Raw genomic sequence first — 115,343 nt, 5'->3', positions numbered from 1 at the left:
TCACCTAAACCTGCCATTCCCATAAAGGTTTCAGGTTGCGCACCAAGTGCAGCACCCAAACGACACATTTCAGCTAAACCGCGAGTAATTAACGCGGTACGAGCATTGGCACCAAAACCAATACCATCTGACATTCCAGCACCAATCGCGATCACATTTTTAACCGCACCGCCAAGCTGCATGCCAATAAAATCACTATTGCTATAAACCCGGAATGTTTTATCACAATGAATTTTTTGTTGCAGATCAGCCACAAAATCAGCATCAGGTGAAGAAACAGCAATCGCAGTAGGCATACCCTCTGCCAACTCTTTCGCAAAAGTTGGTCCAGATAAAACGGCTAATGGTATTTGTTCACCCAACACCTCAACGGCAACATCTTTAAGTAGACGTCCTGTATTAGGTTCTAACCCCTTCGTTGCCCAACAGATACGAGAATCTGGACGCAAGAAAGGTTTCATTTGTGCTAATACGCCACCAAAGACATGGCTTGGTACAACCACTAATACATCGCGACTACCTTGAATGGCAGCTTGCAAGTCTGAGGTTAAAATTAACGAATCAGGAAAGCTTACTCCAGGAAGAAACGCTTCATTGGCACGATCGATTTCCAATTGCGCCATATGGTGCGGTTCATGACCCCACAAAATGACATTGGCACCATTTCTGGCTAATGCAATTGCTAATGCTGTCCCGTAAGATCCAGCCCCTAACACTGCCATCGAAATCGTATTATTAACGTTCATCATATTGGTCACTTTTAAAAATTAAGCTTCTGAATTAGCAGTATTTGCTTCAGCTTGGTTTTCTAAGTAGTTCATGAATAATGCATCAAAGTTTACTGGTGCAAGGTTCAATTGTGGGAACGTACCTTTAACCACTAGGCTAGAAATTGTTTCACGTGCATACGGGAACAAAATGTTCGGGCAGAATGCGCCAAGACAATGTGCTAGTTGTGGTGCTTCCATACCAGCAATAGTGAAGATACCACCTTGCTGCACTTCACATAAGAATGCATTCTCTTCTTCGTTCTTAACCGTGACAGTTAGACGAAGTACTACTTCATATACACCTTCAGCCAATTCACGGCTTTGAGTATCAAGATCCAATTTCACATCTGGATTCCATTCTTTTTGGAATACGTCAGGTGAATTTGGCGCTTCAAAAGACACGTCTTTTAGGAATACGCGTTGAATTTGGAAGTTTTGTTGCGCTTCGGTATTTGCTGCTTCAGCCATTTTTGGGAGTCCTTTAAAAATACTCGCTACCACGAGTTATTAATTATACTTGCAACTGTGAATACCACAGACTACATCAATTTGAATCGTCACTTCACACTCAACGAGCTGCAAAATAACGTTGAAAGCTTTATTTTTTCTTACTTGCAACAAGCGGTAAATTTGCTTCATTCCAAGCAATAAGACCGTCTTTTAAAACACTAACATTCGTAAAGCCATCTTTACTCAGTTGGTTTGCAGTCTCTTGTGCCGTTTGGCCCGTCTTACATACAACAATAATTGGGGCTGCTTTGTGTTTTTCAAGCTCTGGGGTGTTTTGACGTTGGATTTGACTTGGTAAAATGTGAACTGAGCCTACAATATGACCTTTACGGAACTCATCACGATTACGAATATCAAGGAAAACACCCTCTTCATTATTCACTAATGCTGTCGCTTCATTAATGCCAATTGTTTTATATTTAGCATTTTTCTCTTTTACCATCATGCTGATCAGTGCGATAACAATACCAATCCAAGCTAATGATAAAACAGGATTACTCGTTAAAAATTCAATATATTGATGCATTTACTTTACTCTGTTGTCATGATTCACTACAGCAAGCCATGAAATTACGGTTCAAAAAAATGAGTGTGAGTATACCTAGGTTGCTGATCTTGTAACAGCGACCTTGAGTATAAAAGCTTATTGACTGATGACCTATCAATGAAATAGAAAAAAACTGTGATCCAGAGCTTACACTTTGATGAATAAATGCTTATATTCGATGAAGGGTACAAACATACCAGCGATGATTTAGTTACATCTAACCCTACTGCTTTAATATGCTTTTGTAGTAAAATCATGCTAATTATTATCTCAATTAGCTTAGAAGGTCTTAATCCACTGAGCCGATTAAGCTAATTGATGTATTTTTATTAATTCGAAGAGGGACAGAATATGTCTGCGAAGAAACCACTTGCTCTTGTGATTTTAGATGGTTGGGGCTACCGCGAAGATAACTCAGATAACGCGATTGCAAACGCTAACACACCCGTAATGGATGCGTTAATGGCAAACAATCCTAATACACTTATCGCAGCATCTGGCCTAGAAGTAGGTCTACCTGAAGGCCAAATGGGTAACTCTGAAGTTGGCCATACTAATATCGGCGCTGGCCGTGTGGTATATCAAGATCTGACTCGTATCACTAAAGCCATTGGCGATGGTGAGTTTTTTGAAAATGAAGCGCTGGTTAATGCGATTGATAAAGCAGTAAATGCTGGTAAAGCGGTTCATATTCTAGGTCTTGTTTCTCCAGGTGGCGTACACAGCCACGAAGATCACATTGCAGCAGCAATTGAAATGGCCGCTAAACGTGGCGCTGAGAAAATTTACCTACATGCATTCCTTGATGGTCGTGATACGCCACCACGTAGCGCACAGCACTCACTTGAGCGTTTCGATGCCCTATTTGCAAAACTAGGTAAAGGTCGTACAGCATCTCTTGTCGGTCGTTACTACGCAATGGATCGTGATAACAACTGGGATCGCGTTGAAGTTGCTTACAACTTAATTACAGCAGCTAAAGCTGAATTTACCTTTGCTAATGCAACCGAAGGTCTAGCTGCCGCTTACGAGCGCAGTGAAAACGATGAGTTCGTTAAAGCAACTGAACTTCGTGCTGAAGGTCAAGAAGCTGCAATCATGGCTGATGGCGATAGCGTTATCTTCATGAACTACCGTGCTGACCGTGCGCGTGAAATCACCCGTACATTTGAGCCGAACTTCACTAGCTTTGCACGTGCACAGTTCCCTCAACTAGCTGATTTCGTAATGCTAACCCAATATGCAGCAGACATTGAGCTAACCACTGCTTTTGCACCAGCAAGCCTAGAAAACACATTGGGTGAGTGGCTATCGAAGAAAGGTAAGAAGCAGCTACGTATTTCTGAAACTGAAAAATACGCACACGTTACTTTCTTCTTTAACGGCGGTAAAGAAGACGAGTTTGAAGGCGAGTCTCGCTCACTTGTTGCATCACCAAAAGTTGCAACTTACGATCTTCAACCTGAGATGAGTTCACCAGAGCTAACTGAAAAATTAGTTGCTGCAATTAAGAGCGGTGAATTTGACGTTATTATCTGTAACTACCCTAACGGTGATATGGTTGGCCACACGGGTGTTTACGATGCAGCTGTTAAAGCGTGTGAAGCACTTGATAGCTGTATTGGTCAAGTTGTTGCTGCAATCAAAGAAATGGATGGTCAATTATTAATTACTGCCGACCATGGTAACGCAGAAATGATGGTTAACCCTGAAACCGGTGGTATCCATACTGCACACACTAATTTACCCGTACCATTAATTTACGTAGGTAATAAAAACCTCGATCTTAAGCCAAACGGTAAGCTATCTGATTTAGCACCAACAATGCTATCGCTAACAGATATCGAAATCCCTGCAGAGATGTCTGGTCAGGTGCTATACAATCTGAAATAATTATCCCATGCGGGATATTATTAATAGACACCTCAACCTAAAAATCCGCGCCAGTGCTTTATGCACTGGCGCTTTTCTATGCGTGGTATTTGCAGCCCCATGTGCAGCATCCAGTCAACAACAGCTTGATGGCGTAAAACAGGAAATATCACGCCAAAAAAATCAGCTCGATAGTAAACAGCAAAACTATGCTGTATTACAAAAACAACTAAAACAACACGAACTGGATATCGCTCAAACTGCCAATAAAATCCACCAAACCAGTGACTTGTTAGCAGGTATAACACGGTCAATTACCAAGCTTGAACAACAACAGCAGCATCTAAAGCAACAACAACAACAGCAACTTGGCGTTCTAAAAACCTTGATTAATGCGCAGTATCGTCAAGGAAATAACAGTGATATCGCCAATCTTCTCAGTGGGGAAAATACGGCAAAATTAGATCGTATGACGACCTATGCTGAATATATCAGTAAAGCACGTGCGACAGCCATTGATGCACTAGATGCAACCCAAACAGAATTACAGCTTAAAATTCATACCCTTGCTGAACAGAAAAATGAACACCAACAAACGCTCACTGAGCTTAATCAACAAAAGCAGCAGCTTGATGATCAACAACAATCGCGTCAACTAACACTCAATAAAATAAAATCTCAAATTCACACCAGTACCGAGGCATTAGCTGACCTACGCGCAGATGAACAAAATATGTTGGCAGCGATTGCAAAAGCAAAAGCACAAGCCATCGCACGCGCCAAAGCTGAAGCAGAAGCACGCGCCAAAGCTGAGGCTGAAGCTCAAGCTCGCATAGCCGCAGCTAAAGAAGCCAAAGCTAAAGCCATTGCAGAAGCGCAAGCTAAACAGCTCAATGCTCGTTATGCAAAAATGCAAGTTCCAATGGATGGTTTGGCAAGCCACAAAGGTAAACTGGTATGGCCCCTTCGTGGACCCATTATTCACAATTATGGTGCGCCATTACAACGAGAACTGCATTGGAAAGGCATGGTGATCAGCCAACCGATTGGTAGTCAAGTGAAAGCTATTTATTCAGGTAAAGTGGTCTTTGCCGATTGGCTACGCGGTTATGGTCTGATGATCGCGATTGATCATGGTAAAGGCGACATGAGTTTCTATGGTTATAACCAAACGCTACTGAAGAAAATTGGTGATTCCGTACAAGCTGGCGAGCCCATCGCCTTAGTCGGTGATAGTGGTGGTCAAGAACAGCCAGGATTGTATTTCCAGATCCGCCGTAAAGGCACACCGGTTGATCCAAGACCATGGCTAAAGCGCTAACATAGCAAATACAAAATGATACTGTGAATCTAAAAAGGTTGGTCATAAGGCCAACCTTTCTATTACAACGTACTATTTTGTTCTTGTGCTACATACTGTTGTTCTTGTTCTAAATAATACTGCTGTAAAGTCATTACTCGTTGCTGACCAAGCTCAGTTGCTAATGGTCGTACAATATTCAACATCTGCTGGACACCATGATAAATCACCGTTTGAGTAATTTTAGCACCCGGCACTTGAGTAGTTTGATAGCTGATCCACGATGAAGCGACTAATTTTAGCGTATCAGCCAGCGCTTTAAGATCGGCATCAGCTAAGGCAAGCAAACCCGTATTACGAAAATTAATCATGATTTGACTAATATTTACCTGAAGCTGAGTCTGGACCGCTAAGTACTTATTCTGTAAATCAGTATCTCGACGTAAAATATCGGGTAAATTGGCATAGAAGAATCGATAGCGCCACATTAATAAAAATACAGCATCCAAATAACGTAACAGACTCTCTTCAATTGTCTCAACTACGTCAACTGGCTCAAAACTTATCTTTAAATCAATGGCATATTGATCAAAAATACAATGAATAATTTGCTCTTTATTTCGAAAATGATAATACAAATTACCAGGACTGATCCCTAAATCGGCAGCAATATGATTGGTGGTTACATTGGGTTCACCATCTTCATTAAATAATGCCAATGCTGCATGAATAATTCGATCGCGGGTTTTCATTTTATTATCATCCTTCGCCCTTGCAGTGGATATAATGTTATCATAATTTAGTGTTTATCAGCTTAGTGAAGCAATAAAAACCATGCCTTTTATCTAACCTGATAATTAATCGTTTTCAAATTAATCATGACTTAATATTGATAACTAAAATAAATACACTTTGGCACCACACGCCAACACTATAACTTCGTGAGATAGACGTAATTTATATGACTAAAAACCATTACGATAAGCAAGCCTATAACCCTCAGTTTGAATGGTCTTTTGTGCATCCACGTTATTGGGGAACATGGCTCGCAGTGATGATTGCTTCACTATTGAGTTTACTGCCTCATGGCGCTCGACGTTCATTAGCAACAGTTTTTGCAAAGCAAGCAATTAAACTTAAAAGCGGTGCTAATCATCGCGCACGCGTCAATCTTAAAATGTGTTTTCCTGAAAAATCAGACGCCGAGCGAGAACATATTTTACTACAAAACCTGATCACTGCTGGCAGCTTTCTGTCTGGTTTTGCATCGCTATCAGTACGCAATAAAGCATGGCTTGAGCAGCATACCGTTATTCGCGGCATGGATAATCTCACCAGCCTTACTGAACAACAACAAAGTGTGATTTTATTAGTGCCGCATACATGGGCGATTGATATTCCTGCCGTATTGCTAGCATCACGCGGATTACCTGTTTCTGCGATGGCAAAAAAGCAAAAAAACCCTGTTTCAGATTGGCTGATGCATCGCCAACGGGTGCAATACGGTGGTCGTGTTTATGAACGTAGTGGTGGTATTAAACCGTTTATTAAGTCTATTCGTGAAGGCTATTTAGGTTACTACCTACCCGATGAAGATTTAGGCCCTGAACACAGCGTCTTCGTTGATTTCTTTGGCACCACTAAAGCAACAATGGCAGGCTTAGGTCGACTATCAAAATTAAGTCGCGCTAAAATTGTACCGCTATTTGCAATGTACAACAGCGAAACAGGCATGTATGAATTGGATTTTTATCCAGCTCTACCCTTCCCTGCCGAAACTGAAGAGCAAGATGCGCGAATGATGAATCAATGTATTGAACAATACGTTAATCAGCGCCCAGAACAATACATGTGGATTTTACGTTTATTGAAAACACGTCCGAATAATAATGAAACCCCTTATAATTGAGAACAACATGTTAAAAAAACATTTAATTAATGGATTAATATTATTGCCTTTTATTTGGCTATCTACGGGAATTTATTTATCAAAAGATAGCGATAAAACAATGGTTATTATGATTTTAGTATCAATCGTCACTTCATTAATGACCTTTGGAATAAAAGAGATAAAGAAAAATATCATAAATAACCGATTCATATGGCTATTATTAATAATATTCTCATATTTGCTGTTTTCGTATTTTTATCATGGAGTAAGCTCAAGAGAAATAAGAGCATTAATTGCAAGCTTATTACTATTGATAACATTTCCACACCAATTATTAAATAAAAAAACATTATTAACACTTACAGTTATTGGCTCAATCACAGGTTTAATTTTTGTTATTTATTTTTCTATCATTCTTAAATTAGGTCGAGGTGATTGGCCTTTAAATGCAATTCCTTTTAGTACAATAACAACTGTGTATTTGATTTTTTCCATTGTATTTCTTTTACATTGCAATAACTTAAAAACACAAATAATAATATCACTAATCGTATTAATTAATATCTCTTCATTAATATTATCAGAAACAAGAGGTACACTTCTTGCTGGATTTATTGCGATTATTTTTATTCTATTAAAAATATCTATCTTTAAGAAGATAAACTTAAAAATTATCATAACCTCTATTATTATTCTTAGCGGAATATTTTTAGTATTAAAGCACCCTATTGAACAACGAATAGAACAAACAGCTGTTGAATATCATAAAATTGAAGCTGGAAACCTTACATCATCTATTGGTTTAAGATTACAACTATGGGATTCTGCGCCAATGTTAATAAAAAATAACATTCTATTAGGTGTGGGTAATAATATTAAAAATGAAATAGATAATTTATATAAAAAAAGTAAAATATCTCAGTCATTATATAATTTACAACCAGCACATTTACACAATCAATATCTTGATAAAATGGTAAAAAATGGAGTTTTAGGTCTTGTTCTATTTATATCATTATTATTATTTCCTATTGTGACATCAAAAGAAACAAACACTTTATATAAACAATTGTCGTTGGGAGTTGTTATAATATTTAGTATATCATCACTAACTGATGTGCCATTTAATCATGGCCAAACATTATTTACATATCTATTATTTATAGGTGTTTTTAATATGTTTATTTTAAAAAATAAAGGCTAAATAATATGCTACCTATTTATGTAATTAATATGGCATCATCAACCATAAGAAGAGAAAATATAACTAAACAATTAAATTGTTTAAATTTAAACTTTTCTATTTTTAATGCTGTTAATGGAAAAGAATCTAAGTATCCATTATTTTCTATGTATGATGACCAATTAAGCCAAGCATACCGCGGTAAGTCTCTCAGTAAGGGGCAACTTGGTTGTTATGCTAGTCATTATTTATTATGGCAAAAATGTGTTGAATTAAATCATCCAATAATAATCTTAGAAGATGATGCGCTAATTTATCCAAAACCATTTATGGATATCGTTAATAACATTGAATTGCTAGCAAAAAAATATGAATGTATTCGTCTATTTGATAATAAAAGGCCTCACTTTTTTAAATTAAAACAGATGATCCTACCGCATACGAGTATTTATAAATTCAGTAAAGGCCACATGAGTACAACCGGATATTTACTCACTCCAAGTGGCGCTAAAAAATTATTAGAACATTCAAATAAATGGTATATGGCTGTTGATATTTACATGGATCGATTTTGGGTTAATCAATTAGAATGCTATGGCACGGTGCCAGCTTGCTTAACCAATGATCCTGTTTTTGACTCTGATATCGGTTATGGAAAACGAGCACCTCGCAGCCTCGCTTGCAAAATCAAACGTGAACTATTTAATTTAAAAGAATTAATACGTCGCGAGTCTTACAACCTTAAATTCATTCTAAAAATGACATTCAAGAGATAACAATGAAAATTCTAGTTGCTAGCTCATACAACCACGCATGGAACAGCGTTCGCCCTGAAGCGGAAATGTTTATTGAAATGGTGAAGCAAGGACATCAAGTAACAGTAGCCACTCAAGGTGATGCTGACTACGTGGCTCGTTTTCGAGATCACGGAGTTAAAGTCATTGATTGTTATCCAACCCAAAAAATATGTCCTAAAACCATACGCACGTTGCATAATGAACTTAAAACGGGTGAGTACGATATTTGCTATGGTTTTAATTCAAAAACTATTCCTAATGCAGCTTTTGCTTGTATCGGTACTCAAGCAAAAATGATCACTTACCGTGGTACAACAGGAGGATTGTATCGTCACGATCCGACTGCTTACCTCACTCATCTTCACCCTAAAGTTCAAGGTGTTATTTGTGTTTCAAATGCTGTCCGTGATGATGTTCGTCAACATATACTATGTAACGCCGATAATGTAGTAACTATTTATAAAGGCCATCAATTAGCATGGTATAACGTAGATCCTACTACTCGTGATAGCTTTAATCTTACCGATAACGACATTATAGCGGTATGTGCTGCACACGTTAGACCCAGCAAAGGCATATCGGTACTAATTGAAGCAACTCACCATATAAAGAATCCTCATTTTCATCTATTACTTATCGGTAGTGGTTTTGAACCGCATTTTGATGAAATAAAACAAAGCCCAATGGCTGAGCGCATTCATATCATCGGCCACCGTCAAGATGTTCCTTCTATTATGGCAATGGCGGATTTTCAAGTACAACCATCAATCAGTGGTGAAGGTCTACCGCGTACAATTATAGAAGCAATGGCAAATGGTACTACGTCTGTTGTTACAACAACGGGCGGTTCACCTGAATTAGTTGATGATGGTAAAACGGGGTATGTTGTTCCCGTTGGCGATGCGGCCGCATTTGCAGCAGCAATGAATAAACTGATTAATGATAAAAATAAAATCCATCAGTTTAGTATTGCGGCAAGAGAAAAATTAGATCATGAATTTAATGCCACAGAAACGGTACGTAACCATATCGCGTATTTTAACCGCATTCTTCAACAAAAATAATAAAGGCCACAATTATAATGAAAAAACTGATTGTTGATCTCGATGGTACTATTACATTAGCCAATACCAATGATTATGAAAATGTTGCTCCTAATCTAGAAGTTATTGCGCAATTACAACATTATCATAATCAAGGTTTTACTATTACTATCAGTACTGCTCGTAATATGCGAACTTACAATGGCAATGTCGGCCAAATTAATATTCACACCTTACCCATTATTACTACTTGGTTGAAGAAACATCAGGTTCCTTATGATGAAATTTTAGTGGGTAAACCTTGGTGCGGACATGAAGGATTTTATATTGACGATAAAGCTATTCGTCCGTCTGAATTTACTTCATTATCACTTGATGAAATAAATGCGTTGCTCGATAAGGAAAAAACATGTTCTTAATCATGTCAGCGGCTTACATTAGTCAAGAACTGGAATCTGAATTTGGCGCTCTTCCACCGTCGTTTTTACCGCTTGGTAATCGACGGCTTTTTCAGCATCAGGTAAAAAGTGCGCCAATAAATAAACATATTTATTTAAGTGTGCCAGAAAGCTTTTCCCCAGAGCCGTATGATTTGCAATGGTTAGCCGATCATCATGTGACATTATTGTATATTCCTGATGGTTTATCTCTTGGCGCATCATTAGTATCAGCTCTCACACTGGCTGATTACACATCCAATCAATCACTAAGTATTTTATTTGGTGACACATTACTGCCAGATTTACCAACAGATAAAAATATTATCACTATTGCCCCAGTCGAAAACAGTTATGACTGGGCAGTAATTTCTAATGATAATTCTCAATGGCTCAATACTGTTACTAACCGCGAACAACTCAATCAAACTCATGCGGTCTGTGGTTACTTTCACTTTAGTCATCCACAACAATTACTTAAGTCATTGACGATGGCACATTGGGATTTTATTGAAAGCTTAAATTTCTATCATCAAAAATGTGGCCTAACCGCTATTCCTGTTACTGATTGGCTTGATTTTGGCCATTTAAATACCTACTACCGCTCAAAAGCTAAATTCACAACTCAGCGTGCATTTAACCAACTAGAAATAAATGAAAAATGGATCACAAAATCTAGTACAAAAAAACAAAAAATACTGGCTGAAGCACTGTGGTTTAATCATATTCCAGCGCCATTACGTATTTTTTTACCTCAATTTTTAGGCTTTCAGCAACAAGCAGATCACATATCTTATCAACTCGAATACTTACACTATACTGCGCTCAATGAGTTATTTGTTTTTTCTAAATTACCGCAATTAGTATGGCAGCAAATCCTCGATAGTTGTTTTGATTTTATCAATAGTTGCCAACAACACTCTGCACTTGAGAATACGAATCAAGGTTCAAGTTTAACTGCACTCTTTGAAGAGAAAACTACTCAACGTTTAACTGAATATTGTTTAAGCCATAACCTTAATTTTCAACAACAGTGGCACTATAACGATCAATTTTCAGCATCATTTGAGCAATTACTTACCTTGAGTCAACAGTACTTGCCAACAGAAACAACTCAACCAACTGTTTTGCATGGTGACTTTTGCTTTAGCAATATTTTATATGACTTTAGAATGGGAAGGATTAAGACAATCGATCCTCGTGGTATAGATCTGAATAATGAACTCACTATCTATGGTGATACTCGCTATGATTTAGCAAAACTAAGCCATTCAATTCTAGGGTTATATGATTGGATTATTGCGGGTTACTATAAGGTTTCTATAGAACAACAACACATTTCATTTACCATTGATACACCACCGCATATTTTACCGATCCAACAATTATTTATTGGATTGATAAAAGAGCATTACCAGCTAGATGAAAATGCGTTATATGCCATGCAAATTCAATTATTTCTTTCAATGTTACCGTTACATGCGGATGATCCTACGCGTCAACAAGCATTAATGGCGAATGCATTTCGCTTATATCAATTAATTCTGGATTCAAAATCATGATTGTTATTCCAATGGCGGGGCTGAGTTCACGCTTTTTTAATGCAGGGTTTACGCAACCAAAATACATGCTAAATGCACATGGCGAAACGCTTTTTGCACATGCTATCAATAGCTTTTCGCATTATTTTGCGACGGAATCATTTTTGTTTATTGTACGAAATGTCCATAACACCGTTGCATTTGTCGAGCAAGAAATTGCTCGCTTACAGATTAAAGACGCACATATTTTTGTACTTGATAAACCGACGCGTGGTCAAGCTGAAACCGTTTATCTTGGCTTGCAATCTTTGCCCGATTATCAAGGTTCAATCACTATATTTAATATTGATACTTTTCGCCCACAATTTCGTTACCCACAAAATATTGCCGCGTGGGATGGTTATTTAGAAGTATTTAAAGGTCATGGAGATAATTGGTCTTTTGCTCTGGCTGAAAATGACACATCTTCTCGAGTTATAAAAACAACTGAAAAAGATCCTATTTCTGATTTATGCAGTACCGGCCTGTATTATTTTGCAAATTGCCAGTTATTTAATCAAGCCTATCAACAATACTTAGCCAAACCACAAACGGAATGGGCAAAAGGCGAACTGTATATTGCACCACTTTATAATGATTTGATTATTGCTAACCATGCGATTCATTATCACCTAATTGATAATAATGAAGTAATATTTTGTGGTGTCCCTGATGAGTATCAAGCGTTCTTGGAGATGTCCCATGAATAATATTTCCCAACAAATTAGTGTGGTGGTGCAAGGTCCTGTTCAAAATTACCAAGGTCGAACCCATCATGAAGAAGGAATAACTCAACGCTGTCTTGCTAGTATTCGTACTCATTTACCAGGCGCTAAAATTATTTTATCAACATGGCCCGATCAAGATTTGAGTGGCCTTGATTACGATCAGTTAATTATCAGTCCAGATCCTGGTCAAAACCAAGATGGTTTCTGTCATGTAAACTATCAACGTCAAGTATTGTCAACTCAAGCAGGGCTTAATGCGATTACGACACCTTATGCTGTTAAATTACGTAGTGATAATTTTCTGACGGGAAATCAATTTGTTGCAATCCAACAACAGTTCGCTAAAACAGAATCAGATCAGCAAATTTTCAGCGAAAAAGTTGTCATCAATTCAAATCTTTTCCGTCGCAGCTCCCATGGTCATCGTGTCATTATGAGCCCGAGTGATTTCTTTTATTATGGACGTACGGCAGATCTGAAATTAATATGGCAACAACCCGAATTTAATCAGCATGCTTTTTCACAGCAGCTCATTGAGCAGGCCCAAAAAGTAGCGGGTACACCATTTGCACTTGAAGCAGAGCAAACTTATTGTCAAATATGGTTAAAGAATATTGCGCCCGATACTACCCCATTGCTTAAACATCGATTTGATATAAATAACCATGACATTATTGTTTGGGAACGTTTTTTAGCCAGTAATATTATTATTGCAGACCCACAAACAATGGGATTAGGGCTAAGAAAAATTTCACAGCGCAAAGTAAAACGAGCGAATGAGTACAGTCATACCGATTGGCTCAAACTATATCAAAGATATTGTGATAATACGGTGACAATCAACATCGATAAAAATCAACGCCAGCTTGAGTTGAGACGTTTATTTAAATTACCCTTAAGTAAATTAGTTTTTAAGCTGAAACATCATATGTTAGGTTAAATATATTATGGAACGAATTCTTTTTGTCACACATAACTTCAAAGGTGGTGGTATTCAAAAAATCACCCTTGATACCGCTCGCTATCAAGCTCAACAAGGTAATGATGTAACATTATTAGCACTTGAAGAAGGTATGGATTTTCAATTGGATTTTTCATGTGCATATCACGTACTCCCAGTAAAAGAATTTCTTTTTAAACATCCTTTTCTTGGGCTATATTTTTTATTTTATAAGATGTTTTTGCGTAAAATATTCCCTCAAAGTGAACACTTATGGGCAGGAACTATATATAAAAAAATATTTATGGAGTATCAAAAAACACAGCAACCTTTTGATGCTATATTTATAAATGGCGCTCGTTCAATGAATAGGCTTTACAGCTTAAATTTATCTCAAGTTGTGTATAGCTTACATTTACCGCATGTATTAGCTAAAAAAAATAATATCTATTATAACTTTTTATTCAAAAAATTATTTTTAAATAAAAAGGTTTTTACTGTCTCTGATTTTATTAAAGATCCTATATTGAAGAAGTCAATGCAGTTATCTATTCCATTAAAATGTTTAGAAACAATATACAATCCATGCGATAAGAAAGACTTATTAGAAAAATCAAAAGATGAAATAAATTTTAATAGTAAATTTATTCTTGCTGTTGGTCGTTTGAGCCGTCAAAAACGATTTGATGTATTAATCGATGCTTACCACCTTGCGGATATTGATCTGCCTTTAATTATTTTAGGGGAAGGTAATCAACGTAAAGTACTTGAGAAAAAAATAGAACAGTTAAATTTAAATCAAAAAGTACTATTAAAAGGTTTTGATAACAACCCATTTAAATGGATGAACCGTTGTGAGTTTTTTGTTTTAAGCTCTGATTTGGAAGGTTTTGTTTTAGTTATAAATGAAGCTCTTGCTTGCGGTGCTCCTGTTATTGCAACTGACTGTGGGCCCGTTACCGAGATATTAACAGGAGAACTACAAAAAGGTATTGTTCCCAAACAAGACCCTATTGCCTTAGCCAATAAAATAAAGCAATTTGTCCAGACTCCAATATATCCATCTGAGGATGTTATAGATAAACTCTCTTTTAGTCATATAACCAAATTACAACTAAAATTAGCTCTACAATAACTTTATAGAGGAGAGTTTATACTCTCCTTTTTTTATTGCTTTATGCATTAACTACGATCATGTTCAAGTAACCATAAACCGACATATTTATTAAAGCTCACCTGCGCATAAGTCATCGCAACAATAAAGCCAACACTACCATCTAAAAAACCACGACGAATAATATAAATTAAAATAAAGGTCCATATTGCACGTATTAATGCTAAGCCCAGTCCGTGAGATTTTTTACCTTTACGATGGTATTTCTTTGAGCCTAACCATGCATATTGGGCGGCTTTATCTAAGCCATGCCCATAATCACGGTGAGTATAATGTAATAACAACCCACTCATAACTTCCGTAGTACCTGCACTTGGTATCACGGTTTCATGTACTTCATCTAATGTATAGTGAGCACCATCTCGCTTAAATAAGCGTAAAACTGAACGAGCACTACGTCCATATTTCAATGTCTTACCATACAGCGTCACTCCCCAAGGTAAGCGATATGCAGTGGCCGTGATCGAATCTTGAGCGAGCAATGAAACTAAGGCTTGTTGCATTTGCTCATCCAAAGCTTCATCTGCATCAATTGACAGTACCCAATCACAGCTGGCTTTATCCAATGCGCGTTGTTTTTGTTTACCAAACCCAGGCCAATCAGTCACGGTAACGTTATCGGTATAGCGTTGACAAATTGCCACGGTTTCATCAGTTGAGCCACTGTCTAATACAATAATTTCATCGGCTATATCAACGATAGATTGCAAACATAGTTCAACCCGATCCGCTTCATTCTTTGTGATTAATATAACAGATAAAGAATGCTTATTTGCCATCAACTAACTCCTTATTTTCTGTGTTTAAATTCAACATATATTGATAACGCTGTTGGTATAATGCCTGTGTTGTATATTTTTCTCGGTAAGTTTGCTTAGCAACGACACTTTCACGAAAAACACCAAAATCATCATCGAGTTCGGCATATTGATTATTTTGTAACATAATTTGTTGCCAAATCGCTTGGTGTTGCGGTTGTTTTACGGTTTCATTAAACAAATAAAACATCCAAAAATAAGGCGTACAATATTTAGTCTCAAGTAATGCGAGCAGTAAATTACCACTACCAGTAACACTTATTAAATCGGTATTTTTAGCTAATAATCTGGTTGAGGTTAGCCCTCTTATATCAAGTACTACCTGACGAGGCTTAGTTAAATAACTCAAGCTTGCCTGTAATAAATCTTGAATGATTGCATTGCCTTTATGAGCAGCCAAAAACCAAGACACTAACTGTCGATCATCAGATTGCTTCTCTCTAAAACAGAAAAATCCCGTGGTCGATATATCTAACCATGTCGTTAATGACTGTTTGCAAAAAGTAGTGGCATCAGCCCATATGCCACCAAACCGATTTAATAAATACAACCGCAATAAATCACTCTTACCTGCAGCACCAAGATCAACCGTCATCGCTTTAAATACCGCAAAAAAATCAAACCCAAGTTGAGATTGAATCGTCTTATTATCAAGTAAAATAACCTGATAATCCGGATTTTGGATAACCCAAGAGGCGTGACTCAACTTGACAACATCAGGTGCTGACTCTAAGCCTGAATCCCAAAACATCCATATAACTTTATTCTCTCCACCTACCGTTTCTGATACTGATAACGATTTCAAAGCAGATACAGCAGCATTGTTTTCTGTAGGTGTTAATACTTTTCGACGCTTAAAACGACATTTTATAATACGTAAATTTTCTTTTAATTCGCGATGCCATGACGCCATTTTATAATCCCCAATAACCAAGCTTCTTTCGCATTTTAAACTCACGTACGATATTAAGCGGTTTAGATTTAAGTTCGAGTAAGCCATTATCAAGCAATGCATTCGTTGCAGCTAAAACCCGCTCGCTTGAATACCCATCTTGATAAGGGTGAATTTGCTGACAATAGTGTTGAATATTAGCCATTAAATCCGTAGGACAAGTCAATGCCTCACTGAGCGCTGGTTCCACTTCATTAGTGGTAGTAACATTCAACAAATGGGGTAGCGGATGTTGATTATTAAAGGTAACAACGGGCTTCCCTTGTAGTAAAAACATTAACAAAATCGATGAGGTATCACATAACATAACATCAGCCGCCTGCAACACAGGGATCACGTTATCTGTTTCTACAAATGTTAAATTTGGCCCTTGCAACGCTTTATATTTTGCTACCGTTTCAGATGCCATCTTGGGGTGAAACTGCACTAACCAGCGCCATTTACCAGTAGCAACCAATGCCTTGATTGTGTCATATAAATGAGGTGCACATGTCAAATTGCGTGAAAATGTCGAACACATCAACACCGTTGGTCGAGGATCATCTATCGTACAATATGGGTTCGATTCAGGTTTGGTAAATAATGGATCAAGCATAGGCCAACCTGTTTGCTTTACTTTAAAGAAACCATATTGCTGAGCCAATTGCGCAAACCTTGCCGTGGTATCTGGCCCCTGAGTACAATATAAATCAAAGCAGCCACGAATTTCAAAATGGTCCTCTCGGCCACGACGATTTAATTTTCCAGCATTAAAACCGTGAAAAACACCAACTTTCAAACCAGGAATACAACGTGGAACAACATTTCCCGGTACAAAAACAGCATTAGGCTGCCAAGCTTTAACTTCAGCAACAGAGGTTAATCGTTGCTCATTCTCATGTAAAAAACGACCATCGACATCATCCCCCTCAAAAAACCAACACACTTGCCCACCTTGTTTTAAGATCGCTTGTTGTAAAGGTCGTAAAATAGCAAATGAATAATTTTGAGCGATATACATTAAGTACCGCCGAGGTGAATGAGTCATCGTTGTGCTCTTTGTCCATAAAAGATAAAAACATTCTACCTTAATTAGTCGCAGAATCATCAAGCTGTAAGATTTTTGATTGCTGGTTATAATAGAGTTTTACTGTTACAGGTAGAGCCTTCATGCTAGTTCGCGTTATTTATACCCTACTATTAGCTTTAGCGGCTCCCATCTTATTATGGGGACTGTACCGAACCAAACCTGGCAAACCCAATTTTGGTACTCGTTGGAAAGAACATTTCGGCCTGACCCCTCGACTCACGCCTACTACAGCTCCTATTTGGATCCATGCAGCATCAGTCGGTGAAGCTATTGCGATCGTACCTGTTATCAAAGCACTTAAACAAAGCTATCCTGAACAAGCTATTGTAGTGACAACTACCACCAGCACTGGCGCTGAGCAAGTGGCTAAATTAGGTGACTTAGTTGAACATCGTTATATGCCAATTGATTTTTCGTGGTGTGTGCGTGGATTTTTAAAAACAATCAAGCCAAGATTATTGCTTATCGTTGAAAAAGAATTATGGCTCAATACATTAAGCTGTGTTCACCACCAAAAAATTCCGACGATCATTGTTAATGCACGCTTATCCGAACGTTCGGCAAAACGCTACCAATCGTTTAGTTTTTTTACTCGCCAATTAATCAATAAAATAGATAAAATTCTATGTTTACATGATGATGATGCCCAACGATTTATTGCCATTGGTGCTCAAAAAAATCAGGTGACGGTAACGGGCTCTATCAAATATGACATCAGTATTGCTGACACTGTTTTTGAGCAAGCACATCAACTGCGCCAACAACTCGGTAATCAACGCCCGATTTTTGTCGCAGCGAGCACTCATCAAGGTGAAGATGAACAAGTACTAGATGCCTATCAAACAGTGCTTCAACAATATCCTAATGCGATGGTAATTATTGTGCCTCGCCACCCTGAACGGTTTGATAGTGTGGCTAAACTCGGGCAAGATCGCGGTTTACAAGTCCATCGCCGTACTGACACCACACCAATAAAAGCGAACACTCAATTATACCTCGCAGATACGATGGGAGAAATGTTAGTCATGCTGGCTACTGCTGATGTAACTTTTATGGGGGGAAGTTTAGTTGGTGAAAAAGTGGGTGGACATAATCTATTAGAGCCAGCAGCGGTGGCGAAACCAGCCATTACCGGCCCAAGTTTTTATAATTTTGAAGATATTACTCAACAACTATTGGCTGCAGGTGCAATTGAAATTTGTCAAAATAGTCACCAACTCGCACAACAAATCATAATCTTATTTAATGATCCCGAGCGCCAACAAAAAATGGGCGCACAGGGTCAAAAGATCGTACTTGAAAACCAAGGTGCAGTGAAGAAAACTATTACCAATATTAGCCATTACTTAGCCGATGATTAACGCTTAGCTGATGGTAATACGAAGTTGATTTTTATGTGCATAGCCATCACACAAAGCAATCCAATCATCTTCGCACCACTTAATCGCACGTTTATCGACTTCTTTGAGAAAAGAGCGCTTTAAACGTGCTAAATTCTCGACTTTCCAATCATCGCCGTCGCGACAATCACATTTATCAAAATCAATCAGCCATGGGCGCTGACTATCGTCTAATAAAATATTATGAGCATTTAAATCGGTATGGCAGACTTGCAAATCATGCATTTTACCAATTATTTCACCAATATCATGCCACACTGTTGCCGCGACGGTGTGGCTTTGTAGCAATGCCACTAAATCACGACTATTAGCAACCTTCTCCACCAAAATATCCGCTTTATATGTCAGACCTTTTTTAACTGCACGCGCAGCTACGGGACGTGGCACATTAACCCCACCATCACGTAATAATTTTAATAATGCGAGCTCTGCCCCACTGCGAGTGGTATGCCAATTAGAGAACCAATAGCTGTCATTATTCACTTTAGCAAACAGCCCACCACGATGATAATGACGTAATGCCATCTCCAGTTTTTCATCGGCAACAAACCATGTTGTACCACGCCCCTCGGCGGAACCAATAACTGCATCACGCTGACGCCAATACTCAATATCAAAGCAACCATGCGGATCTGCACTTAGATAATCGCTATCAAACCAAATAGCCTGGTTGTTACTGATAATTTCCTGCACTACAGCCTCTCTCGCATTTATTGTTGAATATTTTACAATTTCAATGGCTAGCGGCATAATTCACCGACCACTTTTAATAAGGTAATCTCATGGCTCTATTCTCAACGCCACCACGTTCAATTTGTATTTTACGTTTATCAGCTATTGGTGACGTATGCCATGCGATTGCGGTTGTTCAAGCTATCCAACACCAGTGGCCAACGACTGAAATCACTTGGGTTGCTGGTAAAGTTGAGGCTCAGCTAATCAATGCCTTACCCAATATTAAGGTGATCAGTTTTGATAAAAAAGCTGGCTGGCATGGCATTAAACAGGTTTGGCAACAACTGAAATCATACCGTTTCGATGCGCTGTTAGATATGCAAGTTGCCCTACGTGCAAGTGTACTATCTTTAGGTATTAAAGCTAAGTATCGTATTGGGTTTAGTAAAAATCGCACCAAAGAAGGCCAATGGTTGTTTACTAATAAGCACTTACCCAATACTGACAGTGTTCATGTACTCGATAATATGGCTGATTTTGCGCGTTACATTGGTGTTCCCTTTTCTGCGCCAGAATGGAATATTCCACTTACTGCTGAAGATAACAGTATTGCTGAACAATATATTCAACAACCAACATTAGTGATCTCACCTGCGGCCAGTAAAGATGAACGTAATTGGCTTCCAGAACGCTATGCCGCTATTGCAGATTATGCGGTAACTAAAGGTTTGGCCGTTATATTGTGCGGTTCACCCACGGAGCGTGAGCAACAATTAGGTCAACACATTATTAGCCTTAGTAAGGCACCAATTATAAATTTAATAGGTAAAACCACCCTATTACAGCTTACAGCATTATTACGTGCCGCAACTGTTGTGCTCGCGCCAGATTCAGGTCCTGCACATTTAGCAACCACCCAAAATACATCTGTAATTGGACTTTATGGCCATAGCAATCCAGCGCGCACTGGACCATATTTATCACAGCCATATACTGTTAGTGTTTATCAACAAGTCGCAGAACAACATTACGGAAAACCATTAGGTGAGTTACCATGGGGAGCTCGCGTCAAAGGGAGCGATATCATGCCGCAAATTAGTGTTGCGATGGTCAGAGAAAAATTAGATAGTGTGCTTAAATCATCACCTGTAATATTAAATTCACAACCAAAATAAGTAACCCATTATGACAACTCGCGTTATCTACCCTGGCACTTTTGATCCAATCACTAACGGTCATCTTGATCTTATCGAGCGCGCAGCTGCAATGTTTGATCATGTCATTGTTGGTGTCGCTTTCAACCCTAGCAAAAAGCCGTTATTCAGTTTAGAAGAGCGAGTAGAGCTGGCTCAGCAAATTACAGCCCATTTAACCAATGTTGAAATTGTTGGTTTTTCAGGTCTACTTGTAAATTTTGCCAAAGAGCACAATGCTAATATTTTAGTACGTGGGTTACGAGCGGTGTCCGATTTTGAATATGAATTTCAACTCGCTAATATGAATCGTCGTTTGATGCCTGAGCTTGAAACGGTCTTTTTAACGCCAGCTGAAGAAAATTCATTTATTTCTTCAACCATTGTTAAAGAAGTCGCATTACATAAGGGGGATGTGAGTCAGTTTGTTGATCCAATGATAACACAAGCTTTGTTGGCTAAATTTACTCAATTATAATCAAAAAAAGGGAGCGTATTAACTCCCTCTCTGACTCAAATTATCATTAACTTATTTATTGTAATACTCACGGTACCAATCAACAAAAGCCTGCACGCCTTGTTTAACTTCAACCGCAGGCTTATAACCAGTTGCTGCAAATAAGTCGTCAGTATCAGCATACGTCATGTAAACATCGCCGGGTTGCATTGGCATAAAGTTTTTCTTTGCTTCAATACCTAACGATTCTTCCAAAGCTTCAACATAATCCATTAATTTAACCGGGCTACCATGGCCAATATTATAAATACGGTATGGTGCAGAGCTGGTTGCTGATGAATTAGCTTCAACTGTCCACTCAGCATTAGGCTGTGGGATCACATCCTGAATACGCATAACACCTTCAACAATATCGTCGATATAAGTGAAATCGCGGCTCATATTGCCATTGTTATAAATATCAATTTCTTTGCCTTCCATTATCGCATTGGTAAATTTAAACAACGCCATATCTGGACGGCCCCACGGACCGTAAACAGTAAAGAAACGCAATCCTGTCGTTGGAATACCGTAAAGATGAGAATAACTGTGTGCCATCAATTCATTGGCTTTTTTAGTTGCCGCATATAAAGATACTGGATGATCAACACTGTCAGCAGTATCAAAAGGCATTTTTTGATTTAAACCATACACAGAACTAGATGATGCATAAATAAAATGCTCTACTTTATGATGACGACAACCTTCAAGGATAGTCAAATAGCCAATTAAGTTACTATCACCATAAGCCATTGGATTATCTATTGAATAACGAACACCAGCTTGACCTGCAAAATGGATCACTCGATTAAATTTTTGTTCAGAAAACAAGTTTGCGATTGCATCGCGATCTGCAAGATCCATTTCAACAAACGTAAAATTAGAATGAGCAATCCGGTTTAAACGTGCATGCTTCAAAGCGACATCATAATAATCATTAAGATTATCAATACCAATCACTTGATGACCTTGGGCACATAAACGCTCAGTAACCGCGCTACCAATAAAACCAGCAACGCCGGTCACTAAATACTTCATTTTTAGTCCTTAATATATTGAAAAACCATTAACTATTTTCATAAATCATATGATAATAATAACAATGTTTATGCTTATTTTTGATCAAAAAAAGTGAACCTATCGTTAACTAAAAACGAATAACTATTTATTTTAACCCTGACACTTACCACAAAAAACAGTGGCTCTCTGGCCGAGTTTTATATCGATTAAAGGCTCTCTACAACGCGGACAAGGTTGCCCCCCTTTGCCATAAACTTGTAATTCTTGAGCAAAATAGCCCGGCTTACCATCGGCATTTTTAAAATCTTTTAACGTTGTGCCGCCTTGAGCGATTGCTTTTTTAAGTACCGTCTTAATTTCACTGACCAATAACTGTAATTTTAGAAATGAGACTTTTCCTGCGGGAGACTGTGGATCAATACCTGCCGCAAAGAGTGATTCATTGGCATAAATATTACCGACCCCAACCACAATGTGATTATCCATGATCAGTAATTTAATCGCTTTACGCTTTCCTTTGGCCTTCGCAACTAAATAATCCACATTAAAATCGTCACAGAGCGGCTCTGGGCCCATTTTCTCTAACACAGAATGGTTTTCCCCTATAGGTTGCCACAACCATGCGCCAAAGCGACGAGGATCGTTATAACGTAGAATTTCACCACTGCCTAAAACCACATCGACATGATCATGTTTTTCTACAGCAGAGCCCGCAGGTAAAATACGTAAACTACCCGACATACCAAGATGGACAATCGCATAGCCAATATCTGTTTCTAATAATAAATATTTTGCCCGTCGTGTGACTTTTCGAATCACTTGACCTTCGATGCTTTTAATTGCATCAGGGATCGGCCATCGTAAACGACCATTACGAATAATGATTTCAGTTACCGTTTGCCCAACAACATGTGGAGTGATCCCCATTCGCGTGACTTCAACTTCAGGTAATTCAGGCATCTTTCATCTTGCTCCAATAATTATTATTGTTTTGACGATAATGGCGGAAATAGAAAATCAGAATCAACCGTTACAGCGAGCCATTGCCCTGCACCATTATTGAATAGCCAAAAATGTGATAATTGATATGCGGTGATCCGTTGCGGTTGTGGCTGGCCGATAAACCACGCTTCTACAGTATGTGGCACGAGCAATTGTTTTTTTAATACTAATAGCTGCTCAGCACTCACTTTAGTTCCTTGCAATGTTTGCCAGCGACTGACAAAGGCTGCGATATCAGATCCAAGTGAAGGCTGGCTCTTCCAACCCGCCGCAGAATGCTGCAACGCTATTGTTGGTAACAATAGCTGTCGAATAATACGATCAGAGGCAAATAATGGAATTACTGCTGATGCTGGTATCGAGGACGTTGTTATAGCCAACCGTTCACGAATAAGCTCTGGAAGCCGTATAACAGCGATAAAAGCCAAAACACCAATAATGATAACGTTATTCCATCCCCGTCGCGTTAACCGCATTCTCAGGCGCTCCTATGCGCATTTACTTATGCTAGTTAAGATAACATTGCCATCAGCAATAACAACCAGCCATTACGTTATTGTTTCATCATGATAAATTAATTAAAGAATATTCAAGAATATTGAAAGTAGGAAAGTAGGAAAGTAGGAAAGTAGGAAAGTAGGAAAAGAATACCGAATTTTAAATATAAAAAAACCCAGCTAGGCTGGGTTTTTATCAAAGATTTAAAAATCAATTACTTGATTTTAGCTTCTTTGTAAAGCACGTGCTGGCGAACTACTGGATCAAATTTCTTGATCTCAAATTTGCCTGGCATGTTGCGCTTGTTCTTGTCGGTAGTGTAGAAGTGGCCTGTACCAGCTGATGATACTAGACGGATCTTCTCACGAATGCCTTTAGCCATTGTTCAAATTCCTCTAAACGTTCTCGCCGCGGACACGCATCTCTGCAAGAACGGCATCAATACCTTTCTTATCAATGATACGCATACCTTTAGCAGTAAGACGTAGTTTAACGAAGCGTTTTTCGCTTTCTACCCAGAAACGATGAATTTGCAGGTTCGGCAGAAAACGACGCTTGGTGGCATTACGTGCGTGTGAACGGTTGTTACCCGTTACAGGACGCTTACCAGTTACTTGGCATACTCGGGACATTACTGTCTTCTCCAAATCGTTTCGCTCGATATCTACCATGGAAATTTAATGTAAAATTCAATTTTACATATAACCACAGCTATCAAAGGTCGCGCATTATACTAAGTCAAAACCAGTTGCTCAAGTCCCGAGCAGATCCTTTCTCACTTTTTTTTTCGAAAATTGTCTATTTTATAGCCAACCGCGCTCAGCAAAGGAAATAACATCCCCTTCACCGACAACAAAATGATCCAGAACACGAATATCGACTAAAGCCAGCGAATCGCTGATCTTGCGGGTTATTCGATGGTCAGCCTGACTAGGTTCAGCAACGCCTGATGGATGATTATGCGCTAAAATTAACGCGGCTGCATTAAGTTCTAACGATCTTTTTACAACTTCACGTGGATAAACGCTCGCACAATCGAGTGTTCCTTCAAATAATACCTCACCTGAAATCACGCGGTGCTGATTGTCTAGGAATAGGATATAAAAGGCTTCGCGCTGTTTATGGCGTAATTTTTTAACTAAATATTGGCGAGTATTTTGTGGGTTTGTGAGCGCATTATCTTTTTTTAAAATTTCTTCTAAATATCGGTCACCCATCGCCAAAACTGCCTGTAAAAGTGCAAATTTTGCTGGTCCCAAACCTTTAACCTGACAAAAAGTCTCTTTATCTGCCGCCAGCAAAGCTCGCAATGAACCAAATTCTTGTAATAAATACGTCGCCAGTTCCAACGCATTCATCCCTTTAATGCCCGTACGCAAAAAAATGGCTAATAATTCGGCATCTGTTAGCGCATGACTACCATGAGATAATAATTTTTCTCGTGGCCGTGATGCTAATGGCAATTGCTTAAGCGACATATTCCCTCCGATATTGAACAATCACTAGCAAAACAGGCTATCGCTTTTATACAACCTAACAACCAAAGTTCCTTGAAAGCACCTCCAAAATTTATGATTAATGGCTCAGGTTACAACGCCAGAACCTTGCCATGATCACCTCTAAAGATAAAACGATGAGTTGCAGACAATGACCATTTATACGTTTGATGCTATCGTGTCTGCCAAATTTACTGGCTTCTAGACACAGGCAAAACCATGCAAACACTGGCAGGAAAAAAAATCCTTCTCGGCATTAGCGGCGGTATCGCTGCCTATAAATGCGCAGAGCTTACTCGTCGTTTAATCGAACGCGGTGCACAAGTCCAAGTCGTAATGACCAAAGCTGCACAAGAGTTCATTACTCCGTTAACGATGCAAGCGGTGTCAGGTAATCCCGTTGCAAGTAGCTTATTAGACCCTTCTGCTGAAGCCTCTATGAGCCATATTGAATTAGCTAAATGGGCTGACCTGGTTTTATTAGCTCCTGCAACTGCAGATTTAATTGCCCGTATCAGTGCGGGCATGGGGAATGATTTACTCTCAACGCTGTGTCTAGCCACTGACGCTCCAATTGCAGTCGCTCCGGCAATGAACCAACAGATGTACCGTAATATTGCGACTCAAGAGAATCTGGCGACGTTACAGCGTCGAGGAATGACCTTATGGGGACCGGCTAGCGGTGAACAAGCGTGTGGTGATGTTGGTCCAGGGCGAATGTTAGAACCGATGCAACTCGTCCACCATTGTGAAGCGTTCTTCCATCAAGAAGATCTTAGTGGTCTAACTATTATGATCACCGCAGGACCTACCCGTGAAGCGATAGATCCAGTGCGTTACTTAAGTAATTACAGTTCAGGTAAGATGGGATTTGCTATTGCAGAAGCCGCCGCTAAACGTGGTGCTAACGTGACCTTAATTAGCGGTCCAGTTAATCTTGCAACACCTGCTGGTGTCACCCGTATTGATATTAATAGCGCTATTGAAATGCAACAAGCCGCGTTAACTTATGCAGTAAAGAGTCAGATCTTTATTGCCTGCGCTGCAGTAGCCGATTTCCGTCCAGCACAAGTTGCAACGCAAAAAATGAAAAAGCAGGCTGGTAATGAAGAAATGGTGATTCAACTGGTGAAGAATCCAGATATTGTGGCTTCTATTGCAGCACTAACAGAACAGCGTCCCTTCACTGTCGGCTTTGCTGCTGAAACTCAAAATGTAGAGCATTATGCTCGTGGTAAACTAACCACTAAAAATCTCGACCTTATTTGTGCCAATGATGTCTCAGTTCAAGGCCAAGGCTTTAATAGCGACACTAATGCCTTACATTTATACTGGCCTAACGGTGATAAAGCATTACCATTAGCCACTAAAGCCGATCTTGGCCAGCAATTAATTACCGAAATTGTCGCCCTTTATCAACACGCCACGCACTAGAGCATTATTATGAATACTATCGATCTTAAAATTCTTGACCCTCGCGTTGGAACAGAATTTCCATTACCTGCATATGCAACAACAGGTTCAGCAGGGCTTGATTTACGTGCATGTCTTGATCAAGCATTAACCGTCGCGTCGGGAGAAACTCATTTAGTCGCCACCGGTTTAGCCATTCATATTGGCAACCCAAATCTAGCGGCAACGATTTTACCGCGATCAGGTCTTGGCCATAAACATGGTATCGTCTTAGGTAATCTTATTGGTCTAATCGATTCAGACTATCAAGGTCAATTAATGGTGTCAGTATGGAATCGTGGTGATACAACTTTCACTATTGAACCCGGTGATCGTATTGCACAGTTAGTTTTCCTACCCGTAGTACAAGCGCAGTTTAATATTGTGACTGATTTTGACGATGCAAGTCAGCGTGGTGAAGGTGGCTTTGGTCACTCAGGTCGTCAATAATACTATCGCAATCAATCAATTCCACTATACGGTTGATGTATAGGATAGTTTTGATGATAAAATAACCGATAACGATCAAGCACAAAGCGCAACTATTGAAGGTTGCGCTTTTTTTGCTGATAAACTGCATACATTTACCATCGATCGCTTTTCACAACGCAATGTCATCGCTAAGATAAGCGAGTTTCATGCTGTCCATGGGCAGTCTCATTTTGCAAAGGAACGATAATTCATGGCTGGCACCAAAAAAAGCAATCGCCGCGAAGAGATACTTCAGTGTCTTGCTCATATGTTGGAATCAAATCAAGGAAGCCAACGTATTACCACCAAAATGCTGGCGGCTAATGTTGGGGTCTCGGAAGCTGCACTCTATCGCCACTTCCCAAGTAAAGCACGGATGTTTGAAGGCCTGATTGAATTTATCGAAGATTCAATTACTACCCGTATAAACCGTATTCTTGATGACGAAAAAGACACCCTTACTCGTCTGCGTATGGTACTGCAACTGATATTAATGTTTGGTGAACGTAATCCTGGGCTGAGTCGCATCATGACAGGTCACGCACTGATGTTTGAACAAGATCGCTTACAATCACGCATTAATCAGTTATTTGAGCGCGTTGAATCACAATTACGTCAAATCCTTAAAGAGCGCAAATTGCGTGAAGGCAAAGGCTTTCCTATTGAGGAATCCATTTTAGCCGCCCAGTTACTTGGTCAAGTAGAAGGCAGCCTAAGTCGTTATGTTCGTTCAAACTTCAAATATAAGCCAACCGAAAACTTTGACGATTACTGGCAATTGCTTAGTGGTCAGTTAGGTTAACCAAACCGATAAACCACACGATAAAAAGCACCAAAAAAAGCGAGTGTCTATTGACCCTCGCTTTTTTATAATAGCTATCTAATTAAACGGTTATTCAACACCGTATTGAACACGGTATGCCGTTACAGCGGCTAGATGCTGCTCCATACCTGCTTGTTCACTTAAATAAGTCACCACATCACCTAGCGATACAATTGAAATTACCGCACAACCAAAATCACGCTCAACCTCTTGAATCGCAGATAATTCGCCCTGACCTTTTTCTTGACGATCAATCGCAACCAATACGCCCGCTAAATCAGCACCATTAGCTTTAATAATTTCCATTGATTCACGAATTGCCGTACCTGCGGTGATCACATCGTCAACCAACATAATGCGGCCTTCTAGTTCACTGCCGACTAAGTTACCTCCCTCACCGTGGTTTTTCGCTTCTTTGCGATTAAAACAATAAGGTGTATCAATATCGTGGTGATCTGCTAGTGCGACTGCCGTCGTCGTTGCAATTGGGATCCCTTTATACGCAGGGCCAAACAACACATCAAATTCAAGCTTGGCGTCAACCAATGCGGCAGCATAAAAACGGCCTAGACGCGCAAGATCACGACCAGTATTAAATAATCCCGCATTAAAGAAATACGGACTCTTACGGCCGGATTTCAGAGTGAACTCACCAAACTTCAATACGCCTTTTTCTAGGGCAAATTCGATGAACTGACGCTGATATGCTTTCATTGTGGCTCCTTAAACGACTTTCGTGTTTTACAATGTTGAAATAAAAACAACCTTTACACTACTGAGAGTGTAAAACTGTTGTTGCTAAAAATTATGACTATGCTTATAGCCCATAAAATTTAGATAAAAAAAAGCGGCTCCAATAGGAGCCGCTCAATAATTAATTTTCTAATACTTGTTTCTGCATCGAAATAATATCGGTTATGCCGTCTTTGGCTAACGCGAGCATTGCCAGCAATTCCTCATGACTGAATGCCTCACCTTCGGCGGTCCCTTGAATTTCAATCATCTTACCCTCTTCTGTCATGACAACATTCATGTCAGTTTCGGCAGCAGAATCTTCAAGATATTCAAGGTCACAAATTGGCTCACCTTTATAAATACCAACCGACACAGCAGCGACCATCCCTTTAAGCGGGCTTTTCTTAATCATACCTTTTTCAAGCATGTAATTAATCGCATCAACCAATGCCACCATTGCGCCAGTGATAGAAGCAGTGCGTGTACCACCATCAGCTTGAATCACATCACAATCAACGGTGATCATTTGCTCACCAAGCACTTTCAAATCAACCGCAGCACGTAAGCTACGCGCAATCAGACGTTGAATTTCCATGGTGCGCCCGCCTTGCTTACCGCTTGCGGCTTCACGACGGTTACGGGTATGCGTTGCGCGCGGCAACATACCATATTCTGCAGTCACCCAACCTTGGCCTTTACCTTTAAGCCAACGCGGCACATTTTCTTCAACACTGGCAGTACAAATTACTTTAGTGTTGCCAAATTCAACCAATACTGAACCCTCAGCATGGGCTGTATAGTTACGAGTAATTGTAATTGGACGAACCTGAGTGGCACTTCTTCCGCTTGGACGCATCGGGGATTCCCTTTGGCTGGATGATATTAATCGGCGATTATAGCGACATCTCAATCCCAGTGCACGAGAAAACCACCGTCATAATGATAGCTTCAACCTTGTTTTGCATTTACAACAGTAGCCCGCAATGGGCGATTTCGCATATAATGGTAGAACTCGGTTACGACGCACCGCTATCGTTATTAACAGACCAGACTTACCATTGAATATGCTCAGTCTCGCCGTCGAAACCATTATAACTAAAAGGTCACAAGCCAATGATCCATAGTATGACTGCTTATGCCCGTCGCGAAATAAAAGGCGACTGGGGTACTGCTGTGTGGGAAATCCGCTCAGTAAACCAACGTTATCTTGAAACTTACATTCGTATGCCCGAGCAATTCCGTAGCCTTGAGCCAGTATTGCGGGAGCGTTTTCGTAAGCGTTTAGCTCGCGGAAAAGTTGAATGTAACCTTCGTTATGAGGCTAACACGGCTGCCAATACTGAACTCACCATCAATGAAGCTTTAGCTAAACAAGTGATTCATGCGGCGCGTTGGGTAACAGAAACCGCTGGTGAAGGTAATATTGGTCCATTCCAGGTTCTTAACTGGCCCGGCGTGATGGAAGCACCCGAACAAGATTTAGATGTAATAAATAAAGATCTATTAGCAGGCTTTGAGCTTGCTATGGACGACTTTATTGCTGCTCGTGCAAGCGAAGGCGACAACATGAAACAGTTGATCGACCATCGTTTAGCGGCAATTTCAGCAGAAGCAATCAAAGTGCGCACATTAATGCCACAAATTATGGTGTGGCAACGCGAACGTATTATGTCGCGTCTTGACGAAGCTAAAGTTGATCTAGATAGTAACCGTCTAGAGCAAGAATTGATCATGCTGGCACAAAAAAGTGATGTTGCCGAAGAGCTTGATCGCCTTGATTCACACGTAAAAGAAACCAATAAAATTCTCGCTAAAGGTGGTGCATGTGGCCGTCGTCTTGATTTTATGATGCAAGAATTTAACCGTGAATCAAACACATTGGCATCAAAATCGATCAATACTGACGTCACTGCATCTGCGGTTGAACTGAAAGTATTAATCGAACAAATGCGTGAACAGATTCAAAATATCGAGTAATTATTTCTTACTCAAGCCTTCCAAGCTGATGCTATATCAGCTTGGAAAGTAGTTTGAAAATTTAGCTTTATTGTGAAAGATCATCAAAGCCAGCTAGGCTTAAGTTGGGTTGACATAATAAAAAGATGAATTTTCAAGCAATCAGCTAATTTCAATTATGCGCAGATCGTGATAATCTTCGCGCCCTTCTATCACTGAGTGAAAATAGGCAATGAGCAAAGGTACTCTATACATCGTGTCGGCCCCAAGTGGTGCTGGTAAATCAAGTTTGATTAATGCCCTTCTTGAAACTAACCCGACCTATGACATGAAAGTATCCGTGTCCCATACGACTCGTGGCATGCGCCCGGGCGAGGAAAACGGCGTTCATTACAATTTCGTTAGCGTAGAAGAATTTACTGACTTAGTAGCACAAGGGGCATTCCTTGAGCATGCCGAAGTGTTTAGTAATTACTATGGTACTTCACGTCCTTGGATTGAACAGCAATTAGATAAAGGCATTGATGTCTTTTTAGATATCGATTGGCAAGGTGCGCGTCAAATTCGCAAACTTATGCCTGCCGCTAAAAGCTTATTCATTCTACCTCCGTCAAAAGAGGAACTGGAGCGTCGACTTAATACTCGTGGTCAAGACAGCGAAGCTGTTATTGCCCGCCGTATGGAAGAAGCTCGTTCAGAGATCTCACACTATAACGAATACGATTATGTGATCGTTAATGACGATTTCGATGTCGCATTAATTGACTTTAAAGCAATTATTCGTGCAGAACGATTGAAGCAAGACAAGCAAACTGCTAAATATAGAAGCATGTTGACTGCGCTACTAGCAGATCAGTAAGTTATTTTGTACAATTTTCTATTCCTAATTTAATAACCACTGGAGTCCTCCATGGCACGCGTAACCGTTCAAGACGCTGTTGATAAAATTGGCAACCGTTTCGATCTGATCCAAATTGCTGCTCGCCGCGCACGTCAAATGCAAACCGGCGGTAAGGATCCATTGGTTCCTGAAGAAAACGACAAATACACAGTAATTGCACTTCGTGAAATCGAAGAAGGCCTAATTACTAAAGATATCCTTGATGCTCGCGAGCGTCAGGAACTGCAAGAGCAAGAAGCAGCTGAATTAGCTGCGGTAAGTGCTATTGCTGGCGACAATCACCGTTAATCAGGAAACCAGGCATTGTATCTTTTTGATAGCCTGAAAGAAGTCGCAACCAAGTACCTGTCGAAGCCTCAACTTGAGGTGCTTCGACAGGCTTATCTTGTTGCTCGCGACGCCCATGAAGGCCAAACTCGTTCAACAGGCGAGCCTTATATTATCCATCCCGTTGCGGTTGCCCGTATTCTGGCGGAAATGCGTCTTGATATTGAAGCACTGATGGCAGCGCTGCTGCATGATGTGATTGAAGATACCGAGGTCACTAAAGAGGATTTAGCCTGCCGCTTTGGCGATACAGTTGCCGAATTGGTTGATGGCGTCTCTAAACTTGATAAATTAAAATTCCGCGATCGCAAAGAAGCACAAGCTGAGAATTTTCGTAAAATGATCATGGCAATGGCACATGATATTCGCGTAATTCTAATCAAACTTGCCGATCGTACTCACAACATGCGCACGTTAGGGGCTTTACGTCCTGATAAACGCCGCCGCATTGCTCGTGAAACTCTTGAAATATACTCTCCGCTTGCCCACCGCCTTGGTATCCATAACATTAAATCCGAACTTGAAGAGCTTGGCTTTGAAGCGTTATATCCCAACCGCTACCGCGTCCTAAAACAGGTCGTTGCAGCTGCCCGTGGCAATCGTAAAGAAATGATCAATAAAATTCACGCTGAAATTGAGGGTCGCCTTAATGATGCGGGAATAGCAGCAGAAGTATCTGGCCGCGAAAAGAATTTATACTCTATCTACAACAAGATGAAGAATAAAGAACAGCGCTTTCATTCGATCATGGACATCTATGCTTTTCGCGTATTAGTCAACGATCTTGATACTTGCTACCGCGTTTTGGGTCAGGTACATAACCTGTATAAGCCTCGCCCAAGCCGTATGAAAGATTATATCGCCATTCCTAAAGCCAATGGCTATCAGTCGCTGCATACTTCTCTGGTTGGCCCGCATGGCGTCCCTGTTGAAGTTCAGATTCGTACTGAAGACATGGATCAAATGGCAGATAAAGGCGTTGCCGCGCATTGGACTTATAAAGACGGTGAAGCTCCAGGTACCACCGCCCAAATTAAAGCTCAACGTTGGATGCAAAGCCTACTTGAACTGCAGCAAAGTGCGGGAAGCTCATTTGAGTTTATCGAAAACGTAAAATCTGATCTTTTCCCTGATGAAATTTATGTTTTCACCCCCAAAGGCCGTATTGTTGAATTACCTGTCGGTGCAACCGCGGTTGATTTTGCCTATGCCGTTCATACAGATATTGGTAATACCTGCGTTGGCTCTCGCGTTGATCGTCAGCCTTACCCATTAAGTAAGCCACTGAAAAATGGTCAAACCATCGACATTATCAGCGCCCCCGGTGCTCGACCTAATGCAGCATGGCTTAACTATGTGGTGACCTCACGCGCGCGAACTAAAATTCGCCAAGTGTTAAAAACCATGCGTCGTGATGAATCCATTACCCTTGGTCGTCGATTACTTAATCATGCGCTAGGTGGCGTGAGTATGCAGATTATTGCTGCTGAAAATATCACTAAAGTCTTAAGCGATCTTAAACTTGAAACCATTGATGATTTACTGACGGAGATTGGTTTAGGTGAGCTAATGAGCGTGGTTATTGCGCGCCGATTATTAGGTAACGCTGACGAACTAACGGCTAAAAATAGCGATCGTCGACTACCTATTCAAGGTGCTGATGGTATTTTACTGACCTTTGCAAATTGTTGTCATCCGATCCATGGTGATCCGATTGTGGCTCATGTTAGCCCAGGCAAAGGCTTGGTTATTCACCGTGAAGAATGTGCCAATATTCGTGGTTATCGAAAAGAACCCGATAAGTACATGGCGGTTGAGTGGAGCGAAGATTTTGAGCAAGAATTTGTTACCAATCTCAAAGTCGACATGCAAAACCATCAAGGTGCATTGGCTGATTTAACCAATACTATCGCAGCTACTGGCTCAAATATTCAAGGTCTATCGACCGAAGAAAAAGATGGTCGGTTATATACAATTACTGTTCGCTTAACAACCAAGAGTCGTGTGCACTTGGCCAATATTATGCGTCGTATTCGTATCATGCCAGATGTAGTACGAGTCGCTCGCCAAAAAAATTAACATCATTGATCTAATGAGCTGTTGATAATATTAATAAAACGCCCACTTATGGGCGTTTTGTGTATTTGACTGCCAATCCATATTATTATAGTTCTATTCTTATTCTCGCAAATAGCCTAACTGTATGACCCCTGATCGCTTTCAACGTATTCATCAAGTCTTAGCCACACGTCAACCTGATCTCACCGTGTGTATGGAAGAAGTTCACAAACCCAATAATGTTTCTGCCATTATTCGTACTGCCGATGCGGTTGGCGTCCATAAAGTGCATGCTGTGTGGCCTAAAGAGGCCATGAAAGTATTGAGCCACACCTCTGCAGGTGCACGTAACTGGGTTGAACTTGAGACTCACGATACCATGGTCAATGCCGTTAATGCCCTTAAAGCTCAAGGAATGCAGGTACTTGCCACTAATTTATCAGCCACTGCGGTTGATTTTCGTGAGGTTGATTACACCAAACCAACCGCAATTATTCTTGGTGGTGAAAAAAATGGCATCACCGCTGAAGCATTAGCACTGGCAGATCAAGATATTATTATTCCGATGGTCGGCATGGTGCAATCTCTCAATGTCTCTGTTGCCAGTGCATTAATTCTCTATGAAGCACAACGCCAACGTCAAAATGCGGGCATGTACGATCGCACCACTACCTTACTTGATGATACTGTGGTTAATCGTATTTTATTTGAACGGGGTCATCCGGTATTAGCTAATGTTGCCAAACAGAAAAACTTACCGTATCCACAATTAGATGAGCAAGGACAAATTGTTGCTGACGAACAATGGTGGGCAGCGATGCAAGCGAAGAAAATCAAACGCCCTGTTACAACCAGCGTAATTAACAAGGACTAACCATGAGCGGACAACTCCTCAATACTATCGCCCTCACCGAACTGGCTGGTGTCGGCGCCAAAATGGCTGAAAAACTGCATAAAATTGGGCTGTATAACGTCCAAGATGTATTGTTTCACTTGCCACTTCGTTATGAGGATCGCACCCGTATTTGGCCGATTAATCGCGTTTCACCGGGACAATATCTAGCGGTTCAAGGTGAAGTGAGTCATTGCAGCATTCAGTTTGGCAAACGTAAAATACTAACCGTCAAAATTGGTGATGGTACCGGCTCGGTGACGTTAAAGTTCTTTAATTTTAATGCTGCAATGAAAAACAGTTTTAGCGATGGTAAACAAGTGAAAGCTTATGGCGAGATCAAAGGTAGCCAGTTTGGACTTGAAATTATTCATCCCGATTACCATCTTTTTTCTGAACCAACGGCACTTAGCGTTGAAGAAACGTTAACGCCGGTTTATTCCACCACCGACGGTTTACGCCAAGCGACATTACGTAATTTAACTGATCAAGCACTCGCTTTACTTGCAAAGTCGGCGGTGACAGAGTTACTCCCAGCGGGTCTTTATGATCAGCAAATGACCCTTGCCCAAGCCTTACAGATCATGCATCGTCCTACGGCTGATATTGCATTAGAACAATTTGATGCAGGCAAACATCCTGCTCAAAAACGACTTATTTTAGAAGAATTGTTAGCCCAAAATTTATCAATGCTGGCACTGCGCAGTAAAGGTCAGCAACATCATAGCTGGTCATTCGCGCCACAAGACACCCTCAAGCAACAACTGCTGGCAAGCTTACCTTTCACCCCAACAGGTGCACAACAACGCGTCGTAGCTGATATTGAAGCAGATCTTAGTAAGTCCCAACCAATGATGCGTCTGGTTCAAGGGGATGTAGGCTCAGGTAAAACCTTAGTAGCTGCGCTTGCTGCTTTGCGGGCAATTGAGCACGGTTATCAAGTGGCATTAATGGCACCGACTGAATTATTAGCCGAGCAACATACGTTGAATTTTTCCCAATGGCTCAACCCGATGGGAATTGAAGTCGGTTGGATGGCGGGCAAGCTCAAAGGTAAAGCACGCGAAAAAGAACTGGTTCGCATTGCCAATGGTGACGCAAAAATGGTGGTTGGTACTCATGCCTTATTTCAAGACCAAGTAGTATTTCAGAACCTTGCCTTGATTATTATCGATGAACAGCACCGCTTTGGTGTCCATCAGCGATTAGATCTGCGTGAAAAAGGATCCGCTAATGGTTATTACCCGCATCAATTAGTAATGACCGCAACCCCAATTCCTCGCACCTTAGCCATGACTGCTTATGCCGATATGGACACTTCAGTGATCGATGAATTACCGCCAGGGCGAACACCCATTCAAACCGTTGCGCTACCTGATAGCCGCCGCCCACAAATTATTGAACGCATTCGCGCTGCATGTCAGCAAGAAGGTCGCCAAACCTATTGGGTCTGTACTTTAATCGACGAGTCGGAAGTATTAGAGGCGCAGGCGGCTTCTGATACCGCAGATGAGTTAACACGGTTACTGCCCGATCTGACGGTTGGTTTAGTCCACGGTCGAATGAAGCCCAAAGAGAAACAAGCGATTATGGCAAGTTTCAAAGCTGGTGAAATCGATTTACTGGTCGCTACCACTGTCATTGAAGTGGGTGTTGATGTGCCTAATGCCAGTTTAATGGTAATTGAAAACCCAGAACGACTTGGATTAGCGCAATTACACCAGTTACGAGGGCGGGTTGGTCGCGGTAAGATCGCCAGTCATTGTGTATTGCTTTATCACGCGCCGCTAACCAAAACCGCTCAAAAACGCTTAGCTGTATTACGTGAAAGCAGCGATGGATTTGTGATCGCTCAGCGCGATCTTGAAATTCGTGGCCCCGGTGAATTATTGGGAACTAAACAAACCGGCATTGCTGATTTTAAAGTTGCCGATTTAGTCCGTGACCAATATTTAATTCCTCAAGTTCAAAAATTAGCCCGTTATATTCATGAACAATACCCTGATAATGCCAGCGCTATTATCGATCGTTGGATAGGTCAACGGGAAAATTACTCAAACGCTTAACGCTTCTTTGATCACGGTTATAACCACCAAAAGTAATTAACCGTGATTCACTTCCTCTTCATATTTAGACCTAACGATCCCAATAATCAAAAACAAAGCAAACGATTGCTATTTTCCAAAAGATAATTACAATAGCGGCAAAATTTCACCACTTAAATCTCTGCCAGTGTTGATTTGGTTCTGACTAACAGCAATCACAGATCGTCGCCAACAACACAAGCAATCGCCCATTCAGCGCGAATAATGGATATCAGAGAATCAGTTAGGATCATCTATGACCCAGCATCACACTAGCGCAACGCCAAAAAATTCTGATCTTATTTACCGTTTAGATGATAGACCGCCATTACCACAAACGCTCTTTGCTGCAACACAGCATTTACTCGCAATGTTTGTCGCCGTTATTACTCCATCACTGATCATTTGCCAATCACTTGGCTTACCCGCCAGTGACACTAACACTATAGTCAGTATGTCATTGCTAGCCTCTGGCATCGCTTCTTTTATTCAAATTAAAACCTTTGGCCCCATCGGTTCTGGTTTACTATCGATTCAAGGCACCAGTTTTAATTTCTTAGGTCCAATTATTGGCGCAGGCTTGGCACTCAAGGCGGGTGGAGCAGATATTCAAACCATGATGGCCGCAATCTTTGGCACCATCATTTTTGCCGCTTTTACCGAAGTATTTATTTCACGCATTTTGCAACACGCTCAACGTATCATTACCCCACTGGTATCAGGCATTGTAGTGACGTTAATCGGTTTAACGCTTATTCAAATTGGCTTGACCTCTATAGGCGGCGGCTACAGTGCCATTGCCGACGGTAGCTTTGGTAGCCTTGATAATTTGATGCTAGCAGGCACCGTATTAGGCTTTATTGTGTTACTTAATCGCGTTAAAAATCCTTACTTACGGGTATCATCGATTGTTATTGCGATGGCTGCCGGAACATTATTGGCATGGCTGTTAGGAATGATAAAAACCGATATTACCAGCGCGAATCCATTAATTGCGATTCCAATGCCAATGCAATATGGTCTCAGTTTTGATTGGGGATTATTGGTACCATTGATGATTGTATTTGCGGTTACCTCACTAGAAGCTATCGGTGATATTACAGCAACCTCAGAGACCTCAGAACAGCCAGTTAAAGGACCGTTGTACATGAAACGCATCAAAGGTGGTGTGCTTGCAGATGGTTTAAATTCAGCAATGGCAGCGGTATTTAACAGTTTTCCTAATTCAACCTTTAGTCAAAACAACGGCATCATTCAATTAACAGGGGTAGCTAGCCGCTATATCGGTTATTTTGTGGCTGGAATGTTAGTGCTATTAGGTTTATTTCCTGATGTCGCTAATTTGGTGCAATTGATTCCAGAGCCCGTATTAGGCGGCGCAACCATTGTTATGTTTGGTACCATTGCCGCTTCTGGTATTCGCATTATCTCTCGCTGTCATCTCGATCGTCGTGCTATTTTAATTATGGCATTGTCTTTTTCGATGGGATTAGGCATTGCTCAAAAACCTGAAATTTTGCAATTCTTACCTGAAATTGTGAAAAGTATTTTATCGTCAGGCATGGCCGCTGGCGGTATTACCGCAATTTTATTAAATATGATTTTGCCTGATGATAATGCCGAGTCCGTTGATCTGATTGATGAAGCAAAAGTAATCGAATCCTAATTAACAGCATAAATGCACAAAGCCCGCTTCAAATTGAGAGCGGGCTTTTTATTTAACAAGGGGATGCAACCAATACTGGCTTAAATCCTCATTATTTTAGTTTATGTAATGGCAAACTAATCTCTACTCTTAGACCACCTTCGCTACGATTACGCACCGAAATAGCCCCTTCGTTTTGATCAATGATCCGTTTCACTATCGCCAATCCAAGCCCTGTCCCTTCCGTTTCATTACCTCGTGCAGAATCACCACGAGTAAGCGGTTGAAACATTTTAGTGACCTGATCTGGCGCAATACCAGGACCATCATCTTCAACACAGAACCAAGCTGACTTACGATCAACAGACGCGCCACTAGATAGCTTGACCCAGCCATTGCCATAGCGTTGTGCATTAATCACCAAATTTGCCACTGCACGTTTCAATGCAACCGCATTTGCTAACACAATGCCCGGAATCGGCGTTAATTGCTGTTCAATAACATTGCCATAGCCACCTTCAGTATGCGCGACATCTTCTAACAACAGATTAAGATCAACATCTTCTTCATCTTGTTTTTTAGTCGATTTAAGATAATCCATAAATTGACTAATAATAGCGTTACATTCTTCGGTATCAGTGATCATCGAATCAGCTAAATAACTGTCCTCTGGTGACATCATTTCGGTTGCTAATCGAATTCGTGTTAATGGAGTGCGCAAGTCATGACTTACCCCTGCCATTAATAACGCACGATCATCTTCAAGTTGTTTGATCCCTTGTGACATTTGGTTAAATGCTTTCGTCACAGATCGAATTTCAGAGGCCCCTTGCTCAGGTAACTGTGGAGGCGTTTCACCACGTCCAACTTGCAACGCGGCTTGTTCTAGCTCAACTAACGGCCTATTTTGAATACGAATAAATAACCATCCGCCAGCAATCACTAAAAAAGCAATAATTAAGCTATAACGAAACAAAGGAGAAAAGTCATCTTCTTGCAGTTCCGATAATGGAATCCGCATTAAAGAGTTTGGCATCGCATCGGTTTTCATCCACAGCACATAACTATGAGCGCCGAGTAATAACCGCACATCAGTTGGTGAGTGCAATTCACGTGACATTTCTTCACTCAAATAACTGATATGAGTGGCATCATTAAATTCTGCTGCACCGGGTGAGTTTGGCGCATGTAAGGTTACACCTAACTCTTCAAGTAACTTGCGTCGAACGGGGCGATCAAGATAGATAGTTTGACCATTAGCCATCTTAATATTTTCTTTCAGCATTAATTTTACTTCGTACGCTAAAATACGATTAAACTGCTGAATACTAGGAAGAAGCGCGTAATTAACAATGGTCAGATATGAAAAAATCTGGCTTGAAATTAACAAGCCAGCTAATAATATCAGTGTTCGCGCAAAAGTACTTTTGGGCGATAACCGCATGGCTTACGCCTCACGACCATCAGGCACAAACACGTACCCTAAACCCCACACCGTTTGAATATAACGTGGGCGACTAGGATCCTCTTCTACCATACGACGCAAACGTGAAATCTGTACATCAATCGAACGTTCCATGGCTGAATATTCACGACCACGCGCCATATTCATTAACTTATCACGTGACATTGGCTCACGTGCATTAGTGACTAAAGCTTTTAATACTGCAAATTCACCCGATGTCAGTGGCATCGGTGCATCACCACGGAACATTTCACGCGTACCAAGATTTAGACGGAAATCACCAAACTCAATCACTTTACTCGAAACACTTGGTGCTCCTGGTGCTTCAATGGTTTGACGACGTAAAACTGCACGAATACGGGCTAATAACTCACGCGGATTAAACGGTTTTGGTAAATAATCATCGGCACCCACTTCAAGCCCGACAATACGATCCACTTCGTCGCCTTTTGCGGTTAGCATCAAGATCGGTAGCATGTTGTTAGCACTACGTAAGCGACGACAAATGGATAAGCCATCTTCACCAGGCAACATTAGATCGAGTACCATCAGGTGAAAAGTCTCACGTGCAAGTAAACGATCCATTTGCTCGCCATTTGCGACACTGCGTACCTGAAATCCTTGCTCAGAAAGATAACGTTCAAGTAATGCACGTAAACGCATGTCGTCATCGACCACTAATATTTTATAATTTTCCTGCATTTTTCACCTTCATCGATCACGATAACGTAGTGTTGCTAAGTGTACGCAAGTCGTAATAACTAACGTTTAATTTGACCATGATTTTTACCTTCAATATAACGTTTGAATAAAAATATCTAACGCACGATATCGAAGTGAACATTGTCATCACAGCCAATATTGATTATAGAGTAATAATAATGACCAATAGATAATAACCACAGCTAATCAGTAATTATAACATGCTAATTATTATCATGATTGTGTTATTAGTATGGTTATAGTATTCAACAATTACTCTTTTTATATGCCTTTATAGCATGGTGATTCAACTCTGAACACTACTTTACCAGAGAGATTAATTGATGATGCTAACAAGATCACTTTCTACTGTTCTGATGCTGTTTTACAATTAATTCCTTCAGCGAATGAACCACAATTTAGCAGTCACAGTTTATCATTCTATTGCTTTCTATTTTACGCTAGCGATGATAGAACAATGCCAAACTATTGTTTGAGAATAATGATGAGAACCAATTTAATTACCCGTGAAGGGTTTGATAAATTAGAACAAGAATTGAATTTCTTATGGCGAGAAGAACGTCCAGAAGTCACCAAAAAAGTGACTTGGGCAGCAAGCTTAGGCGATCGCAGCGAAAATGCAGATTATCAATATAATAAGAAACGCCTGCGTGAAATTGATCGGCGAGTGCGCTTTTTACGAAAACGTTTAGAGGCGGTTAAAGTCATTGATTACTCCCCTCAACAAGACGGTAAAGTGTTCTTTGGTGCATGGGTTGAAATTGAAAATGAAGCTGGCGAACAAAAAACATTTCGCATTGTAGGTCCAGATGAGATCTATGGCCGCAATGATTATATCTCTATCGACTCCCCCATGGCGCGAGCATTACTCAGTAAACAAGTTGACGATGATGCCGTTGTGACAACCCCTCTTGGTAAAAAAACATGGTTTATTAATCGCATTCGTTATCTCGACTAACTCAAGAACAAACCATAATCTCAACATACTGAAATAAATGGCTGATATACAGCCTGACACACTCTTCACCGCGGTTGACTTGCCAGATCAAGATTCAGCCGTAGAATGGAAGCTTAACGATCAACAAGAGAAATCAACGGATGAGCAACGCTATCAACCAACAGATCGCCACCGAACTGAATGTGCGCACGGAACAAGTCAATGCGGCAGTCACCCTACTTGATGATGGTAATACGGTGCCTTTTATTGCCCGTTACCGTAAAGAGGTCACTGGCGAATTAGATGACACCCAATTACGTAATTTAGAATCACGTTTAGGCTATTTACGTGAACTCGATAGCCGTCGTCAGGTCATTTTAAAATCCATTACCGAACAAGGTAAACTTACGCCTGCACTTAAAGCTGAAATTAACAGTGCAGACAGTAAAACTCGTCTTGAAGATCTCTACCTGCCTTACAAACAAAAACGCCGCACCAAAGGTCAGATTGCGATCGAAGCTGGTATTGCACCACTCGCGGAGTTGTTATGGAGCCAACCTCAACACTCGCCAGAAACAACAGCAGAGCAATACCTAAATCCAGAACAAGGCTTTGCCGATAGTAAAGCGGTACTTGATGGTGCACGTGCAATTCTGATGGAACAGTTTGCGGAAGATGCGGCACTACTTGAAAAAATTCGTCGTCAATTAAATAGCCATGCTGAACTTACTTCGCGCATCATTGAAGGTAAAGAGCATGATGGGGCTAAATTTAAAGATTATTTTGACTATAACGAGCCCATCAAAAACATTCCATCCCACCGTGCATTAGCATTATTCCGTGGCCGTAATGAAGGTTTCCTACAGTTATCCCTCAATGCGGATCCCAATAAAGACGAGGCGGTTCGCAGCTCATATTGTGAAGTCATTATTGCAGAACATTACAACGTTAGCTTAGGCACACAAGCGGCTGATGCATGGCGCAAACAAGTGATCAGCTGGACATGGCGCATTAAGATATTAATGCACATGGAAACTGAACTAATGAGCATTTTACGTGAAAAAGCCGAAGATGGTGCGATTCAAGTTTTTGCGGATAATCTGCATGACTTATTGATGGCAGCACCTGCGGGTCCACGAGTGACTCTCGCACTGGATCCCGGTTTACGTACAGGGAGTAAAATTGCGGTTGTTGATGAAACAGGTAAAGTTTTAGATACTGCAACTATCTACCCTCACCAGCCACATAACAAAATCGCTGAATCTACCAAAACGGTAGTTGCACTGATTAACAAGCATAATGTTAACTTAATTGCGATTGGTAACGGCACTGCTTCACGTGAAACAGATGCTTTTGTCGCACAGCTGATTAAAGATAATCAACTTAAAGTACAAAGTGTGATGGTCAGTGAAGCTGGCGCATCCGTTTACTCCGCATCAGAACTGGCAGCGAAAGAGTTTCCTAATATGGACGTATCGATTCGTGGTGCAGTTTCTATTGGTCGTCGTCTACAAGACCCTCTGGCAGAACTGGTTAAAATCGATCCAAAATCAATCGGTGTCGGCCAATACCAACATGATGTAAGCCAAAGCATGCTCGCGAAACGCTTGGATGTGGTGGTTGAAGACTGTGTAAACGCCGTAGGTGTTGATGTAAATACCGCATCAGCTGCTTTACTGACTCGCGTTGCGGGTTTAAATGCCACTATTGCGCAAAACATCGTTACTTATCGCGATGAAAATGGTCGCTTTGATGCACGTACTGCCCTTAAAAAAGTGGCACGTTTAGGACCTAAAGCGTTTGAGCAATGTGCGGGCTTCTTACGGATAATGAACGGTAAAAACCCACTTGATGGCTCAGCCGTTCACCCTGAATCTTATGCGGTCGTTAAAGCAATTTCAGCCGCTAACAATAAGCCGGTTGATGCCATCATTGGTAACAGTGATTTTTTACGTAGCCTTAAAGCCATTGATTATACCGATGCTAATTTTGGTTTGCCGACAGTTAATGACATCATTAGTGAGCTCGATAAACCAGGTCGAGATCCTCGGCCTGAGTTTAAAACAGCCACTTTTGCTGATGGCGTTAATGAAGTAAAAGATTTAATTCCCGGAATGGTATTAGAAGGCGTGATCACCAACGTGACCAATTTTGGTGCTTTTGTCGATGTTGGCGTTCACCAAGATGGTTTGATCCATATCTCTGCCCTGTCTGATAAATTTATTTCAGATCCACGAGAAATAGTTAAAGCAGGTGATGTGGTTAAAGTCAAAGTGATGGAAGTTGATATTCAGCGTAAACGTATTGCGATGAGTATGCGCTTAACTGATGAACCAGGGCAAGAAAAGCCCACTCGACAATCAACACCAGCAGCTCCTCGCCAACAGGCACCACGTCAACAGCCGCATCAGACGAAGACATCTACCCCACCCAAAAACACACCACCGATGGGCGGCGCTTTTGCAGCAGCCTTTGCCAATGCTAAGAAAAAATAATCCGCATTAATTGAAATAAACATCAACAGTCAGACTTATTGTCTGGCTGTTGGTTTAAATAATCGTCAGAGAGTTCGTCGAGGGATTCGGTAAGATTGCTTGAGCATAATGATGACTAACAACCCCTTTAGTGCGCTCACTATCACGGATCAACGCTAGCTGCGCTAACAACTCTCGAGGCAATTCAATATGCATTGAATAACCCAGTTCCACGGTGGGTGCAAAATAATTATCCAGCGATAATACTCGCATAATTTGGGCAAATTGTTGCTGATAACCCGCAAAGAGTTTTGCCTGCGATTGTGAATAATCAGGATGTTCGCTTGGATCCCAACCGGGTTTATTACGCTGCTTTTCTTCTGCAGAAAGGGGGGATTCTGCTGTCGCTGCACGCCCCTCAACCACTGGTATAATTTTTTCACGGACACGATTATCCCGCGCAACTTGACCGGTTAATGGATTCATAGTTGTCGCAAATACTGGTGGTGTTGATTGTAATGGCGCAATCACCATGGTTGAAAATCCATTATCACGATGCCTCAAATACCGTTATATCACCTTATACATAATATCGACCGATCTTGTTTATTATTAACCTAAATCCACGACGATAAACCCCATAATCTGACCTAAAGCACAAAAGTCGATCACTCTATGAATGTCTTTATTACCGTAATAAATTCATTCAAATGAGAAATAAACGGTGCATGGGATGCATCCGCAAAAACGTAACTCTGCGACTGCGGATATAACACGTTTAATAGCGGTTCCGTTTTAATCGGAACCAGAGCATCCAATCGACCATACACACGTAACCATGGTTGTGATAATGCTGTCAGAGATTGACGTAAATCAACGGTCTCTAATAATTCCAACCCTAGTGTTAAAGCCGCTAAATGTGGTTGCGACCGAGATAGTACTGCGGCTTTTAACTGACGAATGTCCTCTTTAGCGGTTTGACACCCCAAGGCTTGTAATACTAAAAATCGTTCAATTGTAAGTGCGAAATCAGTCATCAACTGGGTTTGAAAATTAGCCAGTACGCGTGGTTGAATACCGTTCCAATCGGTTTGAGACATAAAGCATGGCGAACTCGCAACCGTAATTAATTGCGTTACCCGTTGTGGAGCAACCAATGCCGCTTGGCTGGCAATAATACCGCCTAGCGACCAGCCTAACCAAACAGCCTGAGCTGGTGCCTGCGCAAGTAACATATCCACGATGTCATTTAATGATGTTGCCGCGAGCATGGCATTGTCACCATAACCTGGAAGATCACACCAATGAACACAGTAATGCTGATTTAACTGTGGGATCACATCTTGCCATACACCGATATTCATTCCCCATCCATGAATGAGAACCAGATCGGGTCCTTGGCCTTCACAATGCCAATTAAACCGTGATGTCATTTATAGTTCCTTTCATTAATTGCAAGCGAGGCGATAATGATGCCAAATAAAATGTCATCATGGCGAGATAAATTACATTATCACTTATTATTTCGGCACTGTTCCTTATGCCAACTCCCTTTAACTACAACTGACTATTTTTGGTGTGATTATTGTCTATCCCAATTTCCAATCCATCCTTATTGCCAACATTGCGGCAGCACAACCGTAACGTCGGTCATTGCGTGTGGTCATTGCCTAACTAAGCCTCCACTTTGGCACCGTCTTTACCGATTAGGCGAATATCGTCCTCCATTGCAACAATTGGTACATCAACTAAAGTTTTGTGGCAAATTTTGGTTAGCACGTCCACTGGCACAACAATTAGCCCAGCACATTACTCAGCCAGCCCCCTTGTTATTACCGGTACCTTTACATTGGCGACGTTACTGCCAACGCGGGTTTAATCAGAGCCATCAACTTGCATTAGCTCTTGGTGATATTTTTAATAGTCGTGTTGATACGCAGGCTTTTAAACGTCTACGTCATACCCCTTCGCAACAACAACTCTCTAAATTCCAGCGACACCACAACTTACACCACGCTTTTCAATTACGAACCATAACCTTACCTTCTCATGTTGCTATTGTTGATGATGTTGTAACAACAGGCGCAACCGTTCATCAATTAACCGAATTACTTATTCTACAAGGCGTAAAAAAAGTAGATATCTATACGTTATGCCATACTGAACAATCAGTTAATTAATCTTGCACAAAAAAGACGCGCATTAATTAATAAAACGTGGTCAAATAAAAAATGTCGCTTTAGAGATGCGACAATGACTCACAAAGAGTAGAATAAATAAAACTTACTAAATCAGTCAGGTATTACATCGTGTCCATGATCACTATTACTGAAAACGCTCAGCAGCACTTTAGCAAGCTTCTTGCTCAGCAGCCTGAGGGTACTAATATCCGTGTTTTTGTTGTAAATCCAGGCACTCAAAGTGCTGAATGTGGCGTATCCTACTGCCCACTAGATGCGGTTGAAGCAAGTGATACGGAAATGAAACTTGAGCTATTCTCTGCTTTTATTGACGAATTAAGCCTTCCCTTCCTTGATGATGCTGAAATCGATTTTGTCACAGATAAAATGGGCTCACAGCTAACATTAAAAGCACCTAACGCCAAAGTGCGTAAAGTTGCTGATGATGCATCATTGATTGAACGTGTTGACTACGTGCTACAAACTCAAATCAACCCACAGCTTGCAGGCCATGGTGGCAATGTATCATTAGCTGAAATCACTGAAGATGGCGTTGCCATTCTACAATTTGGTGGCGGTTGTAATGGTTGTTCAATGGTTGATGTCACGCTAAAAGAAGGCATTGAGAAAGAGCTATTAGCACAATTTGAAGGCGAATTAACGGGTGCACGTGATATTACCGATCACGCCCGTGGCGATCATTCTTACTATTAATCGTTTTGAGCCACTTATTGTAAATAGCAAAAAGCCGCATCGAAATGCGGCTTTTTTATTGGGATTGATTTATGAATGGAGGACGGTAATCGTTACTCGTCGTTTTCCCCAATTCTTAGCGGCTCTAACATCTTTACCCATATAGATATCTATCTTGCGATTCCAGCGATGATGCATTTTATCTAACACCACGTATTCACCGGGTAAACCTGAAATTTTCACTTTAGAACCACGCTTTAAACCCATTTTGAGTAAATCACGGGAAACAGCGATGGCTTTCATGCCGGGTTTTAAACGATCACCCCAAGCTGCAATGCTAGGGCTGGAATCTGTTTGCGCTGATACTGAATTGTATGCTGTTGCTGTAACATTCAATTTTTTAAAGCTACTGGCATAACTATGAACACTGAAGGTTAAACTCAGAACCAGTAATAAATAACCTATAATCTTAGTTGTCATTCGCACCACCTGGATAAGAAGTGAACGCATTTAAACAAATCATAATCACGATTGGAAGTCTTTTTTGTACAAAAAACCACCAGCACAGCCAGCTATCATGATAAGTAATTGTTTATTAAGTGTGCGGTAAAAATATATTTTTTCTCCACAAATAAATGAAGATCACTGCCAATATCAGCCCTCGTAATGCCATAAAACCAATCATTGCAGCCCATAATGCATGATTACCATGGCTGCTCATTACCCACCAAATAGCAAAAAAACCGCACGTTGCTAAGAACATACTGTTACGCATATCTTTGCCTCGCGTCGCTCCAATAAAGACACCATCTAACAAAAAACACCACATAGCGACAAGAGGTACTGCCGTTAGCCATGGTAAATATTGATCAGCTTGCTGTTGTACTGCTGGAATATCAGAAATGATGCTAATAATTTGCGTACCAAAGAGGATAAAAATGGCGGTTAAAACTAATGAAATTAATAAACTCCAAAATGTTGTTCCAACTAAATAACGCTCTAGCTGACCTTTACTTCCAGCCCCTACAGCTTTGCCGACAAGAGCTTCCATTGCATAGGCAAACCCATCCATCGCATAGGACACTAGCATTAAAAAACTCATTAATACCGCATTAGCTGCTACCACGTTATCGCCTAGGTATGCCCCTTGAAAAGTCATAAAAGTAAACGTGGCTTGTAAACATAAACTCCGTAAAAAGATGTCACGGTTAAGTTTAAGTAGTCGCCCTATACCATGGCGAACACTGGCTAGCTTTTGTTTTAACGGAGGCAATTCCAAACGTAACCATTGTTGAGCCACAAACCACAATCCCAATATCATGCCACTGTAATCGGCAATAACTGACGCTGCCGCGGCACCTTGTACTTTCCAACCCAACCCAAGAACAAACACTAAATCAAGCGCTATATTAACAACATTCGTTACAATCAATAGCCACATTGGTAACTTGGCATTTTGCATACCAAGCAACCAACCCATAATTACAAAATTAGCCAGTGCCGCTGGCGCGCCCCAAATGCGGGTCGAGAAATATTGAGCGGCATACAGTTTTACTTCACTGCCCGCGCTACTAAAGTGGAAAATAAGCTGGCTCACCGGTTGATGTACAATCACCAATATCACACCAAATAACCAAGCGAGTGCCATACCTTGAACAAAAATCACCGCTTGCGCATCTTTGTTAGCACTACCTTGCGCTTGCGCAGTAATACCTGTAGTTGCCATTCGTAAGAATCCGAGCAACCAGAAAGTGACATTAATCATAGTGCCACCAACAGCGACACCACCTAAATACCACGATTGATCAAGATGACCGATTACCGCAGCATCAACCAAACCTAATAACGGTACAGTAATATTAGACAGCACCATTGGTAGCGCTAATGCGAAAACTTGATAATGCAGTGATTTATCTTTTAATGCAGCCAGCACACTCGCTCCTTACTTAAGCAATAAAATAAGAGAGCAGTGTACCGATTTGAAGAGAGAGACAACAGCCTGATTTTGATACTAAAAATATCTGTTACGGCTATTACTTATATCCTAACGACCACGTAATCCACCAGTGATCAACTAACAACACCACAAACAAGGCCAATAAATGCCAGATTGAATATTTAAATGTGGCCCATGCATGACCTGTGGTATCAAAAAATTTTAACTTAATGGCATAACCAATAAATCCGAGGTTCAAGACACTACTACCGACAAGGTACACATAACCGCTCATGGCGGTTAACCACGGTAATAATCCAACGGCAAACAATAACAAGGTATAAAACAACACCATCATTTTAGTGTATTCAATGCCATGCGTTACGGGCAACATCGGTATACCTGCTTTAGCATAATCATCACGACGATGGATAGCTAACGCCCAAAAGTGTGGCGGCGTCCATGCAAATACTAACATTACTAATAACAATGCATGAGGATCTAAATTACCTGTCACCGCAGTCCAACCTAACAGCGGAGGTGCCGCCCCCGCTAAACCACCAATCACAATATTTTGTGGTGTGGCATGCTTTAACCACACGGTGTAAACCACCGCATAGCCAACTAAGCTTGCCATCGTCAGCCACGCAGTTAATGGATTAAGCTGCCACAATAAAATAAATCCCGACACCATCAGCACACATGCAAATAACACCGCTTTTGAGGTTGCAATACGCCCTTTCGCTAGCGGACGATGATAAGTACGTGCCATTTGAGCATCAAAGCGGCGATCTAAGACATGATTGAAAACAGCAGCAGCAGCTGATTGCAAGCCGATCCCTGTTAACCCAAATACCACAACACGAATAGTCGGTATGATGGGCACAGCAAGACACATACCAACAAGCGCAGTTAACAATAGCATTGCTACCACTTTCGGTTTTGTCATAGTGAGATAATCTCGCCATACTGCAGTTGTGCTAATTGGTGTACTTAAACGCTCAAACCCTTGAGATTTAGCCATGCAATTTATCCTTCCTCAATAGCGTCGATCTCGGCTGTAATTGTTGAGATCCAATACCAACACGATAACTAACAGTAACCATCATCACTAATAATCCTAGCCCTGTGACGTTATGTGCAACTGCTACTGCAAGAGGTAAACTTGCAACAATATTTGTTACTCCTAATACAATTTGAACGATGAGTAATAACACTAACCCTAAGCTATAACGTCGTAATATCGGCTGTAGCCAACATAACCATGCCATTACTAATATCACTAGTGTGGTTATCATCGCACCAATACGATGCACGACATGGATTGATACTCGTTGCCCATAATCCAATACGCCATATTGATAACTATCATGCTGAGGTTGCACTAAAAAAAAGGCGCTCTTATCAAACAATTGTTGCCAACTAGCCTCACAAATAGGTAATTTTGTGCACACTAAGGCGGCATAATTAGCCGCAGTCCAACCGCCCAATGCAATTTGAACAATAACCACAATGACACTGATAATTGCCGCAATTCTCAGTCGAGATAATGGTTTTATGCCGATCTGAGTTATATTTACTGGCACAACTTGAATCTTTAACCGTAGTAACCACAATAAACTTACAATCGTAAATCCCCCTAATAAGTGCGCCATAACAACCACTGGCATCAATACTAAAGTCACGGTCCACATACCTAATGCCGCTTGAAAAACAACCATCAATAGCAGTAACAATGGTAATAATTTAGGGCGCGATGGTTGTCGCCACGCCATTAAATTAATAATGAAAACGAATAAACCTAAGCTACCCGCAATATAGCGATGTAGCATTTCATTCCATGCTTTTTGAGGCTCTAATGGTGTTTGAGGAAAAAATTCTGCGGCAGTTTGTTGTTCTATTGCGGTTTGAGGAACAGTTAAAAAGCCATAACATCCAGGCCAATCAGGACAACCAAGACCCGCTTCTGTTAGACGAGTAAAAGCACCTACCGCCACAACAGCTAGCGATAACCCAAAACTAAAACTGACTAAATAAAAGAAGTATCGATCATTGTTATTGGTAATAATCATTCGTTATCCTCCGTAATAACAGCAATGAATCAGCCTATTTTTGAGACTTTTAATAACCGTTTTAGATCACGTAACACGTCCTTTCCTTGCATTAAAATGGCTTTTTCTCCTGCCACAAGAGGATAAGCCATCACCATATTACCGTGAGGATCGGCAATATAAATTGTCGCTAAACCATACTTTAATTGTGCAATTTTTTGTTGCAATGACATATCCACTTGGCGCTGAGCTAATCCTTGCAACAAGGTCGCGGACATTGTATTTAAATGATCGACAAGCACGACACTTTGTAACCGTACACTATCCGCCCCAGCAGCTTGTGGCACTTGACGTAAATTAAACAATGCACCTTGGCAAGCCGTATCACAGGTTGATGGTAGCCAATAAATCAGTTGCCATGTTTGTGGTATTGCCAACTCAGCCACCGTCACTGTTGGCTGCAATAACTGACCACGATTTGTCACTCCACCTTGATACCATTGTTGGTGTAACATCAATTTGGCAATGATTATCGGTAATGCAAACACTAAGGCTATCACTAATAATAATTGATATTTTTTCATACAATGCGCTCCCTGCGTAACCACAATAAAGAGATCACAGCGACTGCGATAGCTAATAAAAGCCACTGCATCGCATAACCATAATGTTTCTTTGGCCCCATCACGACAGGCTGCCATGTTTGAGTTAACGCCATCGGACTTGACGCTGATATTTGAATAACCCACGGCAATAGTGGTTGTTGTAACCGCCGAGAAAGCCTATCTAATTCAATATTTTGCACTCGAAAAGGCCACGATTCATCACGACTATCAGGTTTAAACTGCAATAATTGCTGAGCCGGAGCAATCACACCACTAATAACTTTTCGTCCATTCAATTGTGGCAATACGGGTAATATTTCTCGATATGGAGAAGCAGCAATCCAACCAACATTGACTAACACTTGTTGCTGCTGACTAATAAACGGTAAATAGAGGTGATAACCCGGCCGCCCACGATAGAGTTGATTATCCAACAAAATGGGATGTTGATTATCAAACTCACCTTCAAGGGTAATGCTATGCCATAAGGGATCAATCGGAAGCCGTGCTAAATCAACCACAGGTATTTGTTGTCGTTCTTGAATTTGTGATTGCAGCTGTTTTTTTTCATTAGCACGACTCAGTTGCCACCAGCTAAGTTTGAGTAACAAACTCACCGCAGCAATAGAAAACACAATAAAAGCGATAGTTCGCATCATTACATCTCCTTTTTATCGCCATCCATTAAAACCCGCTATGCTTAAAACAATCACAAAGGACAATTGCCATGCTAATAAAAATATTATTTATCGTATTGTTACTATTAATGATTATCCATTTATTTCGTGCATTACCATCAATGCTAAAAGGTCAATCATTATTACCATTATCACATTACTTAGGTCGTCGATTACTCATTGCTGTCATTCTCGTGGGGCTTATGGTTATCGCTTTATTCACTGGTGTTATTCAGCCAAACCTAACGCCTTATATGCGCTAATTTTTCAATTTAACGATCGTTATAAAATGTAAACAAACACAAATAAGCATAACCACACCACATCAACAAAATGCCAATACCAAGCCCCCGCCTGAAAAGCAAAATGATGTTGAGGCGTAAAATGACCTTTTAAAACACGGCACCACACGACAAATAATAAAATAGCGCCTAAGGTAACATGCATGCCATGAAACCCTGTGAGCATAAAGAAGGTGTTGCCATAAACGCCGCTTTCTAATCGAAGGTTAAGCTCATGATAAGCATGGATATACTCTACTGCCTGTAAATAAACAAACACACCACCAAGTAAGACGGTAACCAATAAAAACAGGCTTAATCGGCGACGTTGATTATTTTCTAACGCAAGGTGAGCAACGTGAAGAGTAATCGATGAGGTTAATAGAATAATCGTATTATATAGCGGCAATCCAATCGGTCCCATGGCTTGGGTTTCAGTACCATCAGGCGTTAATACTAATGGCCAATCAGCAACAAAATCAGGCCATAATATAATATTGGTCATCGCATTATTACTAGCACCGCCCAGCCACGGTACCGCAATCATTCGAATATAAAATAATGCACCAAAAAACGCCCCAAAGAACATCACTTCAGAGAAAATAAACCAACTCATGCCTTGTCGAAATGACCGATCCATCTGAGTGCTGTATAACCCTCCCATTGATTCGTTAATAACATCTCGAAGCCACCCCGTTAGCATTAATAAAATTAATCCAACCCCAGTTAATAAAATCCATGGTCCTTGACCTGCTAATAAATCACCGACGGTCGCTCCTGCGCCCAAGGCAATTAAAAATAATGCCACTGCACCTAAAATGGGCCAACCACTGGCAGCTGGCACATAATATTCATCAGTGCTTGCAAGTGTGGATTGCTGGGGATCATCATAAGAGTTCGACATTTTTCACCTCATTATCTTGCTTGTTAGCTTGAGTAAGGGGTTGTACATTCGAAGTTACGTCATAAAGCGTATAGGCTAATGTCAGCACCTTAATATCCCGCGGTAGATCAGGATCGACATAAAATACTAATGGTAATTCAGCTTGCTCACCCGCCGCTAATGGCTGATGGTTAAAACAGAAACACTCAATCTTATTAAAATATTGAGCCGCAATTCCAGGAGTTACTGATGGTACTGCTTGGCCGACAGATGCTTGCGTATTAAGATTTTTCGCGTCATATTTAATGATTTTCGTCTCCCCAGGGTGAACATCAACTTGCGTGACCTGTGGCGTGAACTGCCACTTCACATCGGGGTTTATGTAAGCAACAAATTCGACACTTACGGTACGACTATGATCAATATTGTCGCTAACCTTGGTGGGGGTGGTTGCGGTTTTACCGTTGATTCCCGTAAGGTCACAAAACACGTCATATAACGGCACTAATGCAAAGGCAAATCCAAACATAGCGATGGCTGCAAAGACTAATGCAATTACGGAGCGTTTTGATTGTGAGTCCATATCAACCTCTACTCATCAATTTTAGGTGGGGTTGAAAAGGTGTGATACGGCACGGGAGAAGGGATTGTCCATTCTAGACCTTCGGCTCCTTCCCATGGTTTTGAGGCTGCTTTTTCGCCTCCACGAATACACTTCACCACCACCGCAACAAAGAATAATTGTGAGATACCAAATAAAAAACCGCCAATACTCACTACCGCATTAATATCAGCAAACTGCAGTGCATAATCCGGAATACGACGTGGCATACCCGCTAAACCTAAAAAATGCATTGGAAAAAATAAAATATTGACCGAAATTAATGAACACCAAAAATGCCATTGTGCTAAACGTTCATTAAACATATGCCCAGTCCATTTGGGTAGCCAATAATATGCTGCCGCCATAATGGAAAAAATAGCCCCAGACACCAACACATAATGAAAATGCGCCACCACAAAATAAGTATCGTGATATTGAAAATCAGCGGGGGTAATAGCTAACATTAATCCCGAAAAACCACCGATGGTAAATAACACAATAAAGGCGATCGCAAATAACATTGGCACTTCAAATGTCAGTGAACCACGCCACATGGTTGCCACCCAGTTAAATACCTTTACTCCAGTTGGTACCGAAATCAACATGGTGCAATACATAAAAAATAACTCGGCAGCAACGGGCATACCCGTGGTAAACATATGGTGCGCCCATACCAAAAAACTCAATCCTGCAATCGAAGCGGTGGCATACACCATAGAGCTATAACCAAAGAGTTTCTTACGCGAAAATGCAGGGATAATTGCTGAAATAATACCGAAACTCGGTAAAATCATAATATAAACTTCAGGATGACCAAAAAACCAAAAGATGTGTTGGAACATCACCGGATCGCCACCACCGGCGGCATCAAAGAAACTGGTGCCAAAATATTTATCGGTTAATACCATGGTGACAGCACCCGCCAACACCGGCATAACGGCTATTAGTAAAAAAGCGGTGATTAACCATGTCCACACAAACAATGGCATTTTCATGTAGGTCATACCAGGGGCGCGCATATTAACAATAGTGACCACCACATTAATCGCCCCCATGATCGAACTGATCCCCATAATATGAATCGCAAACACAAACAATCCAGTACTTGCTGGGCTATAAGTGGTCGACAGTGGCGCGTAAAATGTCCAACCAAAATTAGGACCGCCACCTTCCATAAATAACGAGGCTAACAACAAGCTAAAGGCAAACGGTAGAATCCAAAAACTCCAGTTATTCATTCGTGGTAAAGCCATATCTGGCGCACCAATCATTAATGGAATCATCCAATTAGCTAATCCGGTAAAAGCGGGCATGACGGCACCAAATACCATGATCAAGCCATGAACAGTGGTCATTTGATTAAAGAAATTAGGTTCAACTAATTGTAATCCAGGCTGAAACAACTCTGCACGAATCACCATCGCCATCGCGCCACCAACAAAAAACATCGATAAGCTAAATAATAAATAAAGCGTACCAATATCTTTATGATTAGTGGTAAATAGCCATCGTTTAATCCCCTTAGGTGGATGATGATCATGGTGCTCAATGATGGGTTGTTGGCGCAAAATATCCGTCATGCTGATAATTCCTTATAACTACTGTCCATTTTTAATCGCCTGAATATCAGCGGCTTGTACGGTTTCTCCGGTATTATTACCCCAAGCATTACGCTCATAAGTAATTACAGCCGCTAACTCTTTAAGGCTTAATTGCGGACCAAAAGCTTGCATGGCGGTTCCGGTATTTCCATGCACGACAATCTTGATATGTTCAATACGACGTTGCGGATCAATCGAAACACCTTGTGCTGCTAATGCAGGAAATGCTCCTGGAATCCCCTCGCCACTCGCTTGATGGCACATAGCGCAACGGTTGTTATAGGTTTTTTCGCCCAGCACCATCAGTTCATCCATCGTCATTGTCATGGCTAATAACTGTTGTTCTTGCTCCCGCGCTAGACGTTGGCTGGCTTGTGTTTGTTGTAGCCACTGATCGTATTCAACTTGTGTTTTTGCAATAACGACAATCGGCATAAAACCATGATCTTTACCGCACAACTCCGCACATTGACCACGGTAAATACCCGGCTTATCAATACGCGTCCATGCTTCATTAATAAAGCCGGGATTAGCATCTTTTTTAACGGCAAATGCAGGCACCCACCAAGAATGGATAACGTCTTGCGAGGTGATTAAAAAACGGATTTTCTTGTCGATAGGAACCACTAATGGGTAATCGACTTCTAATAAATAATTAGCCCGTTTAGGACGCAGATTTTCAATTTGAGCCGCGCTGGTCGCGAGGTGAGAATAAAATTCAACATCTTGATCAAAATAGCGATAATGCCATTTCCACTGTGAACCTGTGATTTGAATAGTGAGATCAGATTTTGACGGCTCTTCCATTGCGAGTAGTGTTTTAGTGGCGGGAATCGCCATCGCAATCAAAATAATAAAGGGGATCAGAGTCCAAATAATTTCAACTTTGGTGCTTTCATGAAAAGAAGCCGCAACGGCACCTTTAGATTTTCTATGGTGGAAAATAGACCAAAACATCGCCCCAAAAACTGCCATTCCAATAGCGATACAGATATAAAGAATCGTCATATGTAGACCAAAAACATCTTGGCTTATCGCAGTAACACCGGGGGTCATATTAAGTTGTATTGGTTCAGCAAATAATGACGATGAAAATAGGATTAATCCACTACTACCGATCAGCTTGCGTATCATCGTTCTGACCTCCTTTGTCGGCAACATCTCGCCTCACACAGCACATGCAGCGACAAATAGATCTACCCGCAGCAAAGCTAAAATAACATTCCTCTATGTTTAACTTAGGCACTAAATTACAATAGCGCAAAAAAATACCCATTAAAAACTATTAACAAATCACTAGATAAGACAATGATATTTTAGATAAAATCATCACTAATCATTTTACGAGATAAAAAAAAAGCGTAGCTTATGCGCTACGCTTATTGGTGTTTACTCAATCTGTCGTTAACTACTGTCTACATCCAATCAGCGTTACGAATGACGCCAACAGCAATCCCTTCAATAGTCAGGTTTTGATGCTCTAAATTAACTTCAATTGGTGAAAACTCTTCATTTTCAGCATGAAGCAGTACTTTAGCTCCTTGTTTATCAAGTCGCTTAACCGTCACTTCATCATCAACTCGAGCAACAACCACTTGGCCATTATGGACATCTTGCGTTTTATGTACTGCAAGTAAATCACCATCCATAATACCGATATTCTTCATACTCATACCATTCACACGTAGTAAGAAATCCGCGCGCGGCTTAAATAAGGTTGGATCAACTTCATAATGAGCTTCAACATGCTCTTGGGCCAAAATCGGCTCACCAGCAGCAACATGGCCAATTAAAGGTAATCCTTTTTCATCTGCTACATCATCCGCGATTAATAAACGGATCCCTCGAGAGGCACCAGGAATAATTTCTAATACACCTTTACGGGCTAAAGCTTTTAAATGTTCTTCTGCTGCATTAGCAGAACGAAAGCCAAGTTCACGTGCTATTTCTGCACGAGTGGGTGGCATTCCACAATCATCAATCTTTGTTTTGATCAAATCAAAGACTTGTTGTTGTCGCGGCGTTAACGGCTTCATGAGTCACCTGTCTTTTTATACAGTTGCTGTGAGTATATCCAGTGTTCAAAGACAATAAAAGCCAATTGTTTACGAAAACAGCAATTTGACTAGGAATTCAAAGCCATTCAGTAACTTGGCTAAAAAAATATAATGTCATTATTTAGGGCAATAATTTCAACAGAATCAATCATCTTTCATTAACTGGTCATGCCAGATCGATTTTTAATCCAAAAGTTGTTATAAAAATAAACCATGACTTAGTTAAAAAAGTGGTATTTTAAGCTTTATTTACCGCATATATTCGGCATGAAAGTTGCCTTTTTCTGCTGTTGTGCGGCGTATTTAGATTCAGAGGCTAATTATATCTATGTCACGCGGGCAGAAAATCTATCAACAATTATTAAAATTGCCACTTTCGGTATTGGTAAAACCTCATTCGATTCCATCAGATCCAGTTGCTGACTTAGAACTCGATTTAGCTCGCCCAATCGTCTATATATTGCCGTACCGTTCTAATACAGATCTACTAACTCTACGTAGCAGCGCACTCGCATCAGGCCTACCTGATCCCTTGTCGCAATTAGAAATTAATGGCCAATCTTTTCCACGTTTTGTTTGTGTTGCTGAAAACCCAAGCGTCTTTGGCAATAAGACCGGTTTACCACAAGATTCAATCACACTTTTTAGTGAATTATTGGATTTACATAAACAAGACAGTGAATTAAACATTCAATTAATTCCTGCCTCTATTTTATGGGGTCGAGCACCCGGGAAAGAGTCAAAAACTAAACCTATTTTACGTCCTTTAAATGGCCCTAAAAAGATGTGGGCGATGTTAGGTCATGGTCGAGATTGTTTAGTTCGTTTGAGCACTCCAGTTTCTTTACGCTATATGGCGGATAATCACGGCACTGATGATGCAATTGCACAAAAATTAGCGCGTGTAGCTAAAATTCACTTTTCTCGTCAATTACTTGCCACCTCTGGACCTCGACTGCCTGATCGTAAACAACTTTTTAAACGCTTATTAGCATCAAAAGCCATTGATAAAGTAGTACAAGAAGAAGCATTAAGCCGTCAAATTCCCGTAGAAAAAGTACGTCGTGAAGCGATTGCGATGATGGAAGAAATTGCGGCAGATTTCTCTTATCCACTGATTAAACATGGCGAACGTTTCTTAGGTTGGTTATGGAATAAACTGTATCAAGGCATTAATATTACTAACGCGCAGCGTATTCGTCGTTTAGCGCAAGATGGCCATGAGATTGTCTATGTTCCTTGTCACCGTAGCCATATGGATTACTTGTTACTGTCTTATGTTCTGTATCAAGAAGGCTTAGTGCCACCGCATATTGCCGCAGGTATTAACCTAAACTTCTTCCCAGCTGGTCCAATTTTCCGCCGTGGTGGTGCATTCTTTATTCGTCGCAGTTTCAAAGGTAATCGCCTTTATTCGACAGTTTTTCGTGAATATTTAGCGCAACTCTTTGCCAAAGGCTATTCGGTTGAATATTTCAGTGAAGGGGGCCGTTCACGCACAGGACGCTTACTTCCTGCCAAAACAGGCATGTTATCAATGACTGTCCAAGCGATGTTACGCGGCTTAAATCGCCCTGTGACCTTGGTGCCCGTTTATATTGGTTATGAGCACGTAATGGAAGTAGGTACGTATGCCAAAGAGCTACAAGGCAAACGTAAAGAAAAAGAAAATGTCGGTCAAGTGCTGCGAACTCTGCGTAAATTACGTAATTTCGGCAAAGGTTACGTTAACTTTGGTGAGCCGTTATCACTTAATCAATATTTAAATGATAACGTACCGAATTGGCACAAAGACATCAATCCAATCGAACCACCACGTCCAAGCTGGCTTTCACCTGCAGTGAATGATTTAGCCGTTAAAATGATGACCCATATTAACGATGCGGCGGCGACGAATGCCCTTACTTTATGTGCACTGGCACTGTTATCATCTCGCCAACGCGCATTAAGTCGTAGCTCATTAGAACAGCAAATTGAATGTTATCTTGAACTACTGCGCAATGCTCCATACTCAAAGCATTGCACCACCCCAAAAGATAACGCTACTCAATTGGTCGATCATGCGATCACCATGGATAAATTCTTGGTTGAACGTGATGTACTAGGTGAAATTATCTCACTTGATCGTGAGCAATCAATCTTAATGACCTACTACCGCAACAACATTATTCACTTGTTTGCGTTACCATCATTAATTGCTCATATTGTGGTGCAACAACAGTGCTTAACCCGTGCTGATATTCATCAGCAAGTTGAGTTATTGTATCCATTCTTAAAAGCGGAATTATTTTTACGCTTTAATGAACAGCAATTACCATTAGAAATTGATCGTTTAATTGCTGAGTTAATTCGTCAACGATTATTGTTACTTGATGGTGACACTATTGCGATAAATAATGTTCGCATTGGGCCATTGCAACTATTAGCACGTATCATAACGGAAACATTACAACGTTATGCAATTGCACTGACACTACTCAATGCTGAACCACAACTACCAAAAACAGACTTAGAACAACAGAGCCAAGTACTTGCTCAACGGTTAAGTCGTTTACATGGTATCAATGCACCCGAGTTTTTTGATAAAGGTGTATTTAGCACATTAGTGAAAACCCTTCGTAGTGAAGGCTATCTTAATGATGAGTGTCATGCTGTAACACAGCCAGTAGAGAAACTTGCAGATTTATTAACGTCATTAGTTTCACCTGAAGTGAAATTGACCATTCAAGCTGTCATGCAGCCCGATGAGGAATTGACGAACCACTAATAGTTCGACATAAAAAAGCGCCTAACGGCGCTTTTTTATGTCTCAAGATCGCTGCTATGAACCACTTACGGCCATAATACGCTCAAACTAATACCAATAAAAATCACCATGCCAACATAATTATTATTTAAAAAAGCTTTAAAACATTGTTCGCGTTGACGATCTTGAATTAGCATTTGTTGATAAACAAACAATGCTGACACTAACAACAAAGACCAATAATACCAATGACTTAATTTCAACATTTCGCCAATTGCAATCAGTAACATAATAGTTGCTAGCTGCAATATTCCAATGATTAACTTATCAAACCGACCAAAAAGAATCGCCGTTGATTTAATTCCAACCTTGAGATCATCATCACGATCAACCATTGCATATAAAGTATCATAAGCAATCGTCCATAAAATATTAGCCACAAACAAGAGCCATGCTACTGTCGGTAATGCACCAGATTGAGCAGCATAAGCCATTGGAATTGACCACCCAAACGCAGCCCCCAACACCAATTGTGGCAAATGCGTATAACGCTTCATAAATGGATAAGCAGCAGCCAATATTACCGCAACCACCGACAACATGATGGTAAGGTTATTCATGGTCAATACTAATAAAAATGACACTAATACCAACAAGCTAAACAAGCCTAACGCTTCGCGCTCAGAGACTTTACCTGATGGCATGGGTCGATTAGCAGTGCGCTTTACATAACCATCAACATTACGATCAGCAAAATCATTGATGACACATCCTGCGGCGCGCATAAATACCACCCCAAGTACAAACACCACCAAAACATCTACTTTAGGAAAACCATTCCCCGCTAAAAATAATGCCCATAAGGTTGGCCATAACAACAATAAACTACCAATTGGGCGATCAAAACGGGCTAACTGCCAAAAAGCTCTGGCCTTGGTTATTTCTAACATCCTTTTTCCTTAGCATATACTGGCGATTCGGTTAAGAATAATTCCGCCACCAGCATTGGCTTTTCATTGATCCATAATCGCGAACGTCGAGCCCATTGAGGCTGTTGTTGAGTACCAAGATTAGCAACTTCTAAAGCGTCACGACGTGAATTTTTATCATTAAAAACACGATAGCCTAACGGACTATTACCAAGATCGATGAGGTCTTGTTCTTTGCCACTTAGCGTTGTCATCGGGATCAAAGTGCGCGCAAATACCCATGGATGTTGATCTCCATAAAGTATCACTTCCCGTTCTAAACAATCACTATCGCCGACCAGCTGTCGCTCCATAATTGATAGCTTATCATTACTGATCATTGTCTGTGCTAACACCGTTACGGTAAAATGTTGACAATATTGTGCCAAGCGACGCGACAATGAGGCCGACTCAAGTAACCAAACACCATGTGATGTGTGATCTAAGGCCCATGATTGTATTGAGTACCATTTAGCGCTCTGAAGTAGAGGACTGTACAACTGCTTGAATTCCGACATTTTTTACACTACAAAATTAACAACGACGTGATCAAAACACTTGGTTGAAAGTGGTTAATTTATTAACATATTGATCTGCTATTGTAGCAAGAGGTAACGAATTCGAATATCGTTAACGCTAGTAGATTACACCTAGTTAAGTCTAAATGTCCCTAACTGCATGAGTATCATGATGAAAAAAACTGTTTTTGTAGCGTGTTTCTTGATGGTGATAACATTAATGTCACCAATCACTTATGCAAAACAGCCAACGAGTGCGCTAACTCAATCAAATATTAGTTATTACACCTTAACACCTGATATCACGACCAACTATATTATTAATAATTCTCGATTAGGGTATATTCAGTTACGAATCGATTTAATGCTAACAAATAATAATCAGCTTATTAATATTGAACATCATGCACCTCTGATTCGTGACACGATTATTAGCATTATTAACCAACAATCTGAACAACAAATAAAATCATTCGCTGGGCGTGAAAAAATTCGTCAATTAAGTAAACAGAAAATCAATCAATTATTAGTTGCCGAAACCGGCCATCCCGCGGTTGATGCGCTTTTATTTACTAAATATTTATACCAATAATCACCCACAAAAAAAGCGCCCAACGGCGCTTTTTGATAACAGATTTGTCTCTAAAGATGATAATAGCTATGCAGCTGCAATCGCTGTCTGTGCTTGATGAACAAGAATATAATCGGCAATTATCTGTTGCTGTTCAGCTGTTAAATATAAGCCCAACTTACTACGACGCCATAGCGCATCAGTTGCTGTTTGTACAAATTCATATGTAATTAAGTAATCAAGTTCACACTGGTAAAATCCTTCACCAAAGTGCTGCCCCATCTCGGTTTCTGTCGTGATACCAGCAAATAAGACCTCAGTTCTCGAGCCATAATTATGGGCCATGCGCTGACAAGTAAACGTCGTTAACCACGGGTACTGTTGCTGTAATTGTGTAGCCAGCTTATCACCATCAAAATCAGCACTGCCACCAGGTAAATAACTGTCCTTAGTCCAAGCCGGTCCAATATTAGAGTAAAACGGCGCTAACTTAGCTAATGCTGATTCTGCTAATTTACGATAGGTGGTGAGCTTACCACCAAAGACCGACAGTAAAGGTGCTTCATCTGCTTGTTGTTCTAGCTCTAAAGTATAGTCACGAGTTACCGCTTGTGGTGAGTCTGATTCATCATCACATAACGGCCTTACACCACTCCAATTCCATACCACATCTTCACGCTGACATTGATGCACAAAATGGCTGTTATACACCTCAAGTAAGTAATCAATTTCTTGATCATCAATCGCGACATCACGCGGATCACCATGATACTCAACATCTGTCGTACCAATTACTGAGAAACGATCTAAATAAGGGATCACAAATACAATGCGATTATCTTCATTTTGAAGAATATAGGCTTGAGGCTGATCATGCACTCGTGGTACGACAATATGTGAGCCCTTAATTAAGCGAATATTACGTGGCGATGTTAAATCAGTACTATGATCATAAAATGATTTTACCCATGGCCCAGTTGCATTCACTAATCCGTGAGCGCAGCGTTGGAATGTTGCTCCTGTTACACTATCTTTAATCGTAACACGCCAAATATCCCCCTCTCGAACCGCTTGTTCTACTCGACAACGATTACGCACTTCTGCGCCATGTTTTACCGCTTCCATCGCATTTAAAATGACGAGTCGCGCATCATCAACCCAACAATCAGAATATTCAAATCCTTGTTTAATCGCAGGTACTAATACCGAATCAGCACCAAATGACAAACTTTTACTCGCAGGAAGAGTGGTACGTTTACCTAAATGATCATATAAAAATAATCCGGCACGAATCATCCATGCTGGACGTAAATGTGGCTGATGTGGCAGTCGAAATCGCATTGGTTTCGCTATATGAGGCGCTTTTTTTAATAGTACTTCACGCTCAGCCAATGCTTCTGCCACTAATCGAAATTCATAATGTTCTAAATAACGCAAACCACCATGAATCAGCTTTGAACTTGCCGATGAGGTAGCAGAAGCAAAGTCATCAGCTTCATAAAGACCAACGCTCAGCCCGCGCCCCGCAGCATCAGCCGCAATGCCAGTACCATTAATACCGCCACCAATCACAATGAGATCCAAAATTTGACTATTTTCGAGGCCGTTTAATGCTACTGTCATAATGTTCACACCTATTCAATTAACCATAACAAAACGAACTAAAAATGTTCGTTCGAAAGTGATAATTTGATAATAGCGTATATATTGATCTAATCTAGCCTTAGTTAATCTTGTTGTGACATAAGTTTGATCATTAGCGCAAATTTGATATTTATTGCTATTACAACCAAAAAAAACGGGCTTCTATTAAAGAAGCCCGCTATTTGAGTGTCTATTTAGCGCGGTAAAGGTTTATACCACGACTTCAAAATGGATCTCATTTTCCTGTAACCGTTCAACAAGGCTTATAGGAGGGAGTTGATCAGTAAACAGCATATTAACTTGGCTAATATCACCTAAATTTACCATCGCATTACGACCAAACTTCGTATGGTCGACCCCCAGCATCACACAGCGACTATTTTCAATGATCGCTTGCTTAACTCGTACTTCATGGTAATCAAAATCAAGTAATGAACCATCAAGATCAATGCCACTTATACCTAAGATGCCAAAATCTAAGCGAAATTGTGACACGAAATCAAGGGTTGCTTCACCGACAATACCGCCATCACGATTACGTACTTCACCACCCGCTAAAATAACGCGAAAATCTTCTTTGGCCATTAATAAACTAGCGACATTGAGATTGTTGGTAACAATCCGCAAATCTTTGTGGTTCATTAACGCACGAGCAACAGCTTCTGGTGTTGTACCAATATCAATAAACAATGTTGCGCCATCAGGAATATGGCTTACCAATGCTTGAGCAATACGATCCTTTTGCTCCAATTGTAAAACCTTTCGAGTGGTATAAGCCGTATTGACTGAGCTAGAAGGGACTGTTGCACCACCATGGTGACGACGAATTTTATTTTCATCAGCCAATTCATTAAGATCTCGCCGAATAGTTTGCGGACTGACATTAAAGCGCATCACAAGATCATCGGTACTGACGTATCCCTGACTCATGACTAAATCAATAATTTCTTGATGACGTTTACTTTGCTTCACGGCTGGAAAGCTCCTATCTATACCTGCTATATTCAGCAATGAAAGGTAATAAAAACAAGGCTTCGCCAATGCGAAGCCTTTTTATATTACCTACAGCTCAACCAAGAAGCCAAATTTAATCATCCATTTTGCTGTTGTAACTCAAGTTGTTGCTGTTGATAGACCTTCTTTTCACCAATCATAGTGATAATAAAGAAGAAAATGGCCAGCACACACGAAGCTGTTAGAACAATAAAGCCACCATCCCAACCAAAATGATCCACCGTATACCCTAACAAGGCATTCGCAGCAACCGCACCACCTAAGTAACCAAATAGACCCGTTAACCCAGCAGCTGTACCAGCGGCTTTTTTAGGTGCAAGCTCTAATGCATATAAGCCAATTAACATTACTGGCCCATAAATTAGGAAACCAATCGCAACCAATGCCATCATATCGATACTTGGATTACCTGGAGGATTCAACCAGTAGACCAATACCGCAACAGTCACTAGTGCCATAAATAAAATCCCTGCAGGTGCACGGCGACCTTTAAACAGCTTATCGGATATCCAACCACACAATAACGTTCCGGGAATACCTGCCCACTCATAAAGGAAATATGCCCATGATGACTTATCCACGGTAAAGCCTTTCGCTTCACCCAAATACACTGGCGCCCAATCTAATACGCCATAACGAATCAGATAAACAAACGCATTCGCAATCGCGATAAACCACAATAATTTATTATTAAATATATATTTAAAGAAAATCTCTTTTGCAGTCATCTCTTTTTCAAACGACTTATCATAACTTTCTGGATAATCGTCTTTGTATTCTTCTATTGGTGGTAAGCCACAAGATTGCGGTGTATCGCGCATTACCAAAATGGTAAAACCCGCAACCAAGAGCGCAAAGAAAGCTGGAACATAGAAAGCAGAACGCCAATCATCATTAAATGCCCACAGGCCAAATATAAATAATGGACCAATTAAACCGCCACCAACGTTATGGGCGACATTCCACACAGAAACTAATCCCCCTCTTTCTTTATGTGACCACCAATGCACCATGGTTCGCCCACAAGCAGGCCATCCCATCCCTTGAAACCAACCATTTAAAAATAACAGCACAAACATCGCGGTAATACTGCCAGTTGCCCAAGGCATAAAGCCAAAGCACAACATCACTATTGATGACAATATCAATCCTGAGGCTAAAAAGAAGCGAGGATTAGATCGATCAGATACATTCCCCATTAAAAATTTAGATAAGCCATAAGCAATTGATACTGCCGCTAGTGCAACCCCTAATTCACCACGGCTATAGCCATATTCTTCAATCAAATATGGCATCGCTAGCGAAAAGTTTTTACGCACTAAATAGTAACCAGCATAACCAAAAAAAATACCAACAAATAATTGCCACCGTAACCGTTTATAGACCGGATCAATACTTCCATCAGGTAAGCGCTGTTTATGCGCTACGGGGGTAAATAAACCAAACATAGATGTTCCTTTCTGTTGTCTCACTGCTGTAGGGCAGCATGTGCCGTTGACGTAATACGCTGCGGGCATCTTATGGTGATTGTTTTAAGATTTAAGGCTACAAACAATCGCTTTATTTTCGATATCAATCAAAACCATACAAATTATTGCGCGAATGGTTGATTAAAAATGTGAAAACAGTCAAAGACAGACAGATAAAGATGAACAGATATGAAAATAACGCGGGTTTATATTAACATTGGACTCACTATCAAATAATCAACAGCTTTAGTTAATATTAATATAATGATCACTTCCACGATGATGTTAATAGACTCAACATCACCGCAAAAGTTGTAGGGAAAACAACCAGCAGGCTAGTGTTTAGACCGTAGTAATTTGGCATCCACGAATGCAATCGCACAACCAGTTAACAGCCCCATTAGATGAGCCATATTGGCAATAGCAATGCCCGCAGGCTCAGCAAAACCAATCACCAGCCACACCAACATAAATACCACGTAAGAGCGAGCGATCACTAACCCTCGCTGTGGTGCCAACCATCCCATCCACCAGATATAACCGAGTAAGGCATAAACAACCCCTGATAGACCACCAAAATTAGGTCCATCCAGCCAGAATTGACCAAAACCTGAAATCAATGACGAGATCAAAAATAGCTGTACGAGTTTTGCTGAACCACTATGACGTTCAATCTGTCCGCCTAATAGCCACCACCATAAACAGTTAAAAATCACATGCAACGCTGAGAAATGAAGTAACGCATGACTAAAATAACGCCACAGTTGCCATTGATCACCATTCATAAATGGAAAATGAAACCAATCAAATAACAGGGATTCAAAGCCTAATAACCATAATCCATAAATCACGAGTGATACGACCATCACCGTCAATGTAAATGGCCCGGCTTGCGCTTTCACCATTGATACTAAACTGGGACTGGAGTAATCAAATTTTGCCGTACGGCTCTCCGCCACTTGCCATGATGCTTCTTGATATTTACGACCATTAGGGTTGGCAATAAATGCATTCAATTCAGCTTCGGCTTCAATAAGATATTGGCTATCTTGTAGCCACAATGCAAACTTCCCTTCAGGCTCAGGTGCTAAAGTCAGTTCAATACCCCGAGAAGCCATATAATCAATAAATGCTTGCGCATGACGTGGGTTATAAAATTCAGCTAAGCGATGCATAGTTATCACTCTAATCGATAGGATATTATAAGTAGTAAAGACAACAACTTGTTATTACATCAAAAGGTATAACACGATCTAATGAATAGTCATTATTTTATCAATGCAAACTTAACTAAGCTTGTACCACAGGTAAGCCAGCACGACGCCAAGCTTCAAAACCACCATCAATGCTATACACGTGCTCATAACCTTGATTTACTAAATATTGTGCGGCACCTTGGCTACTGACACCGTGATAACACATCACTAATAAAGGTTGCTCAAAATCGACCTCATCCATTAATGTTACCATCGTATCGTTAGTAAGGTGAAAAGCGGCTTGAACATGAGCCTGCGCATAAGATTGAGGATCACGAATATCAACTAAAACCGCATTTGGTTGCTGTAATAATTGGTAGGCATCTTGGACTGAAAGAGGTTGAAACTGTTCCATAAGGTTTCCTTTTAATGGCTTCAAGAAAGGTAAAGCGCAATGGCTACAAATACTATTTATGATCGCGATCGATAATATTCATCTGAGATCGTAACCATACGATCTTATCAATATATCCACCAAAATCGACAATGAATCACTATTGTACCTTAGCTTAAATGTGGTATCTCCTATCAAAAAAGAAGCCTTTATCCACACCACTGCCACGATGAGTAACAATAACAGTTCAATCCCAACAAGGGTTTATTGGTCATCACAATCGCTCATCGAACACAAAGTAACCACCTGTGGAAAAGCCTGTGGATTGCGTTGATAATGTGGTTACTAATAAAAAGATCCACAACATGTAGATTGGATCCCAATATAACCTGTGGATAAGTTAATTAAACATACACACAATTATTCACAAATGCGACTTATGCCACATAAAATCATACAGATAACATCTTCTCTTACAATGGGGTTCGCTAACTCTCTATGTGGACGATCCACAGCGACAAAAAAACCGACTCTAAGGTCGGCTTCTCGATCATGAACGTTAGCAATAAATCAGTAAAAATCACCCACGGCATCTTTGAGCTTTTTCATGGCATTCTTTTCTAGCTGACGAATTCGCTCGGCTGATACACCATAATTATCGGCTAAATCTTGCAAGGTTGATTTTTGATCATCTAACCACCGTGAACGAACAATATGTTGGCTACGTTCATCAAGACTGGCTAATGCTTGTGATAAGCGATTATTAGCATGACTTTCCCAATTACTTTCTTCATAACTCAAGGCAACATCCGAGCCTTTATCTTCAAGGAAATAAGCGGGAGCCATCGGTGCTGAATCGCGTTCATCATCATCATTTTGCATTTCAAAGGTAGGATCTTGCGCAGCTAAACGTGATTCCATCTCGCGAACTTCAGCAGGCTCTACGCCTAACTGCTCAGCGACCATGTTCACTTCATCGTTATTAAACCAACCTAAACGCTTCTTTGATTTACGTAAATTAAAAAATAATTTTCGCTGCGCTTTGGTGGTTGCTACTTTAACTATCCGCCAATTACGTAATACATATTCATGGATCTCAGCTTTGATCCAATGCACCGCAAACGACACTAATCGCACGCCGACTTCGGGATTAAAGCGCTTAACCGCCTTCATCAAACCGATATTACCTTCTTGAATTAAATCAGCAATCGGCAAACCATAGCCTGAATATCCACGAGCAATATGTACGACAAACCGCAAATGGGACATCACTAACGCTTTCGCAGCATTAATATCACCGTCATAGTGTAGAGCTTCAGCAAGCTCTTTTTCACGCTCAGGCGTTAGCATTGGATAACGGTTTACAGTCTGAATATAACTTTCAAGACTATCCGCCGAAACTAGAACTAATTTCGACATCTCATTTGACATTCGAAAACCTCGTGTAATTTTTGTGCGATCACAACGGTTATTGAGCATATGCTAGCGTTGTGTGAACCGACAATGATGCCTGCAAACATAGTTAAAATGCAAGTCACAGCGCAAATATATATGATTACAAGCATCACTTTTTCTTATTATGTTGTTTTAAAATGATTAACAACAACAATTATACAGGGTTAATTTCACGCAAATGACGTCCAGCAGCAAGACGTGCTGCCATTAGGCCCAAGAAAGTAGCGACCATTATCATGATCAAGCCCTCATCCCAATTTAAGCCCAACATTCTAAAATGACTGCCATACAAATTCGCTAACTGCGCAACAGCATCACCCAATAGTAAAGTTACCCCTTGAGTTAGCCCCCATGCAATCAATGCAGCAATCAAGCCATACCACACCCCTACATACAAATAAGGACGTAAAATGTAGCTATTGGTCGCACCGACCATTTTCATAACTTGAATTTCATCTTTATGACTTAGCACTTGTAAACGTAAGGTATTACCAACAATTAAAAATACAGCAAACAGCATTAAGCCCGACATTAATAGTGCTAACGCAATTGCTAACTGCTGAATAGCCGCTAAACGCTGTAGCCAATCTCGATCTAAACGAACTTCTGCTACATGATTCTGCTGACCCAACTTTTGCGCTAATTGATTGGCTTTAGCTGTCGTTTGCCAACCACTCTTTGGCTCAACAATCACTACCGCTGGTAAGGGGTTATTCTGCTCATCAAATAAATTAAGCGCTTTGTCAAAACCACTATTTTGACGAAATTGTTCTAAACCTTGATCAGCTGTAATAAATTTCACGCTGTTAACTTGTGACCAGTTTTTAATTTCATCCGCTAAAGCTTGTCCATCGTCATTACTGGTATTGTGCTTTAAATACAGTGTAATTTGACTTGGATTTTGCCATGCATCAGCAACCACGGTAATGTTTTTCGCCATTAAATAAAAAGTACATGGCAAAGTTAAAGCAACGGCTAATACTGCAAGGGTTAAAAAATTACCCAGTGGCCGACGAAACATGTCTTTTAATGCTGAGCCTGCTTGTTGGCGATGAATTGCAAAAAAACCAATAGATTTACGCGCCATGTACCAGCTCCCTTAAATTGCCTTTATGTAGATCTAAACGACGATAATCACGGCTAGCCAGCAATGATGTATCATGGGTTGCCATCAATACTGCAACACCAACCCGATTAAACTCTTCAAATAATCGCAACACTTGTTGTGATAATTCAGCATCAAGATTACCTGTTGGCTCATCAGCCAGCAGTAACATTGGTTTATTAACAATAGCGCGGGCAATGCCAACGCGCTGTTGTTCACCGCCAGATAATTGGATAGGCAAACATTTTGCTTTATCCAATAATCCGACTTTATCCAAAGATGCACTCACACGGCGTTTGATATCATGTTCATTCATTTGCTCAACCCGTAATGGCAATGCAATGTTATCAAAAACACTGCGATCCATTAACAGCTTATGATCTTGAAAAATAATACCAATATTGCGGCGTAAAAATGGAATTTGCTTATTTGGTAATCGAGTAATATCGTGACCATTGAACCAAATCTTGCCGTCACTTGGACGTTCAAGGGCACAAATTAATTTCAGCAGCGTACTTTTACCGGCTCCAGAGTGACCGGTTAAAAAAGCCATATCTGCTGGTTTGAGATGAAAATCTACTTTTTGTAGGGCTTGCCTACCACCACGATAAGCTTTACTTACCTGCTGAAATCGAATCACTTTACTATTCCTCGTTGCTAAATAACGCTTCTATAAACTCATCGGCCGCAAATGGTCGTAAATCATCAATGCCTTCACCAATACCAATATAACGAATCGGAATATTAAATTGATCAGCAATTGCAAAAATAACACCACCTTTAGCGGTACCATCTAATTTAGTAATGGTGATCCCCGATACCGGAGCCACTTCACTAAATAGTTTTGCCTGACTAATGGCATTTTGACCCGTACCAGCATCCACTGTTAACATAATTTCATGCGGTGCTTCAGTATCAACTTTCTGCATCACTCGCACAATTTTACGTAACTCTTCCATCAGATGACCTTTGTTTTGCAAACGCCCTGCGGTGTCGGCAATAACAACATCAACATTTTTAGCTTTCGCTGATTCAATCGCATCAAAAATCACTGATGCACTATCAGCACCAGTATGCTGAGCGATCACGGGAACATTGTTACGCTCACCCCAAACCTGTAATTGCTCCACAGCCGCAGCACGGAAGGTATCACCCGCAGCTAGCATTACTGATTTGCCTTCAGCTTGGAATTGCTTAGCTAATTTACCAATAGTCGTCGTTTTACCGACGCCATTAACGCCAACCATTAAAATAACGTAAGGCTTTTTAGTCATATCAACCACTAATGGTTGTTCAACTTTAGCCAACATTTCACCCAATTCATCTTTTAATAGACCATAAAGAGCTTCGCCATCATGTAAATCACTGCGTGATGCTTTATCTGTCAGGTTATTAATGATTTTTAATGTGGTATCCATTCCCACATCAGCAATCAATAGTTGTTCTTCTAACTCTTCAAAGAGCTCATCATCAATTTTCTTACCGCGGAACAAGCCAAAGAAACCAGCACCAAAATTGGTTTTAGTACGCTTTAAGCCTCGCATTAAACGACTAAAAAAGCCTTCTGATTTTGGTTTTTCTTGCTCAACAGCCGCCGCTATTACAACGTCATTTTGAGTGTCATCGTCAGCAATGACTTCATTGGTTTTCTCATCAATAGCAGATTCCGCTTTTGACGTTAGTAATAACTCACTTTCATCAACAGTTTTATCTAATAACGGCTGTTGGTTTTCATCAACGGTTACAGTCTCATCATTAATGATACTATCAGTAACAATAGTGTCTTTTTGATGATCATTTTCTTGCAACGTTGCAGCCAATTGGCGATCATTAGTTTCAGCTATTAATTCTGGATCAATGGGTGCTTCTTGCTCAAGGTCATTATTATGACTGGCTTTCAGCCCCTCATCGTCAGAGGAATGTGTTGATTTTGGGCTATCAACCGAGCCATCAACTACTGATTGATCAGTAGCTTGTTCCTTTGATGCGTCGTTATCTTCAGAGCTAAATCCTAGCCACGAAAATAATCCGCGTTTCTTTTTTTCTGCCATTGGCAAATCCTAGCGCTTGATTGGTACAATTTACGGCCTAAAAACAGGTGTATACTATCATTTTCTTAACGGTCAAAAAAATCTATGACGCAGCGAAGACAGCAAACAACTCGCAAAACACAAAATAATCGTCCTGGTGGGTTCGTTAGAATCATCAGCGGACAATGGCGTGGACGCAAATTACCCGTTCATGATGTCGAAGGACTCCGTCCAACCACTGACCGTGTCAAAGAAACACTTTTCAACTGGTTAGCGCAAGACATTTATCAATCTAAATGCCTTGATCTCTTTACTGGTAGTGGTGGTTTAAGTTTTGAAGCGCTTTCTCGTGGTGCTGAAAGTGTCACCATGCTTGAACTTGATAAAAAAGCAGCGGCACAACTTGAAATCAACCTCAACACAGTAAAAGCAACCAATGCCACCGTGATCAATAGCGACAGTTTACGCTTTTTGTCACAAACAGGGACACCACACGATATTGTTTTTATCGATCCACCATTTCGAAAAGATCTTATTCAGGATGTTATCACAGCGTTAGAAAATAATGGCTGGTTAACACCACATGCAATGATTTATATTGAAGCTGAAAAGGAATTAGGTCAGTTGGCAATCCCTAGCCACTGGCATTTACATCGCGAAAAAAGTGCTGGCCAAGTCTGCTACCGCTTATTTTCCAGAGAGGAACCATGAAAGCACTGATCATTACTGCCAAAATAGCGATAGCCTTAGTATGGCTCGTATTATTCATTAATATCGTTCACCCTTTTCCTGGGGTTTCGGCGATAGCACTCTACATCATGACTGCATTTTTGTTCATGATGCACGGTTTACAAATGCTGATTTTCGTTGGTGCATTTGGTGATAAAATCAATATGTCGCGTTGGGAGCATTGGTCAATTTTAATCTTTGGTATCTTTGCGTTGCTGGATATTCGTCGTAAGCACATGATGTAATACCTAATTGAGCGGGCAACAGCATTGATGCTCGCTTTAATTATCTTATTCGTACCGATACTATGCCGTTATTGTTCTTTATCATGCTGACACTGCCAGCATAATTCAAATTGCCCCTGATTAACCTCGCCACAATGCCGACAATACCAATCATGATAATCATTACGTAAATACCCCTCAATAACGACTAAAGCTTGCTGCCATTGAGAGACAGCAACCCATAGCTGTACTTCTATCACGCCCATCGGTAACTCACCCGCTGCCGCCGCTAACGCCTCACCCGCCAAGCGTACTGATATACCCGTATTTTCTAATAAACCTTTAAGACTATGTGCTTCTAAACTATTGCTGGCGTTATACACACATTGCCATTGTTGATCCGCCATCCTTTTGCCTCATTAAATTAATATGAAAATAATTAATTAAAGATAGCAAGCTTGACTCAGATCTCTGTCTCTAATCTAAAATCTACTTTATTTGGCCATCATTCTCACACAGTGATAAACACTGTAAATAATGGCATTACACATTAATAACTTAGCTATAAAAACAAAAATAACGTGAAAAATTAAAGAAATAATACTCTAAGATACAATCAGTTAAATACAAAACAAACCATAAAAAAGGTAAATAATAAAAATCAGCACCAACTACCACCCACACAATGAAAACGGCATTTTTTATTACTTAAAAAAATGAAAAACCAACAACTTAGCTATTTAGCATACAATGCCAATTACAAACCAACAGTATAATTCAAAAATAACCACCAAATGGCATTACAACAAATCAATCTCTGTTTTTATTGTTTTTTTAATAAAAACTTACCAAACATGCCAATAAAAACAGAAACAAATAGGAAAAATAAAATAAAAATCAATTAAAACAACAACTAAAAAAGCATCAAACCCAGCATCACATGATTAACATTACATTTACAATGCAAAAGATACTGTTTTAATAGTAATAAATAGCCATTATCGACATTTTAAAATGTTTTTATATGACACAATCGCCACATTGCACTGTCAATGCCATTAAAATCATGTTATCTTTATTGTCAAGAAAAAATAAACTCACACTTAAGGATTAAAAATATGCTTACACACTCACAAAAACAAGGACTTGTAATGATTGCGGTTGTTGTTGGTTTAATGACACTCCCAATCATTTATTAAGTTTTATTCAAGAAACAAAAAAATAGCGCCTAATGGCGCCATTTTTTTATCTAAATTATCTCTATGCTCTTTCGTTATAACGTAATATGTTGCCAATGATAAAGATAGAACCCTAATGCCGCTAATGTAATACCACCAAGAAGTAAGATCGCCACTCCCCATACCAAGCGACTACTACGCGGCATTAACTCCACTTCGCACTCTGCACATAAGTCCATAAACAGTTGATAATGATTAGTTTCTGAGATAAAACTCTCCCCCGTCATTAACTCCTGACGTATCACAATGATTTTATGAAGCTTATTCACAATATCATCCGAAAAACGATTATCACAGCTCTGTACTAATTGCGTTAAGTCAGTCCCTTTAGCGTGATAATGTTGGCGTAATAAGTCTTCTAATTGACGTGATCGCTCAATAACTTGTTCAATCTCCATCATCACCTCTCTAAATCTTCCATTACAATTACCTTACCTAAGCTACCCATTCAACACAGTGTTTTAGTCAAATAATTGTACTCAGATCACGATTTTATTATCCAAAGTTAGGTATGTATAAATTTGCTGTGAATAATATCGTTGTCTTTATTTAATATAGCTTATTAACCACCAAGGAGTTTGGGAATGCCGACATGGATTATTGTCGTACTGTGCCTGCTATTACTATTGGCATTGTCTTATTTTGTCTATAACTATCGCCGCCATATCTTAGGTATTGATGCACCAGAAAAAAAAATTGAGGTTCAAATTTTAGACAAACAAAGTAACCGGATTATTGGTGCACAGCCAGGAGAGGAAGATGAAGAATATTGGTTTTATGTACAGCCACTAGCAGGAGGGCCTAAACGTGAATTCATGATAGGAATTCATTATTACCACGCCTTAAATCCCGGCGACAAAGGCATGATGACCTATCGCGGTCAACAATTTATTCATTTCGCATTACAACGCCAATAAATATCCCTCTGTTTGCTCATTATCTAATGAGCAAACAGATAATAAATGCGGTTATGGCACTAACCACGCGGTATAACGATGACGACTCAATAGCCAACTGGTCGCTAAAGCTAAACTCGCTGCAATTGCTGTCCATACTGGAATCGCAATTAACGGATTGGCAAAATAAAGATCATATTGTCGCAGTGGCCATAAAAAGATGGGATGGATCAAATACACCCCAAGGCTATATTTACTTAACCAGCTTAATCGAGTTTGAGTAGCCGCACTTAACTTATCACTCACCACACGACAAAGTAAGAACACCGTTGCTGCAACCAGCACTGTATTCAAGGTTTTATATGACAGCCAGCGACCGACTTTATATTCACCAGCGGCAAAACTATGGCTAATCACACTATAGTCAGTTATCACAACGGCGATCAGCGCTAATGGCAATAGCACCATTAAACTTGGCCAACGGTATTGATACAGGCAATAGCCTAACAATAAGTAGCCGCTATAAAGTAGATAAGTTTCACTCCATAACCCGTCAATATAAAACAAATATAAGCCGGTGATCAGCAGCCATACCATAATGACCCCTTTCACTTGCCCCGGTTCGGCTTTTTGTACCCACCACTGAATAACCGGAATCAGCAAATAAAGCGGAATAAAATAATAGAAAAAACCAAGGTGATAATAGGTTTCATGAATTGGTAATTTTTTTAGTACCGACCAACTTAGTGCACTATCAAAACCATGCACCGTTAAGCCAGAGAAAAAGGCATAAAATACCGACCACACTAAAAAGGGAATCAGCACTTTTCCAAATCGCCGTTTAATATAATAAACCGGTTCAAAAGGCCGCTGATCACTGAGCATCAAAGCACCTGTGATCATAATAAATACCGGCACAGCCCAACGACTAAGACTATTGATCGTGATCGCACTCATCCACTGCCAATCGGGTATTTGACCAAGCTGATCACGATAAGGACCAAGGACGTGGATCACGACAACTGCCAAGGCAGCAACCACTCGCAGTAAATCAAAAAATCCTATTTTTTCTCTCACTAACGGCCCCTTATATAAATAGCAACTACAAAAAAGCAGAGCCATAATCATTTACGGCTCTGCTTTGAATATAGCAGCCACTTAGCAGCAAGTATCTATTACAGTGTTCAATTAACCGATAACTCACTCATTGTTGGCAGTAATTTTACCTACTGGTTAAGGTTGTTGACGTGTTGCTGCTAATACAATTTCACGCACACATAAATTTTGAGGCTGGTTATAAGCATAACTAATCGCATTAGCAATATCTTGTGGCGCAATCACTCCACCCATGCCTTGCTTCCATTCTTGATAGCCAGCTTTAATTGCATCACTGCTAGTATGGCTTAGTAGTTCAGTTTCAACGGCACCGGGGGCAATCGTAATAAAGCGTACATTATCATCAGCCACTTCTTCACGAATATTTTCAGTAATAGCATGAACCGCAAATTTAGTTCCGCAATAAGCCGCATGATTAGGGAATGTTTTACGACCTGCGATTGAGCTGATGTTAATAACAGTACCTGTTTTACGTGCTTTCATCCCCGCAAGAACCACATGAATGCCGTTTAGCATGCCCATCACATTAACATTAAACATCGTTTGCCATTCAGCAGGATCCTGTTCATCAGCAAGACCAAGCAACATCATACCGGCGTTATTGATCAAGCAATCTACCGGACCAAATTTTTGTTCCGCTTCTGCCACCGCCGCTGCAATTGCTTTAACGTCTGTCACATCCACTTTACGGCACAATGTATTGGGTAGGTTTAATGCTTCCATCGCTTCAACGCGGCGAGCTAAAAGTAATAAAGAATACCCTTCTGCTGCTAATTTACGCGCAGTAGCTTCACCAATACCTGAACTTGCACCCGTGATCACAACTAAAGATTTTGCCATGTTTTTTTCCTCTAGAATAAACCGCACACTTGATGCAGCCAGCTAAGATGCTGTTGATGGCAATAACTATAGAACGAATGACTACGGCTGAAAAATATCTATTTCCTTGGTTTATCATCAACAAAAACTATGGATAACAACAAGCCATTATCAGTTTCAACAATGTGATAGGCTAATAAGGTCTTTTTCGATCGAGTAGTAACTGATGGATTTACGCTTATTACGGTTTTTTATTGCTGTTTATGAAGAAAAAAATATCACCTTAGCCGCAGAACGTTGTTGTGTCTCTCAACCCTCTATATCAAGTGGCATCAAACAATTAGAACAAGAGCTAGCGACACAGCTTTTTGTGCGCCATAAAAAAGGGGTTAACCTTACCGATGAAGCGCACTACCTCTATCCATTAGCGATTCGATTATTAAATGATGTTAATACGCTGCCACAACTTTTTCAGCAACGTACTGAACGTTTACCGCTGACATTGGCCAATTTTGCCGATCTTAGTCAAAGTCAGTTAGCAATGGTGTTGGCACAACTGCATCAACACATTCCTAATCTTTTAATTGAATTGGTGGATCACGATAAAAAAGCCGATGCACGATTAACGTTAGATATGTTTAAAGCTGAAGATGAAATTTTTCTGCCACTATGGGATGAAGATTATGTTCTATGTATGCTGCCTGATCATCCACTCGCAAGTTTAACCAGTGTATCGCCACAACAATTACATCAGCATGATTTTATTGAATGTCCACCGTGTGAGGCGCATCAACAAACCATTGGCTTACTCGCATGTGATGGCTTATCGGTTAATTTAGTCGCCAAAGCTGAACATAAGACCCAAGTAATGCATTTAGTTCAAGCGGGATTAGGGATCTCTTTTCTACCTACCGGTGTATTAGAAAGCGCTAATCAATTAGTGACTGTACCGCTTGAAGGACCACGTATGTTTCGTCGGTTAGGGTTATGTTATCCCACCACTAAAACCCTTAATCCCGCATTAGCAGCTTGTATCAAGGTATTAAGCCAACGTGTTGCCATTAACCATTAACCATTAACCTAACGATTAAATTTTACCTATCACAGCAATAAGAAAAATCGAATTTTTTATTGCCGTAAATATCTTTATCCTGACATTAGAGAAAAGTCAGTTAAATAGATAGGTTACTCAATGAATACAATCCAACACACGCCCCATGCATTAGTCGTTGAAGGTGGTGCAATGCGTGGTATTTTTGCTAGCGGTGTGCTGGATGCATTCCTTGAAAATAACTATTTGCCGTTCGACTTTGCAATTGGTGTTTCAGCAGGAGCCACTAATTTAATTGGTTATTTAAGTGGTAATTATGACCGCAGCCATAAAATTATTACTCAATATTCTCGCGATCCACAATTTATTAATTTTTCTCGTTTTACCCATGGTGGTCATTTGACAGACATCGATTGGTTATGGCGTACAACTGCGCGTTATTTACCGCTTAATTTATTAAAGTATGAACAACGCCAAATTCCACTTTACGCAACAACAACCAATATAGAAACAGGCACTGCAGAATATATTAAGGTCACACGTCATAATATTACTCCGTTAATGGAAGCGACCTGCGCCCTACCTGTTGCTTATCGTCATAATCCAACCATTGATGGTGTTGCAATGAGCGACGGCGGCATTGGTGATTCAATTCCCGTTATTGAAGCCTATCGGCGTGGCGCACGTGAAATTACCGTTATTTTATCTAAACCGCTTGGATTTCATAAACCTGAAACTAAACTACCGTGGTTAATTAAATCGATGTTCCATGATCATCCCGCTTTTGCAGCAGCCATAATGACACGTGCCAGTCGTTATAATGCCGCCCTTGATTTTATTAATCATCCGCCCGCAGATTGCACTGTAACGGTCATTGCACCTAATCAAAATTTCCATGTAGGCCGTTTAACTCGCAACCTTAACAAACTAGAACAAGGGTATTTGCAAGGTAAACAAGCCGGTCATCGCATCTGCGGTATTATTCCTTGTGAAAGTGAGCATTGCGACTCAACTTCATTAGTTGCTTAACCTTTGATTACATTGTAATTATAAGTTAAAACTATCATTACAATAGATACTGACTTCATCAAAACAAAAACACATTTTGTTTTTAATCATTGATGAGGGCTCAACCATGGCACACCAAACCAATTTAATCGGTCTTGACAGTGATAAAGCCTAAGCGCTGGCTGCTGATCTCAATCAACGGCTATCTAACTACCAAATATTTTATATAAATACGCGGAGTTACTATTGGAATAGTAAAAGCAAACAAGTTTTCGAACGACATTTGAAATTTGAAGAAATTTATACGGATTATCTTGTATAATCAATTTTGGTACATTTTTCTGCCCATGTAACGGCGTGTAAATAACTTTTTTGCACCTGCTGTTCTGATAATCCTAGACCGCTACACTCGATTGCGACTTGCTGCCAATCAGCTTTATCAAAAGCATCGACTAAATTTAATACTTGTCCAAGCTCTCCTTGCCGATGTAGTAATGACGCCTGAATATGAGGCTGAAGTTTTAATAACACTAATAAATCTGCTAACGAATTATCTAATAACGCATCTAATAATGAGAACATGCCAGCCAAAAAAGCCTGCTCTTTAGGGATGGTTAATATGCTATTACTCACTAATTCTTCGCACATCTTAGCCCGTTGTAATGACAGGGCATACAGTGCCTTTGGCTTATCTAATGCTGCATGTGCGGTTGCAACCACACCGACAAACATTCGCAGTTTATCTTCCCCTAAATACACTAATGCTTGATGAAATGAACTAATGGGTTCAATGAGTCGATGATTAGCATTATTCACATACCGCAGTAATAAATAAGACAGTGATACATCACGACTAATAATCTTTTCAATATTATCAAAATCAACAGGCTCACAACTAATGGCTTGTAATAATTGAATAGTGATCAATTCAGATGCAGCAACTTTGCGGTGCTTTAATATTTCAGGACGACTAAAATAATAACCTTGAAAAAAATCAAATCCTGCTACGAGTGATGCTTGAAAAGCGGCATACGTTTCAACTTTTTCAGCTAAAAACTTCACTTTTAAATGGCGATTATTTCGTACAAAGTCACATGCTTTTTCTAAACCCAGCATTAATAAATCAAGTTTAATAATATGTACATAACGAAAGAAACGTTGCCATCTGCTGTCATACTCAAAATCATCAAGTGCAATCACATACCCCTTTTGATGAAGATGTTTTATCGCTAAAAACAGCTCATCATTAGGAGTGCAAGTCTCTAGTATTTCAATAACCACTTTATTTTTTGGTAATAGCAATGGCATTAAATTTACTAAACAATTGTGAGGGAAATTAATAAAGTTTCGTTGACCTTTTAAGATATGATCATTACCAATGGCCATATAATTTTCCAGTACAAGTCGACATGTTGCTTCGTTAGCATCAATCACAGGAAAAGCATTACACTCTCCATCACGAAATAACAGCTCATGACCAATCGTTTGTTGGCGGCGGTTAAATATAGGCTGACGAGCAACATAAGAAAACATGGAAATAATACCCTTTTAGACCACAACAATTAATGGCAGATTATCACAAGATACCAACCTCGAAATATCATCTATATTATGCACGAGCTAAAGCAAGTAATGCACCACAACCAATAAACATTGATCCAAAGATACGGTTAAGACGTGTCATTACAGTCGCTGAACGAATATAGTGGGTAAAACGCGACGCTAAGCTGACATAAAATAGCATCACACTGGCATCAATAATGAGTGTCGTTCCCCCTAAAATAAGTAATTGTGGTAATTGCAGCTGAGTTGCATTAATAAATTGTGGAAATAAAGCAACTAAAAATACAATCGTTTTAGGGTTGGTTAAATTCACCAGCACCGCGCGTCGAAACAAACACCCAGCGGTCACTGATTGATCAACATTTTCAATAGATAATGCGTTATGCTCGCGCCACTTTTGAATACCAAGCCAAATTAAATATGCCGCGCCAATCCATTTGATTAATGTAAATGCTACAACAGATTGAGCAACCAAGGCACCTAATCCAACCCCCACCAAAACAATATGAACCGCCATTCCTAATTGTAAACCAACGATGGATGCTAATGACTTACGCCAGCCATAAACCATACCATTACTGATCGAATTAATAGTGCCAGATCCAGGTGCAAAACTAAAAACAATAGCAGCAACAACGTAAGCTAGCCAAATCTCAACGCTCATTGATACTCCTTTCTGATCGTATCAAATAATTAAAAAGCGTGTTATACCTTAATCTTTGATTAACAAGCAACTTATTGCTTTGTTCCGCTATGGTCAATAAATCATGTATACTGGTAAAAATGATAATAAGCAACGAGATAGCTTGTCGATACCAATATCATTCAATACTTTGCCTCGTAGTTCACAACTTTCGGAAACGTTATGATCCTCTCCACCGTGCCTTTTTCACAAGAAGCTAGCTTTAATACTATGATGGCAGGTCCAATTACTGCATTGTGGCAACAACGGCATCAGGGCACATTACTGGGTGTTAATCAATGCCAATTAAGTTGGGTTAGTTTAACCCCTGGTAAAAGTGATAAAGTGATTGTAATTGTAAATGGCCGTATCGAAAGTTATTGCAAATACCAAGAGCTATTTTTTGATTTAATCAATCAGGGCTATCATATCTATGCCCTTGATCATCGTGGCCAAGGAATGTCACAACGATTAATAGCTGATACCGAAATGGGTTATATCGATCAATTTGATAATTACGTGACTGACCTTCATACTTTTATTACTGATATCGTTAAACCCCAAGGCTACCAACATCTCTTTTTATTAGGTCACTCAATGGGTGGAGCAATCAGCAGTTTACTGCTTTCACGCTACCCTAAACTGATTGATAGAGCCGTGCTAAGTGCACCAATGCATGGTATTTATATAAAGCCTGGATTGCGTTTTTTTGCCGAACCGCTAGCACGCTTTAATGATTATATTCATCGTCAACCAACCTATGCGCCAGGACAACGTTCTTATTACCCTAAACCGTTTGCGAACAATCCATTAACCCATAGTAATATTCGTTTTCAATGGACTAAAATACTCTACCAACAACAACCACAATTACGCTTAGGCGGCGCCAGTAATCGCTGGGTCTGGCAAAGTATTGCGGCAACACGTCAATGTCTTATTGAAGCAAAAAATATCAGTACCCCAACATTAATATTACAAGGTAGTGCTGATCATATTGTCGATAATCAAGCCCATCATCATTTTTGCCAACAAACACCACACTGTAGTCAACTAATAACAATTGCTGATGCCCATCACGAATTATTATTTGAAAGTGATCAATATCGTAATATTGCTTTAACTGAAATTTGCAACTACTTTGCTATACCATAACCGTAAATAACCTCAAAAAGGCTACGCCATCACAAAAATAAAAGCGGAAAGATTTATTGCTAACATCAACCCCTTTTTATCTCTCATAGTAGTTTAAGATTACCGACTCACGTTCGATCTCGTTATCTTTATTTTCGCTATATTTCTATTTATTGAGAGTGTTCATGTATCAAATTGTTGCTTCAGATTTAGATGGCACATTATTAAATCCCGAACATAAAATCGCGCCATTTACCCGTGATGTATTACAACGTCTTGCCCAACAACAAATAAATTTCGTATTTGCAACAGGTCGTCATCATATTGATGTTGCAGAGATACGTGAAAAATTAGCCATTCCAGCCTATATGATCACCTCTAATGGTGCCCGCGTACATAACACTCAAGGTGAACTCGTCTTTCAGCAAGATCTGAGTGCTGAAGTTATTCGTGGTGTCATTGGGCTCGCCAAAAATGATCCTGCGCTACATATTCATATCTACTGTGGCGATCAATGGCTACTTAATCATGACAATGAGCAATTAAAAGAATTCCATGATAGCTTTAGTTATCACTTGTATGATGCTAACAATCCTCCCGTTGAAAACGTCGCTAAAGTCTTCTTTACCCGTGAAGATGGCGATCATGAAGCTCTGGTGAAATGGGAACAAATTTTTAATGCGCATTTTGGTGACAAAGCCAATATTGCGTTTTCGACTCCATGGTGTCTTGAAGTGATGGATGCTGGCGTATCAAAAGGTCATGCACTTCAAGCGGTAGCGGAAGCTCTAGGCTATAAGTTGGCTGACTGTATCGCCTTTGGTGATGGTATGAATGATGCAGAAATGCTAGCAATGGCAGGTAAAGGTCTTGTTATGAGTACCTCACACGAAAAAGTGAAATTAGCACTACCTGATAATGAAATTATCGGCTCTAACGCTGATGAAGCAGTCGCGCACTATTTAGAACAACATTTATTAACGCCTTCGGTAACATTGTAAGTTTCTCTTAGCTATAACATAAATCAGTGACAGTCATAGCACACTATGTTGTCACTGCTTTCTTTAAAATTGCCCAGTCATGACTAATATTTGTTGCCATTGCGCAGCTGTCACGGGCATAACACTGAGTCGATTACCCCGTTTAACTAATGGCATTTCAGCTAATTCAGGTACTTTTTTCATTCGCGCTAAACTCACTAAGCGTAGATGTTGCTGATACTTTATATCGACCATTACCCATGGCGGGTTTGCAGGCGTCGCTTTAGGATCATAGTAAGCACTTGTCGGCTCAAATTGGAAATGATCAGGGTATGCTTCTTTAACCACGTTAGCGATTCCAACAACCCCTATCTCTTTACAAGAAGAATGATAAATCAATACCTGATCGCCACATTTAATCTCATCTCGTAGCATATTTCTTGCCTGATAATTTCGAACCCCTTCCCACGGTGAAACTTTTTGTTGTTTTAAAGTGTCTATTGAAAAGGTATCTGGTTCGGTTTTAAATAACCAATACGCCATTGATTGTCCTAATTGTGCTAATTTCAATGTTGAAATTGAGCCTACCATAGAGAGTATAAAATGACATACCCACGTTTATCACTTGCATTGCTGTTAGCGGCAACAACTTTATCAGGCTGTGCGAGTTGGATGCCTACCGCCTTTAAAAGTGATCCTGCTGAATCACAATGGGTAGGTAACTATAAAAGTGATACCGAAATGGGATTAACTACACATCTCCACTTAGCTGATGATCATGCTGCAACAACAACTTACACTTATACTAATGGTGACCCAGATTTACTTGAAACCGGTCATTGGCAAGCACTTAACCCAACCAGTGTAAAAGTGACCATGACAACCCATCAAGGGCGACCATTAAATAGCGAACGTATCTATAGTTATGATCCCCACTCAGAACAATTAAGTACTCAACAAGAGACTGTCGATGGCCAAACCTATGAGTTAGGGGTTGAAGGGTTAATTCTCCAACGTCAATAAATATACCAATCTTATTCTCTATCGTGACTCAAAGGTGGCGTTATGCCACACTGCCACCTTTATTGTTTACTTCGAGAGAAATTATGGCTTGTCAGCGTTGCGGTTTTCAATTTAATTGTATCTGTGATATTGAACCACAATTACAATCAACGGCCGACTTTGTACTTCTTACTCATTCACGCGAACGCAATAAAGATACCAATACTGGTGTGTTAATGACCCGTACACAGCCTAGTTGCCGCGTCGAAATGTGGCACCGAACAGAACCACCACAAGCATTATTAAATCAGCTACAGAACCCTCATTATCAACCATGGTTAGTTTTTCCTAGCGATGAACAACACCCCCCCATGCATCTAACACTACCGATAGACAATGATCGTAAAATATTATTCATTATTCTTGATGCAACCTGGCAAGAAGCACGAAAAATGGTACGAAAAAGTCCATGGTTAAGCCAATTACCTCGAATTGCTTTAACGCCCCAGCAAACATCGACTTATGCCCTACGTCGTAATCAACAAGATGGCAATTTATGTACCTGTGAAGTGGGTATTGAATTATTGAATCAATTGCACGAGCATCAACAAGCACAGCAATTACAAAGCTATTATGATCGTTTTATCAATACCTATCATGCAGATAAAAGTGGTCATGCTAAATAAACCTAGCTTTCGTTAGTGATCTCAAATAATTGTTTTTGTAAAATCAGATTTACTGCTTTATTTTCTAAATAAAAAGGCTCAAATTAGCAACAATTATTTTATACACTGTATTTTTAGCGAAGCATATTCAATGAAAACCAAACTTCTTGCTGTCATCATTATAGCCTCAACTTTCGGTCTCGCTGGCTGTGCGACCAACCCTTATGGCAATGCCTACAATGTAAATGATGCGCGTCAAATGCAACAAGTCTATTACGGTACGGTAGTACGTACTCAAGCGGTGACTCTAAATGGTAATGGTAATGGGATTGGCACATTAGCCGGAGGGGCTATTGGTGGCATTCTAGGATCAGGGGTTGGCGGCGGAACAGGCTCTGAAATTGCCTCTATTGGTGGTGCATTACTTGGTGGTTATTTAGGTAATGCCGCAGGTAATCAGGTGACTAAGCGTAATGGTGTTAACCTAACCATAAAAATGGATAGCGGTCGTACCGTTTCAATCGTCCAACAGGTCAACTCTCAAGTAATGTTCCATACAGGCGAACGCGTTCAAATAAATGAAAGCGCCGATGGTACTTCACGAGTAACGCCGGCTTAATTGTTACCCATAAAACGCAATAATTAAAAAAGGCGCTTACTTGCGCCTTTTTATATCATCATTCACCTTATATCAGCATTTATCATCAACAACTTTAATCATAGGAGCATTAAGACTAGGTAAATTATCACCTGCGCTACCTTTACCCTCTGTTGGCTGATGACAAATAGTAAAATAGCTATCTAATTTAAATGGCTTTAATACATAAGGGCAAATTCCTTTCTGCCAAATTTTCTTATGTAGCTGATATAACTTATTTCGCCAACCTGACGTAGATTTACCATCGTTAGCGTTCGACTGCGCTTTTCCAGACGCCGCATCACCCGCCGCTAAATCAAAATACATTACATAACAATGACGATTTAAAATTTGTGACTGCGTAAGGCCTGATAAATTCTTTAATGAAAAGACCATCATCCCCGTATTTAATTGCAGCTTATTGCCTGCCCAATCACTCCAAAAATGATCACCTAACGCAAGTTTCTTTATATCAATAGGATAATGATACCAAGCATTCGATGAAGCTAAGGATTGAACAATACCGCTGTTTGTTGCCGTCGGATAACCATTAGCTATTGCGATTCCATCAACAGTATCGCTTAATGCCGTTTCCTTTCCCTCAATCATCGCTTTCGCATTCACCGTTGCAATAGTCGATTTCAAGGTTGCCGCTAACTGCTGTAAGTCTGCCTTACGTGCATCTGACTGTATACTCATAAATTTAGGTGCAGCAATCACGGCTAAGATACCTAAAATGACAATGACGATCACAAGCTCTATTAATGTAAAACCTAATTTATGCTTCACGATACCACCAGAATATCAAAAATAAATACCATACTAACACTTAACCACTTAACCACTTGAAAGTCAGTAACGATTTTATAGCTAAAATAAATGACATATAAATAGGGCGATAAAAAATCTAATAATCATCAAAAAAATGCTCATTAGAGATAGATTAAATATATCTTAATCCCTTATTTAAAAAAAATAAAAACAAATTAAAACGACTTTAATTTCATTTCATTCGCATAACTATTTAAATATATTAACTTTATCATTCTAAGTAAGAGCAATATTTTAAATAAAACAAATACACAACCACTTGTTATAAATGGATTTTAAAATAAAAAAACAATAATCACTTCGATTTGACACCTATTTTTCTTAAAAAACCGGAATCGAATAACAATATTATTTATGACATTACTCTCTAAATATGCAACGTTTCTTTGCGCTTTTACGGTTTTTTTTTTATCAAAATAGCAGCATCATAGCCCTCGTTAAATAGCTAAACGGCAATGCGATTAAATAAAAATAATAGAACTAAGTATTTTTTAATTTATTTTTTTTGTTAGCTAACATAATCAAAAAAAATAATTTAACAATTACCTTTTATTTATATTATTTAAGCTGCATGACTTTATTTTTCATTACGATAAATAAACTATATATATAGCGTTTATATCCTTCCTGATTATAGGTAAATATAATGTCATCAGATACTGGCACTAAAAAAATGGGACTTGTCGGCTTAACTGTACTTGTTGCAGTTAACATGATGGGTTCCGGTATTATTATGCTACCAGCAAGCTTGGCGCAAGTTGGTGCAATCTCAATGTTATCTTGGATTGTAACTGCGTTAGGCGCAATGTGTATTGCTTATACATTCGCTAAATGTGGTGCATTTTGTAAGCGCTCTGGCGGTATGTCAGCTTACGCAGAAGAAGCACACGGAAAATCATCTTTCTTCATCTCATCTTACACTTACTACGTGTGTTTGGTTATTAGCTGTGTTGCCATTGCCGTTTCTGCGCTAGGCTACATCAAACCGTTTATGCCTTGGCTTGATACACCGATTCATACATTCTTCGGTGTTGTCGCTATTCTTATTCTAACCATGGTAGCTAACTTTGGCGGTGCGAAAATTACTGGTCAAATCTCAGCATTCACTGTTTGGGGTATCATTATTCCTGTTGCTGGTCTATCTATCATCGGTTGGTGGTGGTTCGATCCACAAACATTCATGAGCGCATGGAATCCACACCACTCAGCAACTATGCACTCTGTATCTTCTGGTATCGCACTGACTTTATGGGCATTCCTAGGTATTGAATCTGCTGGTGCTAACTCTGATGCGGTTGAAAACCCAGAGCGTAACGTACCACTAGCTGTATTATTCGGTACTGGTTTCGCTGCAATCATCTACATTGCTTCTACTGGCGTTATTCAAGGTATCATTCCTAACTCAGAGCTTGCTGCATCAACTGCACCGTTTGGTCTAGTATTTAGCCACATGTTCAACCCTACTGTAGGTAACATCGTGACTCTTGCAGCAGTTATTGCATGTATCGGCTCACTACTTGGCTGGCAGTTCACTAACGCACAAGTTTCTAAAGCAGCGGCTGATGAAGGTCTATTCCCTAAAATCTTTGCTAAAACAAACAAAGCAGGCGCACCAATTGCAGGTATGTTAATCATGCTAGCCGCTGAGATTTTACTAGCGGTAATGACTATCTCTCCTAACTTGATCAGCCAGTTCAACGCACTATTGAACCTTGCAGTATTTATTAACATGGTACCTTACATCCTATCGATGACAGGTCTTGAAGTACTACTTCGCAAGAACATGGTATCTCAAAAGCAATACCGTCTTGGTGCAACTGTAGGTACATTAGCTGTTCTTTACAGTATCTATGGTGTGTACGCTTGTGGTTCTACCGCAGTATTTGGCGGTACCATTCTGATGTTACTTGGTTATATCTTCTACGGCTTCATTGCTGCACGTGATACTAAACCAACAGTTAAAGCAAACTAATTAAAGATTTAATAAATTCGATATAAAGAAATTTATTAATAACTCGCTAGAACGGAAATGGGAATAAATAATAAATACGCTGATAATTAATTTTTAATAAACAGCATTATTTATTCTCTTTCTAAAATATTCGGTCAGATTTTTATTACTTCATAAATCTATGTTGCGGTAAAACACATCTGCCACTAATTATTTTATTCAGGCATTATTATGAACAACAATAGTACTAATAATAAAATGCGTGCTCTCGTTATTGAGCACCAAAATATTACGCCAAACAGCTTTGCAGATCGTGCAACTAAGTCACTCGTTGCTGAACTACAAAATCGCTCTATCGAAATCATCACTGCAACTTCTTACGAAGATGCACGCGCAGTTATTCTGTCTTCTCAAATCGACAGCCTAGTATTAGCACTAGAAAAAACTGAAGAGCAAATCGTTAACTCTCACGAAGAAGTTGATTTGTTAGCAGCACTACAAGCACGTCAATCTGAAGTGCCAGTATTTCTACTAGCAGAACGCGCTCGTACCTCTATTCTTAACAACCGCCAGTTAATGGAACGTGTTGATGAGTGTTACTCAGTACTAGAAGATACTGCTGATTTCGTTGCTGGCCGTATCGTTGCTTCTATGCGTCGTTACCGTGCACAAGTGCTACCACCGTTTATGAAAGCGATGATGCACTACAACGACATCCATGAGTACTCATGGTCTGCACCAGGTCACCAAGGTGGTATCGGTTTTACTAAGACCCCTGCTGGTAACCAATTCTTTGAATTCTTCGGCGAAAACTTGTTCCGTACCGATATGGGTATCGAACGTGCTGCACTAGGCTCATTACTTGACCACAGTGGCGCATTTAAAGATTCAGAAGTTGAAGCGGCTAAGATCTTCGGTGCTCACCAGTCTTACTCTGGTATCGTAGGTACTTCAGGTTCAAACCGTACTATCATGCAAGCATGTATGAAAGATGATGACATTGCTATCTGTGACCGTAACTGTCACAAATCAATCGAGCAAGGTCTGATCCTAACTGGCGCGCGTCCAATCTACATGGTGCCTAGCCGTAACTGCTACGGTATCATCGGTCCAATCAGCAAAGTTCAAATGAGCAAAGAAGGCATTGCGCTTAAAGCGAAAAATGCGGGCATTCCCTTCAACGCTGATGAGAAAAAAGCAAGCTACGCTGTAGTAACTAACTGTACTTACGACGGTTTATGTTACCACTCAGAAGTGACTGAAGCGCTACTAGGCGAAAGCTCTAGCCGTATTCACATGGATGAAGCTTGGTTTGGTTACGCACGTTTTAACCCTATCTACAAGGGTCACTTCGCAATGCGTGGCGATGCTAAAGACCACACAGGTCCTACAGTATTTGCAACTCACTCAACGCACAAGTTATTGAATGCATTGTCTCAAGCATCATACATTCACGTACGTAACGGTGAAAACGCGATTAACTTCGATCGTTTCAACCAAGCTTACATGATGCACACTTCAACATCACCACTATACGCAATCTGTGCGTCTAACGATGTTGCTGCGAACATGATGAAAGGCGAAAGTGGTCTATCGCTAACTAACGAAGTTAACCGCGAAGCGATCATCTTCCGTCAAAACATGCGTCAACTATTCAACGATTACACGGCTGAAAACGATTGGTTCTTCAAGCCTTGGAACGCTGAAACTGTTACCGAAATGAACGGTGATAAAGTTAATTTCGAAGACGCTTCTGTTGAGTCTCTAATGACTATCCAACAGAACTGGAAATTGACTCCTGGTGACAAGTGGCACGGCTTTGACGAAATCGACAATGACTGGTGTATGCTTGATCCAATCAAAGTTAGCTTGCTAACTCCGGGTCTTGACGACAACGGTAACTTCCTAGAAACCGGTGTTCCAGCAGCACTTGTAACAGCATACCTAAGCCATTTCGGTATCGTACCAACACGTACTACTGACTTCCAAGTAATGTTCCTATTCTCAATGGGTATTACTAAAGGTAAGCGTGACACATTGATCAACACATTGTTGTCATTCAAGCGTCACTACGATGCAAACGCAGATATCGAAACATTACTGCCTGAGCTAGTAGCCTCTGCGCCAGAAGTTTACCGTGGTCTTGGCCTGAAAGATCTTGGCGAGCGTATGTACAAGTACCTAGTACGTCATAACCCAAGCCAAGTACTGAACCACGCTTACTCAAGCCTTCCAGAAATGGAAGTGAAGCCACGTACTGCTTATCAGTTTGTCGTATCTGATGAAGTAGAGCTAGTACCTTCTGACAAGCTTGTTGGTCGTGTTGCAGCGAACTCTGTTATTCCTTACCCACCAGGCATTCCAATGCTAATGGGTGGCGAAAACTTCGGTGATGATACAAGTCCTCAAATCCAGTACTTGAAAGCACTAGAAGCATGGGATGCAGAATTCCCTGGTTTCGAACACGAAACTGAAGGCGCTGAAATCGAAGACGGTAAATACCACGTTCTTTGTATCAAAAAAGACGCACTATAATCGACTAAATCGATAACGTGACTGCCTTTCAATCCCTCGCAGGTAACTGCGGGGGATTTTTACACATACAACAATTAATCCCTTAAAAGCATAAAAACAATAAATACCGCAACCAAACCCTTAAAAACATACCTATAAGCAATATAATTATGCTTTTAATTAACATTAAAAATAATACAAGTTAAGTATCGCTTAAATAGATAATCAAAAAAAAATCATCTAAAACAAGTGACTATCCATTCAAGCAAATAGAATAAGTATTTTTATCGTCTTTGTTTTTACACATCCTCATTATCAGTATGTGAGAATTTTAACTCATTGTAAATAATACCTTTTAATTTTAAGCAATCGCTCTAACTGAATTGATCTACAAAAAAAATGAACGAATAATGATACTAAATGCAACATTGGACACTAAAAATGCAATGCTTTATTCCGTTTTTACGGTTTTATTTTTATGAAAACAGCGCATTATATATCTCGTACTCAAGGAAATAGAGTTCAACTTAAAATATAATTCTTATCAAAATAGAGTTATATTTTAATTATTTTATTAGTACTCGTTTCAATGAAATAATTAAAAACTTATTATTTATATAATAATTAATTCACCATGGATCAGGTTTATTAAATAAAACTAAATCTAATTTTAAATAAGATTTAGCCTCCTTCTAATCATAGGTGAATATAATGTCATCAGATACTGGCACTAAAAAAATGGGCCTTGTCGGCTTAACTGTACTTGTTGCAGTTAACATGATGGGTTCCGGTATTATTATGCTACCAGCAAGCTTGGCGCAAGTTGGTGCAATCTCAATGTTATCTTGGATTGTAACTGCGTTAGGCGCAATGTGTATTGCTTATACATTCGCTAAATGTGGTGCATTTTGTAAGCGCTCTGGCGGTATGTCAGCTTACGCAGAAGAAGCACACGGAAAATCATCTTTCTTCATCTCATCTTATACTTATTACGTGTGTTTGGTTATTAGCTGTGTTGCTATTGCCGTTTCTGCTTTAGGTTACATCAAACCGTTTATGCCTTGGCTTGATACACCAATGCACACATTCTACGGTGTTGTCGCTATTCTTATCTTCACAATGGTAGCTAACTTTGGCGGTGCGAAAATCACTGGTCAAATCTCAGCATTCACTGTTTGGGGTATCATTATTCCTGTTGCTGGTCTATCTATCATCGGTTGGTGGTGGTTCGATCCACAAACATTCATGAACGCATGGAACCCACATCACGATACTACAATGCACTCTGTATCTTCTGGTATCGCACTGACTTTATGGGCATTCCTAGGTATTGAATCTGCTGGTGCTAACTCTGATGCGGTTGAAAACCCAGAGCGTAACGTACCACTAGCTGTATTATTTGGTACTGGTTTCGCAGCGATTGTTTACATTGCTTCTACTGGCGTTATTCAAGGTATTATTCCTAACTCAGAGCTTGCTGCATCAACTGCACCGTTTGGTCTAGTATTTAGCCACATGTTCAACCCTACTGTAGGTAACATCGTGACTCTTGCAGCAGTTATTGCATGTATCGGCTCACTACTTGGCTGGCAGTTCACTAACGCACAAGTTTCTAAAGCAGCGGCTGATGAAGGTCTATTCCCTAAAATCTTTGCTAAAACAAACAAAGCAGGCGTACCAATTGCAGGTATGTTAATCATGCTAGCCGCGGAGATTTTACTAGCGGTAATGACTATCTCTCCTAACTTGATCAGTCAGTTCAACGCACTATTGAACCTTGCAGTATTTATTAACATGGTACCTTACATCCTATCGATGACAGGTCTTGAAGTACTACTTCGCAAGAACATGGTATCTCAAAAGCAATACCGTCTTGGTGCAACTGTAGGTACATTAGCTGTTCTTTACAGTATCTATGGTGTGTATGCTTGTGGTGCAACTGCTGTATTCGGCGGTACCATTCTGACACTACTTGGTTATATCTTCTACGGCTTCATTGCTGCACGTGATACTAAACCAACAGTTAAAGCAAACTAATTAAAGATTTAATAAATTCGATATAAAGAAATTTATTAATAACTCGCTAGAACGGAAATGGGAATAAATAATAAATACGCTGATAATTAATTTTTAATAAACAGCATTATTTATTCCCTTTCTAAAATATTCGGTCAGATTTTTATTACTTCATAAATCTATGTTGCGGTAAAACACATCTGCCACTAATTATTTTATTCAGGCATTATTATGAACAACAATAGTACTAATAATAAAATGCGTGCTCTCGTTATTGAGCACCAAAATATTACGCCAAACAGCTTTGCAGATCGTGCAACTAAGTCACTCGTTGCTGAACTACAAAATCGCTCTATCGAAATCATCACTGCAACTTCTTACGAAGATGCACGCGCAGTTATTCTGTCTTCTCAAATCGACAGCCTAGTATTAGCACTAGAAAAAACTGAAGAGCAAATCGTTAACTCTCACGAAGAAGTTGATTTGTTAGCAGCACTACAAGCACGTCAATCTGAAGTGCCAGTATTTCTACTAGCAGAACGCGCTCGTACCTCTATTCTTAACAACCGCCAGTTAATGGAACGTGTTGATGAGTGTTACTCAGTACTAGAAGATACTGCTGATTTCGTTGCTGGCCGTATCGTTGCTTCTATGCGTCGTTACCGTGCACAAGTGCTACCACCGTTTATGAAAGCGATGATGCACTACAACGACATCCATGAGTACTCATGGTCTGCACCAGGTCACCAAGGTGGTATCGGTTTTACTAAGACCCCTGCTGGTAACCAATTCTTTGAATTCTTCGGCGAAAACTTGTTCCGTACCGATATGGGTATCGAACGTGCTGCACTAGGCTCATTACTTGACCACAGTGGCGCATTTAAAGATTCAGAAGTTGAAGCGGCTAAGATCTTCGGTGCTCACCAGTCTTACTCTGGTATCGTAGGTACTTCAGGTTCAAACCGTACTATCATGCAAGCATGTATGAAAGATGATGACATTGCTATCTGTGACCGTAACTGTCACAAATCAATCGAGCAAGGTCTGATCCTAACTGGCGCGCGTCCAATCTACATGGTGCCTAGCCGTAACTGCTACGGTATCATCGGTCCAATCAGCAAAGTTCAAATGAGCAAAGAAGGCATTGCGCTTAAAGCGAAAAATGCGGGCATTCCCTTCAACGCTGATGAGAAAAAAGCAAGCTACGCTGTAGTAACTAACTGTACTTACGACGGTTTATGTTACCACTCAGAAGTGACTGAAGCGCTACTAGGCGAAAGCTCTAGCCGTATTCACATGGATGAAGCTTGGTTTGGTTACGCACGTTTTAACCCTATCTACAAGGGTCACTTCGCAATGCGTGGCGATGCTAAAGACCACACAGGTCCTACAGTATTTGCAACTCACTCAACGCACAAGTTATTGAATGCATTGTCTCAAGCATCATACATTCACGTACGTAACGGTGAAAACGCGATTAACTTCGATCGTTTCAACCAAGCTTACATGATGCACACTTCAACATCACCACTATACGCAATCTGTGCGTCTAACGATGTTGCTGCGAACATGATGAAAGGCGAAAGTGGTCTATCGCTAACTAACGAAGTTAACCGCGAAGCGATCATCTTCCGTCAAAACATGCGTCAACTATTCAACGATTACACGGCTGAAAACGATTGGTTCTTCAAGCCTTGGAACGCTGAAACTGTTACCGAAATGAACGGTGACAAAGTTAATTTCGAAGACGCTTCTGTTGAGTCTCTAATGACTATCCAACAGAACTGGAAATTGACTCCTGGTGACAAGTGGCACGGCTTTGACGAAATCGACAATGACTGGTGTATGCTTGATCCAATCAAAGTTAGCTTGCTAACTCCGGGTCTTGACGACAACGGTAACTTCCTAGAAACAGGTGTTCCAGCAGCACTTGTAACAGCATACCTAGGTCGTTTCGGTATCGTTCCAACACGTACTACTGACTTCCAAGTAATGTTCCTATTCTCAATGGGTATTACTAAAGGTAAGCGTGACACATTGATCAACACATTGTTGTCATTCAAGCGTCACTACGATGCAAACGCAGATATCGAAACATTACTGCCTGAGCTAGTAGCCTCTGCACCAGAAGTTTACCGCGGTCTTGGCCTTAAAGATCTTGGTAACAAGATGTTTGAATACCTAGTACGTCATAACCCAAGCCAAGTACTGAACCACGCTTACTCAAGCCTTCCAGAAATGGAAGTGAAACCACGTACTGCTTACCAGTTCGTTGTATCTGATGAAGTAGAGCTAGTACCTTCTGACAAGCTTGTTGGTCGTGTTGCAGCGAACTCTGTTATTCCTTACCCACCAGGCATTCCAATGCTAATGGGTGGCGAAAACTTCGGTGATGATACAAGTCCTCAAATCCAGTACTTGAAAGCACTAGAAGCATGGGATGCAGAATTCCCTGGTTTCGAACACGAAACTGAAGGCGCTGAAATCGAAGACGGTAAATACCACGTTCTTTGTATCAAAAAAGACGCACTATAATCGATTAAATCGATAACGTGACTGTCTTAAATCCCTGCTCTTTGAGTGGGGATTTTTTTTACTTACAAATAATCCGTCACGATATAAAGACTAACAAGGTACATAAAGAAACGAGAGATAAAGCGGGTGATATAAACAAGCAGTAACATACCACAGAGTAAATAGAGTAGAAGTGGAAGGGAAAACAGGTAGCTGGCGGTTTTATTGCTGCTTCCTTGCAGCTTTGTTTTTTTATCTACACGTCGAAATTAAGGGTTAACAACAAGGTTAACGGCAATAGAATACTCATCAAAGCTGAACCTAAACTTATACCATTGCAATTTAAAAGATAAGCCACTCATTAATATAATAACAATGACATACAGTATAAATACAGCATCTCAAATTATAGCCATAAAAAATGCCGGCCTTAGCCAGCATTTTATCAACGATAATCCATCAAATTATAGCACTACTACGGTTACAGCTTGCAGCCCCTTTGGCATTACTCAAACTTTCTAACCGTCAAACAATGTCTTAAGACCTTCTGAAGCGATAGTATGGATGTGAAGAAATACATCTACACCGCCGCTATCTTGAGTTATAAACTCAAAACCTTGTCCTTCGTTAAACCATGTAACAACACTGATTGTTTTTGGTGGTGATTGGGTATTTCTTAATTTGAATATGATTAAATTATCGCATAGTGCAATAATCTGAAATGATAATATTTACAAGTAACAATACGCACATCATCATTATAATAGTACCGAATTATTATAATATGTCGTTAATACTTATAGAGTAATTAAATAATGTCATTTGGCGAGAGAAGACATTTAATTAAAATCATTTCTTAATTAAATCCCCTGAGGTATTAATAAGAAATATAGAAATTACCAATTACTTTATTATTGCTATTCGTTATATTACCTGCCGCTGTTTTTTCACAGTAACTAAATGATATATCAAAATTATCTACATTACCGTTAATAAGAATATGTCGTTTTAATATATCACTGTTTAACTGGTGAATATTAGCACTCCAAGCGCGCTGTTCTTTTACTAAATTAAAATTTACTATCATTGTTTAACCTCTTGTTTTTCATTTAAATTTACAGGTGTTTCTTGACGATTTTGTTGAAACCAAAATCGTTTACGGCCTAATGAACGAGACATAAGTATCCTCAGTTTTTATTTACAATAATAATATTCAGATGATAAGAATCATCTAAAATCATTTATGCGGATTAAGTATTAAAATGCTATTTATAATAATGTAACGAAGAAAATAAGGAACGTAACGACAAATACAGATGCAGATGTTGGAAGTGTTTTATATTTCGATGATATTGTATAAATAAATTTTCAGTTAAAATATATATGCTTAAAAGTGACGTAAATGGTACAGCGACCATTTACGTCGACTTAAAATATTATAAAGCTACAACGTTTGCAGCTTGAAGACCTTTTTGGCCTTGCTCTACTTCAAAAGACACTTTTTGGCCTTCAGCAAGAGTTTTGAAACCTTCAGAAGCGATTGCACGGAAGTGAACGAATACGTCAGCACCGCCATTGTCTTGAGTAATGAAACCGAAACCTTTCTCTTCGTTGAACCACTTAACGATACCAGTAGTAGACATAATGTGTCCCTTAATATTGGATTAAAATTCATAAGATTTATCGCGATTATATCACGATGCACTGAAAGCTTGAATTATTGAATGTGACTATGAAGCTAAGGGAAACACTAAGGAATGCGACACTAACGAAGATATTCTGAGGGTTTTTCTTTTACTTGACGTTTTCATTAATAACTCCGAACAACAGAGCGACATCATTATTATGTGGTTAGCTATTATTGTAAAGATTTATTTTCCTAAAAACATCAAATAAAACCTAACGCAATGATATTACTTGGAAATATTTTATATAAAACCAAGTAATATCGATAAATAAACAGCGTTTTGGATAAATTTTGAATCTTTTTAACGTTTAAATCATCCACTTTATCGCTTAAAAATCACACATTTTGACCCGCAACATAACCAGAACTCCATGCCCACTGGAAATTATAACCGCCGAGCCAGCCACTAACATCCATCACTTCACCAGCAAAAAATAATCCAGAGATCTTTTTAGATTCCATCGTTTTTGATGACAACTCATCAGTATCAACCCCACCTAAGGTTACTTCTGCAGTGCGGTAACCTTCAGTACCATTAGGCGCAATATTCCATTGATGGAAATAGGCTGCTAACTGCTCAAATTCTTTATGATTAAGCTGTTTTAACGGTTTATCGGTAATATCACCACGCGTAATTAACACTTCAATTAAACGCTTAGGTAGCAGCCGCGATAAGGTGTTTTTAAGGCTCTGATTTGGATGCTGCTCACGTAATTCAATTAAGGTTTCAGCTAAATTAAGCATTGGCAACAAATCAATACTCACCTTTTGTCCTGGTAACCAATACGATGAAATTTGTAGAACGACAGGGCCCGATAAACCACGATGAGTAAATAATAAATTCTCTTTAAAGCTAGTACCATCCTCAGTCGTAATCACGGCGGGTACAGCGATGCCCGATAATTCTTCAAAAGCGTCTTTATCTTGCTTATGTAAGGTAAATGGTACTAAACCTGCAGTGGTTGACACCATTTTTAAGCCAAACTGCTCGGCAATTTGATAACCTAATGGGGTTGCACCCAATTTAGGCATCGACAAGCCCCCTGTCGCCACCACCAGCGATTCACAACTGATCGTTTCACCATTTACATTTAAACTAAAGCCTGTCTCTCGTTGGGTGATAGTACTAATATCAGTTTGATAACGTAAACTGATATTAGGTAAATCACATTCTGCCACCAACATTTTGACAATGTCTTTCGCTGAGTCGAGACAAAACAATTGCCCATGCTCACGCTCTTCATAATCAATGCCGTGTTGACACACTAAGCCAATAAAATCCCACTGACTATATTGTGACAATGCAGATTTAACAAAATGAGGATTACGGCAAACATAATTATGAGCAGCAACATCATTATTGGTGAAGTTACAACGACCGCCACCTGAGATTAAGATTTTACGACCCGGCTTTTTACCGTGATCAAGCACCAGCACTGAACGTCCGCGCTTACCAGCCGTAGCGGCACACATTAAGCCGGCAGCACCTGCACCAATAATTACTACATCATATTTGTTTGCCATGGATTTCAATCAGCCTTAAATGTCACTAAATAAACGCAAAAAGGATGCTAATAGTTAGCATCCTTTTTCTATTGTTGTTATTTTACCTGCCTCTAAGCCCAATACCAACCGTAATCCAATCCCTATGATTTATTCGATTAAAATCAAGCTTGTTGACGATTATCAATAGCCGTTAATGCCGTAACCGCAGCGGTGGGCATATCTAACGTCGTTGTTGGGAACGCAAAGTCAGCCCCATGCGCATGCACAATCTTAACAATCTTCAGCATCACATCTTGTTGTACTGCTTTGTATTTAACCCAATCAACAGTTTTAGTAAAGGTGTATACCAAGATATTCAATGACGATGGTCCATAAGTATCAAAACTGACGATCAAGGTTTGACGCGTTTCAATATCAGCATGGTTTTGAAGCATGATTTTAATATCATCAACCACCAGATCCACAACTGCCGCATCGCAGTAACGCAAACCGACACTTTGTTTTATTCGTCGGTTCTGCATTCGTGAAGCATTCTCAACCACTACAGAACTAAAGACTGAGTTTGGCACATACAGTGGGCGCTTATCAAAGGTACGGATCACTGTCATTCGAAATCCAATCCGTTCGATCGTACCTTCTATTTGGCGATCAGGGCTACGGATCCAATCACCCACCTTAAACGGGCGATCAAAATAAATCATCATTCCACCAAAGAAATTTGCCAGTAGATCCTTAGCGGCCATACCAACAACTAAGCCACCGACTCCACCAAAGGTCAATAACCCCGACAAACTCAAACCGAAGTTCTGCATTACAATTAAACTACTCAGCACCATTACCAATAAGCGCAATATTTTTGAAATAGCGGTAACAGTGGTGGCATCACGATGGGGGCGATTATCTAAAATGGTCTGTTCAATATTGGTGATCAACCGCATCACAATCCAAATAAAGATCCCGATCAATAATAAATGGCGTAGCGATGCTAAAAAACCACTGGAATAGGTCGTAATATTATCGACCATGATCCCTAATGCCATCAATCCGGGCCATACCCAAATACATAATGAAACTGGCGCTCGAACCGCATCAATTAAAGCATCATCCCAAATTAGATGGGTTTTATTTGCTATCGTTGCTAATCGGCGTGAAAGTAATAACCACCCACCCCATAATAATGTACTTAACAGTAGCAACAGGCCAATGTTATACATCCAATGAACAGACGCGCCTTTTTCAAGTGATGACAGCCAGATTAAAAATTGATCCATAGCTATTGAATTTCCGATACTGAAGATAAAAATGAGGTTTCATTGATAATCTATTATTATATTGATATTAATCATATAATACAGAAAGGGAATACAACAAAGAAAGTGCCACTAGAATAGTGACACCTAAAACTGCAATACAGAGATTAAAGTCCGAGAAAAGCCACCGCGAAAATAGCCACAAAAAAAGTGATCATAAAAGTACTGGCTAGTACAAACAATTTACGTACTTTCATGCACTTAGCCATAAATAACGGATCGTGATGTTTCTTATACTGCTGACTACGAATGTAATGAAATAGGCGGATCTGTTTACTCACATTACCTTGAGATGAAAAAAAACCGCGCCCATCAACCTGTTGATATAGCAAAGGATCACAATCTCTCATTACAACCAATAAAGAGCGTAGTGTACTGATATATCGACAAGTATTAACTGTTGCTACTACAAAAATCGCAACCAAAAGTGCATCACCACTGATCATAGCTATCCCCTCTTATATATCACGAGCTTATAGGGACAAAGGGGCGAAGTTTTATTTCCGTCCCCAGAATCATCTTAAGCTTGTGAGTCCATTACCGATGTTGGTACAGATTCACCTTTAGCCATCGCAGCTAAATCTTTATCAATAAAGAAGAGTGCTTTACCATCTTCACCAACTAACTCAAGTTTATCTAAAATACCTTTAAATAGTTTTTCTTCTTCGTGTTGTTCTGATACATACCACTGTAAAAAATTAAAAGTTGAATAATCTTGAGTAGAAAATGCAACATGCGCTAATTCATTAATTTTTTTAGTGATCAGTTGTTCGTGTTCATACGTTTCACGGAATACATTACCAAGTGAAGCAAACTGATGTTTTGGTGCTTCGATGGTACCTAAAATAGGTAGCGCCCCAGTTTCACTCACATAAGTAAACAAGCGTTGCATATGTTGCATCTCTTCAGCGGCATGTACACGCAAGAACGCAGCGGCACCTTCAAAACCTTTGTCTTCACACCATGCGCTCATCTGCAGGTATAAATTTGAAGAAAAGAACTCTAAATTAATTTGCTCATTAAGATTTTCAACCATTGCCTTGGCTAACATAGCACTACTCCTGTTTGTTTAAGTGTAATCAAGACATTGCCACTGTGCATTGTTAAGAATGCAATAAATGGACAAAACGTCCTTAGAAAGAGAACATCTACTAGTATAAGCTACTAAAATAACAATAAAAATAATGCAATGATTACGAAAAATAATTAACCATTTCGTAACCTATAGATGCGATCTAATCGATATTTTTAAGTCTATACCAGTGCTAACATAGATCATCATTATATAGTCATGGAATGTAAGTGATGGTTTATAAACATATTATCGCTGCTATCGATCTTTCTGAAGACAGCGCCTATCTCGTCAATAAAGCTGCCAAATTAGCACAATCATTGGATGCAAAACTATCACTGGTTCACATCGATGTTGACTATGCTGATCTCTATACGGGTTTAATTGATATTAACTTAGCAGAAATGCACGAACGTGCTGAGAGCGATGCTCAAAATAGATTACATGAGCTTGCAAGTAATGCTGGTTATCCTGTTGCTCACACCTTAGTCGGGAGTGGCGATTTAAGTGAAGAAATTTGCAGTGCGATCAAAGATCTTAATGTTGATTTAGTTATCTGTGGTCATCATCAAGATTTCTGGAGTAAAATTTTATCATCAACACGTCAACTAATTAGTCGTACACCAGTTGATTTATTGATCGTACCGCTAAAATAATCGCATCATAGATACAGCAGTTGTGATGATAATCGCTGCTGTATCGTTATCTTTCATATTGCAATTGTCATATTCCTCCTGCCACAATTTCGTTACACTGCTGTCACCCTCTATCAATACAGCTTTTTTTACGATGCGATACTTATCGATAATAACCCTATTATGGGCATTTTCATTTAGCTTAATTGGCGTTTATCTTGCAGGCCAAGTTGATGCTTGGTTTTCAGTATTAACCCGTGTGTGTTTGGCCGCTGTCGTTTTTTTGCCGTTTTTACGAACCAAACATCTACAGCCAAAACTTGCTCTTAAATTAATGGTAGTCGGCGCATTTCAACTTGGCTTAATGTATTGTTTTTACTATCAATCATTTTTGTATTTAACCGTACCAGAAGTGCTATTATTTACAATTTTCACGCCCATTTATGTCACCCTTATTTATGATGCATTACATAAACAATTTTCACCTTGGTATCTATTAAGTGCGGTGATCGCTGTAATTGGCGCGGCAGTAATTAAATTTGAGGGAATCAATCAACACTTCATTATTGGCTTTTTCATTGTTCAAGGTGCAAACCTGTGTTTTGCGATTGGACAAGTTGGTTATAAACGTATTATTGAGCAAGAGCAGGCTGATATTCCGCAACATACCGTATTTGGCTGGTTTTATTTAGGGGCGGTATGTGTCGCTGTGCCAATGTATTTATTGTTTGGTAATAGTGCCAAACTACCAACAACGCCATTGCAATGGGGAATTTTAGTTTACCTTGGTGTGATTGCTTCAGGGGTAGGCTATTTTATTTGGAATAAAGGCGCGACATTAGTCAATGCTGGCGCATTAGCGATCATGAATAATGCTCTAGTGCCCGCAGGGTTAATCGTCAATATTGTGATCTGGAATCATAATGTCGATTATCCTCGGTTAATTATTGGTGGCGGAATTATTTTATCATCATTATGGTTTAACGAAACTTGGGTGAAAAATAAAGTCACAGCTCAACGCCAGACACAAAACTCATCGTTATAGACGCGATATAATCACCAAAAAGGCGCGATAGTCGCGCCTTTTTTAACCTGTTTAATCAGGATTAAATAAATGCAAATGCATCAGCAAACATATGCTCTCGTAATGCACCTTTTTCTGTGCAGAAACGCTCTCGTGCAGCCCCTGCCATTTCAAAGCGCCCACAAACATAAAGATCATAAGCCGATAAACTCACAAAATCGTCAGCAACCGCATCTAACACATTACCCACTTTACCTTGCCAAGCTTCAGTCGCCGTTTCAACAACAGGTACATAGCTAATATTAGGGTATTGTTGTGCCAATGCTTGCATTTCATCATTCGCATACAGCTGGCACACATCACGCCCCCCCCAATAAATAAAAATCGGTTGGGTTAAACCACGACTAATACAGTTATCAACCATACTTCGAATATAAGAGAACCCAGTCCCTCCCGCGATCATCAACAATGGACGCTGACTTTCATGACGTAACCAAGCTTCACCATGAGCCGCTTCAACCGTGACGGTTTGGTGTTCACTTAATGCACGTCTCATTGTTTCAACAACTTCTAGCGCATAAGCATTATGCTCTGCAGCACCAATATGAAGTTCAAGTTCACCTTGACGACAAGGGCTGCTAGCAATCGAAAAGGGACGTTTATCTTGCTCGCCCATGACGGCTAATAAGTATTGACCCGCTTTAAAATCGAGGGCCTGTAATGGCTTTAATAAAATACGGTATGTATTACACGCCAACGGTTCAACTGACTTTACTTCACATTGGATAGACATGGTTTTCCTCTAGTCTAACGATAACACCAAGTCACTTTCCACCCTCGCCAGACAAGCAAAAATCCAGCCTTGCTCCTGCTCTTGTGGCGTCAACATCGGTTCAAGCTCATAGCTTATTTGACCTTGTTGTTTACGACACATACACATCGCACAAGCACCTACTTGGCAGCGATTAGGGAAAGTAATACCTGCGTTGAGCGCTGCTTGTAATACTGTTTGTTGCGCATCGGCAGTAAACGTAATGTTATTGGGCAACAGGCGTACTTGGTACATAAAAAACTCTCAATTCAGGAGTATATTTTGCCCCTGAAACATAAAAATATCCGCTTATTGATTGTTACTAAACATAACCATGAAAGCTTACTGATCAAGCGCTAATTGTGCCCATATCGCATCAACGCGCGCCACAATCTGCGGATCTTTAACTATCGGAGTGCCCCATTCTCGTTGAGTTTCAGTCCCCATTTTATTGGTGGCATCAAAACCAATCTTTGAGCAACGCTCTGTGGTCGCAGCAATTAATACCGTATCACGACTTGGATCCATTCGGGTTGTAATAGCCCAAATCACATCATTCCAATCACGAACATTGACGTCGCCATCGCACACGATCACAAATTTAGCATCGGTGAATGTATTCAACAAAGCCAATACTGCGGTTATAATGTGTAGAGCTTCACCGGCAACGGTTTTATTGATACTCACGATTGCCATGCTGTGATCAGCGGCTTGTGGCGGTAAATAACAATCAATGATCGCAGGAAATTGCTGACGCAAAGCGGTTAATTCAGCTTCAATATCATACTCAGCAGGCTTTAATCCTAGCGATGTCGCTGCGGTATTTGCTAACTCTGCTGGCCATTTAATGGTGGCATCAATCCCCATTTTTGAGCCTAATCCCACCACCGGAGAGGCAAAGTCCAGTGAATCAATCGGGGTGTTTTCAATTAGTAATGTATCTCGAACCGGATCCATGCGCGTTGTCATCGCATTGATCACATTGTGCCAATCACGTGCATTGACATCATCATCACACACAATCACAAATTTAGTGTACATAAACTGGCGTAAAAACGACCACACTCCCATCATTACCCGTTTAGCATGACCAGGGTATTGCTTCTTCATTGTCACCACCGCCATACGGTAAGAACACCCTTCTGGCGGCAAGTAAAAATCGACAATCTCAGGAAACTGTTTATGCAAAATAGGCACAAACACTTCGTTTAACGCGACTCCAAGTACTGCTGGTTCATCCGGTGGACGACCGGTATAAGTACTGTGATAAATGGGATCGTTACGCATGGTGATATGAGTGATAGTAAACACATGGTGCCGTTCAACCTCATTGTAATAACCAGTATGATCGCCATAAGGCCCCTCATCGGCGTATTCTTCAGGGTCGATATAGCCTTCCATGACTATTTCAGCACTGGCTGGCACTTGTAAATCATTGCTGATACTTTTCACTACTTCCGTACGACTACCACGTAATAATCCGGCAAAGGCGTATTCAGATAGCGTATCAGGCACAGGTGTAACCGCGCCAAGTACTGTCGCAGGATCAGCGCCAAATGCCACTGTTACCGGAAATTTTTCTCCAGGATGGGCTTCACACCATTCACGCATATCTAACGCGCCACCACGATGAGCGAGCCAACGCATAATCACTTTATTCTTAGCGATTTTTTGTTGGCGATATATGCCTAAATTTTGGCGCTTTTTATTTGGACCTCGAGTAATAGTTAGACCCCATGTCAGCAGCGGTGCCACATCATCAGGCCAGCAACTCATCACTGGAATTTTATCTAAATCAACCTCGTCACCCTGCCATATAATTTGTTGGCAAGCCGCTTTACGAAGTACCTTAGTTGGCATATTAAGCACTTGCTTAAACACCGGAATTTTATTAATCGCATCTCGCAAGCCATGCGGCGGCTCAGGCTCTTTTAAATAGGCTAGCCATTCGCCCACTTCGCGTAATTGCTTAACATTATCACGCCCCATTCCCATCGCCACTCGTTGAGGGGTACCAAACAAATTGGCCAACACTGGCATGTTGTAACCTACAGGATTTTCAAACAACAATGCTGGCCCACCAGCCCGCAAAGTGCGATCGCAAATCTCAGTCATTTCCTGATTCGGATCGACTGGCTGTTGAATACGCTGTAATTGCCCTTGTTGCTCTAAATAGGCAATAAAGTCACGTAGATCCTTGTATTTCATAGCGACTACCTGTAGCTAAACCAAGTCACATCAGGATTGCTGATATTGACTTAATGAGAATGATTTTTGCTAGTATAACCAGTTGTACGGCGGAAAACACCCACCACCACAAAAAAGAAAATAACCTTTTTAATTCTATGGGTTAAGTAATATATTCCAGTCATCCACTTAACTTTCAGGTAAAAAAAAACGCCACTCTAAAGTGACGTTTTTAATTCAATAACAGCCTACTAATTATGATTTCTGACGACGCATTGCGTCAAAGAACTCTTCGTTAGTTTTAGTCATTGATAGTTTGTCGATCAAGAATTCCATGCTGTCAGTTTCACTCATTGGGTGAACGATCTTACGTAGGATCCACATCTTTTGTAGTTCATCAGCTTTTGCCAATAACTCTTCACGACGAGTACCAGAACGATTGATATCAATCGCAGGGAATACACGCTTCTCAGCAATTTTGCGAGAAAGGTGCAGTTCCATGTTACCAGTACCTTTAAATTCTTCGTAGATAACTTCATCCATTTTAGAGCCAGTATCAACTAGCGCTGTTGCGATGATAGTTAAGCTACCGCCTTCTTCTACGTTACGTGCCGCACCAAAGAAGCGCTTAGGGCGGTGAAGGGCGTTGGCATCCACACCACCTGTTAGTACTTTACCTGATGACGGAATAACGGTGTTGTAAGCACGTGCTAAACGAGTAATTGAGTCAAGAAGGATAACTACATCTTTCTTATGCTCGACTAAACGTTTTGCTTTTTCAATTACCATTTCAGCCACTTGTACGTGACGTGAAGCTGGTTCATCAAACGTTGATGCAATTACTTCGCCTTTTACAAGACGTTGCATCTCGGTTACTTCTTCTGGACGCTCATCGATAAGCAATACCATTAACTCACACTCAGGGTGGTTATGGGCAATACTTTGGGCAATATTTTGAAGTAGCATTGTTTTACCCGCTTTTGGCGGAGCAACAATCAGACCACGTTGGCCTTTACCAATCGGTGATGCTAAATCAAGAACACGTGCAGTGATGTCTTCTGTAGAACCGTTACCGCGTTCCATACGCATACGTGAGTTTGCGTGCAGTGGAGTAAGGTTTTCAAAAAGGATTTTATTACGAGCGTTGTCTGGTTTGTCGTAGTTTACTTCGTTAACTTTCAGTAGTGCAAAGTAACGTTCACCATCTTTAGGTGGACGAATCTTTCCGGCAATAGTATCGCCAGTACGAAGGTTAAAACGACGAATTTGGCTTGGTGATACATAAATATCATCAGGGCCTGCAAGGTAAGAACTGTCTGCGCTACGCAGAAAGCCGAAGCCATCTTGCAAAATCTCTAGAACACCGTCGCCAAAAATATCCTCACCACTTTTAGCATGTTGCTTAAGAATGGAGAAGATAATGTCCTGCTTACGTAAGCGGGCCAGGTTTTCCAATCCTAAACTTTCGCTAAGTGATACCAACTTAGGAATAGGTTGGCTCTTGAGTTCTGTAAGATTCATAGTGGTGGGTTTCTTGTCTGTCAAAATCGGGGTTCTATATTAGTTGAGATAAGGATGACCAATAGGGCCTGGTCAAGAAATGAACGAAAATGTAATTTCTGTGCGTTACGTTAACACTAAACGTTCTATCAGTCTAGCATAGTCGCTAGACAAACCATGCACAACTTAGAAATTGTGCATGGTTCGTAATTATATCACTTATAAGTTCGCATCAAGGAACTCTTTTAGCTGAGTTTTTGATAACGCGCCGACTTTAGTTGCGGCAACAGCACCATCTTTGAAGAGTAACAACGTTGGAATACCACGAATACCAAACTTTGGCGGTGTCGCCGCATTTTGGTCGATATTTAATTTACCAATCGTTACTTTGCCTTCATATTCATCAGCGATTTCATCCAGAATAGGGGCAATCATTTTACATGGGCCACACCATTCAGCCCAAAAATCGACTAGTACCGGGCCCGCAGCATTGACAACATCAGTATCAAAACTTTCATCGGTAAGCTGCACAATCTTATCGCTCATCTTCCACTCCAACAGTGATTTTGTTAGCTGATATTGAATTAACCAGCAAATCGTTATCCTATTTGAATGGAATACGTTTCGTATTGCAACCCTAAGCTGATATTCTATAGTAATGAAGACGACACATATCACAGAGCAGAAATTTGCCGAACTAGGGTTAAACCCCCTAGTACTAAAAGGATTGGAAGAGAAAGGGTTTCATAATTGTACCCCGATCCAGGCCTTGGCATTGCCAGTTGTGCTCACTGGCCATGATATCGCGGGACAGGCTCAAACAGGTACGGGTAAGACCCTAGCCTTTCTGACCGCTACTTTTAACCATCTATTGGAGACACCTGCACCAGCAGAGCGTAAAACCAATCAACCGCGGGCGATCATTATGGCGCCAACGCGTGAGTTGGCGATCCAAATTTTCAATGATGCATCACCACTACTTGCAAGTACTGGCCTTAAAGCTGGCCTTGCTTATGGTGGTGAACCTTATGAAAAACAAAAACAAGTATTTGATGAAGGGGTTGATATTCTGATCGGTACTTGTGGCCGTATTATCGACTTCTATAAGCAACGTGTTATTGACCTTGCTAGTATTCAAGTCGTAGTACTTGATGAAGCCGATCGCATGTTCGATTTGGGTTTCATTAAAGATATTCGTTTCTTGTTCCGTCGTATGCCAGAGCCTAAAGCGCGCTTAAACATGCTGTTCTCAGCAACGTTATCATACCGCGTTAAAGAACTTGCTTTTGAGCATATGAATAGCCCAGAAAGTGTTGTGGTTGAACCTGCACAAAAAACAGGCCACCGCATTAAAGAAGAGCTATTCTATCCATCAAACCAAGAAAAAATGCGTTTATTACAAACGTTAATTGAAGAAGAATGGCCAGATCGTGCGATTATTTTCGCTAATACTAAACACCGTTGTGAAGATGTTTGGGGTCATTTAGCTGCTGATGGTCATCGCGTAGGTCTGCTTAATGGTGATGTACCCCAGAAAAAACGTGAGCGTATTTTAGAAGAATTTACTAAAGGTGATATTGATATCCTTGTCGCAACCGATGTTGCTGCTCGTGGTTTACATATTCCAATGGTTACGCACGTATTTAACTACGATCTTCCTGATGATGCTGAAGATTATGTTCACCGTATTGGCCGTACAGGTCGTGCTGGTGAAAGTGGTCATTCAATCAGCTTTGCTTGTGAAGAATACGCGATTAATTTACCGGCTATTGAGACTTACATTGAACATGGTATTCCACAATCAAAGTATGACTCTGATGCACTTTTAGATGATTTACCTGCGCCAATTCGCTTACAACGAGCACCTCGCCAAGGTGGTCGTCGTAATAACCAGCGTCAAGGCCAAGGCCAGGGGCAATCTCGTCAGCGTAATAATCGCCGCCGTCCGCCACAAAACAAACCAGCATAAAATAAGTTAAAGTATCTCTATGGAAAGAAATTCAGTATCACCGCTTTATGCCGCGATTGATCTAGGTTCAAACAGCTTTCATATGTGGGTTGTTCGTGAAGTCAATGGCAGTGTTCAAACGCTAGCTAAAATTAAACGAAAAGTACGCTTAGCTGCAGGGTTGAATAATCAAAACGAACTCAGCCAAGACGCCATTCAACGGGGTCTTGACTGTTTGGCTATCTTTGCCGAACGTTTGCAGGATATTAAACCTGATCATATTCGCATTGTCGGTACTGCCGCCTTGCGTACAGCGGTCAATGCTAACGAATTTCTTTCCCAGGCTCATAGTATACTTGGGTATCCTGTGAGTGTGATTGCGGGTGAAGAAGAAGCTCGTATTATCTATCAGGGGGTTGCGCATACCTCTGGTGGCAGTGATAAACGCCTAGTGGTCGATATTGGTGGCGCCAGTACCGAAGTCATTATTGGTGAAGGTTTCGATGCCAGTGCTCTGACAAGCTTAAAAATTGGTTGTGTCACTTGGCTAGAACGTTATTTTAAAGATCGCTACCTAACTTCAGTTAACTTTGATGCTGCCATTAATGGCGCTAAAGATGCGATTGAAACCATTATTGAACGTTACACTCACCAAGGCTGGGAAACCTGTGTTGGCGCAAGTGGTACTGTGCAAGCATTACAAGAAATTATGCTCGCACAAGGCATGGATGAAATTATTACCCTGCCAAAACTTAAACGCCTGCAACGTCAAGCAATGCAATACGAACGCTTAGAAGACCTTGATATTGAAGGGTTAACATTAGAGCGAGCGCTGGTTTTTCCAAGTGGATTATCAATTCTAATTGCGCTATTTGAATCATTACAAATTGAATCTATGACCCTTGCTGGCGGTGCGCTACGTGAGGGTTTAGTTTACGAAATGATGGATCAAATGCGACATCATGATGTCTGTTCTCGAACAATTATGAGCATGCAGCAACGATTTCAATTAGATCATAATCATGCCGATAATGTCAGTGACATGGCGCTAACATTATTAGCGCAGTGCCCAAACTGGCAGTTAGAGCCTCCCGCTGAAAACTTACTTCAAGCGGCTGCCAAATTACATGAAATTGGCACTAGCATTGAATTTAAAAAAAGTGGTGAACATGCGGCTTACTTAATTAAGCACATGGACTTACCGGGCTTCACTCGCGCTCAAAAAAATCTTATTGCTGAGCTTTTGCGCCGTCATAACGGACCGTTAACCAGCTTACCAGAGCAACATGCGTTATCAGCACCAAGCGCCGCCCGTTTACTTCGCTTACTCAGATTAGCGATTATTTTATGCCACCGCCGAGATCAGACTTGCTTACCTCCCTTTAGTTTACACATGGAAGATAACAAGCTGACATTATTATTATCAGCGAAATGGTTAATTAATAATCCACTAACTTGTAGTGAACTTACTCAAGAAGCCACCCGCCAAACGGATATGGGTTGGCCGATGGTAGTAACGGCGCAAGATAAATAACCCAAAGAATTAAGTTAAGTGGATACCCCTCTTAACGCTATGATCAAAAAAGGCTCCCCAAGGAGCCTTTTTTATTTGCTATCACTTTGCAATACGTGACTCTTAGCCTGTAATACCACTGTGGCGCAACATTGCATCCAATTGCGGTTCACGGCCACGGAAACGCTTAAACAATTCCATTGGCTCTTCACTGCCACCTTTTTCTAAGACACAGGTTAAGAAGTCATTACCTGTTTGAGTATTAAAAATACCTTCTTCTTCAAAACGTGAAAATGCATCAGCTGATAATAATTCAGCCCACAAGTAACTGTAGTAACCGGCACTGTAGCCACCTGCAAAAATATGACTAAAGCTATGTGGGAAACGCCCCCACTCTGGGCTTGGCACCACTGAAACTTTATCTTTAACCTCAAATAAGGTCTCTAATACTTGTGCACCAATTTCAGGATTGTAGTTAGTGTATAAACTAAAGTCGAACAGACCAAATTCAAGCTGGCGTAAAATAAACATCGCCGATTGGAAATTTTTTGCCGCGAGCATTTTATCAAGCATCTGTTTTGGTAATGGCTCACCGGTTTGATAATGACCAGAAATAAACGCTAACGCCTCTTCCTGCCAGCACCAATTCTCAAGGAACTGACTTGGTAGTTCAACGGCATCCCACGGCACGCCATTAATACCAGACACTGCTGCCACATCAATTTGAGTCAGCATATGGTGAATGCCATGCCCGGTTTCATGGAACAAAGTCGTCACTTCGTTATGAGTAAACAGTGCTGGTTGATCGCCCACTGGACGATTAAAGTTACAGGTTAAATAGGCCACTGGTGTTTGCAAACTGCCATCAATGCGCGTACGGCGAACCATACACTCATCCATCCACGCACCACCACGCTTATGCTCACGAGCATATAAATCTAAGTAGAAGCTGCCGCGTAATGTGCCTTTGCTGTCGAAAATATCATAGAACGTCACCGACTCATGCCACACTTCCACGCCTTGACGTTGTTTGATTTCAAGACCAAATACACGCTTTAGTACTTCAAATAATCCCGCAACCACCTTTTGTTCAGGGAAGTATGGGCGTAATTCTTCATCTGAAATGCTGTAACGATGCTGCTTTAGCTTTTCAGAATAAAACGCAAAATCCCATGGCTCTAATTGCTCAACCCCAAATTCATTGCGAGCATAATCACGTAGCTCAGCCACTTCACGTTCACCTTGCGGTTTAGCGCGATCAGCTAAGTCATTTAAAAAGCCCAACACTTGATCGGTCGATTGTGCCATCTTGGTTGCGAGTGATTTCTCACCGTAACTACTAAAACCCAATAGCTTGGCAATCTCATGACTGAGTTTTAGTTTTTCAGCAATGATGTCAGTATTATCAAACTCACCCGCGTTAGGTCCTTGATCTGACGCGCGAGTACTGAATGCTTGATACATTTCGGCCCGTAGCTCACGGTTTTCACAATAAGTCATCACTGGTAAATATGATGGAATATCAAGCGTAAATAAATAACCTTGCTCGCCTTTAGTTTCAGCATTCGCCTGTGCCGCTTGCAATGTTGATGCAGGTAAGCCCTGTAATTGCTCAACATCAGTGATCACTTTGCTCCATGCCATGGTGGCATCGAGTACATTATTACTGAAGGTTGAGGAAAGTTCAGATAAACGCTTACTGATATCGCCAAAACGCTGCTGTTGCTCGGCTGGTAATCCAATACCTGATAGCTCAAAGGCTTTTAGGGCATCTGTCACCGCTTTTTGTTGAGCTTGACTTAAATGAGCAAAATCATCATTACCTTGAATCATTTTATATGCATCATAAAGGCCTTTATGCTGTCCAACCCACGTCGCATAATCAGACAATAACGGTAGACAACTTTCATACGCTTGACGCAATTCAGGGCTATTTTTAACCCCATTAAGATGCCCGACAGGTGACCAAATACGTCCAAGACGATCATCTAACTCAGCCAAAGGCCGACAGATAGTATCCCATGTTGGCATTTGTACTTGCGATAGCACAGCTTCAACGTTACTACGACAATCAGTGATCGCCTGTTCAACCGCAGGTTTAATATGCTCAGGTTTAATATGAGCAAATGGAGGCAAATCAGTCATTGTCAATAATGGGTTAGACATATGCTTTTCCTTTATTTTTATCTTCTTATTAACATGCGTCCGCGATAGATAAATTTCAATCCTTTGCTCGGTTTAGAGTATAAAAAGGTAGAAATAGCGCATTTCCTTAATTCTGATAGTAGCAAAGGTTGGCATCATGGTTGGATATTGATGAATAATTGACGATAATAGCCATTAGCATCCCTGCTTTAGATACCGATAGAGACTAATTTCATGCTGAGTTATCGCCACAGCTTTCATGCTGGCAACCACGCCGATGTGGTTAAACACATTGTTCAAAGCCTAATTCTGGATGCACTCAAGCAAAAAGATAAACCGTTCGTGTATCACGATACTCACTCGGGTGTTGGCCGTTACGATCTTCAAGATGAGCGTAGCGAAAAAACCGGTGAGTTTAAGCAAGGCATCGCCCGTATTTGGTCGCGTGATGATATACCAACTGAAATTGCAACTTATATTGATGCCATTAAAGCATTAAATAATAATGATGAACTTCGTTACTACCCAGGCTCACCGAAAGTGGCACGCGCTCAAATTCGTGACCAAGACCGTATGGTATTAACCGAATTACACCCCAGTGATTTTCCATTATTGTTGCAAGAATTTCGTGGCGATCGCCAAGTAAAGATGTATCAAGAAGATGCATTTGCACGTTTAAAAGCGAGTTTACCACCCAAAGAACGTCGTGGTGTGGTGCTGATTGATCCACCTTATGAGCTAAAACACGAATACCAAGACGTGGTGAAAGCAATTAAACAAAGTTATCAGCGTTGGGCAACAGGCACTTATGCTATTTGGTACCCTGTGGTTTATCGTGAAACTATCGATAATATGCTGCAGGGTTTGAAAGACTTAAATATTCGCAATATCCTTCAAATAGAGCTTGGGGTTGAACCTGATACTGAAGAACGTGGTATGACAGCTTCTGGTATGATCGTGATTAACCCACCATGGAAACTCGCCAGCCAAATGGAGCAAATCCTACCATGGTTGCAACATGCTATTGCACCAAATCATGGCCATTATAAAATCGAGTGGGTCGTACCAGAGTAACGTTAGTTCGCTTATATTTCCCCTATATATAACAGTCACATTTTGCTGTGACTGTTATAGTTCTTACGTGACAATCATCATTTCCGATGGTAAAACACCATATTAATCGAATTTTCCGATTTTAAATTCTCGTCACTTTGCCCAATCTTGATTACACTAGGTGACAATGAATATTCATAACATCTATTGGAGCAAAGTCATGACAAGGCATTTTGATTACATCTGCATCGGTGGTGGTAGCGGTGGTATTGCATCAGCAAACCGTGCAGCAATGTATGGCGCTAAAGTTGCAATTATTGAAGCAAAAGCGCTTGGTGGTACTTGCGTTAACGTTGGTTGTGTACCCAAAAAA

At 40.3% G+C, this 115,343-nt stretch carries 115 protein-coding genes (2 of these 115 cut by a window edge); 52 read left to right on the top strand and 63 right to left on the bottom strand.

The window, feature by feature from the left end:
- From gpsA to OC457_RS00820, 3 genes are all read right to left on the bottom strand, one after another.
- Window positions 1–749: the 5' portion of an NAD(P)H-dependent glycerol-3-phosphate dehydrogenase gene (gpsA, locus tag OC457_RS00830; protein ID WP_080174337.1), read on the bottom strand. The gene continues 265 nt to the left of window position 1, outside the view; only the first 749 of its 1,014 coding nucleotides appear in the window; the start codon lies at window positions 747–749; the stop codon falls past the left edge of the window.
- Between the two features lie 18 nt (window positions 750–767).
- Complete coding sequence (gene secB, locus OC457_RS00825; protein ID WP_080174336.1) at window positions 768–1,238, bottom strand: protein-export chaperone SecB; 471 nt, start codon at window positions 1,236–1,238, stop codon at window positions 768–770.
- Window positions 1,239–1,368: 130 nt separating this feature from the next.
- Complete coding sequence (locus OC457_RS00820; RefSeq protein ID WP_080174335.1) at window positions 1,369–1,806, bottom strand: rhodanese-like domain-containing protein; 438 nt, start codon at window positions 1,804–1,806, stop codon at window positions 1,369–1,371.
- Between the two features lie 372 nt (window positions 1,807–2,178).
- On the opposite strand from OC457_RS00820, the gene gpmM reads away from it, so the two are divergent.
- Both gpmM and envC read left to right on the top strand, forming a co-directional pair.
- Entirely contained in the window at window positions 2,179–3,720 is a 1,542-nt protein-coding gene (gene gpmM, locus OC457_RS00815) for a 2,3-bisphosphoglycerate-independent phosphoglycerate mutase (protein WP_080174334.1), read from the top strand.
- Window positions 3,721–3,802: 82 nt separating this feature from the next.
- Window positions 3,803–5,020 carry a murein hydrolase activator EnvC gene (gene envC / locus OC457_RS00810; RefSeq protein WP_306341386.1) on the top strand — a complete coding sequence of 406 codons (1,218 nt, stop codon included), beginning with the start codon at window positions 3,803–3,805 and terminating at the stop codon, window positions 5,018–5,020.
- A 62-nt stretch (window positions 5,021–5,082) separates the two neighbouring features.
- On the opposite strand, the gene OC457_RS00805 is transcribed toward envC, so the two are convergent.
- Complete coding sequence (locus tag OC457_RS00805; RefSeq protein WP_080174332.1) at window positions 5,083–5,751, bottom strand: TetR/AcrR family transcriptional regulator; 669 nt, start codon at window positions 5,749–5,751, stop codon at window positions 5,083–5,085.
- 209 nt (window positions 5,752–5,960) lie between these two features.
- Here OC457_RS00805 and lpxM point away from each other — a divergent pair, with 209 nt between their 5' ends.
- The 9 genes from lpxM to OC457_RS00760 are packed head-to-tail and all read left to right on the top strand — an operon-like array spanning window position 5,961 to window position 14,733.
- Window positions 5,961–6,908, top strand: coding sequence for a lauroyl-Kdo(2)-lipid IV(A) myristoyltransferase (lpxM, locus tag OC457_RS00800; protein ID WP_080174331.1), 948 nt, complete (start codon window positions 5,961–5,963; stop codon window positions 6,906–6,908).
- Between the two features lie 7 nt (window positions 6,909–6,915).
- Window positions 6,916–8,094 (top strand): O-antigen ligase family protein, encoded by a 1,179-nt coding sequence (locus OC457_RS00795; protein WP_159447850.1) that lies wholly within the window; start codon window positions 6,916–6,918, stop codon window positions 8,092–8,094.
- Window positions 8,095–8,099: 5 nt separating this feature from the next.
- Window positions 8,100–8,849, top strand: coding sequence for a glycosyltransferase family 25 protein (locus OC457_RS00790; protein ID WP_080174329.1), 750 nt, complete (start codon window positions 8,100–8,102; stop codon window positions 8,847–8,849).
- A gap of 2 nt (window positions 8,850–8,851) precedes the next feature.
- On the top strand, window positions 8,852–9,934 hold the full coding sequence (locus tag OC457_RS00785) for a glycosyltransferase family 4 protein (RefSeq protein WP_080174328.1): 1,083 nt from the start codon (window positions 8,852–8,854) through the stop codon (window positions 9,932–9,934).
- Window positions 9,935–9,951: 17 nt separating this feature from the next.
- The gene (locus OC457_RS00780; protein WP_080174327.1) at window positions 9,952–10,332 is read left to right on the top strand and encodes an HAD hydrolase family protein; all 381 of its coding nucleotides are present in this window, start codon (window positions 9,952–9,954) and stop codon (window positions 10,330–10,332) included.
- Entirely contained in the window at window positions 10,323–11,912 is a 1,590-nt protein-coding gene (locus OC457_RS00775) for a phosphotransferase (RefSeq protein ID WP_080174326.1), read from the top strand. Before OC457_RS00780 ends, OC457_RS00775 begins: the two co-directional genes overlap by 10 nt.
- Window positions 11,909–12,640: a glycosyltransferase family 2 protein gene (locus OC457_RS00770; protein ID WP_080174325.1), complete on the top strand. Its 732-nt coding sequence runs from the start codon at window positions 11,909–11,911 to the stop codon at window positions 12,638–12,640. Before OC457_RS00775 ends, OC457_RS00770 begins: the two co-directional genes overlap by 4 nt.
- The gene (locus OC457_RS00765; RefSeq protein ID WP_159447849.1) at window positions 12,633–13,598 is read left to right on the top strand and encodes a WavE lipopolysaccharide synthesis family protein; all 966 of its coding nucleotides are present in this window, start codon (window positions 12,633–12,635) and stop codon (window positions 13,596–13,598) included. Before OC457_RS00770 ends, OC457_RS00765 begins: the two co-directional genes overlap by 8 nt.
- A gap of 7 nt (window positions 13,599–13,605) precedes the next feature.
- A complete protein-coding gene (locus OC457_RS00760; RefSeq protein ID WP_080174323.1) occupies window positions 13,606–14,733 on the top strand; it encodes a glycosyltransferase in 1,128 nt (375 codons plus the stop codon).
- 47 nt (window positions 14,734–14,780) lie between these two features.
- Here the strand turns inward: OC457_RS00760 and OC457_RS00755 are convergent, their stop codons facing one another.
- The 3 genes from OC457_RS00755 to OC457_RS00745 are packed head-to-tail and all read right to left on the bottom strand — an operon-like array spanning window position 14,781 to window position 17,542.
- Window positions 14,781–15,551: a glycosyltransferase family 2 protein gene (locus tag OC457_RS00755; RefSeq protein ID WP_080174322.1), complete on the bottom strand. Its 771-nt coding sequence runs from the start codon at window positions 15,549–15,551 to the stop codon at window positions 14,781–14,783.
- On the bottom strand, window positions 15,541–16,503 hold the full coding sequence (locus tag OC457_RS00750; RefSeq protein ID WP_159447848.1) for a capsular polysaccharide synthesis protein: 963 nt from the start codon (window positions 16,501–16,503) through the stop codon (window positions 15,541–15,543). The genes OC457_RS00755 and OC457_RS00750 overlap by 11 nt, the downstream gene beginning before the upstream one ends.
- A 1-nt stretch (window position 16,504) precedes the next feature.
- Complete coding sequence (locus OC457_RS00745) at window positions 16,505–17,542, bottom strand: CDP-glycerol--glycerophosphate glycerophosphotransferase (RefSeq protein ID WP_210436074.1); 1,038 nt, start codon at window positions 17,540–17,542, stop codon at window positions 16,505–16,507.
- A 149-nt stretch (window positions 17,543–17,691) separates the two neighbouring features.
- On the opposite strand from OC457_RS00745, the gene waaA reads away from it, so the two are divergent.
- Window positions 17,692–18,972: a lipid IV(A) 3-deoxy-D-manno-octulosonic acid transferase gene (waaA, locus tag OC457_RS00740; RefSeq protein WP_080174319.1), complete on the top strand. Its 1,281-nt coding sequence runs from the start codon at window positions 17,692–17,694 to the stop codon at window positions 18,970–18,972.
- A 3-nt stretch (window positions 18,973–18,975) separates the two neighbouring features.
- Here the strand turns inward: waaA and OC457_RS00735 are convergent, their stop codons facing one another.
- On the bottom strand, window positions 18,976–19,704 hold the full coding sequence (locus OC457_RS00735) for a 3-deoxy-D-manno-octulosonic acid kinase (protein WP_080174404.1): 729 nt from the start codon (window positions 19,702–19,704) through the stop codon (window positions 18,976–18,978).
- Window positions 19,705–19,793: 89 nt separating this feature from the next.
- On the opposite strand from OC457_RS00735, the gene OC457_RS00730 reads away from it, so the two are divergent.
- Both OC457_RS00730 and coaD read left to right on the top strand, forming a co-directional pair.
- On the top strand, window positions 19,794–20,861 hold the full coding sequence (locus OC457_RS00730) for a glycosyltransferase family 9 protein (protein WP_080174318.1): 1,068 nt from the start codon (window positions 19,794–19,796) through the stop codon (window positions 20,859–20,861).
- A 10-nt stretch (window positions 20,862–20,871) separates the two neighbouring features.
- Window positions 20,872–21,357: a pantetheine-phosphate adenylyltransferase gene (gene coaD / locus OC457_RS00725; protein WP_080174317.1), complete on the top strand. Its 486-nt coding sequence runs from the start codon at window positions 20,872–20,874 to the stop codon at window positions 21,355–21,357.
- Between the two features lie 51 nt (window positions 21,358–21,408).
- Here coaD and OC457_RS00720 read toward each other — a convergent pair whose 3' ends face one another.
- The 6 genes from OC457_RS00720 to radC form a co-directional block, all read right to left on the bottom strand.
- On the bottom strand, window positions 21,409–22,413 hold the full coding sequence (locus OC457_RS00720) for an NAD-dependent epimerase (protein WP_080174316.1): 1,005 nt from the start codon (window positions 22,411–22,413) through the stop codon (window positions 21,409–21,411).
- A 132-nt stretch (window positions 22,414–22,545) separates the two neighbouring features.
- Window positions 22,546–23,355: a bifunctional DNA-formamidopyrimidine glycosylase/DNA-(apurinic or apyrimidinic site) lyase gene (gene mutM, locus OC457_RS00715; RefSeq protein WP_080174315.1), complete on the bottom strand. Its 810-nt coding sequence runs from the start codon at window positions 23,353–23,355 to the stop codon at window positions 22,546–22,548.
- Between the two features lie 23 nt (window positions 23,356–23,378).
- Complete coding sequence (locus OC457_RS00710; RefSeq protein WP_080174314.1) at window positions 23,379–23,873, bottom strand: hypothetical protein; 495 nt, start codon at window positions 23,871–23,873, stop codon at window positions 23,379–23,381.
- Between the two features lie 236 nt (window positions 23,874–24,109).
- Window positions 24,110–24,277, bottom strand: a complete 168-nt coding sequence (gene rpmG, locus OC457_RS00705) for a 50S ribosomal protein L33 (RefSeq protein WP_005371942.1) — start codon at window positions 24,275–24,277, stop codon at window positions 24,110–24,112.
- A 13-nt stretch (window positions 24,278–24,290) separates the two neighbouring features.
- Window positions 24,291–24,527 (bottom strand): 50S ribosomal protein L28, encoded by a 237-nt coding sequence (gene rpmB / locus OC457_RS00700; protein ID WP_262054066.1) that lies wholly within the window; start codon window positions 24,525–24,527, stop codon window positions 24,291–24,293.
- Between the two features lie 171 nt (window positions 24,528–24,698).
- Entirely contained in the window at window positions 24,699–25,373 is a 675-nt protein-coding gene (radC, locus tag OC457_RS00695) for a RadC family protein (RefSeq protein ID WP_080174313.1), read from the bottom strand.
- A gap of 237 nt (window positions 25,374–25,610) precedes the next feature.
- On the opposite strand from radC, the gene coaBC reads away from it, so the two are divergent.
- The 3 genes from coaBC (at window position 25,611) to slmA (ending at window position 28,116) form a co-directional block, all read left to right on the top strand.
- Entirely contained in the window at window positions 25,611–26,825 is a 1,215-nt protein-coding gene (gene coaBC / locus OC457_RS00690) for a bifunctional phosphopantothenoylcysteine decarboxylase/phosphopantothenate--cysteine ligase CoaBC (protein WP_080174312.1), read from the top strand.
- Between the two features lie 9 nt (window positions 26,826–26,834).
- Window positions 26,835–27,293 carry a dUTP diphosphatase gene (dut, locus tag OC457_RS00685; RefSeq protein ID WP_080174311.1) on the top strand — a complete coding sequence of 153 codons (459 nt, stop codon included), beginning with the start codon at window positions 26,835–26,837 and terminating at the stop codon, window positions 27,291–27,293.
- Between the two features lie 232 nt (window positions 27,294–27,525).
- Window positions 27,526–28,116, top strand: coding sequence for a nucleoid occlusion factor SlmA (gene slmA, locus OC457_RS00680; RefSeq protein WP_080174310.1), 591 nt, complete (start codon window positions 27,526–27,528; stop codon window positions 28,114–28,116).
- Window positions 28,117–28,206: 90 nt separating this feature from the next.
- On the opposite strand, the gene pyrE is transcribed toward slmA, so the two are convergent.
- Window positions 28,207–28,851 (bottom strand): orotate phosphoribosyltransferase, encoded by a 645-nt coding sequence (gene pyrE / locus OC457_RS00675; protein ID WP_080174309.1) that lies wholly within the window; start codon window positions 28,849–28,851, stop codon window positions 28,207–28,209.
- A gap of 160 nt (window positions 28,852–29,011) precedes the next feature.
- On the bottom strand, window positions 29,012–29,728 hold the full coding sequence (gene rph / locus OC457_RS00670; RefSeq protein WP_080174308.1) for a ribonuclease PH: 717 nt from the start codon (window positions 29,726–29,728) through the stop codon (window positions 29,012–29,014).
- Between the two features lie 257 nt (window positions 29,729–29,985).
- On the opposite strand from rph, the gene OC457_RS00665 reads away from it, so the two are divergent.
- From OC457_RS00665 to OC457_RS00635, 7 genes are all read left to right on the top strand, one after another.
- The gene (locus OC457_RS00665; protein WP_080174307.1) at window positions 29,986–30,849 is read left to right on the top strand and encodes a YicC/YloC family endoribonuclease; all 864 of its coding nucleotides are present in this window, start codon (window positions 29,986–29,988) and stop codon (window positions 30,847–30,849) included.
- 211 nt (window positions 30,850–31,060) lie between these two features.
- Complete coding sequence (gene gmk, locus OC457_RS00660) at window positions 31,061–31,687, top strand: guanylate kinase (RefSeq protein WP_080174306.1); 627 nt, start codon at window positions 31,061–31,063, stop codon at window positions 31,685–31,687.
- Window positions 31,688–31,738: 51 nt separating this feature from the next.
- A complete protein-coding gene (rpoZ, locus tag OC457_RS00655; RefSeq protein ID WP_080174305.1) occupies window positions 31,739–32,017 on the top strand; it encodes a DNA-directed RNA polymerase subunit omega in 279 nt (92 codons plus the stop codon).
- A 15-nt stretch (window positions 32,018–32,032) separates the two neighbouring features.
- The gene (gene spoT / locus OC457_RS00650) at window positions 32,033–34,135 is read left to right on the top strand and encodes a bifunctional GTP diphosphokinase/guanosine-3',5'-bis pyrophosphate 3'-pyrophosphohydrolase (protein ID WP_080174304.1); all 2,103 of its coding nucleotides are present in this window, start codon (window positions 32,033–32,035) and stop codon (window positions 34,133–34,135) included.
- A gap of 124 nt (window positions 34,136–34,259) precedes the next feature.
- Complete coding sequence (trmH, locus tag OC457_RS00645; RefSeq protein ID WP_080174303.1) at window positions 34,260–34,988, top strand: tRNA (guanosine(18)-2'-O)-methyltransferase TrmH; 729 nt, start codon at window positions 34,260–34,262, stop codon at window positions 34,986–34,988.
- A 2-nt stretch (window positions 34,989–34,990) separates the two neighbouring features.
- Window positions 34,991–37,072, top strand: a complete 2,082-nt coding sequence (gene recG, locus OC457_RS00640) for an ATP-dependent DNA helicase RecG (RefSeq protein WP_080174302.1) — start codon at window positions 34,991–34,993, stop codon at window positions 37,070–37,072.
- Between the two features lie 274 nt (window positions 37,073–37,346).
- On the top strand, window positions 37,347–38,756 hold the full coding sequence (locus OC457_RS00635) for a uracil-xanthine permease family protein (RefSeq protein WP_080174301.1): 1,410 nt from the start codon (window positions 37,347–37,349) through the stop codon (window positions 38,754–38,756).
- A gap of 91 nt (window positions 38,757–38,847) precedes the next feature.
- Here the strand turns inward: OC457_RS00635 and envZ are convergent, their stop codons facing one another.
- Both envZ and ompR read right to left on the bottom strand, forming a co-directional pair.
- On the bottom strand, window positions 38,848–40,179 hold the full coding sequence (gene envZ / locus OC457_RS00630; protein WP_080174300.1) for a two-component system sensor histidine kinase EnvZ: 1,332 nt from the start codon (window positions 40,177–40,179) through the stop codon (window positions 38,848–38,850).
- Between the two features lie 3 nt (window positions 40,180–40,182).
- Window positions 40,183–40,902 (bottom strand): osmolarity response regulator transcription factor OmpR, encoded by a 720-nt coding sequence (gene ompR / locus OC457_RS00625; protein ID WP_080174299.1) that lies wholly within the window; start codon window positions 40,900–40,902, stop codon window positions 40,183–40,185.
- Window positions 40,903–41,407: 505 nt separating this feature from the next.
- On the opposite strand from ompR, the gene greB reads away from it, so the two are divergent.
- Genes greB through OC457_RS00610 form a run of 3 tightly spaced genes read left to right on the top strand, consistent with a single transcriptional unit; the run spans window position 41,408 to window position 44,355 of the window.
- Window positions 41,408–41,881, top strand: coding sequence for a transcription elongation factor GreB (gene greB / locus OC457_RS00620; protein WP_080174298.1), 474 nt, complete (start codon window positions 41,408–41,410; stop codon window positions 41,879–41,881).
- 37 nt (window positions 41,882–41,918) lie between these two features.
- Complete coding sequence (locus tag OC457_RS00615; protein WP_159447847.1) at window positions 41,919–42,104, top strand: hypothetical protein; 186 nt, start codon at window positions 41,919–41,921, stop codon at window positions 42,102–42,104.
- Entirely contained in the window at window positions 42,022–44,355 is a 2,334-nt protein-coding gene (locus OC457_RS00610; protein ID WP_080174297.1) for a Tex family protein, read from the top strand. The genes OC457_RS00615 and OC457_RS00610 overlap by 83 nt, the downstream gene beginning before the upstream one ends.
- A gap of 54 nt (window positions 44,356–44,409) precedes the next feature.
- On the opposite strand, the gene OC457_RS00605 is transcribed toward OC457_RS00610, so the two are convergent.
- Both OC457_RS00605 and bioH read right to left on the bottom strand, forming a co-directional pair.
- Window positions 44,410–44,898 carry an ATP-dependent Lon protease gene (locus OC457_RS00605; protein ID WP_235866923.1) on the bottom strand — a complete coding sequence of 163 codons (489 nt, stop codon included), beginning with the start codon at window positions 44,896–44,898 and terminating at the stop codon, window positions 44,410–44,412.
- Window positions 44,899–45,002: 104 nt separating this feature from the next.
- The gene (bioH, locus tag OC457_RS00600; protein WP_080174295.1) at window positions 45,003–45,767 is read right to left on the bottom strand and encodes a pimeloyl-ACP methyl ester esterase BioH; all 765 of its coding nucleotides are present in this window, start codon (window positions 45,765–45,767) and stop codon (window positions 45,003–45,005) included.
- 36 nt (window positions 45,768–45,803) lie between these two features.
- Between bioH and OC457_RS00595 the strand changes: the two genes are divergently transcribed.
- Together OC457_RS00595 and nfuA are read left to right on the top strand one after the other, a co-directional pair.
- Window positions 45,804–46,514: a ComF family protein gene (locus tag OC457_RS00595; protein ID WP_080174294.1), complete on the top strand. Its 711-nt coding sequence runs from the start codon at window positions 45,804–45,806 to the stop codon at window positions 46,512–46,514.
- Window positions 46,515–46,640: 126 nt separating this feature from the next.
- Complete coding sequence (nfuA, locus tag OC457_RS00590; RefSeq protein ID WP_162841682.1) at window positions 46,641–47,228, top strand: Fe-S biogenesis protein NfuA; 588 nt, start codon at window positions 46,641–46,643, stop codon at window positions 47,226–47,228.
- Between the two features lie 69 nt (window positions 47,229–47,297).
- On the opposite strand, the gene OC457_RS00585 is transcribed toward nfuA, so the two are convergent.
- From OC457_RS00585 to OC457_RS00560, 6 genes are all read right to left on the bottom strand, one after another.
- A complete protein-coding gene (locus OC457_RS00585) occupies window positions 47,298–47,687 on the bottom strand; it encodes a 3D domain-containing protein (RefSeq protein WP_080174292.1) in 390 nt (129 codons plus the stop codon).
- Window positions 47,688–47,802: 115 nt separating this feature from the next.
- On the bottom strand, window positions 47,803–49,140 hold the full coding sequence (gene dinF, locus OC457_RS00580; protein WP_080174291.1) for an MATE family efflux transporter DinF: 1,338 nt from the start codon (window positions 49,138–49,140) through the stop codon (window positions 47,803–47,805).
- Window positions 49,141–49,240: 100 nt separating this feature from the next.
- Window positions 49,241–50,167, bottom strand: a complete 927-nt coding sequence (gene cyoE, locus OC457_RS00575) for a heme o synthase (RefSeq protein ID WP_080174290.1) — start codon at window positions 50,165–50,167, stop codon at window positions 49,241–49,243.
- On the bottom strand, window positions 50,160–51,215 hold the full coding sequence (locus OC457_RS00570; protein ID WP_080174289.1) for a COX15/CtaA family protein: 1,056 nt from the start codon (window positions 51,213–51,215) through the stop codon (window positions 50,160–50,162). The genes cyoE and OC457_RS00570 overlap by 8 nt, the downstream gene beginning before the upstream one ends.
- A gap of 29 nt (window positions 51,216–51,244) precedes the next feature.
- Window positions 51,245–51,778 carry a cytochrome oxidase gene (locus OC457_RS00565; RefSeq protein ID WP_080174288.1) on the bottom strand — a complete coding sequence of 178 codons (534 nt, stop codon included), beginning with the start codon at window positions 51,776–51,778 and terminating at the stop codon, window positions 51,245–51,247.
- A complete protein-coding gene (locus OC457_RS00560) occupies window positions 51,775–52,458 on the bottom strand; it encodes an SURF1 family protein (protein WP_235866922.1) in 684 nt (227 codons plus the stop codon). Before OC457_RS00560 ends, OC457_RS00565 begins: the two co-directional genes overlap by 4 nt.
- A gap of 68 nt (window positions 52,459–52,526) precedes the next feature.
- On the opposite strand from OC457_RS00560, the gene OC457_RS00555 reads away from it, so the two are divergent.
- Window positions 52,527–52,739, top strand: coding sequence for a DUF2909 family protein (locus tag OC457_RS00555; RefSeq protein WP_080174287.1), 213 nt, complete (start codon window positions 52,527–52,529; stop codon window positions 52,737–52,739).
- Window positions 52,740–52,758: 19 nt separating this feature from the next.
- Here OC457_RS00555 and OC457_RS00550 read toward each other — a convergent pair whose 3' ends face one another.
- The 5 genes from OC457_RS00550 to lexA all read right to left on the bottom strand — a co-directional run bounded on the left by OC457_RS00550 (window position 52,759) and on the right by lexA (window position 57,881).
- Complete coding sequence (locus tag OC457_RS00550) at window positions 52,759–53,661, bottom strand: cytochrome c oxidase subunit 3 (protein WP_080174286.1); 903 nt, start codon at window positions 53,659–53,661, stop codon at window positions 52,759–52,761.
- On the bottom strand, window positions 53,645–54,223 hold the full coding sequence (locus OC457_RS00545; protein ID WP_080174285.1) for a cytochrome c oxidase assembly protein: 579 nt from the start codon (window positions 54,221–54,223) through the stop codon (window positions 53,645–53,647). Before OC457_RS00545 ends, OC457_RS00550 begins: the two co-directional genes overlap by 17 nt.
- An 8-nt stretch (window positions 54,224–54,231) precedes the next feature.
- Window positions 54,232–55,824: a cytochrome c oxidase subunit I gene (gene ctaD / locus OC457_RS00540; protein ID WP_080174284.1), complete on the bottom strand. Its 1,593-nt coding sequence runs from the start codon at window positions 55,822–55,824 to the stop codon at window positions 54,232–54,234.
- 18 nt (window positions 55,825–55,842) lie between these two features.
- On the bottom strand, window positions 55,843–56,979 hold the full coding sequence (coxB, locus tag OC457_RS00535) for a cytochrome c oxidase subunit II (protein ID WP_080174283.1): 1,137 nt from the start codon (window positions 56,977–56,979) through the stop codon (window positions 55,843–55,845).
- Between the two features lie 281 nt (window positions 56,980–57,260).
- Window positions 57,261–57,881: a transcriptional repressor LexA gene (gene lexA / locus OC457_RS00530; protein WP_080174282.1), complete on the bottom strand. Its 621-nt coding sequence runs from the start codon at window positions 57,879–57,881 to the stop codon at window positions 57,261–57,263.
- A gap of 349 nt (window positions 57,882–58,230) precedes the next feature.
- Between lexA and plsB the strand changes: the two genes are divergently transcribed.
- Complete coding sequence (gene plsB, locus OC457_RS00525) at window positions 58,231–60,669, top strand: glycerol-3-phosphate 1-O-acyltransferase PlsB (RefSeq protein WP_080174281.1); 2,439 nt, start codon at window positions 58,231–58,233, stop codon at window positions 60,667–60,669.
- 65 nt (window positions 60,670–60,734) lie between these two features.
- Here plsB and ubiA read toward each other — a convergent pair whose 3' ends face one another.
- Together ubiA and OC457_RS00515 are read right to left on the bottom strand one after the other, a co-directional pair.
- Window positions 60,735–61,598, bottom strand: a complete 864-nt coding sequence (gene ubiA, locus OC457_RS00520) for a 4-hydroxybenzoate octaprenyltransferase (RefSeq protein ID WP_080174280.1) — start codon at window positions 61,596–61,598, stop codon at window positions 60,735–60,737.
- Entirely contained in the window at window positions 61,592–62,134 is a 543-nt protein-coding gene (locus tag OC457_RS00515) for a chorismate--pyruvate lyase family protein (RefSeq protein ID WP_080174279.1), read from the bottom strand. Before OC457_RS00515 ends, ubiA begins: the two co-directional genes overlap by 7 nt.
- A gap of 169 nt (window positions 62,135–62,303) precedes the next feature.
- Here OC457_RS00515 and OC457_RS00510 point away from each other — a divergent pair, with 169 nt between their 5' ends.
- On the top strand, window positions 62,304–62,726 hold the full coding sequence (locus OC457_RS00510; protein ID WP_080174278.1) for a flagellar basal body-associated protein FliL: 423 nt from the start codon (window positions 62,304–62,306) through the stop codon (window positions 62,724–62,726).
- A 66-nt stretch (window positions 62,727–62,792) separates the two neighbouring features.
- On the opposite strand, the gene glpD is transcribed toward OC457_RS00510, so the two are convergent.
- From glpD to ftsY, 9 genes are all read right to left on the bottom strand, one after another.
- Window positions 62,793–64,328, bottom strand: a complete 1,536-nt coding sequence (glpD, locus tag OC457_RS00505; protein ID WP_080174277.1) for a glycerol-3-phosphate dehydrogenase — start codon at window positions 64,326–64,328, stop codon at window positions 62,793–62,795.
- Between the two features lie 231 nt (window positions 64,329–64,559).
- Complete coding sequence (locus OC457_RS00500; protein WP_080174276.1) at window positions 64,560–65,321, bottom strand: DeoR/GlpR family transcriptional regulator; 762 nt, start codon at window positions 65,319–65,321, stop codon at window positions 64,560–64,562.
- A gap of 119 nt (window positions 65,322–65,440) precedes the next feature.
- Entirely contained in the window at window positions 65,441–66,811 is a 1,371-nt protein-coding gene (glpT, locus tag OC457_RS00495; protein ID WP_080174275.1) for a glycerol-3-phosphate transporter, read from the bottom strand.
- 356 nt (window positions 66,812–67,167) lie between these two features.
- Window positions 67,168–68,007, bottom strand: a complete 840-nt coding sequence (glpG, locus tag OC457_RS00490; RefSeq protein WP_080174274.1) for a rhomboid family intramembrane serine protease GlpG — start codon at window positions 68,005–68,007, stop codon at window positions 67,168–67,170.
- Between the two features lie 115 nt (window positions 68,008–68,122).
- A complete protein-coding gene (gene glpE / locus OC457_RS00485) occupies window positions 68,123–68,443 on the bottom strand; it encodes a thiosulfate sulfurtransferase GlpE (protein WP_080174273.1) in 321 nt (106 codons plus the stop codon).
- Window positions 68,444–68,992: 549 nt separating this feature from the next.
- Entirely contained in the window at window positions 68,993–69,853 is an 861-nt protein-coding gene (gene rpoH, locus OC457_RS00480; protein ID WP_080174272.1) for an RNA polymerase sigma factor RpoH, read from the bottom strand.
- Window positions 69,854–70,031: 178 nt separating this feature from the next.
- Entirely contained in the window at window positions 70,032–70,964 is a 933-nt protein-coding gene (gene ftsX / locus OC457_RS00475; protein WP_080174271.1) for a permease-like cell division protein FtsX, read from the bottom strand.
- Window positions 70,954–71,622, bottom strand: coding sequence for a cell division ATP-binding protein FtsE (gene ftsE, locus OC457_RS00470; protein ID WP_080174270.1), 669 nt, complete (start codon window positions 71,620–71,622; stop codon window positions 70,954–70,956). Before ftsE ends, ftsX begins: the two co-directional genes overlap by 11 nt.
- Before the next feature lie 4 nt (window positions 71,623–71,626).
- Window positions 71,627–73,033 carry a signal recognition particle-docking protein FtsY gene (ftsY, locus tag OC457_RS00465; RefSeq protein WP_080174269.1) on the bottom strand — a complete coding sequence of 469 codons (1,407 nt, stop codon included), beginning with the start codon at window positions 73,031–73,033 and terminating at the stop codon, window positions 71,627–71,629.
- Between the two features lie 84 nt (window positions 73,034–73,117).
- Between ftsY and rsmD the strand changes: the two genes are divergently transcribed.
- On the top strand, window positions 73,118–73,723 hold the full coding sequence (rsmD, locus tag OC457_RS00460) for a 16S rRNA (guanine(966)-N(2))-methyltransferase RsmD (protein ID WP_045031620.1): 606 nt from the start codon (window positions 73,118–73,120) through the stop codon (window positions 73,721–73,723).
- A complete protein-coding gene (locus OC457_RS00455; protein ID WP_080174268.1) occupies window positions 73,720–73,986 on the top strand; it encodes a DUF1145 domain-containing protein in 267 nt (88 codons plus the stop codon). Before rsmD ends, OC457_RS00455 begins: the two co-directional genes overlap by 4 nt.
- 68 nt (window positions 73,987–74,054) lie before the next feature.
- Here OC457_RS00455 and OC457_RS00450 read toward each other — a convergent pair whose 3' ends face one another.
- Window positions 74,055–74,372, bottom strand: a complete 318-nt coding sequence (locus tag OC457_RS00450; protein WP_080174267.1) for a putative signal transducing protein — start codon at window positions 74,370–74,372, stop codon at window positions 74,055–74,057.
- Between the two features lie 866 nt (window positions 74,373–75,238).
- Window positions 75,239–75,604: a DUF4145 domain-containing protein gene (locus OC457_RS00445; protein WP_080174266.1), complete on the bottom strand. Its 366-nt coding sequence runs from the start codon at window positions 75,602–75,604 to the stop codon at window positions 75,239–75,241.
- Between the two features lie 183 nt (window positions 75,605–75,787).
- Between OC457_RS00445 and OC457_RS00440 the strand changes: the two genes are divergently transcribed.
- Window positions 75,788–76,120: a DUF2500 domain-containing protein gene (locus OC457_RS00440; protein WP_080174265.1), complete on the top strand. Its 333-nt coding sequence runs from the start codon at window positions 75,788–75,790 to the stop codon at window positions 76,118–76,120.
- Window positions 76,121–76,171: 51 nt separating this feature from the next.
- On the opposite strand, the gene OC457_RS00435 is transcribed toward OC457_RS00440, so the two are convergent.
- Both OC457_RS00435 and OC457_RS00430 read right to left on the bottom strand, forming a co-directional pair.
- Window positions 76,172–77,176 carry an acyltransferase gene (locus OC457_RS00435; RefSeq protein ID WP_080174264.1) on the bottom strand — a complete coding sequence of 335 codons (1,005 nt, stop codon included), beginning with the start codon at window positions 77,174–77,176 and terminating at the stop codon, window positions 76,172–76,174.
- 156 nt (window positions 77,177–77,332) lie between these two features.
- Window positions 77,333–78,055: an SDR family oxidoreductase gene (locus OC457_RS00430; RefSeq protein WP_080174263.1), complete on the bottom strand. Its 723-nt coding sequence runs from the start codon at window positions 78,053–78,055 to the stop codon at window positions 77,333–77,335.
- A 205-nt stretch (window positions 78,056–78,260) separates the two neighbouring features.
- Here OC457_RS00430 and OC457_RS00425 point away from each other — a divergent pair, with 205 nt between their 5' ends.
- The gene (locus tag OC457_RS00425) at window positions 78,261–79,106 is read left to right on the top strand and encodes a LysR family transcriptional regulator (protein ID WP_080174262.1); all 846 of its coding nucleotides are present in this window, start codon (window positions 78,261–78,263) and stop codon (window positions 79,104–79,106) included.
- 120 nt (window positions 79,107–79,226) lie between these two features.
- Complete coding sequence (locus tag OC457_RS00420) at window positions 79,227–80,114, top strand: patatin-like phospholipase family protein (protein ID WP_080174261.1); 888 nt, start codon at window positions 79,227–79,229, stop codon at window positions 80,112–80,114.
- 288 nt (window positions 80,115–80,402) lie between these two features.
- On the opposite strand, the gene OC457_RS00410 is transcribed toward OC457_RS00420, so the two are convergent.
- Window positions 80,403–81,626 (bottom strand): EAL and HDOD domain-containing protein, encoded by a 1,224-nt coding sequence (locus OC457_RS00410; protein ID WP_080174260.1) that lies wholly within the window; start codon window positions 81,624–81,626, stop codon window positions 80,403–80,405.
- Between the two features lie 76 nt (window positions 81,627–81,702).
- On the bottom strand, window positions 81,703–82,320 hold the full coding sequence (gene rhtB / locus OC457_RS00405) for a homoserine/homoserine lactone efflux protein (protein WP_080174259.1): 618 nt from the start codon (window positions 82,318–82,320) through the stop codon (window positions 81,703–81,705).
- Between the two features lie 201 nt (window positions 82,321–82,521).
- Here rhtB and OC457_RS00400 point away from each other — a divergent pair, with 201 nt between their 5' ends.
- Both OC457_RS00400 and OC457_RS00395 read left to right on the top strand, forming a co-directional pair.
- Window positions 82,522–83,490, top strand: a complete 969-nt coding sequence (locus tag OC457_RS00400; protein WP_235866921.1) for an alpha/beta fold hydrolase — start codon at window positions 82,522–82,524, stop codon at window positions 83,488–83,490.
- A gap of 164 nt (window positions 83,491–83,654) precedes the next feature.
- Window positions 83,655–84,470: a Cof-type HAD-IIB family hydrolase gene (locus tag OC457_RS00395; RefSeq protein ID WP_080174258.1), complete on the top strand. Its 816-nt coding sequence runs from the start codon at window positions 83,655–83,657 to the stop codon at window positions 84,468–84,470.
- A 63-nt stretch (window positions 84,471–84,533) separates the two neighbouring features.
- Here the strand turns inward: OC457_RS00395 and OC457_RS00390 are convergent, their stop codons facing one another.
- Window positions 84,534–84,992: an EVE domain-containing protein gene (locus tag OC457_RS00390; RefSeq protein ID WP_080174401.1), complete on the bottom strand. Its 459-nt coding sequence runs from the start codon at window positions 84,990–84,992 to the stop codon at window positions 84,534–84,536.
- Between the two features lie 60 nt (window positions 84,993–85,052).
- Between OC457_RS00390 and OC457_RS00385 the strand changes: the two genes are divergently transcribed.
- From OC457_RS00385 to OC457_RS00375, 3 genes are all read left to right on the top strand, one after another.
- Entirely contained in the window at window positions 85,053–85,472 is a 420-nt protein-coding gene (locus OC457_RS00385) for a hypothetical protein (protein ID WP_080174257.1), read from the top strand.
- Between the two features lie 83 nt (window positions 85,473–85,555).
- Window positions 85,556–86,137, top strand: a complete 582-nt coding sequence (locus OC457_RS00380) for a tRNA-uridine aminocarboxypropyltransferase (RefSeq protein ID WP_080174256.1) — start codon at window positions 85,556–85,558, stop codon at window positions 86,135–86,137.
- Between the two features lie 130 nt (window positions 86,138–86,267).
- Entirely contained in the window at window positions 86,268–86,735 is a 468-nt protein-coding gene (locus tag OC457_RS00375; RefSeq protein WP_080174255.1) for an outer membrane lipoprotein, read from the top strand.
- 72 nt (window positions 86,736–86,807) lie between these two features.
- Here the strand turns inward: OC457_RS00375 and OC457_RS00370 are convergent, their stop codons facing one another.
- Window positions 86,808–87,542 carry a pilus assembly FimT family protein gene (locus tag OC457_RS00370; RefSeq protein WP_080174254.1) on the bottom strand — a complete coding sequence of 245 codons (735 nt, stop codon included), beginning with the start codon at window positions 87,540–87,542 and terminating at the stop codon, window positions 86,808–86,810.
- 688 nt (window positions 87,543–88,230) lie between these two features.
- On the opposite strand from OC457_RS00370, the gene potE (OC457_RS00365) reads away from it, so the two are divergent.
- The 4 genes from potE (OC457_RS00365) (at window position 88,231) to adiA (OC457_RS00350) (ending at window position 96,600) form a co-directional block, all read left to right on the top strand.
- Window positions 88,231–89,556 carry a putrescine-ornithine antiporter gene (gene potE, locus OC457_RS00365; protein WP_262054065.1) on the top strand — a complete coding sequence of 442 codons (1,326 nt, stop codon included), beginning with the start codon at window positions 88,231–88,233 and terminating at the stop codon, window positions 89,554–89,556.
- A gap of 210 nt (window positions 89,557–89,766) precedes the next feature.
- Complete coding sequence (gene adiA, locus OC457_RS00360) at window positions 89,767–92,070, top strand: arginine decarboxylase (protein ID WP_256383464.1); 2,304 nt, start codon at window positions 89,767–89,769, stop codon at window positions 92,068–92,070.
- A 690-nt stretch (window positions 92,071–92,760) separates the two neighbouring features.
- Window positions 92,761–94,086, top strand: coding sequence for a putrescine-ornithine antiporter (potE, locus tag OC457_RS00355; protein ID WP_262054064.1), 1,326 nt, complete (start codon window positions 92,761–92,763; stop codon window positions 94,084–94,086).
- A 210-nt stretch (window positions 94,087–94,296) separates the two neighbouring features.
- Window positions 94,297–96,600: an arginine decarboxylase gene (adiA, locus tag OC457_RS00350; protein ID WP_080174252.1), complete on the top strand. Its 2,304-nt coding sequence runs from the start codon at window positions 94,297–94,299 to the stop codon at window positions 96,598–96,600.
- Window positions 96,601–97,097: 497 nt separating this feature from the next.
- Here the strand turns inward: adiA (OC457_RS00350) and OC457_RS20900 are convergent, their stop codons facing one another.
- From OC457_RS20900 to ftnA, 7 genes are all read right to left on the bottom strand, one after another.
- A complete protein-coding gene (locus tag OC457_RS20900) occupies window positions 97,098–97,184 on the bottom strand; it encodes a hypothetical protein (protein ID WP_390948843.1) in 87 nt (28 codons plus the stop codon).
- A gap of 272 nt (window positions 97,185–97,456) precedes the next feature.
- Window positions 97,457–97,666 carry a hypothetical protein gene (locus OC457_RS00340; RefSeq protein ID WP_080174251.1) on the bottom strand — a complete coding sequence of 70 codons (210 nt, stop codon included), beginning with the start codon at window positions 97,664–97,666 and terminating at the stop codon, window positions 97,457–97,459.
- A 349-nt stretch (window positions 97,667–98,015) separates the two neighbouring features.
- Window positions 98,016–98,222 carry a transcription antiterminator/RNA stability regulator CspE gene (cspE, locus tag OC457_RS00335; RefSeq protein ID WP_036789206.1) on the bottom strand — a complete coding sequence of 69 codons (207 nt, stop codon included), beginning with the start codon at window positions 98,220–98,222 and terminating at the stop codon, window positions 98,016–98,018.
- A 380-nt stretch (window positions 98,223–98,602) separates the two neighbouring features.
- Window positions 98,603–99,790 carry a BaiN/RdsA family NAD(P)/FAD-dependent oxidoreductase gene (locus tag OC457_RS00330; protein ID WP_080174249.1) on the bottom strand — a complete coding sequence of 396 codons (1,188 nt, stop codon included), beginning with the start codon at window positions 99,788–99,790 and terminating at the stop codon, window positions 98,603–98,605.
- Window positions 99,791–99,933: 143 nt separating this feature from the next.
- Window positions 99,934–101,043 carry a mechanosensitive ion channel family protein gene (locus tag OC457_RS00325; RefSeq protein WP_080174248.1) on the bottom strand — a complete coding sequence of 370 codons (1,110 nt, stop codon included), beginning with the start codon at window positions 101,041–101,043 and terminating at the stop codon, window positions 99,934–99,936.
- Window positions 101,044–101,189: 146 nt separating this feature from the next.
- On the bottom strand, window positions 101,190–101,528 hold the full coding sequence (uspB, locus tag OC457_RS00320) for a universal stress protein UspB (protein WP_036789200.1): 339 nt from the start codon (window positions 101,526–101,528) through the stop codon (window positions 101,190–101,192).
- A 74-nt stretch (window positions 101,529–101,602) separates the two neighbouring features.
- On the bottom strand, window positions 101,603–102,133 hold the full coding sequence (gene ftnA / locus OC457_RS00315) for a non-heme ferritin (protein WP_080174247.1): 531 nt from the start codon (window positions 102,131–102,133) through the stop codon (window positions 101,603–101,605).
- Between the two features lie 254 nt (window positions 102,134–102,387).
- Here ftnA and OC457_RS00310 point away from each other — a divergent pair, with 254 nt between their 5' ends.
- Together OC457_RS00310 and OC457_RS00305 are read left to right on the top strand one after the other, a co-directional pair.
- A complete protein-coding gene (locus OC457_RS00310; RefSeq protein WP_080174246.1) occupies window positions 102,388–102,810 on the top strand; it encodes a universal stress protein in 423 nt (140 codons plus the stop codon).
- Between the two features lie 133 nt (window positions 102,811–102,943).
- The gene (locus OC457_RS00305) at window positions 102,944–103,834 is read left to right on the top strand and encodes a carboxylate/amino acid/amine transporter (RefSeq protein WP_080174245.1); all 891 of its coding nucleotides are present in this window, start codon (window positions 102,944–102,946) and stop codon (window positions 103,832–103,834) included.
- Window positions 103,835–103,895: 61 nt separating this feature from the next.
- Here the strand turns inward: OC457_RS00305 and fre are convergent, their stop codons facing one another.
- The 5 genes from fre to trxA all read right to left on the bottom strand — a co-directional run bounded on the left by fre (window position 103,896) and on the right by trxA (window position 108,857).
- Window positions 103,896–104,606, bottom strand: coding sequence for an NAD(P)H-flavin reductase (gene fre / locus OC457_RS00300; protein ID WP_080174244.1), 711 nt, complete (start codon window positions 104,604–104,606; stop codon window positions 103,896–103,898).
- 9 nt (window positions 104,607–104,615) lie between these two features.
- Window positions 104,616–104,879 (bottom strand): 2Fe-2S iron-sulfur cluster-binding protein, encoded by a 264-nt coding sequence (locus tag OC457_RS00295; RefSeq protein WP_080174243.1) that lies wholly within the window; start codon window positions 104,877–104,879, stop codon window positions 104,616–104,618.
- An 87-nt stretch (window positions 104,880–104,966) separates the two neighbouring features.
- Window positions 104,967–106,832 (bottom strand): 4-hydroxy-3-polyprenylbenzoate decarboxylase, encoded by a 1,866-nt coding sequence (gene ubiD, locus OC457_RS00290; protein ID WP_080174242.1) that lies wholly within the window; start codon window positions 106,830–106,832, stop codon window positions 104,967–104,969.
- A gap of 234 nt (window positions 106,833–107,066) precedes the next feature.
- Window positions 107,067–108,332, bottom strand: a complete 1,266-nt coding sequence (rho, locus tag OC457_RS00285) for a transcription termination factor Rho (RefSeq protein WP_060999724.1) — start codon at window positions 108,330–108,332, stop codon at window positions 107,067–107,069.
- 198 nt (window positions 108,333–108,530) lie between these two features.
- On the bottom strand, window positions 108,531–108,857 hold the full coding sequence (gene trxA, locus OC457_RS00280; protein ID WP_080174241.1) for a thioredoxin TrxA: 327 nt from the start codon (window positions 108,855–108,857) through the stop codon (window positions 108,531–108,533).
- Window positions 108,858–108,969: 112 nt separating this feature from the next.
- Between trxA and rhlB the strand changes: the two genes are divergently transcribed.
- Both rhlB and gppA read left to right on the top strand, forming a co-directional pair.
- On the top strand, window positions 108,970–110,280 hold the full coding sequence (rhlB, locus tag OC457_RS00275) for an ATP-dependent RNA helicase RhlB (RefSeq protein ID WP_080174240.1): 1,311 nt from the start codon (window positions 108,970–108,972) through the stop codon (window positions 110,278–110,280).
- Window positions 110,281–110,299: 19 nt separating this feature from the next.
- Complete coding sequence (gppA, locus tag OC457_RS00270; protein ID WP_080174239.1) at window positions 110,300–111,793, top strand: guanosine-5'-triphosphate,3'-diphosphate diphosphatase; 1,494 nt, start codon at window positions 110,300–110,302, stop codon at window positions 111,791–111,793.
- Window positions 111,794–111,895: 102 nt separating this feature from the next.
- On the opposite strand, the gene prlC is transcribed toward gppA, so the two are convergent.
- Complete coding sequence (gene prlC, locus OC457_RS00265) at window positions 111,896–113,938, bottom strand: oligopeptidase A (RefSeq protein WP_080174238.1); 2,043 nt, start codon at window positions 113,936–113,938, stop codon at window positions 111,896–111,898.
- A gap of 213 nt (window positions 113,939–114,151) precedes the next feature.
- On the opposite strand from prlC, the gene OC457_RS00260 reads away from it, so the two are divergent.
- Window positions 114,152–114,991, top strand: coding sequence for a 23S rRNA (adenine(2030)-N(6))-methyltransferase RlmJ (locus tag OC457_RS00260; protein WP_080174237.1), 840 nt, complete (start codon window positions 114,152–114,154; stop codon window positions 114,989–114,991).
- A gap of 199 nt (window positions 114,992–115,190) precedes the next feature.
- Window positions 115,191–115,343, top strand: the start of a protein-coding gene (gene gorA, locus OC457_RS00255; protein ID WP_080174236.1) for a glutathione-disulfide reductase. It continues 1,203 nt past the right edge of the window; only the first 153 of its 1,356 coding nucleotides appear in the window; the start codon lies at window positions 115,191–115,193; its stop codon lies beyond the right edge, outside the window.

The sequence above is a fragment of the Photobacterium toruni genome (assembly GCF_024529955.1).
Lineage (GTDB): Bacteria > Pseudomonadota > Gammaproteobacteria > Enterobacterales > Vibrionaceae > Photobacterium > Photobacterium toruni.
This window is presented reverse-complemented; position numbering and strand designations above follow the sequence as displayed.

Coding starts and splice junctions, on each gene's coding strand:
- secB (WP_080174336.1), bottom strand. CDS start 1,238: ATGGCTGAAGCAGCAAATACCGAAGCGCAACAAAACTTCCAAATTCAA.
- OC457_RS00820 (WP_080174335.1), bottom strand. CDS start 1,806: ATGCATCAATATATTGAATTTTTAACGAGTAATCCTGTTTTATCATTA.
- gpmM (WP_080174334.1), top strand. CDS start 2,179: ATGTCTGCGAAGAAACCACTTGCTCTTGTGATTTTAGATGGTTGGGGC.
- OC457_RS00805 (WP_080174332.1), bottom strand. CDS start 5,751: ATGAAAACCCGCGATCGAATTATTCATGCAGCATTGGCATTATTTAAT.
- lpxM (WP_080174331.1), top strand. CDS start 5,961: ATGACTAAAAACCATTACGATAAGCAAGCCTATAACCCTCAGTTTGAA.
- OC457_RS00795 (WP_159447850.1), top strand. CDS start 6,916: ATGTTAAAAAAACATTTAATTAATGGATTAATATTATTGCCTTTTATT.
- OC457_RS00790 (WP_080174329.1), top strand. CDS start 8,100: ATGCTACCTATTTATGTAATTAATATGGCATCATCAACCATAAGAAGA.
- OC457_RS00785 (WP_080174328.1), top strand. CDS start 8,852: ATGAAAATTCTAGTTGCTAGCTCATACAACCACGCATGGAACAGCGTT.
- OC457_RS00780 (WP_080174327.1), top strand. CDS start 9,952: ATGAAAAAACTGATTGTTGATCTCGATGGTACTATTACATTAGCCAAT.
- OC457_RS00775 (WP_080174326.1), top strand. CDS start 10,323: ATGTTCTTAATCATGTCAGCGGCTTACATTAGTCAAGAACTGGAATCT.
- OC457_RS00770 (WP_080174325.1), top strand. CDS start 11,909: ATGATTGTTATTCCAATGGCGGGGCTGAGTTCACGCTTTTTTAATGCA.
- OC457_RS00765 (WP_159447849.1), top strand. CDS start 12,633: ATGAATAATATTTCCCAACAAATTAGTGTGGTGGTGCAAGGTCCTGTT.
- OC457_RS00760 (WP_080174323.1), top strand. CDS start 13,606: ATGGAACGAATTCTTTTTGTCACACATAACTTCAAAGGTGGTGGTATT.
- OC457_RS00755 (WP_080174322.1), bottom strand. CDS start 15,551: ATGGCAAATAAGCATTCTTTATCTGTTATATTAATCACAAAGAATGAA.
- OC457_RS00750 (WP_159447848.1), bottom strand. CDS start 16,503: ATGGCGTCATGGCATCGCGAATTAAAAGAAAATTTACGTATTATAAAA.
- OC457_RS00745 (WP_210436074.1), bottom strand. CDS start 17,542: ATGTATATCGCTCAAAATTATTCATTTGCTATTTTACGACCTTTACAA.
- waaA (WP_080174319.1), top strand. CDS start 17,692: ATGCTAGTTCGCGTTATTTATACCCTACTATTAGCTTTAGCGGCTCCC.
- OC457_RS00730 (WP_080174318.1), top strand. CDS start 19,794: ATGGCTCTATTCTCAACGCCACCACGTTCAATTTGTATTTTACGTTTA.
- coaD (WP_080174317.1), top strand. CDS start 20,872: ATGACAACTCGCGTTATCTACCCTGGCACTTTTGATCCAATCACTAAC.
- OC457_RS00720 (WP_080174316.1), bottom strand. CDS start 22,413: ATGAAGTATTTAGTGACCGGCGTTGCTGGTTTTATTGGTAGCGCGGTT.
- mutM (WP_080174315.1), bottom strand. CDS start 23,355: ATGCCTGAATTACCTGAAGTTGAAGTCACGCGAATGGGGATCACTCCA.
- OC457_RS00710 (WP_080174314.1), bottom strand. CDS start 23,873: ATGCGGTTAACGCGACGGGGATGGAATAACGTTATCATTATTGGTGTT.
- rpmG (WP_005371942.1), bottom strand. CDS start 24,277: ATGGCTAAAGGCATTCGTGAGAAGATCCGTCTAGTATCATCAGCTGGT.
- rpmB (WP_262054066.1), bottom strand. CDS start 24,527: ATGTCCCGAGTATGCCAAGTAACTGGTAAGCGTCCTGTAACGGGTAAC.
- radC (WP_080174313.1), bottom strand. CDS start 25,373: ATGTCGCTTAAGCAATTGCCATTAGCATCACGGCCACGAGAAAAATTA.
- coaBC (WP_080174312.1), top strand. CDS start 25,611: ATGCAAACACTGGCAGGAAAAAAAATCCTTCTCGGCATTAGCGGCGGT.
- dut (WP_080174311.1), top strand. CDS start 26,835: ATGAATACTATCGATCTTAAAATTCTTGACCCTCGCGTTGGAACAGAA.
- slmA (WP_080174310.1), top strand. CDS start 27,526: ATGGCTGGCACCAAAAAAAGCAATCGCCGCGAAGAGATACTTCAGTGT.
- pyrE (WP_080174309.1), bottom strand. CDS start 28,851: ATGAAAGCATATCAGCGTCAGTTCATCGAATTTGCCCTAGAAAAAGGC.
- rph (WP_080174308.1), bottom strand. CDS start 29,728: ATGCGTCCAAGCGGAAGAAGTGCCACTCAGGTTCGTCCAATTACAATT.
- OC457_RS00665 (WP_080174307.1), top strand. CDS start 29,986: ATGATCCATAGTATGACTGCTTATGCCCGTCGCGAAATAAAAGGCGAC.
- gmk (WP_080174306.1), top strand. CDS start 31,061: ATGAGCAAAGGTACTCTATACATCGTGTCGGCCCCAAGTGGTGCTGGT.
- rpoZ (WP_080174305.1), top strand. CDS start 31,739: ATGGCACGCGTAACCGTTCAAGACGCTGTTGATAAAATTGGCAACCGT.
- trmH (WP_080174303.1), top strand. CDS start 34,260: ATGACCCCTGATCGCTTTCAACGTATTCATCAAGTCTTAGCCACACGT.
- recG (WP_080174302.1), top strand. CDS start 34,991: ATGAGCGGACAACTCCTCAATACTATCGCCCTCACCGAACTGGCTGGT.
- OC457_RS00635 (WP_080174301.1), top strand. CDS start 37,347: ATGACCCAGCATCACACTAGCGCAACGCCAAAAAATTCTGATCTTATT.
- envZ (WP_080174300.1), bottom strand. CDS start 40,179: ATGCGGTTATCGCCCAAAAGTACTTTTGCGCGAACACTGATATTATTA.
- ompR (WP_080174299.1), bottom strand. CDS start 40,902: ATGCAGGAAAATTATAAAATATTAGTGGTCGATGACGACATGCGTTTA.
- greB (WP_080174298.1), top strand. CDS start 41,408: ATGAGAACCAATTTAATTACCCGTGAAGGGTTTGATAAATTAGAACAA.
- OC457_RS00615 (WP_159447847.1), top strand. CDS start 41,919: ATGGCTGATATACAGCCTGACACACTCTTCACCGCGGTTGACTTGCCA.
- OC457_RS00610 (WP_080174297.1), top strand. CDS start 42,022: ATGAGCAACGCTATCAACCAACAGATCGCCACCGAACTGAATGTGCGC.
- bioH (WP_080174295.1), bottom strand. CDS start 45,767: ATGACATCACGGTTTAATTGGCATTGTGAAGGCCAAGGACCCGATCTG.
- OC457_RS00595 (WP_080174294.1), top strand. CDS start 45,804: ATGATGCCAAATAAAATGTCATCATGGCGAGATAAATTACATTATCAC.
- OC457_RS00585 (WP_080174292.1), bottom strand. CDS start 47,687: ATGACAACTAAGATTATAGGTTATTTATTACTGGTTCTGAGTTTAACC.
- cyoE (WP_080174290.1), bottom strand. CDS start 50,167: ATGGCTAAATCTCAAGGGTTTGAGCGTTTAAGTACACCAATTAGCACA.
- OC457_RS00570 (WP_080174289.1), bottom strand. CDS start 51,215: ATGATTATTACCAATAACAATGATCGATACTTCTTTTATTTAGTCAGT.
- OC457_RS00565 (WP_080174288.1), bottom strand. CDS start 51,778: ATGAAAAAATATCAATTATTATTAGTGATAGCCTTAGTGTTTGCATTA.
- OC457_RS00560 (WP_235866922.1), bottom strand. CDS start 52,458: ATGATGCGAACTATCGCTTTTATTGTGTTTTCTATTGCTGCGGTGAGT.
- OC457_RS00555 (WP_080174287.1), top strand. CDS start 52,527: ATGCTAATAAAAATATTATTTATCGTATTGTTACTATTAATGATTATC.
- OC457_RS00550 (WP_080174286.1), bottom strand. CDS start 53,661: ATGTCGAACTCTTATGATGATCCCCAGCAATCCACACTTGCAAGCACT.
- OC457_RS00545 (WP_080174285.1), bottom strand. CDS start 54,223: ATGGACTCACAATCAAAACGCTCCGTAATTGCATTAGTCTTTGCAGCC.
- ctaD (WP_080174284.1), bottom strand. CDS start 55,824: ATGACGGATATTTTGCGCCAACAACCCATCATTGAGCACCATGATCAT.
- coxB (WP_080174283.1), bottom strand. CDS start 56,979: ATGATACGCAAGCTGATCGGTAGTAGTGGATTAATCCTATTTTCATCG.
- lexA (WP_080174282.1), bottom strand. CDS start 57,881: ATGAAGCCGTTAACGCCGCGACAACAACAAGTCTTTGATTTGATCAAA.
- plsB (WP_080174281.1), top strand. CDS start 58,231: ATGTCACGCGGGCAGAAAATCTATCAACAATTATTAAAATTGCCACTT.
- ubiA (WP_080174280.1), bottom strand. CDS start 61,598: ATGTTAGAAATAACCAAGGCCAGAGCTTTTTGGCAGTTAGCCCGTTTT.
- OC457_RS00515 (WP_080174279.1), bottom strand. CDS start 62,134: ATGTCGGAATTCAAGCAGTTGTACAGTCCTCTACTTCAGAGCGCTAAA.
- OC457_RS00510 (WP_080174278.1), top strand. CDS start 62,304: ATGATGAAAAAAACTGTTTTTGTAGCGTGTTTCTTGATGGTGATAACA.
- glpD (WP_080174277.1), bottom strand. CDS start 64,328: ATGACAGTAGCATTAAACGGCCTCGAAAATAGTCAAATTTTGGATCTC.
- glpT (WP_080174275.1), bottom strand. CDS start 66,811: ATGTTTGGTTTATTTACCCCCGTAGCGCATAAACAGCGCTTACCTGAT.
- glpG (WP_080174274.1), bottom strand. CDS start 68,007: ATGCATCGCTTAGCTGAATTTTATAACCCACGTCATGCGCAAGCATTT.
- glpE (WP_080174273.1), bottom strand. CDS start 68,443: ATGGAACAGTTTCAACCTCTTTCAGTCCAAGATGCCTACCAATTATTA.
- rpoH (WP_080174272.1), bottom strand. CDS start 69,853: ATGTCAAATGAGATGTCGAAATTAGTTCTAGTTTCGGCGGATAGTCTT.
- ftsX (WP_080174271.1), bottom strand. CDS start 70,964: ATGGCGCGTAAATCTATTGGTTTTTTTGCAATTCATCGCCAACAAGCA.
- ftsY (WP_080174269.1), bottom strand. CDS start 73,033: ATGGCAGAAAAAAAGAAACGCGGATTATTTTCGTGGCTAGGATTTAGC.
- rsmD (WP_045031620.1), top strand. CDS start 73,118: ATGACGCAGCGAAGACAGCAAACAACTCGCAAAACACAAAATAATCGT.
- OC457_RS00455 (WP_080174268.1), top strand. CDS start 73,720: ATGAAAGCACTGATCATTACTGCCAAAATAGCGATAGCCTTAGTATGG.
- OC457_RS00450 (WP_080174267.1), bottom strand. CDS start 74,372: ATGGCGGATCAACAATGGCAATGTGTGTATAACGCCAGCAATAGTTTA.
- OC457_RS00445 (WP_080174266.1), bottom strand. CDS start 75,604: ATGATGGAGATTGAACAAGTTATTGAGCGATCACGTCAATTAGAAGAC.
- OC457_RS00440 (WP_080174265.1), top strand. CDS start 75,788: ATGCCGACATGGATTATTGTCGTACTGTGCCTGCTATTACTATTGGCA.
- OC457_RS00430 (WP_080174263.1), bottom strand. CDS start 78,055: ATGGCAAAATCTTTAGTTGTGATCACGGGTGCAAGTTCAGGTATTGGT.
- OC457_RS00425 (WP_080174262.1), top strand. CDS start 78,261: ATGGATTTACGCTTATTACGGTTTTTTATTGCTGTTTATGAAGAAAAA.
- OC457_RS00420 (WP_080174261.1), top strand. CDS start 79,227: ATGAATACAATCCAACACACGCCCCATGCATTAGTCGTTGAAGGTGGT.
- OC457_RS00410 (WP_080174260.1), bottom strand. CDS start 81,626: ATGTTTTCTTATGTTGCTCGTCAGCCTATATTTAACCGCCGCCAACAA.
- rhtB (WP_080174259.1), bottom strand. CDS start 82,320: ATGAGCGTTGAGATTTGGCTAGCTTACGTTGTTGCTGCTATTGTTTTT.
- OC457_RS00400 (WP_235866921.1), top strand. CDS start 82,522: ATGATCCTCTCCACCGTGCCTTTTTCACAAGAAGCTAGCTTTAATACT.
- OC457_RS00395 (WP_080174258.1), top strand. CDS start 83,655: ATGTATCAAATTGTTGCTTCAGATTTAGATGGCACATTATTAAATCCC.
- OC457_RS00390 (WP_080174401.1), bottom strand. CDS start 84,992: ATGGCGTATTGGTTATTTAAAACCGAACCAGATACCTTTTCAATAGAC.
- OC457_RS00385 (WP_080174257.1), top strand. CDS start 85,053: ATGACATACCCACGTTTATCACTTGCATTGCTGTTAGCGGCAACAACT.
- OC457_RS00380 (WP_080174256.1), top strand. CDS start 85,556: ATGGCTTGTCAGCGTTGCGGTTTTCAATTTAATTGTATCTGTGATATT.
- OC457_RS00375 (WP_080174255.1), top strand. CDS start 86,268: ATGAAAACCAAACTTCTTGCTGTCATCATTATAGCCTCAACTTTCGGT.
- potE (WP_262054065.1), top strand. CDS start 88,231: ATGTCATCAGATACTGGCACTAAAAAAATGGGACTTGTCGGCTTAACT.
- adiA (WP_256383464.1), top strand. CDS start 89,767: ATGAACAACAATAGTACTAATAATAAAATGCGTGCTCTCGTTATTGAG.
- potE (WP_262054064.1), top strand. CDS start 92,761: ATGTCATCAGATACTGGCACTAAAAAAATGGGCCTTGTCGGCTTAACT.
- adiA (WP_080174252.1), top strand. CDS start 94,297: ATGAACAACAATAGTACTAATAATAAAATGCGTGCTCTCGTTATTGAG.
- OC457_RS00340 (WP_080174251.1), bottom strand. CDS start 97,666: ATGATAGTAAATTTTAATTTAGTAAAAGAACAGCGCGCTTGGAGTGCT.
- cspE (WP_036789206.1), bottom strand. CDS start 98,222: ATGTCTACTACTGGTATCGTTAAGTGGTTCAACGAAGAGAAAGGTTTC.
- OC457_RS00330 (WP_080174249.1), bottom strand. CDS start 99,790: ATGGCAAACAAATATGATGTAGTAATTATTGGTGCAGGTGCTGCCGGC.
- OC457_RS00325 (WP_080174248.1), bottom strand. CDS start 101,043: ATGGATCAATTTTTAATCTGGCTGTCATCACTTGAAAAAGGCGCGTCT.
- uspB (WP_036789200.1), bottom strand. CDS start 101,528: ATGATCAGTGGTGATGCACTTTTGGTTGCGATTTTTGTAGTAGCAACA.
- ftnA (WP_080174247.1), bottom strand. CDS start 102,133: ATGTTAGCCAAGGCAATGGTTGAAAATCTTAATGAGCAAATTAATTTA.
- OC457_RS00310 (WP_080174246.1), top strand. CDS start 102,388: ATGGTTTATAAACATATTATCGCTGCTATCGATCTTTCTGAAGACAGC.
- OC457_RS00305 (WP_080174245.1), top strand. CDS start 102,944: ATGCGATACTTATCGATAATAACCCTATTATGGGCATTTTCATTTAGC.
- fre (WP_080174244.1), bottom strand. CDS start 104,606: ATGTCTATCCAATGTGAAGTAAAGTCAGTTGAACCGTTGGCGTGTAAT.
- OC457_RS00295 (WP_080174243.1), bottom strand. CDS start 104,879: ATGTACCAAGTACGCCTGTTGCCCAATAACATTACGTTTACTGCCGAT.
- ubiD (WP_080174242.1), bottom strand. CDS start 106,832: ATGAAATACAAGGATCTACGTGACTTTATTGCCTATTTAGAGCAACAA.
- rho (WP_060999724.1), bottom strand. CDS start 108,332: ATGAATCTTACAGAACTCAAGAGCCAACCTATTCCTAAGTTGGTATCA.
- trxA (WP_080174241.1), bottom strand. CDS start 108,857: ATGAGCGATAAGATTGTGCAGCTTACCGATGAAAGTTTTGATACTGAT.
- rhlB (WP_080174240.1), top strand. CDS start 108,970: ATGAAGACGACACATATCACAGAGCAGAAATTTGCCGAACTAGGGTTA.
- gppA (WP_080174239.1), top strand. CDS start 110,300: ATGGAAAGAAATTCAGTATCACCGCTTTATGCCGCGATTGATCTAGGT.
- prlC (WP_080174238.1), bottom strand. CDS start 113,938: ATGTCTAACCCATTATTGACAATGACTGATTTGCCTCCATTTGCTCAT.
- OC457_RS00260 (WP_080174237.1), top strand. CDS start 114,152: ATGCTGAGTTATCGCCACAGCTTTCATGCTGGCAACCACGCCGATGTG.